This is a genomic window from Nocardia crassostreae (assembly GCF_001613405.1).
Lineage (GTDB): Bacteria > Actinomycetota > Actinomycetes > Mycobacteriales > Mycobacteriaceae > Nocardia > Nocardia crassostreae.
Genome location: NZ_BDCH01000019.1, coordinates 285,744 through 400,386 on the forward strand (window position 1 = coordinate 285,744; position 114,643 = coordinate 400,386).

Annotated in this window: 106 protein-coding genes, 10 tRNA genes, 4 pseudogenes and 1 riboswitch (2 of these 121 only partly in view); of the genes and pseudogenes, 62 read left to right on the forward strand and 58 right to left on the reverse strand. The window is 67.9% G+C overall.

Annotation, left to right across the window (positions count from 1 at the left end; genetic code table 11):
- A protein-coding gene (locus NC4_RS20220) for a hypothetical protein (protein WP_067540688.1) crosses the window boundary here: on the forward strand, positions 1-312 show its 3' portion. Its footprint begins 15 nt before the window's first position; 312 of the gene's 327 nt are visible here — the last part of the coding sequence; the start codon falls outside the window, past its left edge; it ends in the stop codon at positions 310-312.
- A gap of 47 nt (positions 313-359) precedes the next feature.
- Here the strand turns inward: NC4_RS20220 and NC4_RS20225 are convergent, their stop codons facing one another.
- The 7 genes from NC4_RS20225 to NC4_RS20250 all read right to left on the reverse strand — a co-directional run bounded on the left by NC4_RS20225 (position 360) and on the right by NC4_RS20250 (position 6,489).
- Positions 360-1,109, reverse strand: coding sequence for an SDR family NAD(P)-dependent oxidoreductase (locus NC4_RS20225; protein WP_067540691.1), 750 nt, complete (start codon positions 1,107-1,109; stop codon positions 360-362).
- Between the two features lie 134 nt (positions 1,110-1,243).
- Positions 1,244-1,786, reverse strand: coding sequence for a helix-turn-helix transcriptional regulator (locus NC4_RS41715; protein ID WP_218021240.1), 543 nt, complete (start codon positions 1,784-1,786; stop codon positions 1,244-1,246).
- Positions 1,677-3,959, reverse strand: a complete 2,283-nt coding sequence (locus NC4_RS20230; RefSeq protein ID WP_218021241.1) for an ATP-binding protein — start codon at positions 3,957-3,959, stop codon at positions 1,677-1,679. Before NC4_RS20230 ends, NC4_RS41715 begins: the two co-directional genes overlap by 110 nt.
- A 61-nt stretch (positions 3,960-4,020) precedes the next feature.
- On the reverse strand, positions 4,021-4,743 hold the full coding sequence (locus NC4_RS20235) for a DUF3592 domain-containing protein (protein ID WP_157554947.1): 723 nt from the start codon (positions 4,741-4,743) through the stop codon (positions 4,021-4,023).
- 212 nt (positions 4,744-4,955) lie between these two features.
- Positions 4,956-5,255, reverse strand: a complete 300-nt coding sequence (locus NC4_RS20240; protein WP_067540697.1) for a hypothetical protein — start codon at positions 5,253-5,255, stop codon at positions 4,956-4,958.
- Positions 5,256-5,386: 131 nt separating this feature from the next.
- Positions 5,387-5,917 (reverse strand): AAA family ATPase, encoded by a 531-nt coding sequence (locus NC4_RS20245; protein ID WP_067540700.1) that lies wholly within the window; start codon positions 5,915-5,917, stop codon positions 5,387-5,389.
- On the reverse strand, positions 5,917-6,489 hold the full coding sequence (locus NC4_RS20250; RefSeq protein WP_067540703.1) for an NUDIX domain-containing protein: 573 nt from the start codon (positions 6,487-6,489) through the stop codon (positions 5,917-5,919). Before NC4_RS20250 ends, NC4_RS20245 begins: the two co-directional genes overlap by 1 nt.
- Positions 6,490-6,711: 222 nt before the next feature.
- On the opposite strand from NC4_RS20250, the pseudogene NC4_RS42910 reads away from it, so the two are divergent.
- The 4 genes and pseudogenes from NC4_RS42910 to NC4_RS20270 form a co-directional block, all read left to right on the forward strand.
- A pseudogene (locus tag NC4_RS42910) lies at positions 6,712-7,992 on the forward strand (FAD-dependent oxidoreductase); the annotation flags it as partial.
- 58 nt (positions 7,993-8,050) lie between these two features.
- Entirely contained in the window at positions 8,051-9,589 is a 1,539-nt protein-coding gene (locus tag NC4_RS20260; protein ID WP_084529452.1) for a tryptophan halogenase family protein, read from the forward strand.
- Positions 9,590-9,599: 10 nt separating this feature from the next.
- The gene (locus tag NC4_RS20265; RefSeq protein ID WP_067540713.1) at positions 9,600-10,112 is read left to right on the forward strand and encodes a flavin reductase family protein; all 513 of its coding nucleotides are present in this window, start codon (positions 9,600-9,602) and stop codon (positions 10,110-10,112) included.
- Between the two features lie 342 nt (positions 10,113-10,454).
- Complete coding sequence (locus NC4_RS20270; RefSeq protein ID WP_067540716.1) at positions 10,455-13,274, forward strand: helix-turn-helix transcriptional regulator; 2,820 nt, start codon at positions 10,455-10,457, stop codon at positions 13,272-13,274.
- Here the strand turns inward: NC4_RS20270 and NC4_RS20275 are convergent.
- Positions 13,237-14,067 (reverse strand): alpha/beta hydrolase, encoded by an 831-nt coding sequence (locus NC4_RS20275; protein WP_218021242.1) that lies wholly within the window; start codon positions 14,065-14,067, stop codon positions 13,237-13,239. The genes NC4_RS20270 and NC4_RS20275 overlap by 38 nt on opposite strands.
- Positions 14,068-14,344: 277 nt before the next feature.
- On the opposite strand from NC4_RS20275, the gene NC4_RS20280 reads away from it, so the two are divergent.
- The 3 genes from NC4_RS20280 to NC4_RS20290 are packed head-to-tail and all read left to right on the forward strand — an operon-like array spanning position 14,345 to position 18,686.
- Positions 14,345-15,853 carry a flavin monoamine oxidase family protein gene (locus tag NC4_RS20280; protein WP_067540719.1) on the forward strand — a complete coding sequence of 503 codons (1,509 nt, stop codon included), beginning with the start codon at positions 14,345-14,347 and terminating at the stop codon, positions 15,851-15,853.
- Positions 15,850-17,475: an FAD-dependent monooxygenase gene (locus tag NC4_RS20285; protein ID WP_067540722.1), complete on the forward strand. Its 1,626-nt coding sequence runs from the start codon at positions 15,850-15,852 to the stop codon at positions 17,473-17,475. Before NC4_RS20280 ends, NC4_RS20285 begins: the two co-directional genes overlap by 4 nt.
- On the forward strand, positions 17,472-18,686 hold the full coding sequence (locus NC4_RS20290) for a cytochrome P450 (protein ID WP_084529454.1): 1,215 nt from the start codon (positions 17,472-17,474) through the stop codon (positions 18,684-18,686). Before NC4_RS20285 ends, NC4_RS20290 begins: the two co-directional genes overlap by 4 nt.
- Positions 18,687-18,698: 12 nt before the next feature.
- Here the strand turns inward: NC4_RS20290 and NC4_RS20295 are convergent, their stop codons facing one another.
- From NC4_RS20295 to NC4_RS20345, 11 genes are read right to left on the reverse strand one after another with little or no spacing between them, the layout of a single operon-like run.
- Entirely contained in the window at positions 18,699-19,643 is a 945-nt protein-coding gene (locus NC4_RS20295) for a 3-oxoacyl-ACP synthase III family protein (RefSeq protein WP_067540726.1), read from the reverse strand.
- Entirely contained in the window at positions 19,640-19,915 is a 276-nt protein-coding gene (locus tag NC4_RS20300; protein WP_067540729.1) for a lipoyl domain-containing protein, read from the reverse strand. Before NC4_RS20300 ends, NC4_RS20295 begins: the two co-directional genes overlap by 4 nt.
- Positions 19,912-20,889, reverse strand: a complete 978-nt coding sequence (locus NC4_RS20305; RefSeq protein WP_245721810.1) for an alpha-ketoacid dehydrogenase subunit beta — start codon at positions 20,887-20,889, stop codon at positions 19,912-19,914. Before NC4_RS20305 ends, NC4_RS20300 begins: the two co-directional genes overlap by 4 nt.
- Entirely contained in the window at positions 20,883-21,791 is a 909-nt protein-coding gene (locus NC4_RS20310; protein WP_218021243.1) for a thiamine pyrophosphate-dependent dehydrogenase E1 component subunit alpha, read from the reverse strand. Before NC4_RS20310 ends, NC4_RS20305 begins: the two co-directional genes overlap by 7 nt.
- Positions 21,788-22,615 carry a beta-ketoacyl synthase N-terminal-like domain-containing protein gene (locus NC4_RS20315; protein WP_067540732.1) on the reverse strand — a complete coding sequence of 276 codons (828 nt, stop codon included), beginning with the start codon at positions 22,613-22,615 and terminating at the stop codon, positions 21,788-21,790. The genes NC4_RS20310 and NC4_RS20315 overlap by 4 nt, the downstream gene beginning before the upstream one ends.
- Entirely contained in the window at positions 22,615-23,820 is a 1,206-nt protein-coding gene (locus NC4_RS20320) for a beta-ketoacyl-[acyl-carrier-protein] synthase family protein (protein ID WP_067540735.1), read from the reverse strand. Before NC4_RS20320 ends, NC4_RS20315 begins: the two co-directional genes overlap by 1 nt.
- On the reverse strand, positions 23,817-24,089 hold the full coding sequence (locus tag NC4_RS20325) for an acyl carrier protein (protein WP_067540738.1): 273 nt from the start codon (positions 24,087-24,089) through the stop codon (positions 23,817-23,819). Before NC4_RS20325 ends, NC4_RS20320 begins: the two co-directional genes overlap by 4 nt.
- Before the next feature lie 47 nt (positions 24,090-24,136).
- Positions 24,137-24,583 carry a 3-hydroxyacyl-ACP dehydratase FabZ family protein gene (locus tag NC4_RS20330; RefSeq protein WP_067540741.1) on the reverse strand — a complete coding sequence of 149 codons (447 nt, stop codon included), beginning with the start codon at positions 24,581-24,583 and terminating at the stop codon, positions 24,137-24,139.
- Complete coding sequence (locus NC4_RS20335) at positions 24,580-24,936, reverse strand: 3-hydroxyacyl-ACP dehydratase FabZ family protein (RefSeq protein ID WP_067540744.1); 357 nt, start codon at positions 24,934-24,936, stop codon at positions 24,580-24,582. Before NC4_RS20335 ends, NC4_RS20330 begins: the two co-directional genes overlap by 4 nt.
- Positions 24,933-25,670 carry a 3-oxoacyl-ACP reductase FabG gene (fabG, locus tag NC4_RS20340; RefSeq protein WP_067540747.1) on the reverse strand — a complete coding sequence of 246 codons (738 nt, stop codon included), beginning with the start codon at positions 25,668-25,670 and terminating at the stop codon, positions 24,933-24,935. Before fabG ends, NC4_RS20335 begins: the two co-directional genes overlap by 4 nt.
- Positions 25,667-27,310, reverse strand: a complete 1,644-nt coding sequence (locus NC4_RS20345) for an FAD-dependent monooxygenase (RefSeq protein WP_067540750.1) — start codon at positions 27,308-27,310, stop codon at positions 25,667-25,669. Before NC4_RS20345 ends, fabG begins: the two co-directional genes overlap by 4 nt.
- A 240-nt stretch (positions 27,311-27,550) precedes the next feature.
- On the opposite strand from NC4_RS20345, the gene NC4_RS20350 reads away from it, so the two are divergent.
- From NC4_RS20350 to NC4_RS20360, 3 genes are all read left to right on the forward strand, one after another.
- Complete coding sequence (locus tag NC4_RS20350; protein ID WP_169814839.1) at positions 27,551-28,264, forward strand: class I SAM-dependent methyltransferase; 714 nt, start codon at positions 27,551-27,553, stop codon at positions 28,262-28,264.
- A 31-nt stretch (positions 28,265-28,295) separates the two neighbouring features.
- On the forward strand, positions 28,296-31,547 hold the full coding sequence (locus tag NC4_RS20355; RefSeq protein WP_067540756.1) for a ferritin-like domain-containing protein: 3,252 nt from the start codon (positions 28,296-28,298) through the stop codon (positions 31,545-31,547).
- 69 nt (positions 31,548-31,616) lie between these two features.
- Positions 31,617-36,212 carry a non-ribosomal peptide synthetase gene (locus tag NC4_RS20360; protein ID WP_067540759.1) on the forward strand — a complete coding sequence of 1,532 codons (4,596 nt, stop codon included), beginning with the start codon at positions 31,617-31,619 and terminating at the stop codon, positions 36,210-36,212.
- 289 nt (positions 36,213-36,501) lie between these two features.
- Here NC4_RS20360 and NC4_RS20365 read toward each other — a convergent pair.
- Together NC4_RS20365 and NC4_RS20370 are read right to left on the reverse strand one after the other, a co-directional pair.
- A pseudogene (locus NC4_RS20365) lies at positions 36,502-36,945 on the reverse strand (TIGR03618 family F420-dependent PPOX class oxidoreductase).
- Between the two features lie 259 nt (positions 36,946-37,204).
- Positions 37,205-37,279 (reverse strand) — tRNA-Val (locus NC4_RS20370).
- Positions 37,280-37,671: 392 nt separating this feature from the next.
- On the opposite strand from NC4_RS20370, the gene NC4_RS20375 reads away from it, so the two are divergent.
- The 11 genes from NC4_RS20375 (at position 37,672) to NC4_RS20415 (ending at position 46,044) form a co-directional block, all read left to right on the forward strand.
- Positions 37,672-37,744 (forward strand) — tRNA-Gly (locus tag NC4_RS20375).
- 23 nt (positions 37,745-37,767) lie between these two features.
- Positions 37,768-37,838: transfer RNA gene (locus tag NC4_RS20380), tRNA-Cys, on the forward strand.
- 24 nt (positions 37,839-37,862) lie between these two features.
- Positions 37,863-37,937, forward strand: a tRNA-Val gene (locus NC4_RS20385).
- Between the two features lie 276 nt (positions 37,938-38,213).
- A complete protein-coding gene (locus NC4_RS20390; RefSeq protein WP_067540762.1) occupies positions 38,214-38,495 on the forward strand; it encodes a hypothetical protein in 282 nt (93 codons plus the stop codon).
- Positions 38,496-38,700: 205 nt separating this feature from the next.
- The gene (locus NC4_RS40360) at positions 38,701-39,357 is read left to right on the forward strand and encodes a hypothetical protein (protein WP_157554955.1); all 657 of its coding nucleotides are present in this window, start codon (positions 38,701-38,703) and stop codon (positions 39,355-39,357) included.
- A 216-nt stretch (positions 39,358-39,573) separates the two neighbouring features.
- Positions 39,574-40,410, forward strand: coding sequence for an alpha/beta fold hydrolase (locus tag NC4_RS20395; protein WP_067541053.1), 837 nt, complete (start codon positions 39,574-39,576; stop codon positions 40,408-40,410).
- A gap of 19 nt (positions 40,411-40,429) precedes the next feature.
- The gene (locus tag NC4_RS20400) at positions 40,430-41,263 is read left to right on the forward strand and encodes an alpha/beta hydrolase (protein ID WP_067540765.1); all 834 of its coding nucleotides are present in this window, start codon (positions 40,430-40,432) and stop codon (positions 41,261-41,263) included.
- A 52-nt stretch (positions 41,264-41,315) separates the two neighbouring features.
- On the forward strand, positions 41,316-42,116 hold the full coding sequence (locus NC4_RS20405; RefSeq protein ID WP_067540768.1) for an alpha/beta fold hydrolase: 801 nt from the start codon (positions 41,316-41,318) through the stop codon (positions 42,114-42,116).
- 104 nt (positions 42,117-42,220) lie between these two features.
- Positions 42,221-43,006 (forward strand): AraC-like ligand-binding domain-containing protein, encoded by a 786-nt coding sequence (locus tag NC4_RS20410; protein ID WP_084529462.1) that lies wholly within the window; start codon positions 42,221-42,223, stop codon positions 43,004-43,006.
- The gene (locus NC4_RS44745; protein WP_169814840.1) at positions 42,942-43,190 is read left to right on the forward strand and encodes a helix-turn-helix domain-containing protein; all 249 of its coding nucleotides are present in this window, start codon (positions 42,942-42,944) and stop codon (positions 43,188-43,190) included. The genes NC4_RS20410 and NC4_RS44745 overlap by 65 nt, the downstream gene beginning before the upstream one ends.
- Positions 43,191-43,308: 118 nt before the next feature.
- Positions 43,309-46,044, forward strand: coding sequence for a helix-turn-helix transcriptional regulator (locus NC4_RS20415; protein ID WP_067540770.1), 2,736 nt, complete (start codon positions 43,309-43,311; stop codon positions 46,042-46,044).
- Positions 46,045-46,143: 99 nt separating this feature from the next.
- Here NC4_RS20415 and NC4_RS20420 read toward each other — a convergent pair whose 3' ends face one another.
- From NC4_RS20420 to NC4_RS40365, 5 genes are all read right to left on the reverse strand, one after another.
- A complete protein-coding gene (locus NC4_RS20420; RefSeq protein WP_067540773.1) occupies positions 46,144-46,818 on the reverse strand; it encodes a hypothetical protein in 675 nt (224 codons plus the stop codon).
- A gap of 117 nt (positions 46,819-46,935) precedes the next feature.
- The gene (locus tag NC4_RS20425; protein WP_067540776.1) at positions 46,936-47,337 is read right to left on the reverse strand and encodes a hypothetical protein; all 402 of its coding nucleotides are present in this window, start codon (positions 47,335-47,337) and stop codon (positions 46,936-46,938) included.
- 63 nt (positions 47,338-47,400) lie between these two features.
- Positions 47,401-47,478, reverse strand: a tRNA-His gene (locus NC4_RS20430).
- A 2-nt stretch (positions 47,479-47,480) separates the two neighbouring features.
- Positions 47,481-47,553 (reverse strand) — tRNA-Ile (locus NC4_RS20435).
- A gap of 16 nt (positions 47,554-47,569) precedes the next feature.
- A tRNA-OTHER gene (locus tag NC4_RS40365) sits at positions 47,570-47,653 on the reverse strand.
- 135 nt (positions 47,654-47,788) lie between these two features.
- On the opposite strand from NC4_RS40365, the gene NC4_RS20440 reads away from it, so the two are divergent.
- Positions 47,789-48,481: a Rossmann-fold NAD(P)-binding domain-containing protein gene (locus tag NC4_RS20440; protein ID WP_218021244.1), complete on the forward strand. Its 693-nt coding sequence runs from the start codon at positions 47,789-47,791 to the stop codon at positions 48,479-48,481.
- On the opposite strand, the gene NC4_RS20445 is transcribed toward NC4_RS20440, so the two are convergent.
- Positions 48,478-49,599: a DUF7800 domain-containing protein gene (locus NC4_RS20445; protein WP_067540779.1), complete on the reverse strand. Its 1,122-nt coding sequence runs from the start codon at positions 49,597-49,599 to the stop codon at positions 48,478-48,480. The genes NC4_RS20440 and NC4_RS20445 overlap by 4 nt on opposite strands.
- A 36-nt stretch (positions 49,600-49,635) precedes the next feature.
- Positions 49,636-50,268: a TetR/AcrR family transcriptional regulator gene (locus NC4_RS20450; protein ID WP_067540782.1), complete on the reverse strand. Its 633-nt coding sequence runs from the start codon at positions 50,266-50,268 to the stop codon at positions 49,636-49,638.
- 155 nt (positions 50,269-50,423) lie between these two features.
- On the opposite strand from NC4_RS20450, the pseudogene NC4_RS20455 reads away from it, so the two are divergent.
- Positions 50,424-51,062: pseudogene (locus NC4_RS20455) on the forward strand (sigma-70 family RNA polymerase sigma factor); the annotation flags it as partial.
- A 79-nt stretch (positions 51,063-51,141) separates the two neighbouring features.
- On the opposite strand, the gene NC4_RS20460 reads toward NC4_RS20455, so the two are convergent.
- The 3 genes from NC4_RS20460 to NC4_RS20470 all read right to left on the reverse strand — a co-directional run bounded on the left by NC4_RS20460 (position 51,142) and on the right by NC4_RS20470 (position 52,399).
- Positions 51,142-51,366 carry a hypothetical protein gene (locus tag NC4_RS20460; RefSeq protein ID WP_067540787.1) on the reverse strand — a complete coding sequence of 75 codons (225 nt, stop codon included), beginning with the start codon at positions 51,364-51,366 and terminating at the stop codon, positions 51,142-51,144.
- Positions 51,367-51,461: 95 nt separating this feature from the next.
- Complete coding sequence (locus NC4_RS20465; protein WP_067540790.1) at positions 51,462-51,944, reverse strand: hypothetical protein; 483 nt, start codon at positions 51,942-51,944, stop codon at positions 51,462-51,464.
- A gap of 44 nt (positions 51,945-51,988) precedes the next feature.
- A complete protein-coding gene (locus NC4_RS20470) occupies positions 51,989-52,399 on the reverse strand; it encodes a hypothetical protein (RefSeq protein ID WP_157554957.1) in 411 nt (136 codons plus the stop codon).
- Between the two features lie 232 nt (positions 52,400-52,631).
- Here NC4_RS20470 and NC4_RS20475 point away from each other — a divergent pair, with 232 nt between their 5' ends.
- The 8 genes from NC4_RS20475 to NC4_RS20510 all read left to right on the forward strand — a co-directional run bounded on the left by NC4_RS20475 (position 52,632) and on the right by NC4_RS20510 (position 57,368).
- A complete protein-coding gene (locus tag NC4_RS20475) occupies positions 52,632-53,087 on the forward strand; it encodes a hypothetical protein (RefSeq protein ID WP_067540797.1) in 456 nt (151 codons plus the stop codon).
- The gene (locus NC4_RS20480) at positions 53,080-54,009 is read left to right on the forward strand and encodes a hypothetical protein (protein ID WP_067540800.1); all 930 of its coding nucleotides are present in this window, start codon (positions 53,080-53,082) and stop codon (positions 54,007-54,009) included. Before NC4_RS20475 ends, NC4_RS20480 begins: the two co-directional genes overlap by 8 nt.
- A 184-nt stretch (positions 54,010-54,193) precedes the next feature.
- On the forward strand, positions 54,194-55,384 hold the full coding sequence (locus NC4_RS20485) for an FAD-dependent oxidoreductase (protein ID WP_067540803.1): 1,191 nt from the start codon (positions 54,194-54,196) through the stop codon (positions 55,382-55,384).
- Between the two features lie 121 nt (positions 55,385-55,505).
- Positions 55,506-56,078, forward strand: a complete 573-nt coding sequence (locus tag NC4_RS20490) for a helix-turn-helix transcriptional regulator (protein WP_067540806.1) — start codon at positions 55,506-55,508, stop codon at positions 56,076-56,078.
- Positions 56,079-56,154: 76 nt separating this feature from the next.
- Positions 56,155-56,523, forward strand: a complete 369-nt coding sequence (locus tag NC4_RS20495) for a DUF3703 domain-containing protein (protein WP_067540809.1) — start codon at positions 56,155-56,157, stop codon at positions 56,521-56,523.
- 125 nt (positions 56,524-56,648) lie between these two features.
- On the forward strand, positions 56,649-57,140 hold the full coding sequence (locus tag NC4_RS20500) for a VanZ family protein (protein ID WP_157554959.1): 492 nt from the start codon (positions 56,649-56,651) through the stop codon (positions 57,138-57,140).
- Between the two features lie 65 nt (positions 57,141-57,205).
- Positions 57,206-57,278, forward strand: a tRNA-Gly gene (locus NC4_RS20505).
- A 15-nt stretch (positions 57,279-57,293) separates the two neighbouring features.
- Positions 57,294-57,368 (forward strand) — tRNA-Val (locus NC4_RS20510).
- Between the two features lie 51 nt (positions 57,369-57,419).
- Here NC4_RS20510 and NC4_RS40370 read toward each other — a convergent pair.
- The 3 genes from NC4_RS40370 to NC4_RS20520 all read right to left on the reverse strand — a co-directional run bounded on the left by NC4_RS40370 (position 57,420) and on the right by NC4_RS20520 (position 59,668).
- Positions 57,420-57,557 (reverse strand): hypothetical protein, encoded by a 138-nt coding sequence (locus tag NC4_RS40370; RefSeq protein ID WP_157554961.1) that lies wholly within the window; start codon positions 57,555-57,557, stop codon positions 57,420-57,422.
- 81 nt (positions 57,558-57,638) lie between these two features.
- Positions 57,639-58,595: a hypothetical protein gene (locus NC4_RS20515; RefSeq protein ID WP_067540815.1), complete on the reverse strand. Its 957-nt coding sequence runs from the start codon at positions 58,593-58,595 to the stop codon at positions 57,639-57,641.
- A gap of 59 nt (positions 58,596-58,654) precedes the next feature.
- Positions 58,655-59,668: a helix-turn-helix domain-containing protein gene (locus NC4_RS20520; protein WP_157554963.1), complete on the reverse strand. Its 1,014-nt coding sequence runs from the start codon at positions 59,666-59,668 to the stop codon at positions 58,655-58,657.
- Positions 59,669-59,887: 219 nt separating this feature from the next.
- Between NC4_RS20520 and NC4_RS20525 the strand changes: the two genes are divergently transcribed.
- Positions 59,888-60,238 (forward strand): hypothetical protein, encoded by a 351-nt coding sequence (locus NC4_RS20525; protein WP_067540821.1) that lies wholly within the window; start codon positions 59,888-59,890, stop codon positions 60,236-60,238.
- Here NC4_RS20525 and NC4_RS20530 read toward each other — a convergent pair.
- Positions 60,229-62,517 (reverse strand): ATP-binding protein, encoded by a 2,289-nt coding sequence (locus tag NC4_RS20530; protein ID WP_067540824.1) that lies wholly within the window; start codon positions 62,515-62,517, stop codon positions 60,229-60,231. The two genes, NC4_RS20525 and NC4_RS20530, sit on opposite strands and share 10 nt — an antisense overlap.
- A 109-nt stretch (positions 62,518-62,626) precedes the next feature.
- Here NC4_RS20530 and NC4_RS20535 point away from each other — a divergent pair, with 109 nt between their 5' ends.
- The gene (locus NC4_RS20535) at positions 62,627-63,217 is read left to right on the forward strand and encodes a hypothetical protein (RefSeq protein WP_067540827.1); all 591 of its coding nucleotides are present in this window, start codon (positions 62,627-62,629) and stop codon (positions 63,215-63,217) included.
- A gap of 20 nt (positions 63,218-63,237) precedes the next feature.
- Positions 63,238-63,303: riboswitch (guanidine-III (ykkC-III) riboswitch) on the forward strand.
- Between the two features lie 8 nt (positions 63,304-63,311).
- Positions 63,312-63,626, forward strand: coding sequence for a DMT family transporter (locus tag NC4_RS20540; RefSeq protein WP_067540830.1), 315 nt, complete (start codon positions 63,312-63,314; stop codon positions 63,624-63,626).
- Between the two features lie 25 nt (positions 63,627-63,651).
- On the opposite strand, the gene NC4_RS44025 is transcribed toward NC4_RS20540, so the two are convergent.
- The gene (locus tag NC4_RS44025; RefSeq protein ID WP_157554965.1) at positions 63,652-64,290 is read right to left on the reverse strand and encodes a DUF8175 domain-containg protein; all 639 of its coding nucleotides are present in this window, start codon (positions 64,288-64,290) and stop codon (positions 63,652-63,654) included.
- 328 nt (positions 64,291-64,618) lie between these two features.
- On the opposite strand from NC4_RS44025, the gene NC4_RS40375 reads away from it, so the two are divergent.
- The 12 genes from NC4_RS40375 to NC4_RS20610 all read left to right on the forward strand — a co-directional run bounded on the left by NC4_RS40375 (position 64,619) and on the right by NC4_RS20610 (position 75,904).
- Positions 64,619-65,806, forward strand: a complete 1,188-nt coding sequence (locus NC4_RS40375; RefSeq protein WP_157554967.1) for a hypothetical protein — start codon at positions 64,619-64,621, stop codon at positions 65,804-65,806.
- A gap of 22 nt (positions 65,807-65,828) precedes the next feature.
- The gene (locus tag NC4_RS20555) at positions 65,829-66,626 is read left to right on the forward strand and encodes a DUF8176 domain-containing protein (RefSeq protein WP_067540839.1); all 798 of its coding nucleotides are present in this window, start codon (positions 65,829-65,831) and stop codon (positions 66,624-66,626) included.
- 670 nt (positions 66,627-67,296) lie between these two features.
- Positions 67,297-68,169 carry a MinD/ParA family ATP-binding protein gene (locus NC4_RS20565; RefSeq protein WP_067540845.1) on the forward strand — a complete coding sequence of 291 codons (873 nt, stop codon included), beginning with the start codon at positions 67,297-67,299 and terminating at the stop codon, positions 68,167-68,169.
- A complete protein-coding gene (locus tag NC4_RS20570; RefSeq protein ID WP_067540848.1) occupies positions 68,166-68,795 on the forward strand; it encodes a hypothetical protein in 630 nt (209 codons plus the stop codon). Before NC4_RS20565 ends, NC4_RS20570 begins: the two co-directional genes overlap by 4 nt.
- 17 nt (positions 68,796-68,812) lie before the next feature.
- Positions 68,813-70,441 carry a cutinase family protein gene (locus tag NC4_RS20575; protein WP_245721811.1) on the forward strand — a complete coding sequence of 543 codons (1,629 nt, stop codon included), beginning with the start codon at positions 68,813-68,815 and terminating at the stop codon, positions 70,439-70,441.
- Positions 70,438-71,268 (forward strand): DUF8176 domain-containing protein, encoded by an 831-nt coding sequence (locus NC4_RS20580; protein WP_067540853.1) that lies wholly within the window; start codon positions 70,438-70,440, stop codon positions 71,266-71,268. Before NC4_RS20575 ends, NC4_RS20580 begins: the two co-directional genes overlap by 4 nt.
- A gap of 110 nt (positions 71,269-71,378) precedes the next feature.
- Positions 71,379-71,451: transfer RNA gene (locus tag NC4_RS20585), tRNA-Gly, on the forward strand.
- Between the two features lie 105 nt (positions 71,452-71,556).
- Positions 71,557-71,856 carry a hypothetical protein gene (locus NC4_RS20590; RefSeq protein WP_157554987.1) on the forward strand — a complete coding sequence of 100 codons (300 nt, stop codon included), beginning with the start codon at positions 71,557-71,559 and terminating at the stop codon, positions 71,854-71,856.
- A gap of 89 nt (positions 71,857-71,945) precedes the next feature.
- Positions 71,946-72,284, forward strand: a complete 339-nt coding sequence (locus tag NC4_RS20595; RefSeq protein ID WP_157554969.1) for a hypothetical protein — start codon at positions 71,946-71,948, stop codon at positions 72,282-72,284.
- Between the two features lie 263 nt (positions 72,285-72,547).
- Positions 72,548-73,567, forward strand: a complete 1,020-nt coding sequence (locus tag NC4_RS20600; RefSeq protein WP_157554971.1) for a tetratricopeptide repeat-containing protein — start codon at positions 72,548-72,550, stop codon at positions 73,565-73,567.
- Positions 73,564-74,658: a tetratricopeptide repeat protein gene (locus tag NC4_RS20605; protein ID WP_067540865.1), complete on the forward strand. Its 1,095-nt coding sequence runs from the start codon at positions 73,564-73,566 to the stop codon at positions 74,656-74,658. Before NC4_RS20600 ends, NC4_RS20605 begins: the two co-directional genes overlap by 4 nt.
- Complete coding sequence (locus tag NC4_RS20610; RefSeq protein ID WP_067540868.1) at positions 74,651-75,904, forward strand: tetratricopeptide repeat protein; 1,254 nt, start codon at positions 74,651-74,653, stop codon at positions 75,902-75,904. The genes NC4_RS20605 and NC4_RS20610 overlap by 8 nt, the downstream gene beginning before the upstream one ends.
- Here the strand turns inward: NC4_RS20610 and NC4_RS20615 are convergent.
- On the reverse strand, positions 75,901-76,284 hold the full coding sequence (locus tag NC4_RS20615) for a cyclophilin-like fold protein (RefSeq protein ID WP_067541057.1): 384 nt from the start codon (positions 76,282-76,284) through the stop codon (positions 75,901-75,903). The two genes, NC4_RS20610 and NC4_RS20615, sit on opposite strands and share 4 nt — an antisense overlap.
- Before the next feature lie 441 nt (positions 76,285-76,725).
- Here NC4_RS20615 and NC4_RS20620 point away from each other — a divergent pair, with 441 nt between their 5' ends.
- The gene (locus NC4_RS20620) at positions 76,726-77,913 is read left to right on the forward strand and encodes a hypothetical protein (protein WP_067540871.1); all 1,188 of its coding nucleotides are present in this window, start codon (positions 76,726-76,728) and stop codon (positions 77,911-77,913) included.
- A gap of 442 nt (positions 77,914-78,355) precedes the next feature.
- Here the strand turns inward: NC4_RS20620 and NC4_RS20625 are convergent, their stop codons facing one another.
- Positions 78,356-78,649: a hypothetical protein gene (locus NC4_RS20625; RefSeq protein WP_067540873.1), complete on the reverse strand. Its 294-nt coding sequence runs from the start codon at positions 78,647-78,649 to the stop codon at positions 78,356-78,358.
- A gap of 69 nt (positions 78,650-78,718) precedes the next feature.
- Complete coding sequence (locus NC4_RS20630; protein ID WP_067540876.1) at positions 78,719-80,677, reverse strand: WD40 repeat domain-containing serine/threonine protein kinase; 1,959 nt, start codon at positions 80,675-80,677, stop codon at positions 78,719-78,721.
- A 153-nt stretch (positions 80,678-80,830) separates the two neighbouring features.
- Between NC4_RS20630 and NC4_RS20635 the strand changes: the two genes are divergently transcribed.
- The gene (locus NC4_RS20635) at positions 80,831-81,322 is read left to right on the forward strand and encodes a GNAT family N-acetyltransferase (RefSeq protein WP_245721819.1); all 492 of its coding nucleotides are present in this window, start codon (positions 80,831-80,833) and stop codon (positions 81,320-81,322) included.
- 35 nt (positions 81,323-81,357) lie between these two features.
- Here the strand turns inward: NC4_RS20635 and NC4_RS20640 are convergent, their stop codons facing one another.
- The 4 genes from NC4_RS20640 to NC4_RS20655 all read right to left on the reverse strand — a co-directional run bounded on the left by NC4_RS20640 (position 81,358) and on the right by NC4_RS20655 (position 83,944).
- A complete protein-coding gene (locus NC4_RS20640) occupies positions 81,358-82,032 on the reverse strand; it encodes an HAD-IB family phosphatase (protein ID WP_067540880.1) in 675 nt (224 codons plus the stop codon).
- Positions 82,033-82,124: 92 nt separating this feature from the next.
- A complete protein-coding gene (locus NC4_RS20645; protein WP_067540882.1) occupies positions 82,125-82,583 on the reverse strand; it encodes a GNAT family N-acetyltransferase in 459 nt (152 codons plus the stop codon).
- A gap of 121 nt (positions 82,584-82,704) precedes the next feature.
- Complete coding sequence (locus tag NC4_RS20650) at positions 82,705-82,917, reverse strand: DUF397 domain-containing protein (RefSeq protein ID WP_439957541.1); 213 nt, start codon at positions 82,915-82,917, stop codon at positions 82,705-82,707.
- Positions 82,904-83,944 carry a helix-turn-helix domain-containing protein gene (locus tag NC4_RS20655; RefSeq protein ID WP_245721812.1) on the reverse strand — a complete coding sequence of 347 codons (1,041 nt, stop codon included), beginning with the start codon at positions 83,942-83,944 and terminating at the stop codon, positions 82,904-82,906. Before NC4_RS20655 ends, NC4_RS20650 begins: the two co-directional genes overlap by 14 nt.
- Positions 83,945-83,998: 54 nt before the next feature.
- Here NC4_RS20655 and NC4_RS20660 point away from each other — a divergent pair, with 54 nt between their 5' ends.
- Positions 83,999-84,301: a hypothetical protein gene (locus NC4_RS20660; RefSeq protein WP_067540886.1), complete on the forward strand. Its 303-nt coding sequence runs from the start codon at positions 83,999-84,001 to the stop codon at positions 84,299-84,301.
- Between the two features lie 8 nt (positions 84,302-84,309).
- On the opposite strand, the gene NC4_RS20665 is transcribed toward NC4_RS20660, so the two are convergent.
- The 3 genes from NC4_RS20665 to NC4_RS20680 all read right to left on the reverse strand — a co-directional run bounded on the left by NC4_RS20665 (position 84,310) and on the right by NC4_RS20680 (position 88,559).
- A complete protein-coding gene (locus NC4_RS20665; protein ID WP_245721813.1) occupies positions 84,310-85,434 on the reverse strand; it encodes an ABC transporter ATP-binding protein in 1,125 nt (374 codons plus the stop codon).
- Between the two features lie 373 nt (positions 85,435-85,807).
- Positions 85,808-87,463 (reverse strand): ABC transporter permease, encoded by a 1,656-nt coding sequence (locus NC4_RS20675; RefSeq protein WP_067540890.1) that lies wholly within the window; start codon positions 87,461-87,463, stop codon positions 85,808-85,810.
- A gap of 40 nt (positions 87,464-87,503) precedes the next feature.
- On the reverse strand, positions 87,504-88,559 hold the full coding sequence (locus tag NC4_RS20680) for an extracellular solute-binding protein (RefSeq protein ID WP_067541064.1): 1,056 nt from the start codon (positions 88,557-88,559) through the stop codon (positions 87,504-87,506).
- 191 nt (positions 88,560-88,750) lie between these two features.
- Between NC4_RS20680 and NC4_RS20685 the strand changes: the two genes are divergently transcribed.
- Entirely contained in the window at positions 88,751-89,626 is an 876-nt protein-coding gene (locus NC4_RS20685; RefSeq protein ID WP_067540892.1) for a CE1 family esterase, read from the forward strand.
- 18 nt (positions 89,627-89,644) lie between these two features.
- Here the strand turns inward: NC4_RS20685 and xdhC are convergent, their stop codons facing one another.
- The 3 genes and pseudogenes from xdhC to NC4_RS20700 all read right to left on the reverse strand — a co-directional run bounded on the left by xdhC (position 89,645) and on the right by NC4_RS20700 (position 94,447).
- Positions 89,645-90,460 carry a xanthine dehydrogenase accessory protein XdhC gene (xdhC, locus tag NC4_RS20690; protein WP_157554989.1) on the reverse strand — a complete coding sequence of 272 codons (816 nt, stop codon included), beginning with the start codon at positions 90,458-90,460 and terminating at the stop codon, positions 89,645-89,647.
- Position 90,461: 1 nt separating this feature from the next.
- Positions 90,462-92,843: pseudogene (gene xdhB, locus NC4_RS20695) on the reverse strand (xanthine dehydrogenase molybdopterin binding subunit).
- The gene (locus NC4_RS20700) at positions 92,840-94,447 is read right to left on the reverse strand and encodes a xanthine dehydrogenase small subunit (RefSeq protein ID WP_067540895.1); all 1,608 of its coding nucleotides are present in this window, start codon (positions 94,445-94,447) and stop codon (positions 92,840-92,842) included. The pseudogene xdhB and the gene NC4_RS20700 overlap by 4 nt, the downstream one beginning before the upstream one ends.
- Positions 94,448-94,932: 485 nt before the next feature.
- Here NC4_RS20700 and NC4_RS20705 point away from each other — a divergent pair, with 485 nt between their 5' ends.
- Genes NC4_RS20705 through NC4_RS20715 form a run of 3 tightly spaced genes read left to right on the forward strand, consistent with a single transcriptional unit; the run spans position 94,933 to position 99,153 of the window.
- Entirely contained in the window at positions 94,933-96,423 is a 1,491-nt protein-coding gene (locus NC4_RS20705; RefSeq protein ID WP_245721814.1) for a serine/threonine-protein kinase, read from the forward strand.
- 22 nt (positions 96,424-96,445) lie between these two features.
- The gene (locus tag NC4_RS20710) at positions 96,446-97,690 is read left to right on the forward strand and encodes a DUF7373 family lipoprotein (protein WP_067540896.1); all 1,245 of its coding nucleotides are present in this window, start codon (positions 96,446-96,448) and stop codon (positions 97,688-97,690) included.
- Between the two features lie 14 nt (positions 97,691-97,704).
- Positions 97,705-99,153, forward strand: coding sequence for a serine/threonine-protein kinase (locus tag NC4_RS20715; protein WP_281186340.1), 1,449 nt, complete (start codon positions 97,705-97,707; stop codon positions 99,151-99,153).
- A 10-nt stretch (positions 99,154-99,163) separates the two neighbouring features.
- On the opposite strand, the gene NC4_RS20720 is transcribed toward NC4_RS20715, so the two are convergent.
- Entirely contained in the window at positions 99,164-100,114 is a 951-nt protein-coding gene (locus tag NC4_RS20720) for a hypothetical protein (RefSeq protein ID WP_245721815.1), read from the reverse strand.
- 624 nt (positions 100,115-100,738) lie between these two features.
- Between NC4_RS20720 and NC4_RS40380 the strand changes: the two genes are divergently transcribed.
- Positions 100,739-101,953: an MFS transporter gene (locus tag NC4_RS40380; RefSeq protein WP_067540900.1), complete on the forward strand. Its 1,215-nt coding sequence runs from the start codon at positions 100,739-100,741 to the stop codon at positions 101,951-101,953.
- Positions 101,950-102,501: a GNAT family N-acetyltransferase gene (locus NC4_RS40385; protein WP_067540902.1), complete on the forward strand. Its 552-nt coding sequence runs from the start codon at positions 101,950-101,952 to the stop codon at positions 102,499-102,501. Before NC4_RS40380 ends, NC4_RS40385 begins: the two co-directional genes overlap by 4 nt.
- Positions 102,502-102,520: 19 nt before the next feature.
- Here the strand turns inward: NC4_RS40385 and NC4_RS39205 are convergent, their stop codons facing one another.
- Positions 102,521-103,417, reverse strand: a complete 897-nt coding sequence (locus NC4_RS39205) for a pentapeptide repeat-containing protein (RefSeq protein ID WP_169814841.1) — start codon at positions 103,415-103,417, stop codon at positions 102,521-102,523.
- Between the two features lie 338 nt (positions 103,418-103,755).
- Complete coding sequence (locus tag NC4_RS20735; RefSeq protein ID WP_067540904.1) at positions 103,756-105,477, reverse strand: ABC-F family ATP-binding cassette domain-containing protein; 1,722 nt, start codon at positions 105,475-105,477, stop codon at positions 103,756-103,758.
- Between the two features lie 294 nt (positions 105,478-105,771).
- On the opposite strand from NC4_RS20735, the gene NC4_RS20740 reads away from it, so the two are divergent.
- From NC4_RS20740 to NC4_RS20755, 4 genes are all read left to right on the forward strand, one after another.
- Positions 105,772-106,236 carry an ankyrin repeat domain-containing protein gene (locus NC4_RS20740; RefSeq protein WP_084529483.1) on the forward strand — a complete coding sequence of 155 codons (465 nt, stop codon included), beginning with the start codon at positions 105,772-105,774 and terminating at the stop codon, positions 106,234-106,236.
- A gap of 126 nt (positions 106,237-106,362) precedes the next feature.
- The gene (locus NC4_RS20745; RefSeq protein WP_067540908.1) at positions 106,363-107,253 is read left to right on the forward strand and encodes an ABC transporter ATP-binding protein; all 891 of its coding nucleotides are present in this window, start codon (positions 106,363-106,365) and stop codon (positions 107,251-107,253) included.
- A 49-nt stretch (positions 107,254-107,302) separates the two neighbouring features.
- Positions 107,303-108,082, forward strand: a complete 780-nt coding sequence (locus NC4_RS20750; RefSeq protein WP_067540910.1) for a DUF2705 family protein — start codon at positions 107,303-107,305, stop codon at positions 108,080-108,082.
- Between the two features lie 69 nt (positions 108,083-108,151).
- The gene (locus NC4_RS20755) at positions 108,152-108,658 is read left to right on the forward strand and encodes a GbsR/MarR family transcriptional regulator (RefSeq protein ID WP_067540912.1); all 507 of its coding nucleotides are present in this window, start codon (positions 108,152-108,154) and stop codon (positions 108,656-108,658) included.
- A 65-nt stretch (positions 108,659-108,723) separates the two neighbouring features.
- On the opposite strand, the gene NC4_RS20760 is transcribed toward NC4_RS20755, so the two are convergent.
- Positions 108,724-109,008 carry a hypothetical protein gene (locus tag NC4_RS20760; protein WP_067540914.1) on the reverse strand — a complete coding sequence of 95 codons (285 nt, stop codon included), beginning with the start codon at positions 109,006-109,008 and terminating at the stop codon, positions 108,724-108,726.
- A 349-nt stretch (positions 109,009-109,357) separates the two neighbouring features.
- The gene (locus NC4_RS20765; RefSeq protein ID WP_067540916.1) at positions 109,358-110,026 is read right to left on the reverse strand and encodes a TetR/AcrR family transcriptional regulator; all 669 of its coding nucleotides are present in this window, start codon (positions 110,024-110,026) and stop codon (positions 109,358-109,360) included.
- Between the two features lie 153 nt (positions 110,027-110,179).
- Here NC4_RS20765 and NC4_RS20770 point away from each other — a divergent pair, with 153 nt between their 5' ends.
- Both NC4_RS20770 and NC4_RS20775 read left to right on the forward strand, forming a co-directional pair.
- Positions 110,180-111,157: an oxygenase MpaB family protein gene (locus NC4_RS20770; RefSeq protein WP_067540919.1), complete on the forward strand. Its 978-nt coding sequence runs from the start codon at positions 110,180-110,182 to the stop codon at positions 111,155-111,157.
- Positions 111,158-111,318: 161 nt separating this feature from the next.
- The gene (locus tag NC4_RS20775; RefSeq protein ID WP_169814842.1) at positions 111,319-111,891 is read left to right on the forward strand and encodes an ADP-ribosyltransferase; all 573 of its coding nucleotides are present in this window, start codon (positions 111,319-111,321) and stop codon (positions 111,889-111,891) included.
- 148 nt (positions 111,892-112,039) lie between these two features.
- On the opposite strand, the gene NC4_RS20780 is transcribed toward NC4_RS20775, so the two are convergent.
- The 4 genes from NC4_RS20780 to zapE form a co-directional block, all read right to left on the reverse strand.
- Entirely contained in the window at positions 112,040-112,237 is a 198-nt protein-coding gene (locus tag NC4_RS20780) for a hypothetical protein (protein ID WP_157554973.1), read from the reverse strand.
- A 77-nt stretch (positions 112,238-112,314) separates the two neighbouring features.
- A complete protein-coding gene (locus NC4_RS20785; protein WP_067540925.1) occupies positions 112,315-112,788 on the reverse strand; it encodes a flavodoxin family protein in 474 nt (157 codons plus the stop codon).
- 23 nt (positions 112,789-112,811) lie between these two features.
- Positions 112,812-113,639, reverse strand: coding sequence for a tyrosine-protein phosphatase (locus NC4_RS20790; RefSeq protein WP_067540927.1), 828 nt, complete (start codon positions 113,637-113,639; stop codon positions 112,812-112,814).
- A 44-nt stretch (positions 113,640-113,683) separates the two neighbouring features.
- Positions 113,684-114,643 carry the 3' portion of a cell division protein ZapE gene (gene zapE / locus NC4_RS20795; RefSeq protein WP_084529487.1) on the reverse strand. It continues 66 nt past the right edge of the window, so 960 of the gene's 1,026 nt are visible here — the last part of the coding sequence; the start codon falls outside the window, past its right edge — the gene reads right to left on this strand; its stop codon occupies positions 113,684-113,686.

Sequence of the window (114,643 nt, forward strand, 5' to 3'; positions counted from 1 at the left end):
ACCTGGAAACTCTCCATCGACTCGCGCATCGCCCGCCAGATCGCGATCATCGAATTCACCACGGCCGCTGACGGTTCGGTCAGCGGCCATGCCCGGCATCCGATATCCGGTGAGCTGGCGCCGCTCGCGAAGGTGGAGGTCTGCGGGAATTCGCTGGTGTGGCATCAGGCGATCCGCAGCCCCATGCGGCTCAACCTGGTGTTCACCACGACGGTCGAGGGCGACGAGCTGTCCGGGACCGTGAAAGCGCGATCCGTCCCCGGCAGCGCCCTCGTCATCGGGCGCCGCGAACCCGCTGCGGTGCGGCCGTAGTCGTGACGAGCGCCGCCGCGACGCGCGCCCGCCGCGGCATCGGCGGGTCAGTTGGCGTATGCGCCGCAGGAGATATCGATCTGGGTGTCGGTGATCGAGCGGGCGCGATCGGAGGCGGCGAAGGCGGCCACGGCGCCGACATCGGCGAAGGTGGCGGTGCGCGCGAGGAGGGTGGCATCGACCATGCTCTGCTTGGCGGCCTCGGTCTGCGGGATATCGGGCAGGGATTCGGGGATGCCGCCGGTGCGGAGGGTGAGCACGCGGATATTGTGCGGGCCGAGTTCGCACGCCCACTGGCGGCGCAGCGCTTCGACGGTGTCGCTGCCGATCTGGACGGTGCCCAGGCCGGGCATCTTGCTGGCGTAGTCGGAGCCGCCGAAGAAGAGGATGACGCCGGATTCCTGGGCGGTCATATGCTTGGCGGCGGCCTGGGTGGTGATCAGCTGGGATGTCACGAGCCGGTTCATGGAATTCGCGAAAGTGGAGACGGGGATATCTGCCAGGGGGCCGAAAATCGACTCCTGGGAAATGACATTCACCGAAATGTCCAGGCTGCCGGTCTTTTCGACAATGGCGGCGGCGTGATCGTGGACGGCCGCGGCATCCAGGACGTCGACCACGGCGGTTTCGACGCGGCCGCCCTCGGCGCGGATCTTGCCCGCGACGGTGTCCAGGGTGGCGGCGGTGCGGCCGACCAGGAAGCAGTTCGCGCCTTCGGCCGCGAAGCCCGCGGCAATGACGGAGCCGATGGAACCGGCGCCGCCGTAGATGACGGCGGTTTTGTTGTCGAGGAGCATGAGCGTCTCTTTCGTGCGCTGGAGGGAATTCCGGACACGAAGAACGGTATTTTCCGGGCACTTTCCGCCGCATCGGTCGACTTACCGGCGTCCGGGCGCGATGACCGGGGTCGGATCGGTCATTCGTGGTGAGCTCAGAGCCGGAACCGGGCGAGTTCGGCGCGCCGGGTGACGCCCAGCTTGGGGTAGGCGTTGTACAGGTGGTGGCCGACGGTGCGGGGGCTGAGGAAGAGCCGGGCGCCGATCTCCTTATTGCTGTAGCCACCGGCGGCCAGGCGGACCACCTGGATTTCCTGCGGTGTCAGCTGCGCGAGCGGATCGGTGCGGCGGGGCGTGGCCGCCTGATCGCCGAGCGCGGCGAGTTCGGCGTGCACCCGGTCCACCCAGGCCCGTGCGCCGAGCCGGTCGAAGGTGTCCAGGGCCGCGACCAGCTGAATGCGGGCATCGGAACGTCTGCGGCGGCGGCGCAACCACTCGCCGTAGACCAGCTGGGTGCGGGCGAGATCGTAAGGGCCACCGTGTTTCTCGTGCTGCGCGAGCGCGGCGGAGTAGTGATCCTCGGCCTCCTCACCGTCCGCCAGCAGGGCCAGGCAGCGCCGCCGCCGCGGGGTTCGCGACGCTCTCGGCCCACCGCTCGAAGGCGGCGAGATGATCCCGCGCCCGCGTGCGGCTGCCACCGCGCACAGCCGCCTCGACGTGATCGGGCACGGCGCGGATCAGGAAGTCGTGCGCGGCGGGACCGGTGCAGACGCGGTCGAGCCGGTCGAGTGCGGCATCGAAATCGCCCGCGGCCGAGTCCGCGATCGCGACTCCCCAGTCCGCGAGGGCGACGTGCGTCCGGTGGGTCCCGGACAAGCGCGGGAGGATCTCCGCGGCCAGCGCCCGGCATCCCGCCTCGTCGCCGGTGACCGCGCCCAGCCACACGTCGATGGCCCGCAAGGCAATGGCCTCTATCGGCATACCGAGTTCCTCGCTGAGCGAGATACCCTCGGCCGTATCGGTTCTCGCTTCGTCGAGGTTCCCGGTGAACATGTGCGCGATGGCGGCCGGTTCCAGCCCGTACGGAATCCATTGCAGCTCAACGATGGTGCGCGCCCGGGTGGTCATCTCGTCCATGATCGCGATGGTGGCCGCGTCGTCGGCCAGCATCAACCCGCTGAACGCCGCGATCACCTTGTGTAGGTCGTCCACCGAATTCTCTTGTGCCGCACGAACTTGCGCCGCCATGGTCGCGACCGCCGGGTCGGGCCGACCACCGAGGAAGTCGGCCCAGGCGATCTGCGCCGCCGCGTGTGCGCGCAGGGGCGAATCCGGCGGTAGCCGAAGGGAGTTCAACAGCTCGGTGCCGCGCGCCAGCAGCGCGCGGTCTGCCGCGTCCCGCGCGCAGCACAGCGCCTCGGCCAGAATGAACACCGCGCGTTCGGGTTCACCGTCCGCGATCAACGCCGCCGCTTGCAGGCTGAGTTCGGCATCGGCGGCCGGTGAGGTCCGTTCGTATTCCACCTGCGCTCTGATATGCGTTGCGTCGGCCAGGATTCCGAGGTCCTCGGTGAGCGCCGCCGCCTCGGCGGCCAGGCGGGTCGCGCGATCGGGTTTACCCGCGTCGTAGGCGGCCCGCGCAGCCAGCAGAATGCGGTGCGCCTTGCGCGCCGGGTCCACGCTCAGCCGTCCGGCGCGATCGTAGGCCGCCGATACGGCCATGGCCCCGCCGCGGCGCTGCTGGCGCTGCGCGGTCTGTTCCAGCGCGGCGGCCACACTCTCATCGGGTTCGGTGGTGGCCGCCGCGAGATGCCAGGCCCGGCGGTCGGCGTCCGCGGGCGCAGTCAACGCCCGGGCGAAGCTCTCGTGCACGGCGATTCGCTGATGGTGCGGCGCGTTCCGGTAGACGGCCGCACGAATCAGCGGATGCCGGAACACCAGCCGATCGGTATCCGCGGTGACCAGCCCCGCCCGCTCCGCGGGTTCCAGATCCGCGTCCGACAACCCGTGCCCCGCCGCGACCCCGAGCACGGTGCCGATATCGGCGCCACTGTCGGCCGCCGCAATGAGCAACAGAGTCCTTGTGCTCGAAGGCAGTTCGGCGATCTGTGCCCGAAAGCTCTCCTGTACCCGGGAGGTCACGGCCAGCGGCCCGACCTCGTGCCCCGGATCGACCCGCCCGCTGGTCTCCGCGGTCCGCCGCGCACCACCCAATTCCAGCAGCGCCAGCGGATTCCCACCCGATTCCGCCAGCACCCGCTCGCGCCCCGGAACGGTGAGCCCCGGCGTCCGCCGGTCGAGCAGATCAGCCGCGGCCGCCCGCGACAATCCGGACAGACGCATGCTCGCAATCCCCGCCGTCGGAAACGGCACCGCGGTCTCCCGTACCCCCAGCATCATCGCCATGGCGTCCTCCCCGAACCGCCGCGCGGCGAACAACAGTGCGTCCGTGGAACTTCGATCGATCCACTGCGCGTCGTCGATGAGCAGCAATGTCGGCTTCTCGGCGGCCAACTCCGCCAGCAGCGTCAAGGTCGCGGCCCCCACCAGAAACCGGTTGACCTCCCCCGCCTCCGCCTGCCCGAAGGCCGCCCGCAAGGCCGCCGCCTGCGGCCCCGGCAGTCCGCCGATCCGCTCCGAAAACGGATGCAACAACATGTGCAGCACCCCGAACCCCAATTCGGCCTCGGATTCGATCCCGACACCGCGCAATACCCGCATCCCCCCGGCAGCCGCACCCGCATACTCCAGCAGCGCCGACTTCCCGATCCCCGCTTCCCCCCGAATGGCCAGCACCCGACCGTGCCCGGCCGCCGCGTCGGCCAGCAGCCCATCGATCTCGGCCAGCTCGGCGTCCCGTCCCACCAGCATGATCGCCAGCGTAACCAGCCCGCCTGCTTTCCGCTTCGCACCCTTCGGGTGACCACGGCACTCAAACCAGCAGATTGCGCTTCGGGTCGGCGGGGTCGTAGAGCACGCGCACATGCTCGCGGGCGGCCAAGTACCGGCCTGGATGCTGTTCGAACGGTTCACTGGTCGCCGTGAAAGTCTGCCCGCTGACCGGATCGGTCCAGCTCACCTCGAGCGAGTAGCTGAGCGGCGTATCCGACCTGCTCCCCCGCGCCCCCTCCCTCACCCGCACAGCCCGCACGGGTACATACATTTCACGGCCATTGTCGGCGAGCCAGGCCGTCAGCCCGCGCCGCCGACGCGCCTGGACGAGCGAGAACGCCTCGGCGAGAATGATCAAGAAGCCGAAGCCTCCGATGAACATGGTCCCGCTGTAGGTTTCGTGGAAATCCGCCACCCGCGCATCATGGGGATCCTCCGGATCGTATGCGACGGCAACGGTATCGCCCTGCCAGTATTGGTGCAGGACACTCCAGGTGGTGATCCTGGCCAGATACTCCCGCCCGTCCGCAGCGGTGAACCGCACCACCCCGGATTCACCGTCGTGGTCCGGCGTCGCCACCACGACCCCGTCGGTGCGCGTCTTACCCGTCACCTGCGAGTTGTTCCACACCCCCAACCCGACGCCGAGCAACACGATCACCAGCCCCACCCCGAGCGCGAACAGTGAATTACGTATCGCCGGGAGCGCCTTGGGAGCCGAACTGTCGCCGCCCCCGATTCCCCCCGACCCAGCTTGTGTCATCTCCACACCCGGTTATCGCACGAACCGCCCCGAACGCAGCACCTCCGCGGCCTCCAGCCCGCCAGGGCACCCGACATAGCAATCATGCCCTCGGCACCGATTGCGATTCCTCTCGAACTCGCTTATGTGCCTTATGATTTCACGGTTCAAGATGGCGGCGGCGCCGTCTCGCCACGACGAGGTGCTGCACCGGTTCGGTGACCCCGACTTGGCTAGATGTCGAACAGCGATGTGGGTTCGGCGTCGTGACGATGCCGACGACGAGCGGGCCGGGTGAGGGTGAGCTCAACGGGTGAGAACGACAGTATGTCGGTCGATCCGGTGGGTCTGACCCGCACGTAGTCCGGATCGCTGGGATCAGCGAGCGCAATGACCTTGCCCGATCGCCCCTCGGCGATGCCGACCGCGTCGGCGGTGAACCAGACGAGCGGCGAACGGCCTGCGGCGATCTCGCTCGCGAGTCGCTGGATCTCGTTGTCGGACAGCGAGTTCGCTGTTCGATTAGAGGACATGGTGCGGCTCCGGTCGGGTGAATCGGTATCGGGTCGGTTGGTGCGAGCATGCCTGAGGTACTCGCATCGTGCATCTCGTTTGCTGGCGGCCCTGTGGGCGCAGCAGTTGACCGGAGACAGGATCGCCCGCGTCAGGACGTAATCACCGGCGGGTCCGGTGTTATCGACACGACGCGTATGTCTCGGCAGATGCGATCGACGATCACGTCGAGCGCCCAGTCGGCATCGATCCGGACTTCATCGGCGAAGGGCAGCGGCTGCCACCCGTGATACCACTGCGCCATCTGCTCGGACGAGAATTCCCGAGCTTGTGGTCGGTTGGCATGCCGCACGAGCGTCTGCTCGAAGGAGAGGTCGAAGCTGAAGAACAGCGCGTGCGCTGCCGACCTGGTGAGCCGCTCGAGCATTCCGCCGTACCGATCGGCGTCGAGGATTCCTTCCACGATCACAACCAGGCCGCGCGCCAAACCGTAGGAAGCGATGTGTTCGATGAGCTCGATATTCACCGCGCCGGGTGTGTCGAGTTCGCGCAACATGATCCGCCGGACGGTGTCTTGCTGCACCACTAGACATTTCGCACGCGGGAACCGTTGTTGCACGGCACGGGCAACAGTCGACTTGCCCGAGCCGGAATTACCGCGAATCACGACCAGCACGCTCATCAGCGGGCCAGCGGTGGCAGCACGCCGTCGAGCTTGCGGACGAAGCGGGACAGGTGCGGATCGGTCGCCGGGAACCCGTACGGATCGAGATCCCACCATTGCCCACTCTCGAATTCGACAGGATCGAGGGGATATTCGCGTGAACGTTCGCCCCTGACCACATACCACAGCGAGACGTCGATGTGGCCCGCAGTGGCACCGACCGTGGTTGTCCAACTGAGGAACAGCGGATGGTCTGCGACCACATCGAAGACGGGCTCGATCCCCAGTTCTTCGGCGGCCTCGCGATGCGCGGTGGTCAGCGGGTGTTCGCCGGGTTCGACGTGCCCTCCCATCGGCAGATGCAGTCCGGCAATCCGGTGCTGCCCCAGGTAAATCCCGCGCGCGTCGGGGTCGACCAACACCACATAGGACACCAGGTGCGGTGAGGGAGTGGCGGGCTTCGCCCGGCGGAAGATGTCGTCGGTGGATTCGAGCCACGCTCGGGTTTGCTCGAGGTGGTGTCGTTCGAGGTCGTCGCATGGGGAGATGGCGGCGACAATGTCGGCGACGACAGCGGTGGCAGGCTGCATAGCGGCGCTAGCGTACCGGCTCGGTCCGACAAGTGTTCCACACCCCAAACCCAGCGCCGAGCAGCACGATCACCAGCCCCACCCTGAACGCAGTGCCCCCGTAACCCGCGTCATCGCGTGAAGTGGTGGGCCGGGGCGGGCGGTACCACGCGGAGCAGGCTCAGGAAACTGCGTGTTTGCTCGTGGCGGTTGGTGATGTGTGTGCGGGTGAGCGTGCACAGGATGGTCGTATTAGACCGACATCCCGGCGACGAGGGAAGGCATCGTGGTACGGAATCATTTGCGCGTCAGTACGAATCGCTGGTTCGGCGCGGGGGCGTGGGGGTGAACGAGTTGGGGACTACGGTGTGCGTTGCTGGGGGTGGGCCCACCGGGATGATGTTGGGGCTGTTGCTGGCTCGCGCCGGTATCGAGGTTGTCGTGCTGGAAAAGCATGCCGACTTTCTGCGCGACTTCCGGGGGGACACCGTGCACCCGGCCACCCTCGATATTCTGGACGATCTCGGGCTCATCGAGGATTTCCACGCGCTGCCGCACCAGCGGGTCTCCACCATCGGCGTGATCCAAGGCGGGCGACGGGTCGACATCGCGGATTTCCGGATGTTGAAGCTGCGCTATCCGTATATGGCGTTCGTGCCGCAGTGGGACTTCCTCACGCTGCTGGCTCGAGCGGCGCAACGCTATCCGACCTTCCGGCTCATCATGAATGCCGAAGTGGTCGATGTGCTCCGCGCGGGCGAACGCGTCGCCGGTGTGCGCGTGCGCGGACCCGGTGGCGAATTCCTGGTGCGGTCCACTCTCACCGTGGGCGCCGACGGCCGCCACTCGGCGCTGCGCCGCGCAATGGGTATGGCCCCCAAGGACTTCGCGAGCGCCCTGGATGTGATCTTCTTCCGGATCTCGCGTCGCGACAGCGATCCGGACGAGGGCATCTGCGTGCGGATCGGGAATGGCAAGGTCTTCGGCGCCACCGACCGCGGCACGTACTGGCAGCTGTCCTACGAGACCACTCGCGGCACGTACGACCGATTACGCGGCACCGATCTGGCGCAATTCCGCGCGGATCTGGCGCAACTGGTGCCGTTCCTGGCCGACCGGGTCGGCGAGATCGGCGGCATCGACGATCTGAACCCGCTCGAATGCCGGATCGACCGGCTCCCGTCCTGGCACCGCCCGGGCATCCTGTTCCTCGGCGATGCCGCGCACGCCATGTCCCCGGTCGCCGGATTCGGCGTCAATCTCGCCGTTCAGGACGCCGTCGCGGCGGCCAACGCACTCTGGCGGCCGCTGCGCGACACCCAGGAATCAGGCGTGGCCTTCGATCACGCGATCCTGGCCGCGGTGCGCCGCCGACGTCTCGCCGCCACGGCGATGTCCCAGGGCCTGCAACGGCTGGTGCAGCGCTTCGGCATCGACAGCGCCCTGCGCGACGGCGGAAAGCCGAGAGCCCCGGTGATTTTCGAGCGGGCACCAATTCTGCGGAAGGCGATGAGCCGGATCATCGGCACCGGATTCCGGCCCGAGCACGTCCACACACCGCATATCGGAAAGGAACAAACAGGTGTTGGAGAAAGTAGTGATCGTCGGCGGCGGGACGTCGGGATGGATGACGGCGTCGTACCTCTGCGCCGCCTTCGGCGACCGGATCTCGGTGACCTTGGTCGAATCCGAACAGGTCGGCCGGATCGGCGTCGGTGAAGCCACATTCAGCACCGTCCGGCACTTCTTCGAGTACCTCGGCCTGGCCGAATCGGATTGGATGCCCGCCTGCAACGCCACCTACAAACTGGGCATCCGATTCGAGAACTGGCGCGAGCCGGGCCATCACTTCTACCACCCGTTCGAACGGCAGCGCGTGGTCGACGGCTTCAGCCTGACCGAGTGGTGGCTGCACGACCCCACAACCACCCGGTTCGACAGCGACTGCTTCCTCGTCGGAACCCTGTGCGACAACCAGAAATCCCCGCGCTACCTCAACGGTGCGCTGTTCCAGGAGGCCATCGCCGAGGAGGGCCTGCGGCGCACCACGCTCACCGAGCAGCGCACCCAGTTCCCCTACGCCTACCATTTCGACGCCGGTCTGCTGGCGGACTTCCTGCGCGACTACGCCGTGCGCCGCGGCGTCCGGCACGTGGTCGACGATGTGGTCCACGTCGATCAGGACGAGCGCGGCTGGATCGGCTCCGTGCGCACCCGCGGCCACGGTGAGCTGACCGGTGATCTGTTCATCGACTGCACCGGATTCCGCAGCCTGCTCATGCAGGGCACGCTCGGCGAACCGTTCGAGTCCTATCAGGACAGCCTGCCCAACGACCGCGCGGTCGCACTGCGCGTGCCGGTCGATATGGAGCAAGCCGGACTGCGGCCCTACACCACCGCGACCGCGCAGGACGCGGGCTGGATCTGGACCATTCCGCTGTTCGGCCGCATCGGAACCGGTTACGTCTACTCGGGCGACTACTGCGACGCCGACACGGCCGAGCGCACACTGCGCGCCTTCGTCGGCCCGGCCGCGGATGACCTGGAGGCCAATCACATTCGCATGCGCATCGGCCGCAGCCGCCGGTCCTGGGTCGGCAATTGCGTGGCGGTGGGCCTGTCCAGCGGTTTCGTCGAACCGCTGGAATCGACGGGCATCTTCTTCATCCAGCACGCGATCGAACAACTGGTGAAACACTTTCCGGACCGGAGCTGGGACGAGAACCTGCGCGACTCCTACAACGGGCTGGTCGCCCGATGCATGGACGGCGTCCGCGAATTCCTGGTGCTGCACTACTACGGCGCGGCGCGCGCCGACAACCACTACTGGCGCGACACCAAGCGGCGCGAGATCCCGGACGAACTCGCCGAGCGGATCGAGCGCTGGCGCACCAGACTGCCCGATGCCGAATCGGTGTACCCGCACTACCACGGCTTCGAGCCGTACTCCTACGTGTGCATGCTGCTCGGCCTCGGCGGCATCCGATTGCAGGCCTCACCGGCCCTGCGCCTGCTCGACGACCGGCCCGCCCGGCGCGAATTCGCCCGGGTGGCCGCGCAGGCGCACAGCCTCCGGGAGTCGCTGCCCACCCAGCACGAGTATTTCGCGCAGTTCCACTGAGGGAGCGACCATGACCGAACTGCTGCGCGATATCGTCACCCCGGCGAATTTCCGAGATGCGATGTCCCGCTTCCCCACCGGCGTCACAGTGCTGACCAGCCGGGCCGCGGACGGCACGCCGCGCGGCCTGACGTGTTCCTCGCTGTGCAGCGTCGCGCTGCATCCGCCGACGCTGCTGGTGTGTGTGCGCCGCGACAGCTCCGCCCTGCCCGCCATGCTGGAACGGGGCGCCTTCGCCGTGAACCTGCTGCACCGCGGCGCGCACCGGACGGCGGAGCTGTTCGCCTCCGGTGCGCCGGATCGTTTCGACCGGGTGGCCTGGCGCTGCGAGCCCGGGCACGGCGGTCCGCACCTGGTCGAGGCCGCGCACACCGTCGCCGACTGCCGCATCGCAGCGCGGCGCGAGGTCGGCGACCACACGGTGATCTTCGGCGAGGTCATCGCCACGACCCGGCTCTGCGACCGCGATCCCCTGCTCTACGGCTTACGGCGCTACGCGGAATGGCCTTCGGAGAATATCTGAAGATCGCCAAGGCAACCTTCAGCAATCTCTCAGCGTCGGCTGTTTGAATCGACAACGACGGCCACCCGATCAACCGGCCGCACCGTTTCGAGAGAGAGAGCCGACAATGCACCAGGGCCATGAATTCCTAGACTAAGGTTGACGTTTCGAACCGAGTGCCGCCCCCGGTCAGCCGTCGAGAACCTTTCCTTTCCGAGACTCGTGAATGTCACGGCGTAAAACGTAATCACGGCCGCTGGCAAACGCCCGCGCGCACTCCACCGCGAATTTCCGAGCGACATTTCGTGAAATTTCGCACCCTGTAATTACGTTTCTCGTGACAATGATCGAGGGATCAATCCCATGACGAATACCAGGCCGGGATCGAACCGGCCGCTGCCGCTGCGTGGGCGCGCCGCCCAGGTGGAACGCATCACCGGCGCCCTGAACACCGCGGCGGGCACCCGCCGCAGCCGCGTCATCCTGCTGGAATCGCCTGCGGGCAGCGGAAAGACGCGCCTGCTGCGGGAGGCCATCACCCTGGCGGAACAGCGCGGCTTCACCGTGGTGGAGGGCTGGCAGGGCCGGCCGCAACACGGCTCGTCCGTGGAATCGCGACCGCCGAACGCCTGTAAACCGAACGCCTGCAAGCCGATCGCGCGCGGCCCGCGCCCGGCGGCCCCGGACCGCGACGGCCGGGGCCGACCCGCCGGGCCGTGGGAGTATCGGCTCACCGCCCTGCTCGATCAGGGGCCCGTGCTGATCACCGTCGACGACCTGCACTGGCTGGACGCGCCCGCACTGACCGAGCTCGCCGGGCTCGCGAGCCGGTTCGACGAGTACCCGCTGGTGTGGTTCGGCACGATTCGCTCCGGGAACCCGCGCCGCGCCGCGGCCGCACTGCTGGACACCCTGTCCCGGCAGGAACGCACCGAATGGCTGGAACCCCTCGGCGCCCTGCCCGCGGCGGCCGTCGCCGAGATCACCGGTGATCTGCTCGACGCCGTCCCGCATCCGGACCTCCTGGCCCTGGCCGAGTGCCTGGACACCGATGCCCGGGCGCTGGTCGACCTGTGCCTCGGCCTGCGCCAGGACAAGGCCATCGAGATCGAAGCCGGTATCGCCCGGCTCGCCGACGGCAGGCATGCGCCCGCGGCCGCCGCGCCCGCCGAACCCGCGCCCATCCCGCCGCGCTTCCTGGCATTGATGGATCAGCGCCTCGGCGCCCTGTCCGAGCCGACCCGCCGCATGATGCGGGTGGCCGCCGTACTCGGCAGCTGCTTCACGCCCCGGGATCTGTCGGACATGCTCGCGGAACCGCCCGCGGCGCTGCTCCAGCCACTGGCCGAGGCGCTCGCCGCGGGCATGCTGGTCAGCCGGTCGGAGGATTTCACCTTCCGCCGCGATCCCATCTGGCGCGCGGTCCTGGCGGGCGTCCCGCCGCCGATGCTGTCGCTGCTGCACCGTCAGGCCGCGACCATTCTGCTCGCCCGGGAGGGCGCGAGCACCGAGGAGGCCGCCGCCCATCTCGTGCACTGCGCCCAGCCCGATGACGCCGAGGCCATCGAAACCATCACGCGCACAGCGCATCAACTGCTCGAGGTGGCCCCCGACGAGGCGGCCACGCTGGCGGTGCGCGGGATGGAGATCGCCGAGCGCGGCGGGCCCGACCACCTCGCCATGGCCTCCACGGCCATAACCGCGCTGGTGCGCTGCGGGAGCCTGGATCGCGCCGCCGAGATCGCCGGGCAGATCGTGTGGCAGACGCCCAATGGCACCGGTATCAGCGGTCAGACCGCCCAGGCCGGACTGGCCACCATCAATCTGCTGCGCGGCGAACTGCAGGAGGCGCTGGAGCTGACCTCCCGGGTGTGCTCGTGCGGCGATCTGGTGTGCAGCGGGGTCTGCATTCAGCTGGTCCGGCTCAGCGCCGCGCTGTTCACCGGTGACGAGGCCACCGAGCAAGCGGCCGAGGACATGCTGGCCGCCCCCGAGAGCCAGTGTCCGGACGTCCTCGCCGCGGCATTCGTGGTCCGCGCGGTGTCACTGTGGGACCGCGGCCGTATCGACGCGGCCTTCGCGGCCGTCGAGCAGGCGGCCGAACAGTCCGACGAAGTGGTGCGGGCGTATCCGCTGTGGCAGCAGGCGTGGATGCTCATGCGGCTGCACCGATTCGACGAGGCCGATACGGCGATCACGGCCTTGGCCGCCCTCGTCGAGGCGAGCCGGACCGAGGTGCTGGCCGCCATTCCGCCCACCCTGCGGGCGTGGGTGCGGCTCGGCCGGGGTGATCTGGCCGGAGCCGAAGCCGATGCGACCGATGCGCTGGATCGCTGCCATGAGACGCGCATGGCGCTGCCCTTGCCCGCGCTGCACGCGGTCCTCGCGCTGACGGCGCTGCGCCGCGGTGATCTGGGCACGGCGCAGGAACGGGTCCGGGCGCTGGAGCAGACCGTGCCCCGCAATGACCGCCATCCGCTGTGGATCATGCGCTGCCGGGTCGCGGCGCTGGTGGCCGCGGCCAGCAGCGACAGTGCCGCCGCGCTGCCGATCCTGTTGGAAGTTGGCGATATTCGCACGCTCGTGCGGTCCGATCCGGTGGGCGCGCCACTGCCGGTGCGGCTCGCGATCGCCGCCGGTCGCGACGATATCGCGCGCGCGGTGGTGCGGAAGACCGAATCGATCGGCGCGGCCAATCCCGGGCATTCCGTCCTAGCCAGAGCGGCGAATCATGCACGGGCCCTACTGGACCGGGACGCGGCCGCCATCGCCGCCATCGCCGAGGACTACGCCGATCCCTGGGTCCGGGCGGCCGCCCTGGAGGATTGCGGCGTGCTGTACTGCGATACCGACCGGGAATCCGCTGTCGCCCAACTGATTCGGGCCTCGACCGCCTACCAGGAACTCGACGCGGACCGGGACACCGCCCGGGTGCGGCGGCGGCTGCGGCGGCTCGGAGTCCGGCGCAGGCACTGGAATCACACGCCGCGCCCGGAATCGGGGTGGGCGAGTCTGACCGCCACCGAGGAGAAGGTGGCGCGATTGGTGGCGCGGGGCCTGACCAACCGCCTGGTGGCGCGGGAGTTGTTCATATCGCCGCATACCGTGGGATTCCACCTCCGTCAGATCTATCGCAAGCTGGACGTCAAATCGCGGGTGGATCTGGCGCGGCTGGCGCCGTGAGGATCCACTCGATGGTTTCGCGGATGACGGGTGCGCGCCATTCCCGACGCTGTGTGTCGCCGATCTCGACCAGTCGGTGCGCACAGCGCAGGGCCGCCGCGGCGCGGCGCGACGAGCGCACGGGGACCGGTGTCGGGCCCGCGCCGTGCACGATGAGAACCGGGGCGGCGATCGCGTCGAGCACACCGCGCGGTTGCAGCCAGAACACCTCGTTGAGCATGGCGCGCCCGAGCGCGAAAGACGGTGTGTAGTCGAGTCGGCCGGTATCGCGCAGCGTGCGACTCGCCTCCGGATCGAGGCGGCCGTCCGCGAACATCGGGGCCTCGTCGACGAATTGCCGCTGGTAGTCGATGAGCGGGTTGATCAGAATCAGCCGGTCGATCTCGGATCCGCGCCGAGCCGCATAGCCCGCCGCGACTCCCCCGGTGAGCCCGGAGGCGAACAGCGTGAGCCGCGCGTCCGGCAGCAGGGCGCGCAGCTCGTGCAGTCCGGCGCCGATCACATTGAGCAGCCCGGACAGGGTGAGTTCCTCCTGCCTGCCCTCGCTCTCGCCGTGGCCGGGCAGGTCCAAGCGCAGACTGCCGATACCCGCCGCCGCGAGTTCGCTCGCGAGTCTGGTGAAGAAGCCGCCGTGTTCCCGGTCGACGCCTTCGCTGTGCAGTAGCAGAACCGCGTGCCACGGTGCGACGGCGGGAACGACCGCCGTGCCCGCGAGGCGTAGTCCGTCGTAAGTGGCGATGCTCCTTGCCATTTCGCCGGGAGCGGCGCGGTCGATGGTCACATTCTCGGTCAAATCCGTTCTCCTTCCCGATGCGGTGCCCAGTATCACCGCGAATCGGCCACGCCGGACCGGTCGTGCGGTGATCCCGCCGACTCGCGCGGGGTGCGTGCGAAAGCGGCTCGGGGATACCGGCGGTCGCGCCGACCCACCCCGTGGACAGGGTGCACGCGGCGCCGTCCCGGCCACCGAAACCCACCTGCCGGTTCCCCTCTCGCGGGATGTGCGGAGTGTTTGCCCGAACCGAGCATGGAACCGAGCCGTCACCCGAGGCGAGGAGGAGCGAACGCAGATGGACCTGCTACCGGAGGAATGCCGAACCATGGCCAGAGCCGTGCGGCCCAAACAAGTCACCGTGATCGGGGCCGGGATCGCCGGTTTGACCGCGGCGCACGAACTGGAGCGGCTGGGGCATCGGGTCCAGGTGCTGGAGGCGCGCCTGACGCTGGGCGGGCGACTGCGCACCCATGCCTTCACCCCGCACGGCAGCGGGCCGATCGCGGAGTTGGGGGCGATGCGCATTCCGGCGGCGCACCACCGGACCATGCGGATGATCGATCAGCTCGGCCTGGCCGATCGGGTGCGGCAGTTCCGGACCTTGTTCTCCGACAATTCCGCGTATGTGGAGACCCCGGCCGGTCATGTCCGAGTGCTGGCCGCCTCGCCGATCCTGGTGGAGGAGTTCCGCAAAGCCGTTGCGCCGGAACGCGATTACCGCGAGGAGACGCTGCTGTGCGCCGCATGGCTGGCGGCCAGCGTGAACGCCATCGCCCCCGCGAAGTTCCGGCGCACCCTGCAGGCCGATCTCAATGTCGAGCTGCTGGATCTGCTGGAGCGAATCGACGTGCGGCCGTTCATCGTCCGGCACGGCGGCGGTGAGCGCATCGACCTGAACCGGTTCTTCGCCAATCACCGGGATTTCGCCGCGACCAGCCGGTTGCAGCATTTCTTCGACGACATCATTACCGAGACCTCCTCGGCGCTGTTCCGACTGGAGGGCGGGATCGACCAGCTCGCGCTGCGGCTGGCCGAGCGGCTGCGCGGGCCGGTGCATCGCGGCCGCCGGGTGGAGGGCCTGCACGTCACGCCGGACGGCGTGCTGGTGCAGCAGCGACACGGACTGACCACCATGACCGGGCACTGCGATTATGTGCTGTGCACGGCGCCGTTCTCGGTGATCCGGGGCATGGAGCTGTCCGGGTTGGCCGCCGACAAGACCGCGGTGATCCACGATATGCAGTACTGGCCCGCGACCAAGATCGCCGTGCACTGCCGGGAGGCGTTCTGGGAGCAGGACGGGATCACCGGCGGCGGCTCGTTCACCGGCGGCCTGGTGCGCCAGACCTACTACCCGCCGGTGGAGAACGATCCGCGGCTCGGTGCGGCGCTGCTGGCCAGCTACACCATCGGGCCGGATGCCGAACTGCTGGAACGGATTCCGGCGCAGCAGCGGGTCGCGACGGTGCTGGCGGAATTGGGCGCGGTGCATCCGGAGCTGGCCCGGCCGGGCATGGTGCTCGACACCGTGGTGCAGGCCTGGGGCGAGGATCCGCTGAGCATGGGCGCGGCCTCGGTGCGCTGGAGCAAGGATGTGGACACCGCCGAGGCCGAGCGCGCGCTCGCCGCCGCACCGCAGGGCAGGCTGTTCTTCGCCGGGGAGCACTGTTCCACGGCTCCGGCGTGGATCGAGGGCGCCATCGAATCGGGCCAGGCCGCCGCGGCCGATATCCATGCGGCCGCGCCACCGGCGATCACGGTGTCGGCCAATGGATTCCAGCGGGCCTCCGGCGGTGCCGCATGAGGGCGCGACGGGTCGAGAGCACCGATGTCCTCATTGTCGGCGGCGGCCCCACCGGTTTGGCCATGGCGCTCGAACTCCGTTCGCGGGGTGTCGAGTTCGTGCTGTTGGAGGCCGGTGACGGCGCACTGTCGCATCCGCGGGTGAGCGGGATCGGGCCGCGTTCGATGGAGTACTTCCGGCGCTGGGGCGTCGCGGACCGGATTCGGCACGCGGGCTGGCCGGGTGATCATCCGCTGGACTGCGTGTGGGTGACCCGGATCGGCGGGCACGAGCTGTTCCGTATTCCCCGGTTCACCATGGACACGCGCCCGGAGTTCCGGCACACGCCGGAACCGGCTGCCGTCTGCCCGCAGCATTGGCTCGCGCCGCTGCTGCGCGAGGAGCTCGGTGTGGCCCCGGACGGCCCGGTGCGCATGCGTACCCGGCTCGATGGATTCGAGCAGGACGAGGACGGCATCCACGCGCACACGACCGATCTGGCCTCCGGGACGGAGACGACGGTGCACGCCAGCTATCTGATCGCCTGCGACGGCACCTCATCGGCAATCCGGCACGACTGCGGGATTGCCGCACCCGCGCTGCACGAGACACAGATCTTCCGCAATATCCTGTTCCGCGCCCCGCGGCTGCGCGCCGAACTGGGCGAGAATGCCGCCGGTTTCTACTATTTGATGATCTCCGCCGCGCTGCGGTTCCCGGTGCGGGCGCTGGATGGCCGCGAACTCTATCGCCTGACCGTCGGGCTGCACGGCGATCCGGAGTCCACGGCCGACGCCGAGACCCTGGTGCGCCGGGCCCTCGCCTTCGACACTCCGGTGGAGGTGCTCTCCGACAACGAATGGCATCTGGTGCATCGCGTGGCCGCGGACTTCCGCAGCGATCGGGTCTTCCTGGTCGGTGACGCGGCGCATTCGCTCTCGCCGTCGGGCGGGTTCGGTATGAACATCGGCATCTGCGGCGCCGCAAATCTGGGGTGGAAGCTGGCCGCCGCGCTGGACGGCTGGGCGGGTCCGGAGTTGCTGGACAGCTATACGACCGAGCGGCGGCCGATCGCCCTGGAGGGCATCGAGGAGGCGAACCGCAATCTGGTGCGCGCCATGAAACGCTCGGTGCCCGCGGCCCTCGACGAGGATTCCGAGGCGGGGGCCCAAGCCCGGCGGAGAGTTCGGGAGCAGCTCGGAAAGTCCGGGGTGGAACGGGAATTCGATGCCCCGGAGATCCATCTCGGGTTCGCTTATGAGGATTCGCCGCTGGTGCTGCCCGATCCCGACGTGCGCGGCACCGATGTCACCGACCGGCGGCCCAATACGCGTCCGGGCTCGCGCGCACCGCATGCCTGGATCGCACCGGGGGTCTCCACCCTCGATCTGTTCGGCGCGGGCTTCGTACTGCTCTGCTTCGCCGCCTCCGATCGGATTCTCTTGCTGGAGCATGCGTTCGGTGTGCGCGAAGTGCCGCTGCACGTGGTGCCGTGCACCGTGCCCGGGGTCGCGGCCGCCTACGAGCGGCTGTTCGTCCTGGTCCGGCCGGACGGTCACGTGGCCTGGCGCGGTGACGAATTGCCCACGGACCCGGGGGAACTCGCGGACCGGGTGCGCGGTGCGGTGCGGGTGGCGAGGTGACCGTACGGAACGAGACCACGCTCCCGCCCTTCGGGCTGACCGGCTGGGCCGCGGCGGATATCGCCGATCCCTATCCGGTCTACCGGCGTTACCGGGAGGCCGCCCCGATGCACCGCGCACCGGACGGCACGCATTACGTCTTCGGCTACGACGCGGTGACCGCCGTGCTGGCGAGCCGGGACTTCGGCCGTCGCGCGCACCCGGCCGAGGGCGAACCGCGCCCGCTGGTGCCCAATCGGTTCGCCGCGCTGCGGACCATGGTCGAGAACTGGCTCGTGTTCATGGATCCGCCCCGGCACATCGCACTGCGTTCGGTGCTGGGCCGGGAGTTCTCACCGAGCGTGGTGTCGGATCTGCGCGGCCGGATCACCGAGATCGGCGCGGCGCTGCTGGCCGATATCCCCGATGCCACCGAATTCGATTTCGTGCGCGCCTTCGCCGCGCCGCTGCCCATCCTGGTCATCGGCGAACTGCTGGGCGTGCCCGCCGAGCGCTGGGACTGGTTGCGCGAGCGGGCGGTTGCCATTCAGGGGGCCAGTAGCAGCCGGGTCGGCGGCCGGGCGGACACCCTGGTGGCCGCGGACGCGGCGGCGCACGACCTGCGCGACTATTTCCTGTCCGTGGCGGCGCAGCGCCGCACCGCGCCGCGCGCGGATCTCATCTCGCTGCTGCTGCGTTGCGAGGGCCTGACCGATGACGAATTCGCCGCGACCTGTGTGCATTTGATGACGGCGGGGCACGAGACCACCACGAACGCGCTCGGGAAGGCGGTGCTCACCCTGGCCGCGCGACCGGAGGCCGCGGCCCGGCTGCGCGCCATGCCGCGCCTGCACGCCAGCGCCGTCGACGAGTTGATTCGATTCGACGGGCCCGTCCAGGCCGTGACCCGCTGGGCGCAGCACGATCTGCTGCTGGCGGAAGAGCGAATTCCCCAGGGCGCCAAGCTCATCGCCATGCTCGGCGCCGCCAATCGGGATCCGGCCCGCTTCCCCGATCCGGACGCCTTCCTGCTGTCCCGGCCGACCGCCGGTCACGTCGGATTCGGTCGCGGCATTCACTACTGCCTGGGCGCGACGCTGGCGCGGACCGAGCTCGAGATCGGCCTCGGCCTGCTGCTGCCGATCCTGGACCGGTTCACGGTGGCGGCCGTGGAATACCCGCACGATATGGTTTTCCACGGCCCCGAGCTGCTCAGGCTCCGCCGCGCCTGACCCGTCGCGGATTCACCCGGCGCGCGACTCGGTCGCGCGCCGCAGGTCGTAGTCCACGGAGACGCCGCCCCAGGATTCACCGGCCCCGTAGGCGACCGCCCCCAGACGCCCACGCGGGGGCAGCGCCCCGGCCTGGAACTCGTCGGCGAGAGCCAGGGAAATGCTGGCCGAGGAGGTGTTGGCGGAGTGCTCGATGCGGTTGACGAAGGGCACGCCCAGATCGGCGGTGTGCAGCCGGATCTGCTCGAGAATGCGCCCATTGGCCTGATGTCCCACCAGCACAGAGGGTTTCGGATCGAAGTCGAACAGGCGCCGCGCGGACTCGCTCATCTTCTGGACGGCGCGGTGGAAAACGCCGATCCCGTCGAGCTGAATGCCGCCCGCCGGATCCTCCCGCAGCAGGTCCGCGCCCGTGCCGTCGCCGCCCGCCACACAATGGAAGGGCCGGAAGTCGGCGCGGGCCTCGACCAGCATGGCGGCCGCACCGTCGCCGAACAGGCAGGCGGTCTTGCGATCGGTCCGGTCCACCACCGTGGACATGGCCTCGGCGGTGCACACCAGCACCGATCCGACCCGGCCGGAATCGCACAGCGACAGCGCGTTCACCAGACCGAAGACGAATCCGCAGCAGGCCGCGTTCAGATCGAGTGCCATGACCGATCCGGTCAGCCCGGCGCGCTGGGCGACATCCTGCGCCATGGCCGGAATGCGCTGCCGCGCCGAGGTACTGATCACCAGGAGCGCCCCGATCGCGGTGGCGTCGGCGGCACGTTCGATGACGGGTGCGCAGGCCGCGGCGGCGAGCTCGGCCAGTGAGCCGTCCGCCAGCCAGTGCCTTGCGGTAATGCCGGTGCGACGGCGGATCCACTCGTCGGTCAACCCGATCGCTTCGAAGCGGTCGTTGCCGATAGGCTCGCCGGGCCGTACCTCAGCGATATCCGCGATGCCGGAATTCATTGCGCCCCCGACTCTTCCGTACTGCTGTCGGCGGCCAAGCGGTACAGCGGCTGACCGGGCCGGACGATGGAGCGCGCGGCCGCGCAATGGGCGGCAATCGATCCGGACCGTTCCGCGACGATATCGACGGCCGCCTTGTCGGTTTCGAGCACCGCCACCAGATCGCCGCGCCGCACGCGCGCGCCGACTGCGGCCCGCCATTCGATCAGCAGGGCTTCGTCCAGGCCGTGGCCGAGCGCCGGGACCGGTACGACCGCTGGGTGGGTATTCATCCGACCGCCTTCCGCATTTCCTCGATGATTCGTTCGACCCCGGGTACGTGGTCGTTCTCGAAATCGGCGGGCGGATAGCCGCCGCCGGGCGCGGCCACCCGTCGGATGGGGGCGCGCAGGTGGTGAAATCCGTTCTCGGACACCTCCGCCGCGATCTCCGCGCCGATACCCGCGAATCCGGCCGCCTCGTGCACGATCAGCAGGCGACCGGTCCGGGCGACCGAGCCCAGAACGGCGTCGAAGTCGATGGGCGACACCCAGCGCAAATCGATGACCTCGGCATCCACCTCGGCCACCGCCGCGGCCGTCAGCACATCATGGGTAATGGCCCCGAAGGTCACGACGGTGAGATCGGTACCGGCGTGGGCGATGCGCGCCCCCGTCGCGGACTCCGCGCCGATGTCCGGGCGTTCGGGCAGTTCCCGACGCCAGTACAGCCGTATCGGCTCATAGATCATGACCGGCCTGCCGAGCCCGGCGGCGTGCCGCAGAATGCGCGCCGCGTCCCCGGGCGTGGACGGGCAGGCCACCGCGATCCCCGGCGCGTGCGCGAAGAACGCCTCGTTGGAATCGCTGTGGTGTTCGACGCCCCGGAACCCGCCGCCGGTGGGCACGCGCACCACGAGATTGAGCGCCAGTTCGCCATTCCACCGGTCGACCATGCGGCCCGCCTGGGTGACAAGCTGATTCGCCGCCGGGAAGACGAACCCGTCGAACTGGATCTCGCAGATGGGCACCAGCCCGGCCAGCGACATCCCGATGGCGCTGCCGACAATGCTGGACTCGGCCAGCAGCGCATCCCGCACGCGATCGGGCCCGAACCGCTGCCGCAGATCGCGCGTGACCCGGAAGACGCCGCCCAGGCGACCGATATCCTCGCCCAGCAGGACGGTGCGCGGATCGTCGGTCAGCAGTTCGGCGAGGGTGTTGTTGATCGCCTCGGCCAGACATGGCGGCCGTTGCCCGTTCAGCACTGATATCTCCCCGCCAACTCGTGCCGGGCGTGCGCGACCTCGGCCGCGACCGCGTCCAGCCATTCCCGGTCCACGACACGCTCGTCCATCAGCCGCGCGGTGTACGCGGTGACCGGATCGGCGGCCTCGGCTCGCTCGATATCGACCGCATCGCGATACAGCCGCTGCGAGTCCGCAGTCGAATGCCCCTGTACGCGATCGACTTTCATCTCCAGGAGATACGGTTGCCCGGTGCGACGGACCATATCGGCGGCGCGCGCGGTGGCGCGGTGCACGACCTCCGGATCGCCGCCGTCGACGCGCGCGGACCGAATGCCGAAACCACCGGCGCGTTCGGCCAACGTGGTGGCCATCTGCTCGGCGGCGGGTTTGGATATCGCCCAGCCGTTGTTCTGGCACAGAAACAGCACGGGCGCGGATTCGACGGCGGCGAGGTTCAATGCCTCGGACATATCACCCTCACTGGTCGCACCATCCCCGACATAGACCAGCACCAACTCCGCACACCCGCGCAACCGCCGCCCCAGCGCATACCCCACCGCGTGCAGCGTCTGCGCCGCGAGCACCAGCGTGTAGGGAAAGAACCGCAGTTCACGCGGCCGCCAGCCACACAGCGTCCGCCCCGCCCACTGCGCGATCAATTCCTCCGGCCGGACCCCGCGCACCAGCGCCACCGCGTGCTCGCGATAGCTCGGAAATACGACCGGATCGCTCCCGGCCGCGAAGGCGGACCCAACCTGCGCGGCCTCCTGCCCTCGGCATGACAGCCACAGATCCACCGCCCCCTGTTTCTGGAGCAGCGTGGCCTCCTCATCGATACCGCGCGCCTCGAGCATGGCGCGCAGCATGGATCGCTTTGTCTCCGTATCGAGTTCGGCATGCGCCACCGCTTCGCCGGTCACCACGCGACCTCGCAACCGGGCGTCGCGACCGGGGACGCCGGGGCGATCGCCACGGTGGGCGTCGCGTCCGCGCGCAGCATGGACCGGGCCATGAGCAGCTGACAGCCGAATACGGCCGCGCCGGTATTGCCGAAAGTCTTTCGGCACGAATCGATATCGATGTGGGAGCCGGGGTGGGGTAGCGGGTCCGGTGGTGTCACGCGCATGCGGAACAGGCGGTCGTCGACGCTGCCGGGCACGAGCAGGAAGGCCGTGGCGGCTTCGGCGCAGGCCGGGCGGGCGGCGGGGGCGCAGGCGGCGAGGCGGTGTGGCGACAGCTCTTCGGCGACCACCAGGAGGGACGAGTCGACCATGCCCGCGGCGAACAGGGTGGTCAGGTAGGACAGGGCGGTGAGCCCGGCAGCCTCACCGCCCGCGATGGTGGTGTTGGCGCCGCGCAGGCGGTGCCGGATGGCGATCTGCCCGGCGGTGAAGTTCATGACAGCGGTCGGGAATCGCAGGGGCGGAATGTCGTACGGTTTGGCTTCGCGCAACGGGCGGCTCGCGAAGTCGGCGGTGGCTTCGAATCCGCCGAGGGTCGTACCCACCGTCACCCCGGTGCCGTCCGGGTCGGTCGCGCGACCGGTCAGACAGTCACGGGCGGCGAGCAAGCCCAGCACGGCGGAGCGATCCAGCATGCCGAATCCCTTGCGCCCCAGTTCTTCCCTGGCATCGAAGGGGGGCAGGGCGAGGTCGCCGCGCGGGGGTTCGGTGTAGTCCGCGCCGGGATCGTAGCCGAGGCCGAAGCGGGTGACCGCGCCGATGCTCTGACAGGAGATCCACATCAGGCCGCTCCGAGGACGACGATGGCATTATTGCCGCCGAAGGCGAATCCGTGGTTCTGAACCACGCGCAGCGGCGCGGGCTGCGCGGTGCCCGCGACCACGTTCGGCAAGCCGATGGCGGGATCGAGGCGGCGCAGGTTCGCGGTCGGCGGGCACTGGCCGCGCAGCAGGGCCAGGACACAGGCCACGGCGCCGAATCCGGCGGCCGCGCCCATGGTGTGGCCGAGCATGGATTTGATCGAACTGACCGGCGGCGGTTGCGAACCGAAGACGTCGAGGATGGCCGCGGCCTCGGTCGCGTCATTGGCTTGGGTGCCGGTGCCGTGCGCGCAGACATAGTCGATATCGCGGGGAGTGACCCCGGCGCGCCGGTGCGCCATCCGGATGCAGCGGGCAATGGAATCGCGATCGGGCGCGGAGACGTGCTCGGCATCGCAGTTCAGGCCCGCACCCAGCACGTACCCGAGGATCTCGGCGCCACGCGCGCGGGCGTGCGGTTCGGATTCCAGCACCAGCGCCACGCCGCCCTCGGCGGTGAGGATGCCCTGCCGGTCGGCGTCGAAGGGACGGCACACATCCGGGGCGAGCGCGCCGACCCGGAAGAACGCGGCGTGCGCCCAGCGCACCACCGAGTCCGCGCCGCCCGCCACCACAATGTCGGCCGCCCCCGATTCGATCAGCAACGCGCCGAAGGCGATGGCATAGTTGCTCGCCGCGCAGGCGGTCGCGAACAGGTAGTCCGGGCCGGTGAAACCGCTGATCTCCGCGCGCACCGCGCGGGTGATGGCGGCGGGAGCCAACCGGCCGGTGACCTCGGGGCTCATGCGGCCCGGCGTGGAGAGGTAGAACTGCTCGGCCGCCCGCTCCAGTTCCCGCGATTCCCCTTTGGTCGTGCCCATGCAGACGGTCGTGCGCGCGGCGGCCAGCTCCGCGGCGGACAGTCCGGCATCGCGGACCGCCAGCCGCGCGGCGCTCGCGGCGAACAGGGCGGTTCTGCCGAAGTCCCGCTCCCCCACGCGTTCACAGATCTCGCCGGGCGCGAACCTCTTGACCTCCCCGGCCCGATGGGTCCGGAACCCGGACGAGTCGAAGGATTCGATCTCGCTGGTGCCGACGACACCGGCGAACAGGTTTCGCTCGAAGTCCGCCCGCCCGATGCCGATGCTCGATACGGGGCCGAGGCCGGTCACGGCGACGCGAGTCACCGTGCGTCCCAGTGTGCGTACTCGGCGACGATGTCGTAGACGTGGACCAGGTTGTCCATGCGCTCGACTTCCGCTGTCGGGATCTCCACGCCGAATTCCTTGTCGATGCGGGACAGGATCTCGATGGCGCTGAGGGAATCGGCGTCGTATTCCTCCCCGAACTGTCCCTCGTCGGTCAGTTCCTCCGGTTCGATCTCGAGGACCGCGGCGATCATGCCGCGCAGGGTCTCGAGGCGGTCGGTGCGGCGCTCGATGGTATTGCCGTCCATGATTTCTCCTTTGTCGATACGAGTCGTGGGGGCCGTCGGGGGCGCGGCTAGCCGGGCGCGCCGAGGAGCGACTCGGCGACGACGATCGGTTCGCCGTCACACGTGGTGCGGCCGGTCATGAAGGCGACTCCGCCGATCTGTTTCTCGATGGCGATGCGGTGGCACAGGACCTGTCCCGGGTGCGCGGCGCCGAGAAACCGCACCCGCTCGGCCTTCCCGAACAAGAAGGTGGCGTCGGCGGCTTCGGCCACATCGATCCGGCGCAGCGAAACCCACAGCGCCGCGCAGGTTTGCAGCATGGATTCCAGGATCAGGCCGGGCGGGTAGGCGGTGCCGCCGGTCGATTCGCAGCGGCCGTACCAGGGTTCGGCCGTCATGATGGTCTTGCGCCCCGTCGCCGTTCGCTCGGCGAGGTCCACGTCGACCTGGTCGACCAGCAGTATGGGCGGCCGGTGCGGCAGGACGCACTGTAAAGCCTTACCGGACAGGATCATGCCGGATCACCCGACAGGTGCAGCGTGAATGCCTTGGTCCCGTCGTGCTTGCGCCCCAGGAACCGGGTGTCGGCGCCGGACGACGTGCCCCGAACAGTGATTTCGTCCCCGGGCCGAACCGGGGCGAAGAAGCGCACCGAGTGCAGGGTGAAGCGGTCGGCCGCGACGCCGCACAAGACAGGAATCATCTTGAGGCACAAGTCGATCAGGAAAACACCCGGATACACCGGATCGCCGGGAAAGTGGCCGGACAGATACGGTTCGTCGGCAGCGATGCGTTTCACCAGCACCGCCTCATCGCCCTCGCGGCGCAGCGAGTCCGGGGCGCTGGTGCACGAGGCGTAGGTGTTCACAGCTGGGTACCACCGTCCACGACGATGGTCTGCCCGGTGATGTACCCGGCCCCCGCGGAATGCAGGAAGGCGACGACGCTGGCGACATCGCCGGGAACGCCCAACCGGCGCAATGAGATCGACGAGGCCAAGCGCTTGCGCTGGGTTTCGCCGAGTCCGGCGGTCATATCGGTGTCGATGAAGCCCGGCGCGACCGAATTGACCCGCACCCCCGATCGGCCCACCTCCTTGGCCAGGGACCGGGTGAACCCGTCCAGACCGGCCTTGGTGGCGGCGTAGTTGACCTGCCCCGGATTCCCGTGCAGGCCGGAGATGCTGGAGATGTTGGTGACGACGCCGAATCCGTTCCGCATGGCCGGATACACGAATTGTTTTGTCACGTTGTATGTTCCGGTCAGATTTGTGTCCACGACGTCGTCCCATTTCTCGTCGGTCATGAGAGCGAGCGGTCCGTCCCGTGTCACGCCCGCGCAGTTGACGAGATCGGTGACCACGCCCGCCGTCCGGGCAATGCGCGCGAATGTCTCGGCGACCTGCGCCCGATCGGTCGTATCGCACACCACGAGGGAATTACCCGGATCGGCGGCGCGCAGGCGGTCCTCGACGGCCATCGACGAATCCGAGTGCCGGGCATGCAGTCCCACCGTCAGATAACCGGCCTGGGCCAGCTCGCAGATGATCGCCGCGCCGATTCCCCGGGAGGCGCCGGAGACGACCGCGACCCGCCGGGTCATGCCGCCGCCACGGGAACCAGCACCCAGTCGAGATGCCGTAGCACGGAATCGATCTCACCGGCGTCGGCGGGATTCGCCACGGCCGCGATATGACCGTCCGGGCGCACCAGCACCAGCTTCGGGCCGTTGACGCGATACGCCGCATAGGCTGCGGTCTCCCACCGCGGCAGCACATGGGAGGTGACCGCGGACGCGTACCGGGTGGCGAGCAGATCGGCCAGTTCCCCGGCCCGTGCGCAGTCGTCCACATCGAAAAACAGTGCGTGGTAGCCGGTTCCGTGCGTCAGGTCGAGCACGCTGCGCGCGCGGTCCGGATTGTCGGCCAGCGGCGCGTAGGGTGCGCGATCACCCGGCTGCGGGCCCCGCCCGCCCGCGGTCGCAATGGCGGGACTGTCCCGGTAGGAGATCCACAATTGGGAGAACAGCTGGAAGAACAGTCGCCGCACCGGCGCGAGCCGACTCACGATGCCGAGGAGCCTCGTGGCGACATGGGCGCGCATCCACACGGCCACGGGATCGGTGGCGGTCTCGAGTTTGAACCCGATATCGGTGCGCGCGAGCACGGTCGCCGCGATCGGGCGGCGTTCGGCCTCATAGGTATCCAGCAGCCACGACGGCGCCTGCCCGGCGGCCACCTGCGCCAGCTTCCACGCCAGGTTGATGGCGTCGCCGACACCGAGATTGAGTCCCTGTCCGCCCGCCGGATTGTGAATGTGCGCGGCATCGCCGATGAGAAAGACATTCCCGGCGCGGAAGCGCTCCGCGATCCGGCTGTGGAAGCGGAACATGGAGGCCCACACGATCTCTCGCAGCCGCGCGTCCACCCGGAAGTACTCGTCGAACCAGCGCTGCAGATCCGCGTGATCGAGCGCCGCGTACGCCTCGTGGGTCGGCCCGTCGCCGGTGTCCGGGGCCCGGTGCAGATTCGGCGGCACCACGCCGAACAGGCGGCAGCGGCCGCTGGCCAGCGGGAGCAGCCCGACGAATCCACCGGGCGTGAGATTGAGCCGCATCCCCTCGATACCGAGGTCGACATCGAGGGTGACATCGGCGAGCATGCCGCTCTGCGTGTAGGTTTCGCCGTCGAAGTCCAAGCCGAGCAGCCGCCGCACGGTGCTGCTCGCGCCGTCCGCGCCGACGACCCAGCGCGCGGTCACCTCCGTGGTGACTTCGCCGCGCCGCGCGAGCACCCGCATACCGTCGCCGGTCTCCATGAGATCCTCGACGGCACAACCCCATTCGACGTCGACCTGATGCGCGGCGAGCGCGGCCACCAGCAGTCGTTCGGTCTCGGACTGCTCCAGCGCCAGCGCGTAGGGGAAACGCGTCCGATCGGCGGCGCCCGCGCCCGCAAGTGGCATCTCCCCCACGTGGCGGCCCGTTTCGTGCAGCGCCACATGGGTGATGGGCAATCCCCGCTCGACGGCCTGCTCCGCGACGCCGAGCCGATCGAGCAGTTCCAAGGTCCGCGCGTGCACGATGGCGGCGCGCGCCTGCTCTACCGGCCCGTCCTTCGGATCCAGGACGCGCACTCGAACCCCGTACTGCGCCAGTGACAATGCGACGCACAGGCCGCTCGGGCCCGCTCCGGCGACGAGCACATCGCAATCGTGATCGGCGTGCATGGCTTCCCCGTTCATTCGGTGAACCGCGTGAATTCGGTGCTCATGCGGCGAGTATTCCGAAGGGGCCGGGCGCACCACATCATGTGTTCGAGGGCTCGGACACCACGTCGGTGCGTAGTTTCGAATTCCGGTCGGCGCCCGCCGCGGGGCCGCATCCCGCATTCTTCGTCGGTCACCCCGCGTGAGTGCGCGGTTTCGCGCTCCGGGCAGCTCCGGGCCCTGACGGCGCCGCGACGACGGACGTACGTTCGCGATATGACCACTCGAGCCGGTACGTCAGTGCCAGAATCCGAACCCTATTTCGACGACCTCGCCGAACTCTACGAGCGATTCACCCAGGTTCGCGATGCGGTCACCAGCCCGATTCGGCAATGGCTCGTCGAGCACTTGCCACCGGGCAGCCGGGCGCTGGACGCGGGCTGCGGCAGCGGCAACAACTGTGTGCTGCTGACCGAACGCTACGACGAGGTCGTCGGCGTGGACATCGCCCAGCGCATGCTCGATCTCGCGGCGGCCAAACCCAGCCGGGTTCCGGTACGCTACGACTGCCGCAGCGCCCTCACGCTCGACCCGGCCGAGGACGGCGACTTCGACCTGGTCATGTCGGTGAACGCGGTATTCCACATGGGCCCCGCCGAGACGGTGCTGACGCGGCTGCGCGATCTGGTCGCGCCCGGGGGACGGCTGATCGTCGTCGACGTCACACGCCCGGACGGCGCTCCGGCGAGACTGCCGAGCTCGTACGCGTTCGATACCGCCCGCATCATCTACGAGGCCACCGGCGATATCGAGGCCGCCGCCGACTCCATGCGCATGATGCTGCATCCGCGCTGGCGGGAAATGAGCTCGAAATGCCTGCCGCTCACCGATTCCGAATTCGCCCGCGAATACGCGGCGGCCTTGCCGGGCGTGCGTATCACTCCGAATCTGATTCCGACCATGAGCGGCGCGGTATGGGACGCGCCGTGAGCCGTCGAATTCCGGCGCGAAAGGAGGGCGCATGAGCGTCCTCGAGACACCGCGGGTGCATTTCTCCGGCGTCGCGGTGACACGGCTGCCGACCGGGCCGCGCTCGGGATTGCTGGATCTGGCCACCAATCGCGCGCTGACCGATGACGGACCCTTTCCCTTGGATCGGCCGAGCGGTGAATACGCCGAATTCCTGCGGCGGCGGGGCGAACGCTTCGATCCGTCCGGTGAGATCTCCCCGGACGGCATGTTCGGGACCACCACGGGCTGGAACTTCGGCGGCAACGGTCACTTCTGGATCGACGCGTCGGTGACCGGCTGCGAACGGGCGGCGGGGCTGGTGGACACCTCGGACGCGCTGGTGGGGCGGCAGATCGACTTCTGGGGGCACTACTGCGAGTACACCGCGGGCACGGCCAATCGGTCCCGGGTCTTCGATGTGGATCCGGCCTCGAATTGGACCACCACGGTCATGGTCGGCCAGCTGGCGCTCGGTCGGCACGGGCGCTCGCACGAGGTCGGCTATCTGGTGACGGGCGATGTGGAGGGCTGCTGCCCGCCGCGCTGGCAGGATTTCGCCCATATTCGCGATGTCGGCGATCATCCTCTCGCACACTGGTTCCGGCGTTCGGTGGTGTATCAGTTCACGGTGCGCGGGGACGAGGACCTGCACTGGCTGGCGGGCGCGGGCGAGTCCCCGACCCTGGCCGCGCTGCGGGGGCTGGTGGACTCGGGCGGGGCCGACGGGCTGGTGGTGCAGTTCGCGCTCACCAATATGGCCACGCCGACCGCCAATGACGAGCCCGACCGCTGGGATGTGCGCGGCACGGTCGGGCCGTGGCGGGCACACGAATTGCGGACCTATCCCGCGGGCCGGTTGCTTACCGCGCCGCAGGGGCGTACCGGCGGCGCGGCGAACCCGTTGCACACCCTGAGCGTGCGGGTCGGCGATACCGAGGTGACGGCGAACCTCATTACCGCAGTGCGCGCCGAACATCGTGCCGCACAACGCGGTCCCGGTCCCACCCATCGACTCGACCCGGCCGCCGATCTCGGTGATCTCGAATTGCGCACGGCGAACGGCACACTCGTCGCCGTCATACCCGGCAGCGCCTATGAGGGGTGTGCGCTGGACCAGACCTCCGGCATCGTCACCGTGCCCCGCCTGGACGACGGACGCGGGAATCCCGGTGCCGCGCTGCACATCAGCGCCGGAGGGCGGGTGCTGCTGGAGGAGATCGAGACGGTCGTGCAGTCCGACGAGGCGTGTCTGTTCCTGGAACATCCCAACAGCCGCACCGGAGAGGACTTCGCGGCCGAGATTCCCGTGCGCTGCTATGTGCGCGGCGAACCCGCACGCGTCCGCGAGATTCGCGTCCGGCAGTTCTTCAACCCGCGCGCCCTGCCGCTCGATCCGGCCGCGCAGAATCCGGCCGCCCGGCCGGAAGACATTGCCGTGCTGGCATTCCGGGGTTCCGGGGATGCCGAGTACGCTGCCGAGTGCACCGTCGGCACGGATGAGCGGGGGCGGGGCGTGGTCGCGGTGAAAGGCCTGCGCGGCGGGGCCGCCCGCGTGCTGTTGCAACCCGGCGGCGCGCCGCCCCCGCACGCCTCCACGGCCGCCGCGGCGTACGACAATGACGATGAACTCGGATACTGGTCCGCCGCAGGCGGTCTCGCCGTGCGGGTGCTGCCGGACTGCTGGCGTCTCGACGAGCTGGCCGACGACGAGGTCACCTTCGATGTGCTCTACCGCGAGGTGTTCGCCTATTACGAACTCCTGTACTCGTTCATGCGCGCGGAGGTCTTCAGCCTCGCCGACGAGTTCAAGGTGCAGCCCTACGCCCGGCTGATCTGGCATGTCAGCGACGCCCGCCATCGTGACCGCACCTTCTACATGCCGTCGACACGCGACCTCGCCGCACCCCAGATCCGTTTGCTGCTGCGGTATCTCGAGTCCGATGAGGCGAAGCGGCAGACGCCGCCCGCGCTCACCGCGCGCCGCCGCGAGGCCGGGGTCATCACCACGCGGGAGGAGTTGCTGCGGGCGCTGTATCAGGCCCTGACCGTCGAACTGGCCGTCATGATCCAGTACCTGTACGCCGCGTATTCCCTACCGACCCAGGGCGCTGCCAAACAGTATGTGGCACAGGGTGAGTGGAATGCCGGGCAGCTGAATCTCGCGTGCGGTTCGGGCGCCGCGACGCTGACGAACGGCTGGCGCGGCGCGCTGCTCAACGTGGCCAGGGAGGAGATGATGCACTTCCTGGCGATCAACAACATCCTGATGGCCATGGGCAGGCCCTTCCATGTGCCGCGGCTCGATTTCGGCGCGCTCAACGGTCAGGTGTGCGTACCGCTCGAATTCTCCCTGGAGCCTTTCGGTCTCGCGGCCGTGCAGCGGTTCGCGGCGCTGGAACAACCGCACGATCTGCTGCCCGACCTCGCCGATGATCCCGGGGTGCCCGACGCTGCGCACGCGTACGGCTCGCTCAGTGAGCTCTACGCCGCCATTCGCGCGGGCATTCAGCGCGTGCCGGGAGCTCTGGTCGCCCGTAAGGGCCGCAGCGGCGGAACACATCACCTGTTCATGCGCGAATCGGTCAATGCCGTGCATCCGGACTATCAGCTGGCGGTCGACGATGTCGAGAGCGCGGTATTCGCCATCGATTTCGTCACCGAGCACGGGGAGGGCGGGAAGATCGCGTCGGTGCTGCCCGCGGAGGAGTCGCACTTCGACACCTTCCTGCGCATCTCCGACGCGCTGATCACCGAGCGTACGAAAGATCCTGCGGGGCGGCGTATCCCGTGGAATCCCGCCTACCCGGTGCTGCGCAATCCGACGCTGCGCGCCGGTGACGCGGCCAAGGATCTCGTCACGCACCCGCCCGCGCGGCTGGCCATGACCGTGTTCAACCGCTCCTATCAGCTGGCGATGCAGCTCATGGTGCAGCATTTCGGCTACTGCCCGGACAGCAATCTCCGGCGCTCACGGCTGATGAACTGGGCCCTGGATCTCATGGTCGCGGTGCTGCGTCCGGTGGGCGAACTCATCGTGACCCTGCCCTCGGGGCGACCCGGCCGCACGGCGGGGCCGTCGTTCGAGCTGGAGGGCGAACTGCTCTACATTCCGCGGCCCGACGTCGCCATGGAGTGCCTGGCGCGCGATGCCGAGCAGATCGCGGGCCTGGCCCGGCAGTGCACCGGGCTGACGCCCGCGGTGGCGGACCTGCTGGCATTTCTGGCCGGGCAGTTCCGGGCCGTGGGCACCGATATTTCCTGATCGGCGCGGCTATGTCCCGACCGGCGCGTCGGCGCTGTCGTTCCGGCGATACTTCGAGGAGTTCTCACAGTGGAAACTGTCTGTACCACACTGGATCTCACCCGCGCCCAGCTGGGCCAGTGGCTGGCGGTGCCGCCCGCCGACGGGTCGGCGGGCACCGTCGCGCTCTGTGTCGAGATCAAGGGCCTGGTCTACGCCCGGCTGCTGGAGCGCGCCTGCACGGACGAGTTCACGGCGGCCGGAACCGGTTTGATCCGATTCGGGGAGCGGGACGGCATCCCCTTCCAATGGCTGGCCGACACCATCGGATCACCGCTGCGTTCGGTGGATCTGACCGCCGATCCGGATCCCGTCGATGCCGCGCACCGCTGGATGCGCCGTGACCACACCGCGCCGCTGGCCATGATCGACAATCCGCTGACCTCGTTAGCGCTGCTGAAAGTCGGTGCCGAGCACTACTTCTGGTACATGCGCTCCCATCACGCGGTGCTCGACGGCGTCGGCGGGCTCGGTCTCGCGACACGGATCGCCGAACGCTATTCGGCGCTGGTCGCCGGTCGTGAGCCCGCGCCCTATCGCGGGCTGTCGGTCGGCGATCTGCTGGAGCTGGAGAACCGATATCGCGCCTCGGACCGCTTCCGCTCCGACCGCGACTACTGGTCCGGGCGCCTGGGCGAACTGCGGCGGCCGAGCAGCGCCGCCGCCGCGGAGTCCGGGCGGCCGGAGCTCCGCGCGCACGGGGCCCTGCCCGCCGAGCTGTGCACCCGCTTGGAAACCCTTGCCGCCGAAGCCCGCACGAGTATCGCCCGGCTGCTGGTGGCGGCGCTGTGCGCATTCGAGGCGGCCATGACGGGCGAGCGCGCGGGCGTCTTCTCCCTGGCCACCGCGCGGCGAACCACCGCGGCCCTGCGGTCCTCGGGAGGTATGCTCGCCAATCTCGTGCCCATCGGACTGGACTGCGGATTCCCACTGACCCGTGACGAGCTGATCCGTTCCGCCACCGCAGAAGTGACGACGGCGCTGCGGCACTCGCGCTACCGCTACGAGGACATTCGCCGCGATGCCGGTGCGGCACAGGGCGATCGGGATATCTTCGGTCCGACTGTCGATCTGATGTTTTTCGACACCACCCTCCGATTCGGCGAAACCCAAGGGACGGTGGAGATTCTCACCGCGGGACGCACCGAGGGCCTGCACATCGACATCTACCGCACCGGCCCGGACGCGCCGATCGCGGTGAATCTCATCGGAAATGCCGATCTCTACACCGAATCCGATATCCGGCGGCGACTGGATCGGCTCCTGCACTTCCTGACCGAATTCCTGACCCTGCCCGGCGGCACGCCACTCGGTCGTATCAACCTGCTCGGACCCGACGAACGCCGCCAGGTGCTGCGCCTGGGCACAGGCGACGCGCTCACCGACAGGAGACGGCCGAATGCTTGCACCGAAACCGATCCCGGCGCTGTCTCGGCGGCGACGCTGGCGGCCATGTTCACGGCGCGCACGGCGGCCTGCCCGGACGCCGTGGCGCTGCGCTACGCGGGGGAATCGCTCAGCTACGGGGAGTTCGCGCGCGAAGTGCATCGGCTCGCGCGATATCTGATCGCGCACGGGGTGGGGCCCGGGACCGTGGTCGGTGTCGCCATGACCCGCTCGATGGATCTGCTGACGGGCATGTACGCGGTCCTGATGGCCGGTGGCGCGTACCTTCCCGTGGACCCCGCTCTCCCGGCGGAGCGCATCGCGTACATGACCGAGACCGCGCGACCCGGGTGCGTCCTGACCACTGCCCGGGACCGCGTGCGCACCGAACTGCCCGCGGCGCTGCGCACGGTGGAGATCGATCGGCTCGCGCTGCGCGACTTCGCGGACTCCCCGATCGACGACACCGAGCGGATCGCGCCGCTACGCCCGGACGACCTCGCCTACGTCATCTTCACCTCGGGTTCGACCGGCAGGCCCAAGGGCGTCATGGTGACCCATGCGTCGATCACCGCCCAGCTGGGCTGGTTCCAGACCGAATATCCGGTCGAGCCCGCCGATGTCATGCTCCACAAGACCCCGATCACCTTCGACGTCTCGATCTGGGAACTGTTGTGGCCCATACTGTCCGGGGCCCGGCTGGTCATCGCGGAGCCGGACGGGCATGCCGATCCACTCTACCTGGCCGCGCTCATCGCCAGCGAGCGGGTGACCCTCGCGCACTTCGTCCCCGCGGTGCTGGGCGCCTTCCTGGCCGAAACCGATCCCGCGTCGTATCCGACTCTGCGCCAAGTGTTCTGCTCCGGCGAAGCACTGCCCCCGGACCTGGCGGCCCGCCTGCGCGACCGCGATATCGCCGTGCACAACCTGTACGGCCCCACCGAGGCGACGATCCACGTCACCTTCCATCCCGTCGGCGACGCCGATACCGAACTCGTGCCGATCGGTGCGCCGGTGGCGGACACCCGGGCCTTCGTACTGGACGCGTGGTTGCGGCCGGTGCCATCACGGGTCCCCGGCGAGCTGTACCTGTCCGGCATCCAGCTGGCCCGCGGCTACGCGGAACGGCCGGGGCTGACCGCGGATCGCTTCGTGGCCAACCCCTTCGACCACGATCAACGCATGTACCGGACCGGTGACCTGGTCCGCTGGGGAGCATCGGGAGCACTGGAATACCTGGGGCGCACGGATTTCCAGGTGAAGATCCACGGCGTGCGCATCGAACCCGGCGAGATCGAGGCGGTGCTGTCGGCGCACGCCGCGGTGGACCGGGCCGTGGTCATCGCGCACCGACCGGATCGAGATCGCGACGCCCAGCTGATCGGCTACGTGCTGCCCGGCGCGCGCGGCCTCGGCGGCGCACCGCTGCCGGACGCGCTGCGCGAGTACGCGGCGGATCGCCTGCCGCCGTATATGGTTCCGGCGCACATCGTGGAGCTGGACGAATGGCCCGTGACAGCGAACGGGAAACTGAATCGGGCGGCCCTCCCGGCCCCGGCGGCCGAACGCGTCGCCTATCGGACCCCGTCCGGTCCCGTGGAGGAGGCGCTGTGCGCGGTGTTCGCCGATGTGCTGGGGATCGATCGGGTCGGCGCGGACGACGATTTCTTCGCCCTGGGCGGCGACAGCATTCTGTCCACCCGGGTGGTGGCGCGAGCGCGCGCCCGCGGACTGGCTTTCACCCCGCGTGATGTGCTCGAGCAGCGGACGGCGGCGGCCCTGGCTCTGGTGACGTCCGAAGGCGGTGGCGCCGCGACCCTGCCGGAGATCACCGGCGGCGGTGTCGGCGAGATGGCGCTGGGACCGGTGGCGCGGTGGCTGATGGATCTGGGCGGGAGCATCGACCGCTTTCACCTCTCCGTGCTGGTGCGCCTGCCGCGCGGCATCGACCGCGCGGGCCTGACGGCGACCCTGCAAGCGGTGCTGGACCGGCACGACATGCTGCGAGCCCGCCTGTGCCGCAACGGAACCGAGGCGCGCCCGGACTGGCGGCTCATTGCCGCCCCGACCGGATCGGTGGCCGCGGACTCGCTGCTGCGCCGGGTACCGGTGGACGACGACGCGACGCCGCTCGGCGAGGTGTGGGAATCGGCTGTGGCCGAACTGAATCCGCATACGGGCGCGGTGCTGCGGGCGGTCTGGCTCGACGGCGGACCCGACCGGCCCGGCCGCTTGCTGCTTGTGGCGCACCACCTGGTGCTGGATGGGGTGTCGTCACGGATCGTCATCGAGGAACTGGCCTCGGCCTGGTCGCAGGTCGCGGCCGGAACCGCACCCACCCTGGACCCCGGGGGCACCTCCATGCGCACCTGGACGCACACCCTCGAAACCGAGGCGCGCTCCCCCGCCCGCATCGCCGAACTGCCCATGTGGCAATCCATGCTCGACGGCCCCGACCCCCTGCCCGGCCTGCGCCCCCTGGACCCCGCCGTCGATGTCACCTCCCGATCCTGCCGCGTCCACGCGGGCGTCGACCCCCAGGTGACGGCCGCCATCCTCGGCGAGGTCCCCGCCGCCCTGAACACCGAAATCGGCGAGGTACTCATGGCCACCCTGGGAGTGGCTGTCGCACAATGGCATCGCCGCCACAACCGGGAAATCCCGTCGGTCCTCCTGCGCCTCGTCGGCCACGGCCGCGAGGAACAGATCGCCGGAGCCGACCTGTCCCGCACGGTGGGCTGGTTCAACTCGATGTTCCCGATCCGCGTCGACCTGTCCGGCATCGACCTCACCGCCGCCGCCGCAGGAGGCCCGGAGCTGGCGACGGTCGTCGCCTCCGTCCGCCACCTCTTGCACGCGATCCCCGACAAAGGTCTCGGCTACGCCCTGCTCCGCTACCTGAACCCCGACACCGCCGCCCACCTACCCGCCGACATGCCCGGCCAGATCTGCTTCAACTACCTGGGCCAAATCCGCACCGGCACCGACACCTCCGCCCCCTGGACCCAAATCACCGATTCCTTCTACGAATCCATGCCCGACCCCGCCCTCACCGTAGCCGCCCCCCTGGACATCACCGCCATAGTCCTCGACGGCCACCTCGTCACCGAACTCCGCTTCCCCGACACCCTCCTGAACCCCACCGATATCCAAGACCTGGCCAATACCTGGACAACAGTCCTCTCAGCCACGGCCCGATCCCTCACCGCCACCGCCATGGAGGTTCCTCGGGCCGGGTAATGGCCGGTCGGTCGGAAGGAGTCACCAGCGTCCACCGGAGCGGCCGGGGAAGAATGCCGTTCCGGACGCGGGAACGCCTGCTCCCACAGTGGCGAGATTCCGTGGGTGAATGCCCACGACGAGGGAAGCCATGACCGACACCGCCGCGGCTGCCGCCCTGGAATGCGTCCAGGGCAATCTGCACAATGGCCGGTACCCCATGCTCGTCGAACGCGCCGCCCACCGGCCAGTCTCCGTCGACACCGTCCGGGACCGGCAGTCGACCCCGACGCCAAGGAGCGCTTGTGGATCAGGAGTTGCCGTACACGCGGTCCGGGACAACGAGTACGACGGTGCGGCGCTCGGCAGCCATGACCCTGTCCTACTCGTCCCAGTCCTCATGGGTGCCGCCAGCCGCGGTGAACACCTCGCGCAACAGGAGCCGCAGCCGTTCGGCGTCGATGCCGGGGGCCGGGTCGTCCGGCCCGGCGATCCACACCGAGCCCTCGACCGCAGCCCACTGCCAGCCGACCCGAGCGACAACGGTCATGCGGGGCCGGGCGCGCAAGTTCCTCAACTTGCGCGTACCGCCGACGAGCACAATCCCCACCACCTGCTCGCCCGTGTCCGGATGCTTCAGCACTCCGGCATTGACGAGAGACGACTGAATCGTGCCGTCCGCCCGCAGTGTCGAGACGACACAGAGTCCATGATCGCCCAGGATCAACCCGGCGAAGTCCGCAAGATCGGTCACATCCGGAGTCTACGCATCCAGGAACGCGCAAGGGGCGCAAGAGAACATCCGCCGGGCCCTCTTAACCTGTTGCGCGAAATCGCATACTGCGGAGCTACTTTCGACCACCCCATACGAGGGCCATCATGACGGTCGCCCTGAATCCGGGCTCTGCGACTGATCAATCCGACCAATCAAACTATGGAAAGAGCTGCTCACAGAAAGCGGAAAGGGGCTTACTCCGACCAGCGACCGAACGCTGATCGGAGTAAGCCCCTCATGGTGGTTCTAGCTGGGTTCGAACCAGCGACCCCTCGCGTGTGAGGCGAGTGCTCTCCCGCTGAGCTATAGAACCAGGCAGTTCGCCACCGAAGCGGCTGCTCTTCGCGGCGTTTTCCGCCGCTCCGAACGAGAAAGAACACTAACACACACCCCCAGCATCCCACCAAATCGCGTGCACAACGCCGCAAAACCAGCCCCCCACCAGCCCGTCCCCCACGACACGCCAAACGGTTCACACCCCTTCCCCTCGATCCACACCCCTTCCCCGCGACGCCAGCGGGTGTGAACCAACACGAGAGGGTGTGAACCGGCCGGCGAATCACCGGTTGTTCGGGGAGGCGTTGCGAACTACATGCTTGTAGTTCACTTTCACCCCCATCTACCAGGCGATTTGTTGTCTGTGCAGATAGTCGGCTAATGTTCTCTCTCGTCAGCGGGACAGCCGAAAGGCCCCCGGGACGAAATGCGGATGTAGCGCAGCTGGTAGCGCATCACCTTGCCAAGGTTAGGGTCGCGGGTTCGAATCCCGTCATCCGCTCGAGAGGCCAACACGGCCTGCTTGGCGGTGTGGCCGAGTGGTGAGGCAACGGCCTGCAAAGCCGTGCACACGGGTTCGATTCCCGTCGCCGCCTCTTCTTCACTGAAGAGACAAACCCGCGCGATTAGCTCAGCGGGAGAGCGCTTCCCTGACACGGAAGAGGTCACTGGTTCAATCCCAGTATCGCGCACCAGAGTTCGACCAGATCAGGCCCGGTTTCCACCGGGCCTTTCTACTGTCATGAACTCAACGTGAACTGACCGGTGTGAACTCAATCTGGACTGAGCCGCCGCTCACAGGTTCGCCCTTGGCACTCAGCACAGTCCACGCCTCACGCCGTGATCGCAGCTCGATTGCGGGTGACGGAAGTTTCAGCATCATTGCGATCCGCGGATATACATCCATTGCCCGATCGCTGCCGTCGTACAGTCCAGATGGACACACGATCGCAGTTGGGGATCGAGGTGCGATGATCGAACCGTCGGACGAGGCTCACGCCAAGGCGCACATCGCTGCGGCCAAGGAGCTGATTCTCGCCCTGCCGGACGGCAAAGAGTTCATCAATGCCGAAATCGAGAAGCTGATGAGCGACAACGCGTGGGCCGAGCTATCCGAGAAACGGCACATGGGAGGGGTCTACGGCGGGCTGCACCGCCGAGGAGACCTGCAAAAGGTAGACACTCAAGCGACTCCTGCACGATCGCACGGTGGGTTGACAACAGTGTGGCGACGCACCTGCCAGGGACCATAGATCGACCGAACGACATCACCCATTCTGGATTTGCCGGTTGTTGGACCAGAGCGAGCCCCCGATCTGAGTTTGTTGAACAAACTCAACAGTGGTTCTTCGATCCTCGTAGTTCAAGCCGGAAGATCTTCGATCCGATTGATCCACTGTCTTTGGGCGCCCAGGATTCGTGCCAGGCTGAACTAGCAAAGTCTCGAACGGATTTCAGATGAGCGAAGCATCTGACCCGAGCGCCTTCTTGATTGCGGAATTCAATGTCCTGCATGGTCGAATAGCGCTGCTAGAGACGGCTCGCCGACATCAAATCAGCGTATACATGGCGGCGGTGGGCGCAGTCACAGCACTGGTCGGCGGCACGTATGCTCGAGCGAGTGCCGACTGGCAGCACCTTGGCTCGGTGGCTGGAGCTGTGCTCACGCTCGCTGGACTGATACTCATACGACAGCATCTGGTTGTTGCAGTCCAGATCGTAGTGCTCTATCGGCGCGCCGGACGGATCCGATGTTGGTTCGACGACAACCACAAAGGGCTTCGGCGCTACTTGCCGTGGATCCCGGGGGACGATACCCCGCCGTTTCGAGACTCCGCGACGTATTCGACCTTTGCACCGAAGGATCCGATCATGACCTTCGGCACGGCAGTGTCGGCAGGTCTCTTCGCGTTCTCGCTATCCGACACACTGCGTGCGCCGCTCACATTGGCAGTCGCAGTATCCGCGGCGGTCCTCGCACTCACCTACCTCGCACTTGCTCTGGCGGCACGCAGGTGGACCGAGTCTCTAGAAGCCGTAACCAAGGAGCCTTACAACATCCACTTTCCATATAGCACTCGAATCGAGTTCCCCGACCACCGAGGACATCGGTGAGGACGAATGGAATCTGCCGCCGCGCTGGTTCAATCCCAGTATCGCGCACCAGAAATACCAGATCAGGCCCGGCTTATGCCGGGCCTATCTGCTGTCTTGGGCTCGATCGAGTTCAGTATCGTCCGGGACCGCGGGGGGCGAGGACTACGAGGATCACGTGGTTCGCGGGGGGCTTCGGTGCGGGATCTTCGAGATACCCCATTGGAGGAGGTATCGATGAATTACGTGGTTACCGAGGACGGGACTCGGATTTGGTACAAGGATTGGGGGCCTGCGGCGGGGGTGCCGGTGGTGCCGGTGGTGCTCAGTCATGGGTGGCCGTTGAATTCTGATGCTTGGGAGAGTCAGGCGCTTTATTTGGCTGAGCATGGGTGTCGGGTTGTTGCGCATGATCGGCGGGGGCATGGGAGGTCGAGTCAGAGCTGGGACGGGAACGAGATGGATACGTATGCGGATGATCTCGCCGTTGTGGTGGAAGCCCTCGATCTGACCGGGGTGACGCTGGTCGGGCATTCGACCGGGGGTGGGGAGGTTACCCGGTATATCGCTCGGCACGGTGCGGCGCGGGTGGCGAAGCTGGTGCTCGTTTCGGCGGTGCCGCCGTTCATGCTGCGGACCGAGGACAATCCGGAGGGGCTGCCGGTGGCGGTGTTCGATGCCATTCGGGCGGGTGAGCGGGCGTCGCGGTCGCAGTTGTATCGGGATCTGGCCGATGGGCCGTTCTTCGGGCACAACCGGCGCGGTGATGTTCCGCAGGGTATGCGGGATGCGTTCTGGTTGCAGGGGTTGGCGTCGGGGCATCGGAATGCTTATGAGTGCATTGCGGCGTTCTCGGCCACGGACTTCCGGGCGGATCTGGCCGCGATCACCGTTCCCACCTTGGTCATTCACGGGGACGACGATCAGATCGTGCCGTTCGAGGTGGGGGGTCAGCGTTCGGCCAAGCTCGTGGCGGGGGCCGAGTTGAAGGTTTATGCGGGGGCGGGTCATGCGCTGCCCGATACCGAGAAGCAGCGGCTGTCCGAGGACCTGCTCACTTTCATTCGCTCGTGATCGCAAGGGAGACATCGCAATGAACCCCTCCACTCGCAAACCGCCCATCGTGCTCGTGCACGGGCTGTGGATGACACCGTCGAGCTGGGACACCTGGGCGGGACGCTTCCGCGACCTCGGCCACGAGGTCATCGCCCCGGGCTGGCCGGGCATCGCCGGACGCACCCCCGCCGAGGTGCGACAGGATTCGAATGCCTTGGCGGGCATAGGAATCAAACAGATCGTCGATTCCTACGACGCCGTGATCCGCGCCTTGCCCGAGCAGCCCGTCATCATGGGTCACTCGTTCGGCGGCATCTTCATCCAGATGCTCCTCGACCGCGGGCTGGGCATCGCCGGGGTGGGAGTCGCCCCGGGCCAACCGGCGGGGGTGCTCGCCCTGCCGTTCTCGACGCTGCGCACCGGACTGCCGGTGCTGGCCAACCCATTCCGCAAGAACAAGGCGAATCAGTTGTCCAAGCGCCATTTCCACTACACCTTCGGCAATGATCTGTCCCGCGCCGACTCCGATCGGGAATGGGAGGCCAGCGCCATACCGTCCTACAACCGGGTCTTCTTCGAGGGCGTCCTGTCACTGCCGAGGCCGAAAACCGGTGTCACGCGCGTCGACTTCACCAAACCCGATCGCGCACCGCTGCTGCTGATCTCCGCCACCCGCGACCATGTCGCACCGCCCGCCATCCAGAAGGCCGCCTTGCGCAAGTACTCCCGGGGACCGGCGCTGGTCGAACGGGTCGAGTTCGCGGGCCGCACCTACCGCCTGGTCAGCCAGGACGGCTGGGAGGAGATCGCGGACTACGCGCTCGACTGGGCGCTACGTCATGTCGCGACCCGATTCCCGCAGACCCGGTAGCTGTTTCGCGCGCCACCACCACTCCCCTGATTCGACGAAAGAGTGACCACACATGTCCTCATCGCTTCTCCCGCGCCGCCTGCCGACCGTGCTGGCGGCCGCGTTCATCGCCGCGGCCCCGCTGGTCCCGGCCACCGCGACCGCCGCCCCGGCAGGTCCCACCATCGTGCTGGTGCACGGCGCGTTCGCCGACGCCACCAGCTGGGACGGCGTCGCCGCCGAACTGCGTGCGCGCGGCTATCACGTTGTCACCGTGGACAATCCGCTACGCGGACCGAGCAATGACGCACAGGCCGTGCAACGCGCGCTCGACGCCGTCGACGGCCCGGTGGTGCTCGTCGGCCACTCCTACGGCGGCGCGGTCATCACCAATACCCACGATTCGAAGGTGCGGGCCAATGTGTACATCGCCGCCTTCGCGCCCGCCCAGGGCGAATTCGTGCAGGGCCTGCTGAGTCCGATCCAGTTTCCGGGCAGCCGGATCCTGCCTCCCGCACTGCAATTGACGCCCGTCGGCGGCGGCCTCGACGGCTATATCGCCGAACCCTACTTCCACGAGATCTTCGCCCAGGATGTGAGCGCGGAGACCGCCGCCACCATGTTCGACCATCAGCGCTCGGCCTCCCTGGTGGCCAATCTCGAACCCAGTGGCGCGCCGTCCTGGGCCACCACTCCCAGCTGGTATCTGGTTTCCCGGGAGGACAATGTGATTCCCGCCGCGTCACAGCGCTTCATGGCCTCGCGGGCCGCTCCCGCCACCACGACCGAGATATCCGCCTCGCACGCCTCGCTGGTCTCCCAGCCGGTGCTCGTGGCCGACACCATCCAGACGGCCGTGACCGCGACCCGCTAGCACGTTCATTCGAACACATCTGGTGCGCCCTCGGCCCGATCCGGCGTCGGACTGTCAGAATTTTCTGACCATGTTCGAATCACACGCCGAGGGTCGGGGCCATCGTGACAATCGTCTTCGACACACGCGCACTGCCCGCCGCCGAGCGCGCGGACGCCATCTGCGATGCCATGCAAACCGCCTCGGTGCCATCGCATGTCGTGCACGAGGATCCCACCGGACCGGTGCACGGCGTCTTCGAGATGTGGGAGTTCGGCGCGGCCAGCATATTCCGCGCCGAGATGTCGGGAATCCTGTTGCGGCGCACACCCCGTCAGGTGCGCGCGTTCGAGGCTCCGATGCTCGCCGTCGCCGTCCAGCAGACCGGCGTCAGCCACTACACCCAGCTCGACGACCGGCGCACGGTACCGGTGGGCGAGCTGCACGTCATGGATCTGAACTCCCCCTACGACTTCCGCTGGCGCGGCATCGGCGCATCCACCTGCCTGTATGTGCCCTTGGATCGGCTGGATCTGCCGGGGCAGCTCATTCGCGATGCGGAGGTGACGGTCCGGGACAGCCCGCTCTATCGGCTCGTCGCCGAGCACATTGTCGCGATGACACAGGCCGCACCGGCGCTGAGCACCGGTCCCGCTGCCGCGCACACCGGCGCCGCGAGTGTGGAGCTGGTACGCGGACTGCTGCTTTCGGCAGGTCGTGACGATGCCGACGCCACCCTGCTGCCCGATGAGGTGCTGCTGTCGCAGGGTGCGCGCCCATGTGCGCCGCAATCTCGGCGATCCGGATCTCGATGCCGCAAGTATCGCTCGGGCACACGGTGTTTCGGTGCGCTACCTGTACAAGGTCTGCGCCGCCGCCGAGTACGGCCTTGCACAGTGGATCATCGGTGAACGGCTGGAACAGATCCGCGCGGAGTTGGCGCGCCCGGATGCCCGGCACCGGTCGATCGCCGCGATCGCGCTCCGGTGGAGATTCCGCAACCAATCGCACTTCACCCGCCGGTTCCGGCTGGCCTACGGCATCACACCGCGCGAGTGGCGTCGCATTGCGGCCGAGGACACTCCCGGACCATGACGGATCGACGATACCCGTGCACGCTCGGCGAAAACCCCGTGCACGCTCGGCACAGTAGCGACCTCGGCGCGGCGCTAGGCTCCACCCTCCGGGCTTGCGTGCGGGGAGGGAGTACACGGTGACCAGCGAAAACCCGCTCGTCGGCCGCAGTGCCGAACTGGAGGAGCTCGCCGCGCTGCTCGCGGCCGCCCGCAATGGACGCGGCGGGGCGCTGCGGCTGACGGGCGATCCCGGAATCGGCAAGACCACCCTCATCGATTCCGCGATGGCCCGCGCCACCGGCTTCCGGATCGTGCGCGTGGAGGGCTATCAGGTGGAGCGCGACCTGCCCTACGCCGGAGTGCAGCGTCTGCTCCTGCACATCGACACCGCCCTGCCGGAATTGCCCGAACGCGAACGCGCGGCCCTGCTGGTCGCCGCGGGCCACCGATCCGGTCTCGCTCCCGATCGCTTCCTGGTGGGCCGGGCGCTGCTGGGTCTGCTCGCCCTGACCGCCCGGGCCGCGCCGGTGCTGTGCGCGATCGACGATGCGCAGTGGATGGACCGGGAATCGCTGGACGCCTTGGGCTTCACGGCCCGCAGACTGCACGCCGACGCGGTGGTCATGATGTTCGCGGCGCGCGCCGACGCCGATGTGGATGTGCATCTCGGCGGCATCGCGGTCCGCGAGATTCCGGAGTTGGAGCGCGCGGCCGCCATCGAATTGCTCACCGCGCGACTGGGTGTCGCCTTCGATCCGCGCATTGCGGCGGGGATCGTGGACGCGGTCGGCGGAAATCCGCTGGCGCTGACCGATCTCGCCCACGACCGCGGGGCCAGGCGGCTGTCGGATTCGTCGTTCGCGCCGTCCCCGGTCGGCGCGGGTCGCCGACTGGAGGAGCTGTATCAGCGGCAAATGCGGGCATTGCCGGAGCCGACGCGGGAATGGCTCTTGGTGGCCGCCGCCGAATCCACCGGCGAACTGCGCCTCGTCGATGCCGCCGCCGCGGACCTGGAGATCCCCGAAAGCGCCGGGGAGGCAGCGGATTCGGCCGGGTTGGTGATCATCGACGGCGCGGTGCGATTCCGGCATCCGCTGGTGCGAGCCGCCGTGTACGGCGCCGCGCCCGCGGCCCGGCGGCGCCGGGTGCACGCGGCGCTGGCGCGGGCCGCCGCCGCCCGGGAACTCCATGATCTCGAAGCCTGGCATGCCGCCGAGGCCGCCGCCCGTCCCGACGATCGAGTCGCGGCGCGGCTCGCGGAGGCCGCCACCCGGGCGGGGCTGCGCGGCGGCTTGATCTCGCGGGCACGCCTGCTGAGCAAGGCGGCCGATCTCACCGTCGACCCGGCGGTCCGGCACGAACGGCTGCTCGCCGCAGCCGAATCCGCGGCCGAGGCGGGTGCGGGACATTTCGCCATGGATCTGCTCGACCGCATCGGCGACACGGCGGGCGCGCATCCGGTCCTCGCGGGGCGGCGGCTGCTGGTGCGGGCGTTGCTGGCGGCGTTCCTGCTCGATCCGGCGGTGGTCGACGCGCCCGCGCAGCTGGCGGCCGCCGCCGACCTGTTCCGCCGGTTCGACCCGCACCGGGAACAACTCGCGCTGCTGCGGGCCTTCGTGGCGGCGCTTCCGGCCGAAAGGCTCATGCGCGGAACGACACTCACCGAACTCGGTGAGCGCATGCGCGCCGCCGCCACCCACGGCGGGGTTTTCGGCACGGTCCTCGCGGGTCTGGCGGCCCTCGTTCTCGACCCGTACGCGGAGGCGATCGCGCCCATGCGGGCCGCTGTCGACGCCATAGCCGAGCTCGACGATCCCGCCCTGCTGCTGTTCGGCTCCGCCGGTATCGCGCTGACCACCGCATTGTGGGACGAGCGGGCCCGCGATCGGCACCTCGATCGGAGTGAGCGCATCGCGGTGGCCAGCGGCGCCCTGCGGGCGGTCGACCAGTATCTCTGGATCCGGTCGCTGACCGACCTCGATCGCGGCGATGTGGTGGCGGCGGGACGGGCCGTCGAGCGGCTGCGGGAAACCCGCCGGGCCATAGGCTATCCGGCCGAGCACGTCATCAACAGCTCCTACCTGGCGTGGACGGGAGAGCCGTACGCGCTGGTCGAGCAGATCGCCGGGGCGGCTCTCGCGATCGGATTCGCCGGGGTGCACACCGCCGCCCTGCACGCGCTCGCCGTGCGGGATCTGGCCGCGGGCCGGTACGACGCGGCCTACGGCATGCTGATCGAGGCGCACGAGTTCGCCATCCTCCAGGTGCGGCCGCGGTATCTGCCGGAGTTGGTGGAGGCCGCCGTGCGCAGCGGGCAGCGAGCCGAGGCCGAGCGCGCCGCCGCCGAGTTGGCCGGGATCGCCGCCGCCAATCAGGCGCCCTGGGCGCGCGGGATCAGTGCACGCTGTCTGGCGCTGATCGACGAGACCGCCGCCGCCGAAACCCATTTCCGCGCGGCGCTCGACCTGCTCGCGACCACGGATACGCCCGGCGACCTCGACCGCACCCACCTGCTCTACGGCGAATGGCTGCGCCGCCGACGCCGCCGCAACGACGCCGGAATCCATTTGCGCCGTGCCCGTGACGGATTCGTGCGCGCGGGCGTGAGCGCCTTCGCGGAACGCGCACAGCGGGAACTCGCCGCCCTCGGCGAGCAACCGGACGCCCCGGACATCCCGGCCGTCCACGCCCACCTGACCGTGCAGGAATCCCAGGTCGCGGGACTGGCCGCGGCGGGCGAGACCAATGCCGAAATCGCCGCCACCTTGTTCATCAGCCCCAATACCGTCGACTATCACCTGCGCAAGGTGTTCCGGAAGCTGGGCATCTCGTCACGCCGCCAACTGCGCGAGCATCTGCCATCTCGTGGCTGACCTCCGCGGTGCCGATCACGCGCCATCACCGCGAACAGCGCCGACCGCACCGCGGCCACACTGTCCAGCGCGGGCGCGCCGGGCCTCGCGTGGGCGGCTCTAGCGTAGAGCTGTCAGCGATCTCGGCGCGGCGGTGGAGGTGTCGTCGCGCTGGGTCGAGTGCAGGGTCATGGCCTGGGGCAGGACGCAGTGGCCCGGGTCGTCGGTCAGGCGCACCAAGGGGGGCGGAGCGGTGGGGAGCGTTAGGTGGGATTGGTTGGGGTCTCGGGGACTGGGTGGGCGGAGGCGGGCGGTGCGGCCGCTGGGTTCGGGGGGTGGGTCGGGGCGGTCGGCGGGGAATCGCATGGCCGCCGTGCGGCGGAGGGGCGCGCCGACGCGCATGACCGTTTGGCGTTCGGCGCGGAAGAGGAGGCCGCCATTGCCCCATTCGAAGGCGAGAATCGCACCGGTGAGGGCGACTTCCAGGGGTTGGAAGGTGCCGCCTATGGGATAGCCGAGGGGGTCGGAGACGGCGTGGAAGCCGCAGGTGCAGTTGGGGTCGGGCGGTTTGTGGGCGAAGCGGAGCAGACATTGGGCCACGGCGTCGGCGGGGTAGGGGTCGCCGCCGGTGACAGGGCGGAAGAGGTCGCCGACCGGTCGGGCGACCTTGTAGGCCCAGATCAGCCAGGCGCCGTCGTCGGTCCGGGTCAGCGATGGTTCGACGACCTCGGGTACCGCCGGGCGTTCGGTCGTCCCGGTGGTGAAAGACGCTATAAGTCTTCCGCCTTCACACATGGTGCATTCCCCCGCTCCTTGGTGGCCTCTCCGAGCGTACGCCCGTGTGCGAGACTCGCCGAGCGCTCGACAAGCCCTCTGAACACATTCGGCGGGTGCGGCGGTGGGTGTGAAAACTCAGTTCGCGGAGGCTGTTTCGTGCACCGAGCGCCAGCGCAGGCCGTTGCGGTCCTGCGGGTCGGCCAGCAACAGCGCGGTTGTGAGGCGGCTGCGGGCGCCGCCGCGGTGCCGATGCACCTCCTCGAATCGCACGACGACCGCGTCGGCGGAGCGGTGCAGGATCTCGATCTCCCGAATATCGATGCCCAGACCCGGGCTGGTATTGCCCGCGCCGCGCAACCCGTCGGTGAGGGCCACGCGCGCCACAACCGATCCGGTTTGGGTAACCATGGAGAACTCCGGATGCTGCTGGCCCAGAAACCGTTCGAGCGCCTCGGCGGCATCGGGCGTGCCGAGCCAGAGAGCCAGGTCGTCGTGCAGTGCATGGACCTCGGCGACAACGTCGCTATCGATGCTCATACGCGAAACCTTATGTGCTCGCCTGTGCGCCCCGCGTCGTCATGAGAACTCGATCGAGCGTTTTGGGGCGATCGGCGGGACTCGAACCCAGCTTTCTCCGGGATCACAACCCGGTGCCTCGACCACTTCGGCCTCGACCGCCGTGCCCTCAGGAAGAATCGAACTTCCGGCCCCCGACTTATCAGGTCGGTGCTCTAACCACTGAGCTACGAAGGCGTGCCCCCGGTGGGGGCGGAAGGTGGAGGAGTCGAACCCCAACGCCGAAACGTCCCTCCGGTTTTCAAGACCGGCTGGCCTCCTCAGGCCGGAACCTTCCATTTCCGCTGGTCCAGGGGACCGGCGTAGGACAACAGTCGCAGGCGGGGTGGGGCGGGGGCAACCGATTTAATTCGGGTGGGTACAGCGTGTCCGGCGGTGTGCGGGCGCGGCGGCCGGATAATCGGGGCGGTCGGTGACGGTGAGCGGGATGGAGGCGGGTATGGGCGGGCTGCGGATCGTGATCTTCGGGGCGACCGGGATGATCGGGCAGGGCGCGTTGCGGGAGTGCGTGCGGGATTCGGGGGTCGATTCGGTGCTGGCGGTGGTGCGGACGCCGCTGCCGGACGGCATGCCGAAGCTCACCCAGGTCGAGCATCGGGATTTCACTGATTTCTCTTCTGTGACAAACGAATTCGCCGATTCCGATGGGTGTTTCTACTGCTTGGGAGTGTCGTCGGTCGGGATGTCGGAGGCCGATTACACGCGGGTCACCTACGACTACGGCACGGCCGCGAACGCCGCCTTTCAACAGGCATCCCCGAACGGGCGGTTCCTGTTCGTCTCCGGCGTCGGCTCCGATGCCGACAGTTCCACCATGTGGCGAAAGGTGAAGGGCCGCAGTGAGAATGCGATCCTGGAGGCGAATCCGAATGGCTTCGTGTTCCGCCCCGGCGCGGTCATGCCGCGCGATGGCATCCGCTCCCGCACCGGGTGGGTCAACGGTTTCTACACCGTGACCGCGCCACTGCGCCCCCTGCTGCTGCGGGCGCTTCCGGGGCAGGTCAACCACACTCGGCGCATCGGTCGCGCCATGCTGGCGGTGACGCGCGACGGCTATTCGCAGCGGATTCTCTCGGCGCGCGATATCAATATCGTCGCGAGCTAATCGGTCAGCGGCAGTTCGGCGACGGTTTCCAAACCGGTTCCCGGGCGGGCGGTCTCGAGGATGAAGCGGGCGGATCGGTCCGCGAAACGGAGGGTCGCGATGGAGTTCCCGAAGTGCGGTCCGCTCACTTTGCGCCAGCGCACCGGATCCGGCGGGATTCCGCGATGATTCGCCAGCCGCCGCAGCACCCAGACGAGCGGCCGAGCCCAGGACAGCACGAACAGCACACGAAACCGCTTCGGCGGATCATTGTGCACCGGCGAGCAGACCAGTTGCAGCACTTCGGATTTCGTAGACACAGGAAAGTCGGCTGCGACGGCGTAGCTGTGGTGCACATCCCCGGACAGCACGCATATCGTGGCCGGGGCGTCCGGTGCGGCGCCGAGCCGGTGAACAAGTGCGGCCAGCCGTTGGAACGAGCCCCGGAAGGCGGGCCAGTGCTCCAGATCAGCGGCCTGCCTGACCTTCTCACCGAGCCGCCCCCGCCATCCGGGCAGCTCGGCGGCCCGCTCGTTGAGCGATTGGATATGACTCACCACCGGCGGCATGAGCCACGGCAGCGATGACCCGATGAGCAGATGGTCGAAATCGCCCGCGGCATTGCGCTCGATCCAGCCGAACTCCTCCTCGCCCCCGCGCCGCCGCGCCAGCCACTCTTGCAGTGCCGGGGTGTGCTGGTCGGCGTACACCTGATCGCCGAGCAACAGGAGCGCACCGGGCCATTCGCGCTCCGGCAACCGGCTCATACGAACGGCATAGGCGTCCAACGCATCCGGGCCGACCTTGTCCGCCTCCAGCGCACCCGGATTCGCTTTCGCGGCACGGCACGAGCCGAACAGAATACTGTCGACGGGCAGCGTGCGAATACGACTCGCCGGGAACGCTGATCCTGGTTCCGGCCAGGCGATTTCGCCATCCAAGCGCACCTCGTAGGGTATCGACGCGCCCGCCTCCAGGCCGTCGACCACGACCAGCGCGAAGTGCAACTCCCCCACCTGAAAGGTGCGCGCCCGGCGGCCAAGCACATCCACCTCGCACGCCGCATCGGTTTCCACCCAGACGGTCGCCGAGGTCGCATCGACATGCCGCAACACCGGACCGAGAACCAGTTCCGTCATACAGACCGACGGTACTTCGCCGAACCCCCGCGCGAATCAGTATCGTCCGGCGCTCTCCTTCACGGCCGCCTCCACCAGCGCCCGCGCGGCCCAGCGGACAACCTCCTGCTCGGCGTCGGCGTCGAGGCCGCGCACATCACGCAGGGCGATCTGCGCCTCCCATCCGACGACAATGGTCAGCGCGGAGATCAGGCGGTGGAACTCCTGCTCGCTCAGGCTGGTTCGCAGCGGGCGGCAGGCCTCCTCGAGCCATTCCAGGCGGCGATGCCCGCGCCGGGGAGTGCCCGGCGAATCCTTGCCGGGCTGCTCAACCGTCAAGCGAATCATTCTGCGGCCCAGTGGAAGTGACTGCGGGGAGTATTCCAGCAGAGTGCGGATCAGGGCATCGACGCGGCCTGCGGCGTCGCCTTCGAGGGCCGGGTCGGCCAGCGCCTGTTCGACCGGCGGCTCGTTGAGCGCGCCCGCGGTGGCGTCGATCAGCAGCTGATCCAGGGTCGGGAAGTAGGTGTAGACCGTGCGGCGGGAAACGTCGGCGGCGGCGGCGATTTCGTCGATGGACGGGGTCACGCCGCCCGCGCTCAGCCGGACCGCGGCCTCGACGATCGCTTTGCGTGTGCGGCGGCGTTGCGCTTCGCGCCCGCTCGGGCGGATCGGGTCTGCGGTGGTCATCGTGGCTGCGGCTCCTCCGGTTGATGGTCGGGGGCGTCTCGTCTTGACGCCGTCCCCGCCCGGTGAGTATACATTCATGCAGTAACTGCACAGCTGTGCAATAACTGCATAGCCGACCGGGCATTCCGGTCGGCCGCGAAGGAGAAGGCCCGACAATGCGCGACCACGCCACCGCCCCGGCCACCGAGGCGTTCCTCGACCACCGCAACCTGCTGTTCACCGTCGCCTACGACGTGCTCGGGTCGGCGGCCGACGCCGAGGACGTCGTGCAGGAGACCTGGCTGCGATGGGCCGAGGTCGATCACGGGCGGGTGCTGAATCAGCGCGCGTACCTGGCGCGCACGGCAACCCGCCTGTCGCTGAACAAATTGCGCGGCGCGCGGCAGCGCAAGGAGGATTGGGTCGGATCCCAGCTCCCCGAACCACTGCTCACCGCACCGGATGTGGCCGAGGATGTGGAGCGCGCCGATACCGTGTCGGCGGCGCTGCTGCTCGTCCTCGGGACGCTGTCGCCGACCGAGCGCGCCGTCTTCGTCCTGCGCGAGGTCTTCGATGTCGGCTACGACGAGATCGCCGCAGCGGTCGGCAAGACCGTCGATACCGTCCGCCAGATCGCGCACCGCGCCCGCGGACGCGTCCGCTCCCGCCGCCCGCACACCGCGATCTCCCCGGCACAGAGCCGCGCCATGCTCGAATCATTCAGGCGCGCACTGGAAACCGGCGATCCGCAGTGCTTGCTGGACGCCCTCGCCCCGCAGATCGTCGTGGCTCCCGGCGGCGGCAGCGTCAACCGGCTGCACTGCACCGCGTCCTCGGGCCACTCGCAGCCGCGGCGCACCAGGCCCTACCGAACCTGCGCCCACCGCTGAGCCGTCAGAGTCGCTTGATCCGGACGCCCAGATCGTCGGCCTTGGCGCGCAGGACGCCGACCACCACATGCTTACTTTCGGCCAGTAGGTCCTGCACTTCGGCAGCCGTCTGATAGGCGGCATCACTGCCGACGCGGGAGAGCCGACGACCGCTACGCCTACCGACGCGGGACAACTCCTGAGCGAGTTCGCAGATGAACGACCGTTCACTCGAATATTGCGACTTCATGCCTGAGCGCCCCTCGTACCGGTTACAGCTGCCGATGTGATCAACAACTAGTGAGAGTACGCTTGTTCACTGATGTGCGCCAGCGGCCTTCCTGGTCAGCGCGGTCGGCGGAACCACAGTCCTGAGTCGCGCTGTGACAGCAGCACGATGATGGCGATCCCGGCCAGTATGGAGAGCACTCCGCCCGACCCGCCGTTCGCGGCGCCGAGCAGATTGAAGAAGATCATCAGCGCGGCGAGCACAATGGCTGTCACCTTGGCCCTGCTGCCCGCCCGGCCGAAGAACAGGGTCGTCGTGGCCAGGCACAGCGCCGGGAACATGGCGAACAGGAACATCCCGGCGAAATAGGTGTCGCCGCTGGCGATATAGAAGACCTCGAGGCACAGCGCGAGGGCCACCAGGGCGAGGGCGATCGACCGGGCGGCCCGGACGGGCTTGGGCATCTCGGTCGGATAGGCGATCGGCTGCGGATACGGCCGGTAGCCGGGATGCTGTGGATACGGCGGAAACTGCTGCGGTGGACTGTAATTCGGTTGATCGGACGGACCGCCCCCCGGCGGCATCATCAGGTTCGTCATGCGCCGACCATAGGATCGGGTCGGCGCGGCGGCGGATGATTCGCTCAGGTCCGAATCGACGGTTCGGTCAGGGTGTGGGTGTAGATCGAGCAGGCGAGGCGGGCGCCCAGGGAGCCGATCCGGACCAGGGTGGCGGGCCGTAACAGGGCCTGGCCGGACTCGCGGCCCGATTCCGCTTCGTAGCCGATATCGAAGATCCGGTCGGCGGCGGTGTTCCACAATTCGCGGCCGGACGCCGACAATCGCTCGACGACGGTGCACAAACCCTGTTCGATCGCATCCGGGTCGGCCTCGTCGCCGCCGGGCGCGTTCCATTCGAAGGACAATCGGAAGCTGCCCGGCTCGGGCTCACCGCAGTACAGGATGGCGATGTCGTCCCCGAATTCGTCGCGCAGCGCCGACAGGTCGGAGGTCGCGTGGATGTCGACATCGATGTTGAGGAATCGTCCGCTCACCGGCTCCACGATGCCACAGGTCGGCGTCTGTCGAAATCGCGTGCAAATAGCGGGCTGATCAGGAACAATGATCTATTACCTCTAGGGTCGGGGAGACCTCGTATGAGGAGCTCGTATGTGGAGAATGACACGAGTCCTCGTCGCTGTCGCGGCGCTGATGATTCTCGGGGGTTGCGAGAAAACGGGAAATCCAGCGGAGAACTCTTCGGGTGATTCCGGTCGGGGAATTCCCGTGACGGAGAATGGCGGCGGCCAGCAGGGCGGCGCCAAAGGTATACCGATCGATCTCGGCGAGACGCTGTTCGATACGGGCGATCGCGTCGAATTCGTGGTGCAGATCGTCAGCGGCAATATCGCCAAGGGATGCCGGGCCGCGGGCCTCGCCGACAACTGCGTGCGGATCGAGACCCAGACCTTGGCCAGTGCGCCGACACCGACCTGCAAGCCGTCTCCGGATGAACCGAATCCCGATCCCTATACGGCCTATGTGGGCATGAGCAAGCAATTGCCGTCGACGAGTGAAGGAGAGCGGGCCGTCCTCAATTCCGGTGAGACGCTGTACATCTACACCAAGACCTGCGCTCCGGAAGAAGTCGAGACCACGGATCCGGAAACCTCGACGACCACACCGCCGTCTACGACGACCACAACCCCGCCGGTCACGACCACCACGGGTTCCGGTGGCTGACAACGAGCCCGCGGAGCAGCCGCCGGGCAGGCGGTCCTCGTTCACCGATCTGTCGCAGGTGGTGCAGCTGGTCGCGCAATTCGTCGCGCCCGCGACGCTATTGGCGGGATTGCTCTATTACTGGGGCTATTTCCACGCCCGCGGGTTCTGCGCCCATCTCGGCGTCGATTCGGCGACGCTCGGGCTGACCACCACCGACTATGTCATGCGCAGTGCGGACGGATTGTTCATTCCGGTGGCGGTATTCGCGACCATCGCGCTGGGCCTGGCCTGGGTCCGGGTGGCGCTGCCGCGCCGGTACCGGGACGGCTACCGCCCCAAATGGCTGCTGATCGGCACCGCCGCGGTGGGCGGTCTGCTGCTGCTCAACGGGTTGTCGCAATTGCAGTTCGATACGCCATTGAACCGCGGTCTCGGTGTCGCACCGGCCTGTGTGATCGCCGGATTGCTGCTGTTGTGGGCCGCGGTGCGGGCGCGCCGCCGCGAGCTCGCGGCCGGATCCGCGACGCCGGTGCGGACCACGAATCCGCTCGAATGGACGCTGGTCGTGCTGCTCGTCGCGGGCAGTTTCTTCTGGGGTGCGACCGCGTATTCCATGGCCGTGGGCAAGGGCCGTGCGATCAGGTTCGAACAGTCGATCGCCGCCGCCGCGCGGTTGACGGTCTACTCGGAGAAGGCGCTCGAATTCAATGCGCCGGGAGTGACCGGCACGGCGTGCACCGATCCGGGTTCGGCCTACCGGTACCGCTACGACGGGCTGGTCCTGGCCATGACCACCGGCCACGCCTATGTCATCGTGCCGCGCCTGTGGACCTATCGGCAGGGCACCGCGATTGTCCTGCCGCGCACCGGAACCGGTGCGGTGCGGCTCGAATACACCCGATTCGATCCGAAGACTCCGCCGCCGTCACCGTGGTGCTGACCGGAAGCCGGTGCGGCGCAGGCTGATATGCTGGGCGGGTCTTCTCACCGGAGGGCCCTCGGGCTTTCTCGGGCTTCGGCCTCACTGATCGGTTTCCAGGTGCCCGATGGCATCGGGAAGGTGGGAGTCTTTCACGACTCCAGTGAGGTGTGTCTTGATCGATTCACAATTGTCGCGTCCGCACGTGATCGTTATCGGTGCGGGGCTCGGCGGGCTCTGCCTGGCGCAGGGTTTGCGGCGGGCCGGGATCAGCGTCGCCGTCTACGAGCGCGACGGTTCCGCGGACCTGCGCGCGCAGGGGCATCGGCTGCACATCGATGGGCTTGGGCGCCAAGCATTGTCGGCTGCGCTGCCGCCGCATCTGTTCGAGCTCCTCGCGGCCGTGTCCGGGCGACCGGCGGCCCGGGTGAGCGGGTTCGACCATCGGATGCGCCCGAACGGGGTGTTCCTCCTCGACGATGCGGACAGCACGACCGAGCAGATGCCCGCGCACACCGTCATCGATCGGGAGGTATTGCGGCGGGTGCTGCTCACCGGGCTCGAGGATGTCGTGCATTTCGGGCGGCGGTGCGTCGGATACGAGAGCGAAACGGCCTCCGCCACAGCACGGTTCGCCGATGGCAGTAACGCGCGGGGCTCGGTTCTGGTTGCCGCCGACGGGGTGGGTTCGGTGATTCGCAACCAGCGCCTGCCGCACGCGCGGGTCGTGGACTCCCGGGTGCGGTTGATCTACGGGCGGGTTCCGCTGACGCCCCATCTGCGGAGCGCGCTGCCGCCTGAACTGATCAGTGTCTTCAATTCGATTGTGGGACCGGATAATCGGTTCGTGGGCATTGCGCCGGTGGAGTACCGGCAAGCACCGATGGCGGCCGCCTCGCGTTTTGCGCCCGAGGTGGTTTTCGAACCCGTCGCCGACACGCTCGCCGTGATGTTCGGACGCCGAGCGGATCGACTCGGGCTCTCCGATTCGGAATTGCGCACAGCGTCCGGCGAGAGATTGCGCGAGCTGGTACTCGAACAGCTCTCCGGTTGGCATCCGCTGGTGACCGGGATCGTCGAGTCCTGGACGCCCGCCACGGTTTTCCCGATCACCGTGCGCTCCAGCCTGCCCGTCCCGCCCTGGCCGACCTCGAATGTGACGTTGCTCGGCGACGCCATCCACGCCATGAGCCCGGCCGCGGGCGCGGGCGCGAATGTGGCCCTCCGCGACGCCGCCGCCCTCACCGCGGCCCTGACCGAGGTGACCGGCGGCCGTCCGCTCCGGGACGCGCTGTGCGACTACGAGCGGGCAATGCTCGACGAGGGCTTCCGCATGGTGCGCCGGTCGGCGGCCAATGGCGCACGCACCATGGGAGCCAACCCGCTGCCGAGCTGACCCGGCCGAACCCGGCAGACTGGAGGGGTGGATGGTGCGGGCTGGGTCGGGCAGGCGTGGTTGCGGCCCGGATTGATGGTGGTCGACGGGGAGATCGGCACCGCGGGCGGGTGCGCGAGCGGTGTGCCCGGCGGCGGTGATTCCGGCCGACACCGTGCACGAAGTGGTCCGCGGGGCGCGGGTGGGCCGCCTCGTGCACGTCGCCCCCGAGTCCGCGCCCGGCGCCCGGCTGACGGCCTCGGTCCGGGCACACACGGTGCAGGAGTGGGCGCGCGCGGGCGCCGAATTATTCTCGGACCCGGACTGGTTCGAGGAGATCCACCGATCGGTCACCGTGGCCGCGACCTCCGACCGCCACCCCGCCGTCTCCCACGTCCTGGCCCTGCTCCCCCACCGTCTCGAATCCGGCCCGGTCCGCCTGGCCGACCTCGCCCGCGAGGCCCGGCTCTCGGAAAGCCTTCTGGCCCATGTCTTCTCGGCCGACGTCGGCCTCCCCCTGCGCCCCTACATCCGCTGGCTGCGCATGCAACGCGCCATCCGCTTCATTGCCGACGGCCACAATTTCACCACCGCCGCCCACGGCGCGGGCTTCGCCGACAGCGCCCACCTGACCCGCTTCTGCCGCAGCATGTTCGGCGCCCCGCCCTCGGATTTCACCCGAGTCCGCTGGACCATCGCCCCCGAAGTCTCGTAGCAGGTTCGTTCAAGCCGCACCCCACCCCCGCGAACAAGGCTGAACGGGTACCCATCCCTCGACCGAAGGACCCGCCATGGCCCCCATGCCCCCACCCGTCCGCACCGCCTTCGAAGCCGAACTGGACCGCGCCCGCACCGCCCCCGAACTCGAAACCAGCTGGCGCGCCCTGGAACGCGCCCACATCCTCTCCCAGCCCTGGCCGTGGCCCCACACCCGCGCCCACTGGCTCATGCTCCGCCTGGCCCTGCGCACCCACGACCGCCCCGAAGCCCTCGGCCAGCTCATCCGCCTCCTCGTCGCGGGCCCCGGCAGCATGGTCGGCCGCGCCCCCGTGGGCAATACCGGCCGCACCTCGGTCGGCCTCATGACCACCATGCCCATCCCCGCCGACCTCGCCGCCATCCTGGCCACCGACGCACGGGAATCCGCCCAAAGATCCTGAACCGGCCCGACCCTGAGATTGACGGCGGCTGGCGGGTAGCGGGCGCGGTTACCGTGGGTGCATGCGACAGGTGTGGGAAGCGTGGGGGGGACGTGCTCGTCGTGTGGGCGATCGCGGTTCCGATCGTGACAGTGGGCGCGGCGGCATTGGTGCGGATTCGGGTGCGGCGCGGGCGGAGGCGGGGGGAGGCGCTGCGGTGGACCGTCACCGAGGCGGGGATTCTGGCGAGAACGCTGCCGTGGGTGTGGATGATTCTCACTCCGGCGCATGGTGAGCGAAAAGTGATTCTCATCCCTTTCCGGGATTTCCTGGCGACCTTGATGGAGGCGTCCACCAACACGGTGGTGCAGATCGGGGCGAATCTGATTCTGTTTGTTCCGCTGGGTTTCTTTCTCCCGCTGCGGTTTCCGCGTTTCGCGGGGGTCGCGCGCATGTTCGCCGTGGGCTTCGCGCTGTCGGCCGCGCTGGAGATCGCGCAATACGCACTCGATCTCGGCCGCTACTCCTCCATCGACGACGTCCTGATGAACGCCACCGGCGCCGCCCTCGGCGCGTACCTCTGCGCCCGTTCCCTCCCATACCTCGCGAAACCCCCACTGACATGGCGATTTGCATAATCCACCCGGTTGTACGCTAAAGTTCTGTCCCGCAAGCCGATCGGCCGAAAAGCCCCGGCGAGCAAGCGGATGTAGCGCAGCTGGTAGCGCATCACCTTGCCAAGGTGAGGGTCGCGAGTTCGAATCTCGTCATCCGCTCAAAGGGGGATTTCCGCGCGATTAGCTCAGCGGGAGAGCGCTTCCCTGACACGGAAGAGGTCACTGGTTCAATCCCAGTATCGCGCACCAGAAATAGTGGAAAGGCCCGGTTATCGCCGGGCCTTTCCACTATTCGATTGCCTACGCGGGCGGCCGGTGGAAACCGGGGGATGCGACGGACAGGCGCAAGGTGTCGTCGCGGTAGGTCAGGGTGAGTTCGTACCAGTCTGGGGTGCGGGCGTGGGCGCGGAGGCCGGTCGGGTCGGTGGAGAGGGTCACTGTCCAGTGGTGCTGTTGCCAGATCTGGACGATGACAGGCGGGTAGATGTGGGGGCGGTCGGGGGGCGGAGGGTCGAGGGTCTAGAGGATCTCCAGCCGGTCGACGTCGTGGATGTTTCCGGCGTCGTCGTCGAATGGCAGGATTGTTTCGCCGTTGAGGCCGTCTTGTGGGTGGGCGCGCACTTGACCGCCGAGGGCGTCGAGCAGGTCGGCGACGAGGCCGCGGATGTGCTCGCGGGCCAGGTCTTCGGTGAGTTCGGTATTTACGACGACGGCTCGTGCGGCCCTCGCGGTGATGGGGGCGAACCGATCCCCTTTCGAGGCGGGCGGGGGTGCGAGTTCCCGCTGGAGTTGGAAGCCGTAGCTCATGAGGTCGTCGAAGGTCTGTGCGAAGTCGAGCGGTCGGTCCAGGTTGCCGCCCGCCTCCCAGCCGATGGTGCCGCCGGGCAGGTCCGGCGAGACGAAATAGTGGGCGTCGCCGAGACCTTTGGCGATGGGCAGGGCCCGGTATCCCGGAATGTCCTGCGCTGCTTCCCAATTGCGCACGGGGTGGTACAGGTTCAGGGCGTCGTAGGTTCGCATGTGCCGGGGGCGGGTGGGGCCGTAGGAGATCCCGTCGAGGTCGGTGAAACCGGCGTGCACGGTGCTGAGGAACACCCGCAGTGGCTCGGGCAGCACATCCCAATGCGGCGGCCGGTCGGCGCCGAAGGTCGCCGGATCCCATCCGATACGGAACTCCAACGGCTGGAACGGCTTCCGCAAGGCATACAGCAGCACCCAGTCGCCGTGCAGCAGGCAGATCCGCACATCGGCGAGACATTCCCCCAGCACTGCCCCGAATCGCGGCGTCAGCTTGAACAGCATGTCCATATTCCACAGCGCCACGACGGCGGAGCACCGGGCCTGGGAATCGGCGGCGGCGGCGATCTCGGCCCACCGCGCCGGAACATGGGCCGCGGCCGCCGACCCCGGTTCCACCAGTAGCGCTGCGCCGGGCCCGAATTCCGCGACCACACGCGCGAAGTCGACACTATCCACGACACGTATCTAATCGCATCCGGGCCATGGCCCGCCGACCGAATCCGCCGCGGCGGCGGTCACGGCAGGCGTTTCCAGGCGGCTTCGAGGGCGGCGCGGAATTCGGCGCGGCAGTCGCCGTCGTCGAGGTCCGCGTAGCGGGCCAGGGGCGGGGCGGCGGCCAGGGTGTTGACGACGGAGGCGAGGCGGGTTCGTTTCAGGCGGTAGAGCTTTTCGAAGCGGCGTTCGGCGAAGACCACATCGTGTTTGAGGCCGGAGATGCGGCTGGCCACGCGCGCCTCGCGAGTGTGGTCGTATTCGCCGACGACGACGAAGCGGTCGTCGACCAGGAGCAGGCCGGAGGCATTGCTGGCGTGCTCGCGTTTGACGACGACATTCTCGACTCCGGCGCGCAGTAGCCGCCAGAGTTTGTCCTCGTAGGGCCAGACGTCGGAGATGTCGTCGACGACGTACATGCGCCGGATGTCGACGCGGGACGCGCCGGTGCGACCCGCCAGGCGGAGCAGCACGTCGTGGTAGTCCTCGCCGACCTCGCCGCCAATGGAACCGAGTGTGGCGGAATGGATTACACGCACCGACCGGATGGCCTTCTCGACGATCGGGCACCAGTCGCTCACGGTGTTCCACTCCCACACCGTGGCGCTCTGCGACGGCACCTGGGCCAGGACGTCCTCCGCGCGCTCGAGCTGTCGTTCGGCGATCTGCCGCAGCGGCTGGGCGTCGGGTCCGGCCCGGGTGGCGGCAATGAGACTGCGCACCAGGCGCAGGCCGCGTTCGACGGCGGCGGCGTCCTCGCCGAGCAGGACATTGAACTGCATGCGCAGATCGTCGTGGCGATTGTCCACCGCCCGGATCGCGGTGGCATGCCCGGTCGCCGGAAGCGCTTCGCCCAGTGCGAGACTGAGGCGTTCGCGCAGGGAGAGCTGCGGTATGCGGGTGCCGTTCTCGATCTGCTGGATGAGGCTGCGGGAGCATCCGGCCTTGGCCGCCAGGGCGGCCTGGGTGAGACCGCGTTCCTTGCGCAGGCGGCGCACCCGGTCGCCGATCGGTTCGTCATAGGAATTCGATCGCACGGCGCCACCCCTCCCCCCAGCTGCCCTACGCCCAGGGTGTGGCAATCAAGCCTAGGGCGTATCACGAAATGCCACCAGACGTACCATGATTCATCCCGGTCGGATATCCGCGATCCAATAGCCGCGGCAAATAGCAAGACACCGTATGCAATTCGATTGAGGGTGTCACGCGCCACTCGTAACGTCGGTGCCGCCCACCTGCACGGAAGGCGAAAAGCGATGGCACTCCGCATTACCGACCGGCTGATAACCAGCGACATCACCCCCGATACAGCGCAGGAAATCGCCGACGGGCATTGGTTTCTGAGTTGGCTGCCCGATCACTCGCTCACGCGGGAACAGGCCGTCAGCGGAATGGTCCTCGACGAGATTCTCAGCGATCCCGAGCCCGACGAACCCCGATTCGCCATGGAGTTGGCCGTGATGCGCGCGGAAATGCTCGGACTCGATTTGCGTGACGTCATAGTCCGCTTGTCGATTCGAGTAGTGCAGCGCGACCTCGCCCGCTCCGGGCCGCAGCCGAATGCGACGCCCTGCCTGGAGATCGCTTCGTGCTCGCCTCAGGCGTAATCCCAGCAGCGGGTGTAGAGGCGGGGTATCCGGAACAGCGATCTGGTGCCCGCCTCGGTCTGCTGCACCACGCGCTCGAGGAAGCCGAGGCGCTCGAGCAGGCGGACCTGTTCGCTGATCCTGCCCTCGGTCTCGTCGAAGAGGTCGGCCACCTCGTGGAGCGCGAACTCCACGAGTTTCCCTGCGCGGCAGTTCAATACGAAGGAGGTCCCGACCTTGAAGTCGTTGACGACCTCGGAGAAGCTCAGGTCGGACACCTTGGTCATGGCGGGCGTCACCGCGTCCTCGGGGAACAGCGGCAGGTCGGTGACGATCTCCTCGGATTTCGTGGACATTTCACGGGTGAGGTGCAGGAGCAGTACGGCCGAGCGCGGCGTGATATCCCCGTTTCCATTGCGCAGTGAGTCGATCAGCCAGCGGTCGATCGGCTGGCCCTCGATCTCGGGCGGGAATATCATCTCCAGCGCGCCGCGGATCTCGAGGGAGCCGTCCGCATTCCGGGCTCGGGTGGTCAGTTTCTCGAGTTCCCGGTTCGCCAGCACCCGGCGGATGAGGACTTGCAGCCATTGATCCTCGGACCATTCGAGCGGGAGGGTTCGCGACACCACCTTGTTCTTCTCTTGGATGTCGTAGAGCTCGAACAGGTCGGTCCGGAGAAAGATGGTGACGCCGATGGCGTCGAACTGGGATACGCGCCCCTCGGCCTGGAGCAGCGACTGGACGACGGCCTCTTGTTTCTTCCTGTCGTATTTGAAGGTTTCGTCGATGCGGTCGAACAGCGCCAGCACCCGCCGCCCCATGTGGGACAGCGTCCGATCCGCCTCGCGCAGGAATGATTCGACATCCACCGCGGCTCTGCGCGATCCGGTTTCGGCGCCGGAGGGGAGCTGGGTCTCCAGGCTCACCGGTCCCACCGCGAACTTCACGCTGGTACCGCGCAGCGGGCGCAGAATCGCGCGCAGCATGCGCCGCCCCCGGCCCATCGGCGCGGCCATGCCGACCGCGGCGCGCAGATCGGCGGCGTCGCGCCGCAGATGCCGGGGTGCGGTGGCGGGCAGCGCCGACGCCACCACCGAGGCGACCACGATCAGCCAGACCGCCCGGAGCCCGTCCGCATCGGGCCAGGACGCGCCATCGACAATGCGGTGCAACAGCTCACCGGTATTCGCGACCGGGCAGACCTCGAGCCGAGCGCGATCGACGGCCGCATCCGTCGACAGCTTCCGGAAGATCGCGCTCTTACCGGAGCCGCGGTCGCCGATCACGAGGGAACGACGCTGGTCGACTATCGCCTTCAGATTTCCGCTGTGCACGAAACTGCGGTCCAGGAATTCGTCCCGCTCGGCTTCCTCCGATCCGAAGGCCAAGTCCGCCAATCGGAATGGCGGAGCCAGAATGCGGCTGGAGATGATCGCCCACTTGGGCAGCTCGCCCATTGTCACGGCGGGATCGTCGGAATCCTCGATCTCGAGCGCGGTGGGCCCGATCCGGATCGCGGTGAGCAGGCTGCGGACCTCGGCTTCCGGAATGGAGGTCTTGGCGGCCAGCGCGATGATTTTCTCCGAGCCCCCGGCCAGCGCGATCTCCTCGAGCAGCTGGGCGGCCCGCGCGGGGTCGGGCGAGGTCTCGATCGCCAGCTCCACGCTCTCCGCCAGCGACCGTACAGGGGTGAGAACCGGTGTGCGCGCCCCGGGTTCGAGTGGCGGTGCCGCGGTGGGCGCGGTTCCCACGGCGGCCTCCTCCGGTTCGTCCGGGACGAATCCCTGGACCTGTATCACCGGGAGGAAGCCGAAGCGCCGGAAATCCCGGAAATCCTCCTCGCGGGCCGCCAGCACGAGTTTCCAATCCTCGAGCAGCGAACTGAGCTCTTCGACCGCGGCCGAGACCCGTGACGGATAGGCCGTTTCGTCGAGGGCGTCGAGCAGCAATACCGGCTGCGGAACCCGGCGGCTGAAATCCATCAGCGCCGAAACGGTCTCGCGGATGGGTAGCGCACCGGCCGAGGAACGCACATAGGGCGCGGTCTCGACCAAATCCGCATAGGGCGACGACTCGATCGCCTCCAGTACGCGTTCGCCGATCAGGTCCGGGTGCCGTAATCCGGTGAGGGATATCCGGAAGACGGCCCGGCCGCGGCGCGTCAGTTCGTTCTCCAGCGCGTGCAGCAAGGTCGACTTACCGGAGCCCGCCGGGCCGAGCAGGAGCGCGCCCCTCGAACTCGGCTCGGTGACGCTGCGCAGCAGCCGGTCGAATTCGCGCGGGCGTTCGTTCGGGTCCATATCCCCCTCCGGTGATTCTCGCCCTGTGGCTGCTCATCGCCGTGACCACCGGGCCCGTTATCCCGGAAAGCAGACCCTACCCGGAACCTCGTGGACTTACACTGCGGCCGTGCGGATTTGGGCGAAATTGGTGATTCTCGCCGTGTGGTTGCCCATTGCGATCGCCGCTGGGCCGATCATCAGCGCTCGCGAGAGCGATCTCGGCAATATCGTCGGCGGGGCGGTGTGGTTGTCGCCTGTGTTCCTGACGATCTGGGTCTGGTCCGGTGCGTCCGGATTGCGTAATGGGAAGGCGCTGCTGGCGGGCGGGCTTATTTCCCTTCTGCTGATCATTACCGTTTCCGGCCACGTCGAGGCCGCCTATCGGGAGATCTTCACCGAGCCGCGCGAGGTGAAGGTCGTGGAAACGGTCTGCCACAAGGTCAAGGGCGTGTGCACGGATCGGACCGCCTTGTCAACCCTCGCGGGTGAGCGGCTGCCGCACATGTTGGACCGTGGCGGGTTCGAACCGGGCGAGATCATTGTCGTGCGGTGGGATCGCACCGGGTGGGCGACGCCGACCCTCGCCGCCGAGCCCGATCCGCCGACGGGACCGGTGTGGCTGGCGGCCCTTGCCGTGCTGGCGTACGCGGCGTGCACCGTCTACTTCGTGCGGACGGCCCGGCGACCAAAGTCACCAGACCCGGACTTGCGCGGGTAGCGAGTTATTTGCCATGGTGGAGGTGGTTCCGCTCTGGAACCCCGGACGAGGGAGCCGTACCCGGCGCGCGACAAGACGGCCTCGGAGGTCTGTCATGTCTTGGGTGATTCTTGTGATGTCCGGCGTGCTGGAAGCCGTGTGGGCGACCGCACTGGGCAAATCCGAAGGGTTCACGCGACTCGGTCCGACGGCCGTGTTCGGTCTGGCGCTGGTGGCGAGCATGGCCGGGCTGGCCTGGGCCATGCGCGATCTGCCGGTGGGCACCGCGTATGCCGTGTGGGTGGGGATCGGCGCGGTTCTGACCGTGGTCTATTCGATGGCGACCGGCGGCGAGGCCGTCGGCGGGCTGAAGGTGCTGCTGCTCGGCGGGATCGTGGCCTGCGTGGTCGGGTTGAAACTGGTCTCCTAGCTCGCCAGAACCGCTGGCGTCCCGGTCAATTGGGTGACGCCAGCGGGATCGCGTCGAACGGGATGAAGTCGATGGCCTGGATGGTGGGCTCCTGGGAATCAGGGTCCGGGAGTTGCAGGCGCCAGTCATTGGACGCCCAGACGACGGATCGGGTGGTGGAGGCGATGCTGGCGTCCGGATAGGTGGTGAAGATGGTCACGTCGCTGCGGTCGGGGGTGTAGGCGGCGATCTTGTAGGCGGAGATGCGGGGCGCGGTGGCCGGGTCGGCGGGGGCGGTGATGGAGATCTGGGCGCGGGCCAGGACCCAGGAGTCCTTGGCCGGGCCGGTGATCAAGGTGAGGTTGGCGATTTGGGGCCAGCTGCCGTCCGGAGCCAGGGAAAGGCGAATCGTGTGGTTGATCGCCGCGAGGGCCGCGCCCTGGGGAGAGTGGGAGTAGCCGATGGCGACCGGGGTGGGTTTCGCCGGGCCGTCCTGTGCGCCGATGGGTAGCTGGATGCCTTGGTAGGGCTCCCAGCGGATTTCGGCGGGTGGCCGGGTGGGGTCGGGAGGCGGCGTGGTCGTGGTGGGTGTGACGGTGGGGGCGGGGCTGCCGCAGGCGGAGATCACGGTGGCGAAGACCAAGGTCATCATTATTTGCGTGAAGTGTGCTGCCTTGGCACGCATGGGAATTCCTTCCGGGAACCGGCGGGCGGGCGAGAGGGATTGCGGCGCACGGCTCTTGCGTGGGTGGGAGCGATATTACGACGCGGGAACCCGTTACTTAAATTGTTCGTTCCGACTGCTCCGTATCCCCTTGTGAGGGGCGCGGATACGGGTAATATCGACCCGGCAACATGATCATCGCACGGTGGTGGGGTTTCGTCATGGGTCGTCACGAACCAGTTCGAATGAGCCATCAGCGATGTCGCGGGTCAGGGGCGCGGAAGGCGCTACTGGCAGGGGGTTTCGAGCGGGAGGGCCCGCAGGATCTTCGGGGAATTGGGGAATGGGAATGACTTCGAAACGTACCTCCTTCGCATTATCTGTACTGCCGATCATGCTGATCGCGGGACAGGGGGTGGCGGGCGCGGAGCCCGGGCAACCCGGCTTGGCGGTGCCCGGGGAAGGGCAGCCGGGGCTGAGTACTACGCCGGAGCCGCCGGTGGTCGCGCCCGCGCCTAGTCCGGCGGATTACATTCCGGATCCGCCGGTCGCGCCGCCGAACCGTCCTCGGCCGCAGCAGCAGACGCAGCCGAATATCGACACGCTCGTTACGCCGCAGACGCCGGATTCCGATGAGCCGGAAGCCGTTGAACCGCAGGTCCCCGAGCCGAATGCCCCAGCGGTGATGCCTGCTGACCCCCACCAGCTCCGAGTAGGCACGAGCACCGTGCAACTGCCCGACTTCATCGACGTGCGAACGCGCAACAAGGCGCAGGCGTATCTCGACATGGCCGAGTGGCAGATCGCCGCAATGTACGACGGGATGGGTTTCCCGCGAGAGCAATCCGACCGAATGGCCGCAGGCAGTGTGGCGGGCAGCGCGGTCGGCGCGGGGGTCGGCATGGTCAGCACGGGGTTGTTCGTGGTTGGAGGTTGCGGTGTTGGTGGTGTGATCGGCGGCCTCGCCGGAGCCGCGATCGGCGGTATTCCCACCGGCGGAGTCGGTGCTCCCATTGGCGCCGGTATCGGTGCATCGGTCGGATGTCTGACAGGCGCGATGGTCGGCGGTTTCCCAGGAATGTTCATCGGCGGAGCGCTGGGCGCGCTGGCCGGTGGTGTGCTTGGTGGTCTCTCCGGCGGCACTCCTCAGGTCGCCCCGCCCGATCCGGCAACGGTCAACGCGGCTGCCCCCATCGGCGGACAGCCTGCGGTAGCGCCGGTTTCAAGTGTTGCGGCGCAGGAAGTCGCCGCGCCGATCATCAATGCGGTAGCCCCGGTTGCTCAGGCCATCGCCCCCGGCGTCGATGTGGCCGCCCCGATCGCGCAGGCCGTCGAACCCGTCGCCGCGCAGATCGCCCCTGTGGTCGAACAGGTTTCCACCGCCGTGGATCAGTTCTCCCAGAATGTCGAACAGGCCGTGCACGATGCCACCCAGCAGGTGAATTCGCTCGGCGCCGCGCTCGCGCAGATGCCCGCGATGCCCGCGCTCACCCCCGAGGACTTCCTCGCCGCGGTGCAGCCCGCCCCGCCCGCTTGAGAGAAACGAAACAGGTGACGCCGTGACCGAACAGGACGACACCACGGCGGCGCGCCCTCCGATGCCCGCACTGCCGCCGGTGATCTTGGTGAAGGATGATCCCGCCCCGGCCCCGAAACCGACTGCCGCCTGGGCGGAATGGCTGGACAGCGATCGGCCGCCGGTGCGCGGCTCGGACGGCTCGTTCCGCAAGGCCGGGCCGAAACCGGTGGACCTGCTCGCCGAGGATCCGATGGCCCCGCTGGTGCTGGAGGCCCGGCGGCGCGCGGCCATCGAACGCCGCCGCCACCAACTGCGGCAGCGCATCATGGTGGCCGCGGCGGCAGTGGGTGTGATCGCCCTGGTCATTGCCGGTGTACTGCTGACCGTCACCCCCGAGGAAACGCAAACCCCGCAAGCCGCGGGCCCCACCTCGGAGGCCGTCACCCCGGTCGCCGAACAGCCCGCACCCGGCTGGTGCCCCGAAGCCAACAACGGCGACCTCGTAAGCGGTTCCGGCGCGGGCGATCTCACCACCGGCCCCGGCGTCATCCTGCGCCTCGAATACTCCTGGTACGTCCTCCGCGACGCCAAAGCCGTGCGCAGCCTGCTCACCCCCGACGCCCTAGCCGCCCCCGAACAGGCCACCCGCGACGCGATCTCCGCCATCCCGATGGGCACCCAACACTGCGTCACCGTCTCCAAGGTCGCCACCGACCGCTGGAACGTCCGCGTCGACGAGCGCCGCCAGGACGGCTCCCACTCGGCCTGGCAACAAACCATGACCACCATCGCCCGCGACGGCCAGGTCCGAATCAGCTCCATCCTCGCCGGAGGCTGATCGCCGATGACCATCCTCTCCCCCACCCCGGATCACCACCCGCCGCCCACCAACTCGCCACCAAACGCCACGCCACACCGCACCGATTGCGTCCGAACCGATTGCGTCCGATCGGCGCGCGGTCAGCGATGACGCCCAGGCGCGTGGCGGCATCCCGGACGCCCGCAAACCCTCCGCCGAGTCACCCGGATTACGCGTCGACTCCCATCGCCCTGGATGCCGAACGCCGAAGGCCGACGTCCAGGACCTCATCCGCCCCGCAAACAGGCCGGACACAACTGAACTCGCCATCGGCGAGCCGATCCGGCACGCGCCTGCCTCCGAAACCGCCGGGCTGCCCGGTGCGCGCGGCGGCACACCGCACACCGGTGGCCGAGCTCCCGTGGCGAGCGATTCCGAGGACACCGAACTCGCGACCACCGCGCGCCACACCACCCGGTTGGCGGCCGACCGGCACGGGATCGGCGAGAACGTCCGGGCGCGTGGCGGCTTCCCTCGCACGAAAGGTCGAGCGTCGAACACTGACGTCCACGACCTCATTCGCCCCGCAGGCGAGTCGGACACAGCCGTGCTCGCGGCCATCGGGCGGATCCGGCACGCGCCTGCCTCCGAAACTGCCGGGCTATCCGGTGCGCGCGGCGGCATACCGCATGCGGGAGGTGGATGAGCGATGGTTGACGTGCAGGACCTCATTCGGCGGGCGAGCGAGGCGGAGAGCGGTGAGCGGGCAAGCGAACTCGGGCAGCCTGCGCCTGCGGGGAAGCCCACTGATCCCGTTCCGCTGCGGGGTGGGCGGGGGCGGCTGGTGCGGGCGGCGCTGCCTCTGGTGCTGGTGCTGGGTGGGTCCGGGTCGTCGGGGGCTTCGACGACGACGCTCGGGCTGGCCGCGGCGGCGGCCGTGGACAGTGAGGGTGAGGTGTGGCCGGTGGCCGTCGACGCCACGCTCGGGGGTGGGGATATCGCGTTGCGGGGGTGCGATATCGCGCAGCCGGTCAGTACCGTGCAGGACTGGCTGAACACACCGCATCCGGAGTTGCCGTCCAGCGTGGGTTCGTGCGCGGGACAGACCTCCACGGGTGTGCGGGTGCTGGGCCGCAGTCCGGATCCGCTGCCGCGCAAGGAATCGCTGCTGTCGGTGCAGCGGCATCTCGAAACCGGTGGGCTGCTGGCCGTTTTCGATGCGGGCGCGCCGGTGACCAGCCGGTTGGCCGCGCCCCTGCTGGCCGATCCGCGGGTGGGTTTGGTGATCACGGTGGCCGCGCGGCCGGACGCCATCAACCGGCTGCAGCCCGCGCTGCAATGGCTGGACGAGCAGTTCGGCGAATTCGTGGTCGGCGACGCGGTCATCGTGCTGACTGAACAGGTGCCGGGGGCCGGGAAATCCGTGGTCGGGCATGTGCGCACGCATCTGGGGTCGTGGGTGCGCGAGGTGATCGAGGTGCCCTTCGATGTGCATCTCGCGGGCGGCGGCGTCATCTCCTGGCATCGGCTGGCCGCCGAGACCCGCGACGCCTATCTCGCCCTGCTGGGGGCGCTGCGATGACCGCGCTCACGCTGCCGCCCGTGCCCATGTGGCATCGCGCCGTGCCCAATCGGCCGCCCCGACCGCCGCTGCTGTGGCTGGTCGGCGTGCACGGCGGCGCGGGCGTGAGCAGTCTGGCCGCCAGCCTGAGCTGGGCCGGGGATGCCGGGCAGCGCTGGCCCGCGCGCATCGGGCTCGGCGCGGACATGGATTCGCCGCTGGTCGTGCTCGTCGCCCGCACCCATATGCGCGGGCTCAACACAGTGCAGCGCGCCCTGCTCTCGCACCGGCACAATGCCACTCCCGCCGGGAGCCATATCGTCGGCATCATCACCGTCGCCGATTCCGCCCGCCCGCTGCCCGCACCGGCCGAGCAGCGCCGCGGCGAGGTCGAGGCGCTGGCCAAAACCCTCGGCGCGCAATCCTGGCGACTCGGCTGGCTGGAACCCTGGCGCGCCCTCGAACCGCACGAACTCGCGGAATGGAATCCCGACGCCGACCTCACCCCGGTCGACGACGGCGATCCCACCCGCACCCCGCCGCAACCGGTTCGGCTCCTCGCCGAGCAGATCCTCGCCGCCGCCCGCTCGGCCGGGGCACGGATCACCGCCCGCGCACAATCCGGCGCGGACACCCCGACTTCTTGACCCGAACGAGGTGCCACGTGGCTCGACAACGGCTGCCCATGGCGGCGATCCGCAATGCGACGCTCATCGCGACCAGCGTGTGCGTCTTCACCAGTGTCGGCATCGGCGGCGCGGGCGGCAGTCCGCCCGAGACCGAACTGCCCATCGAACAGTGTCCGGCGCTGTACGCGTTGGGGATTCAAGGCACCGGCGAATCCTCGCCGGATGCCGAGATCACCACCGATACCGGCATGCTGTCGATGGTGTTCCGGCCCATGATGGCCGGGGCGGGCGAGGAAGGCATGGTCGACCGCGCCTACGTGCCCTACGAGGCGTCGTTCGGCGGTGCGGTGTCCAATGACAAGACGCCGTACTCGCAGTCGATCGCCAACGGCCTGGATCGGTTGAAGTCCATGGCCAAGCAGGCCATCGAACGCTGCGACGGGACGCGGATCGCGGTCACCGGGTATTCGCAAGGGGCGCATGTGGCCTCGCTGTTCGCGCAGGAGGTCGGGGCGGGCAATGGCGCCATCCCGGCCGACAAGGTCGCGGCGGTGGCGCTGTTCGGCGATCCGACGCGCAATGCCAATGCCCCGCTGTTCCCCGGATCGCCGGGCAAGACCGCGCCCGATCCCGCGCCGGGCACCGGGGGCGAGGCGGTGGCGGCGCTGCCCGCTCCCCCGCAGCCGACGACCCCCGCCAGCGGCAAGGGCATCGGGCCGGAAAGCGATACGGCCGCCAACTTCGGCAGTCTCAGCGGACGGGTCGCGAGTTTCTGCACCACCGGCGATCTCGCCTGTGACGCGCCCACCGGAGCGCCGCTGGTCACGGCCGTGGCCAATATCGCCGGGCAGGTGGAGCTTTCCGGCGGCGATCCCATCGCCTCGCTGCGGTCGATCGTGGACGCGCTGGCCTCCACCTCCATCAAGACGCTCACCGATGTGGTGAACAAGGACATCTCCGGCACCTCGATCACCAATCTGTCCATCTCACCGCAGAAGTCGCTGTCCCATCGCGTGGCCGAGGCGTCCGATCCGCGGACCACGGTCGATCTGGGCGGGGCCCTGCAGGCGGTCGTGAAGGTCGGCTCGATCGTGCTCAACTCGATCGTGGCCGTGGCGAAGAGCATTCTCACCCCGGCCAATATCGCCGAGATCGCCACCGCCGGACTGGCCAATCCCCTTGCCGGGCTGGCGGTGCTGGGGACCAAGCTGCTCAGCGCCGTCACCGAACTGGTGCCGCCCGCGACCATCAGCCGCCTGGTCAGTCAGGCGTTCACGGCGGTGGTGACCAATGTGACCGACAACAAGGATCTGCTCGACATCACCACCTGGGTGAAGTACTGGAACACCGCGCAGAAGCACGATTACGCCAACCCGCAGGGCGCCGGATTCGGGGAGAGCGCGGCGGAATTCGTGGGCAAGTGGTTCGCGGCCGTCGCCAATGATCTGGCGAGCGTCGTGAAATCGGGCGGGGAGCCGCTCGGCGGCAGCGACAAGCCCGGCACCGGGCTGGATTTCAAGGCCACCACCGCGCCGAGCACCATTCCGCCCAGCGGGTCGCTGCCGTTCGACTTCGGGGCCGCCACCGCGCCGTCCACCTCGGGCGCGCCGACCAGCGGATATCAGATCATCATCCCGAGTGGACAACCACAGGGGGCGAAATGAGCGGGGCGTCGCGCAGCGACTCGATGGGGGGTGGTGGTCGGGCGACGGGTGGGCGCACCACCGAATCGGATCCGCAGCTACCGCGCGAGGAGGCGGATTACACCGGCTCCTGGTCGGATTGGATTCCCGAGCCCAAACCGGAACCGGTCGACGACTACGACGACTTCGACGATTACGACGAGGACGACTACTACGAGGAGCCCGCGCCGCGGCGGCGGGCGGCGGCGCACCGGCGGATCGGGCATCGGCGCGTGGACGAGGGCTCACGGCAGCAGTGGGCGGTGCCGCTGCTCGGTTTGCTGGCGGTTTTCGCGATCGTCGCGGCCGTGGCGGTGCAGATCGCCAAGATGAGTCCGGACACCGAGCCGCGGCCCATCTCCACCCTGGCCGCGCCCGCCTCCACGACCTCGGCGGTGGCCGCCGCCGAACCGTCGGCGGAATGCCCGAACGAGGTCAATGGGGCGCATGTGCGGGGCAACGGTCCCGGCGGGACCGGATCCGGACCGGATGTCATCCTCGCACTTCAGAGCCGGTATTACGGGGATCGATCCGGGGAGGCGGTGCGGGAGATGTACGCGCCCGACGCCAATGCGCCTGCCGTGGCCACCATTCAGGCCGGGATCGACTCCATTCCGGTGGGCACCACCTACTGCGTGCAGATTCTGCCCGGACCGTTCGACGGGAAGCACGTGATGATCGTCAGCGAGACCCATCCCGACAAGACCAAGCGCACCTGGCCCGCCCAGCTGGTCATCACCACGGTGGTCGGTGACCGCACGCTCATCGCGTCCATCGTGCCGCTCAAAGAGGAGTCGACGCCACGGTAGAACCGCAGGTGGACGCGCTGAACCAGGGCCGTTTTGGTACTTGGGCGAGTCATCGGCTAAGGTTCCCTCTCGCAAGCCGGACGGGGTTTCACCCCCGAAAACGTGAGCATGCGGATGTAGCGCAGCTGGTAGCGCATCACCTTGCCAAGGTGAGGGTCGCGAGTTCGAATCTCGTCATCCGCTCAACGAATTCCTTCAAGATCGCGAATCTCATTACCGCGCAATAGATCTCACCCACATCCCGGGCATGTTGCCCGCTCGTCGCGGTAATCTTCTGTAGTGATCACCATGCTCAGCGCCTTCCACGACACTGTGCTCCCGCTCCACGACACCGTGTTCGCGCAGATCGGCAACCCCACCCCCGAAACCCCGCCCGCGGCGGACAAACTCATGCGCCTGGTCCGCTACTTCACCTGGTTCGTCCTGCTCGGCGGCGTCCTCGCGATCACCTACGCCGGTGGCCGCTTCGCTTGGGAAAAATGGTCCGGCGGCGGCCTCGCCTCCCCGAAGATGGTGGCCGGAGCCATGATCGGCGGCATCATCGCCACCAGCGCGGGCACGATCATGAACGCGGCCATCGGCCAATAGCTCGGCCTCGAACGGCACCGGGGCTTGAATCGTCAAGCCCCCCTTTCACAAACGTGTGCTGGGTGCTCGTGGGAAGTAGATTGTCGCCCATGACCAGCCGAATCCTGGTGTGGGGTGGCTTTGCTCTCGCGTCGGTATCCGCTGTCGCGCTAGCCGTTTACATGGTTGTGGTGGGGCTCGACAAGGCGGCGAAGACCGCCACGGTGATCGGCGTGTTCCTCACCTTCCTCGGGCTCGTTATCGCGGTGACGGCCTTGCTGCTCAGTGTGCGAAAGCCACTGGATCTCGGATCCGGGGTGCGCATGTCGGCGAACAAAGCCACCGTCGAGGGACGGCTCGGGCAGGTGGCGCGCGGCAGTAGGGGCGGCGTGGACGTATCGGCGAACGAGTCCAAGGCCGGTTCCATCGACCAACGTGTCGAGCGGTGAGACGGGACAAGACCCCGCGCGACGGCGATCGGCCGTCCGACGGTTCACCGATATCGCTGACGGCCTCGGGCAACTCCGTCAGTGGCAACCTCGAGCAGACGGTCAAGTTCGAGATCGTGGTGCCGCCGCCTCCACCCTCGAAGCAGATCGTGTTCGGCAAAGTTCCGGGTATACCTCCGGCGTACATACGGCGAGCGCTGTCGAACCAGTTGACAACCGTGCTGGAGCAGGATCAGGTAGCCGTGGTATGCACGCTCACCGGTATGCGCGGCGCCGGAAAGTCGCAGCTCGCTGCCTCCTACGCGCGAGCGAAGATCAACGCTGGTTGCGGTGTGGTCGGCTGGATCAATGCGGAGACCTACGGCAGCCTGACCACTGACCTGGCCGCGTTCGCAGACGATCTGAACGTGGCGGACCCCGGCGGCGACATGATGACGTCCATCGGGAATCTGACCAGACACCTCGCGACGTTGCGAGGTGACGCGCTGCTGGTGTTCGACAATGCGGTCGACCCGGTTGTGCTGCGCCGGTTTCTCCCCGCCACGGGTACCCAAGTCATCATCACCAGCACCGAGCGTTCGTTCACCGAACTGGCCGAGCCGATCGCCGTCGATCGATACATCAGACCGGAGTCCACGACGTACCTGCGCAAGCGAACGAATTTGGACGACGTGCGGGGCGCCGAGGCCGTCGCCGAGGAACTCGGCGATCTGCCTCTGGCATTGGCGTCTGCCGCGGCAATGATCGATTCGCGCGGACTCCGATACGACGAATACCGGGAACTGTTGCGCGACAGCGCCGTCGCCGACTTCATGCCGCTCCGGGACGCCCAGGAGTATCCGCACTCCACGGCGGCGGCACTGGTGCTCGACCTCCGAACTGTCGTGGGCGATGAGCCGACAACCCTCCGCGGTCGCTTGCTCGGAGCGATTTCGCTGCTGTCCGCCGAAGGCGTGAACCGCAAGTATCTCCATGGGCTGGCCACCCCCGATACCGGCGTCGATGCCATCGAGCAGGCACTGCGAGAATGCGTTGCGGGCTCGATCCTCACTTGGTCGCACAACCGCGATGCGGTGATCATGCACCGATTGATGGCGCGGGTGGTGAAGGAGCAGGCGCGGTGCGACGCGTACTTTCAGAGCCTCGCCGTCGCCACTGTGAACTTGATTCGGTCGCAGCAGTTCGATCGCGCCGACGGGTGGTGTCGCCGCCACGAAGGTATCGAGCAGGCAAACCACGGTGAGACCATCTGGCAGGCAATGCGCGAGTTCGGGATGGTATGACCGAGCCGACGATCACCGAACAGGCACTGACGATGCGGATGCAGCACATCCGTCAGCTGCTCTATGCCAAAAATCACTCCCTCGCTATCGATCTGGGTACACGGGTAGTCACGGACGCCGAGGCGCTGCTGGGCCTCGATCACCCGGGCACACAGTTCGCCCGCAATCAACTGGCGACCGCTTATCGTTCGGCGGGCAAGCTGGAAGCAGCGATCGCGCTGCTGGAAGCTGTTGTGGCGAGCCGGATCTCGACGCTCGGCGCGGTTCACCACGAAACTCTCATCTCTCGCTACGAACTGGCGTACGCCTACCGCCGCGCGGGTCGCCTGGCACCGGCAATCCAGCAACGCGAGCAGTTGGTCGCGGATCATCTCGACGTTTACGGCGCCGAGCATCACCACACATTGGCGCAGCAGCACGACCTCGCGGGCACCTATCGCGAGGCAGGAAGATTCGACGAGGCGATCGCCCTGTTCGAGTCCGTCTGCGCCGCCAAAGGCCGAATCATCGGACCCACCGATCCATCCACCATGACGTCCCGAGGCAACCTCGGTCACGCCTATCTGGCAGCAGGGCGGCACGCGGAGGCCATAGCGACGTTCGAGTCCGTCTGCGTCGACCGCGCCGAGCACCCCGACCTGGATGACGATCACCCCGAAACATTGAGTGCCCGAAACAATCTGGCCGTCGCTTACTACGCGGCGAACCGGCTCGACGAGGCGATCCCGCTGCTCGAACGCGTGTGTGCCGACCTCACCGAGCACCTCGGAGCGGATCACCCGAACACTCTCAGCTCCCGCGACAACCTCGCGGCCGCCTACGGCTCGGCCGGACGGGTGGACGAGTCGGTGGCCCTGCACGAAGAGATCCTGGCTGCGTTTCTCCGAGTGCTCGGCGAGGATCACCCGGACACGCTGATGGCACGCAACAATTTCGCGGGCGCGTGCGAGAAAGCCGGGCGACTCGATATGGCGGCCGCATTGCACACCATTAATCTGGCCCAACGGGTTCGGGTACTCGGAGACGACCACCCCGAGACCGCCACAACCCGTGCCAGCCTTGCGAGAGTCGAGGAGGCCGGTCGTGACTGATCCGAACATTGTCGAGCAGGCATTGGCCGTGCGGCTGGATTCCGTTGTTCAGTTGATCGAGGGCAGGCAGACCGACCGTGCCATCGAGCTGGGCGAGCGGATCGTCGCCGACGCCGATGAGGCGCTGGGAGCGGATCATCCCGTATCATTGAGCGCGCGCAACCATCTCGTCGGGGCGTATGCCATGGCGGGCAGGCTCGACGAGGCGGTGCGGCTGTGCGAGGACTCGCTGGCGCGCCATTCCCGCGTGCTCGGCGCGGATCACGCCGATACCCTGACGACGCGATTCAATCTTGCTGCGCTCTATCGTGATTCGGGACGGTTGGAGCGGGCTATCACCGAGTTCGAGCTCGCGCTCGAACAGCATGTCCGAGTTTTCGGCGCGGATCACCCCGATACCCTCAGCACCCGCCGCGAGCAGGCGGTCACCGATCGTTTCGCGGGACGGTTCGGCGAGGCGATTCAGCGCAGTGCGGAGCTTCTCGCCGATGTCGAGCGGCTGCTCGGCCCCAATTCCCCACTCGCACTGGTGATCCGGGGCGACCACGCGGGCGCCATGCTGGATGCGGGACGAATCGAGGAAGCGATTCCGCTGCTCGAACTTGCTGTCGCCGAACATATCCGCGTGCACGGCGCCGATCATCCAGAAACGCTCATCGCCCGGAACAATCTGGCCGGAGCCCACCACGAGGCCGGGCAACGGCAGCTGGAACTCGCGATGGAGCTGTTCGAAACCAATCTCGCCGAGCACGTTCGGCTGCTTCCCGCCGGGCATCCCGGAACGCTCAATGCCCGGCACAATTTCGCGCGAGCCTGCAAGTCGGCGGGGCGGCTCGATATCGCCATCCCTCGATACGAGGCCCTGCTCACGGATCGCGCACGGCTGCTGGGTATGGATCATCCGGAAACCCTGCGCACCCGGGACAACCTTGCCGGGGCGTACGCCTCGGCAGGGCGGGCAGCCGAGGCCATCGCACAGTACGAGGCCGTCCTCGAAGACCGGCTGCGGGTGCTCGGAGCGGACCACCCGGGCACACTGACCACCCGCAGCAACCTCGGCCGGGCCTACTACGCGGCCGAGCGATTCGACGAGGCCGCGACCCTGCTCCAGGCCTTGCTCACCGATGCCGAACGGGTGCTCGACACCGGTCATCCCTTGCTCGAGACCATTCAGCACAACCTGGACCGCACCCGCGCCGAGCTCGCCGAGCCGGAAAGCCGAGGGCGAATGCCGGACCGGATCTAGTTCACGAGTTCCACGCGGATCAGGTCGCCGCCGCGGACGGTCGCCAGGGTGCGGGGGTTGCCGTCGATGCGGCCGAGGATAGTGCAGGGGCTGGCGAGGCGGCATTCGGCGCCGCGGGAAATCGGGGTTGGACCGTAGGGGAGGGCCAGGGAGTCGCCGTCGGTCCAGAAGGCTACGGTGCCCGGGGGTACTACCTGTTGGGCATTCGGCTCGCGGGGGATGCGGATGCCGGTGTCGAAGTAGACCTCCTCGCCCCAGGTGCTCGCCGTCGCGGAAATGGGGAGGGCGGCGCGGAGGGCGGTGGTCGTCGGGCCGTCTTCGAGGGTGGCGGTGAGGTGGCCTGCGGGCCAGAGGATGCGGATGCGGGTTTGGTTCGGCATGGGCGCATTCAACAAGAGGCGGGGGCGCGGTTGAAGGGCCGTAACATCCGAAAGGGCGGGCTCACTGCCGTATTCGTGCTGTCGGTTCATCCGATTCGGCATGGTCGGGCGGGGGTGGGCGATACGTTCGACTTCGGTCGACCGGCGCTGTGGATATCGGAGTCCTGGTGTGCGATGTGCTCTGCCTGTCGCGCGGGTCCGTGAACCGGGCACCAATCCCCTTGCCGCCCAGGAACGCCGAGGGGCCGATCCTCGCGTGGGGGGGGGGGCGGCGTCGCCTATTTGACCGTCGTGTTGCTCGGCGGCTTCGTGTTCGCCCTCCTCTTCGCCGAAGTTCGACCGGGACCGTGCGGCGTTGGTTGGCGACAGGTGTCGGTCGGGGCGGTTAGGGTTGTCGAACAGACTGGCGAAGAGGTAGGGGCCGCCTTGACGAGGAGTGAGATGGGGTCGGTGCGGGGTGAGTTGCGGCCCGGGCTGCGGGACGACTTGCGGGAGCGGGTGTCGTTCGGGCTCGAGGACGTCAATGAGGTGCTGGCCGGGATGGTGGGCGAGCGGGCCGTGGATTGGCCTCGGGAGGCCGAACTCATGACCTGCCGGTTGGGGTTGGATGGGGAGCCGCCGGAGACGTTGACGCTCTTGGGGTTGCGGTTCGGGGTGTCGCGGGATCGGGCGCGGCAGTTGTATACGCGGGCCGTCGGGAATCTGGTGCGGCAGGCGCAGGCCACCGGGGAGCCGGATCTGGGGGTTTTCGCCGAGCGGTATCCGGCGGGGTGGGGGTACGAGCGGCTGGTGCGAACGCTGCTGGGGGAAACCTATGCGACCGACACCGATATCGCGGCGCAGGACTGGGCGTATCTGAAGCTGCGGCTGGCGGGGCACGACCTGCAGGACTCCAAGCGCATGGCCGGATTCGTGTACCAGCGCATCGCGGGCTGGCAGCAGAAGGGGCGGTGGCATCTGCTGCCGCCGCAGCAACCCGAGGAGGTGCCCGCGGGCATCTGGAATCCGTGGCTGCGGCGGGTCGAATGGGCCGACGGGTCGCCCGACGAGATTCCCGACGCCCCGGCGCGGACCGCCGACTTCGGCGACGACGGGCGCGGCACGATGTTCGCCGAAAAGCTCGGCCGCGAAACGACATTCGACACCGGACTGCAAGCCCAGCTGTTCCGCCTCCTGGACGGCAGCGACCGCGTCGATCACTTCCAGGAATTCCCCGTCGAAATCGTCTACGAGATCGACGGCGACGAACGCCCGCACTACCCCACCGCCGTCGCCCAATTCACCGACGGGCGCATCGTCCTCCTGGACGTGATCCCCCTCGGCCACGTCGCCTTCCACGTGAACCGGGCGAAGGCCGCCGCCGCCCGCGCCTACGCCCACGCGCACGGCTGGGGCTGGCTCGTCTGGACCGGCAGCAGCTCCGGCGTCGCCGACCTCATGCGCCGCGATGTCGACTCCCGCCCGGAGAACATCCTCCGCAACCGCCTCGCCTCCGGCCCGCTCACCTGGCCGGACCTCCAGAAGTACCGCACCGAAACCGGCCTCGAACTCCTGGATCTCGCCGCCCTGACACTCCGCCACGGCTGGCGCTGGGACCGCGGCCCCTTCCGCCTGACCCGCGGCCTCTGACCAGGCGGCGCGCGTTTGCCGTAAAGGCTCGAAGAGCACCGCGAACAGCGCCATATTCGGCGTATCCACTCGACTGAACACCAATGACGTTCCGGGGCCTTCGATCTCGATCAGTTCATGCGGCAGATCCGCCATCGGCCCCACCTGCGCCCAGGCGAAGGACCGCCTCCCATCACCGGTCCCCGCTTCGGATCGCGACCATGGCCCACTGCGCCTCCGTCGCCCAAGATCGATGTCGTCTCATAACGCGCCACTCGCAAGTCCCCCCGCCGGACCCGAATCAAGCCGCCTTCGTACAGATCGAGCCGCCCGCCGAATCAGCCCGCGATCACCACCGAATAAGTGCCCGCCTGGACAGATGATCACCGGGAACTGGTGGCGGCGTTTCGCGAGAAGCCACCGCCACCCGTTCCCGGTCGATGTCGTTTCAGATTGCGTTCCCTCAACCCGGCGGCATCTCACCTCGGAGCAGCACCATAAGGCCGATGACCATGAGCACACCGATCACCGCACTGATCGCCAGACCGGCGAGGGCCAGCCGACTCGCCGGGACACCGGCGCGCCTGGATTCAACGATCGACCACGTGCAACCGCCCAGCCCTGCGACCCAGCAAAGCACCAGCCCGACTCCCCCGCTGACCGCACCGGCCGGAATCGCTCCGACTGCGGCGACGAAACCCCAGAGCGCTTCGCGCTTACCCGGCTGGGTGGTCAGCGGCTGCATGGATTCGGTCATCACGCCTCCATCCCGAGAGCTCGGACAGCCATAGGGCCAACCGTACTCGGGGCTAAGGCCGTGAATGGACTATCCCTCGATACGGCTGGGCAGGTGCCAGAACCGGATCGTTGTGTCCTGGTGGCTGGATGCCAGGTAGCTGCCATCGGGGCTGAAGGTGACCGCGCGGGCGGAGTTGTCCGCCGTCTTGATGGTTGTGACGACTTGCTGGGTTCGCAGATCCCATACCCGCACCCGATCGGTTCCGGTGGCCGCGAGCAGGCTGCCGTCGCGGCTGGTCGCAATCGATCGGTAGAAGAAATCGCTGTCCGGCAGCTTCGAGCCGACCGTCCTGGACGGCATGCCGCACAGCCAAATTCCGGATTCGGAGGGCGAAGGCTTACCCTCGGCGCCGTACGCGAGAACCGTGCCGTCGGGTGTGAAGGCAACCGACCACACGACGGGAAGATGGAATGGCAGGTCGGTCGGCTGCCGCTCTCGCATGTCCCATACCGAGACAGCTTCTCCGAAGCTCGCGACACCGACGAGGAGCGAGCCGTCGGGGCTGAATATCACTGTCCTCGCCGTCATGGTCGCCAAGGGGTCACCAATGGGCTCCCTCGTTCGCGCATCCCAGATCCGAATCCGATTGTGATAGGTGTCGCAGTAAGCGAAAAGACTCCCGTCGGGGCTGAATGCCACCGAATCCGGTTTGACGATCTCGAGGTAGGTGGGATCGTCCAGCGAGAACTCCCCCGAGGTCAGCGTATCCTTCGCCCGCCGCCTGGCTGACGTATCCCAGAATGCGATGGTCTGCTCGTAGCCATAGGCCAGGACAGCACCGTCCGGACTGAAGGCCGCCGCCTTGTCGAATTGGAGGATTGATTCGCGGGCCGGAAGATCCCAGAGCTGCCCGGTACTCGTACCGGAGGAGCTGGCGGCGGCGGCGAGGAGGTCTCCTGCGGGATTGAATGCCAATGACTCCGCCACGAATCGACCGGTCAGCACACTGTCTCGGGTGTCGCCGCCGCTCCGGAAATACATCCAGGCTCCGGCCACCACAGCAACGGATCCACCCGCCGCCAGCAATTTTCGCCGCGAAATACCCACTGGCTCCGTGGTTTTCGTCTCAATGGGTGCTGCCGTCGATGCGGGCGGCGCACTCGGGCCGGTCGTCCGTGCGGCGCGGGGGCGGACAACGGTTGTACGGCTGGCGATCTCGAGGATCCGTGCCGCGTCCACGGCCAGACCGACGCAATCGGAGTACCGGTTTCTCGGCTGCTTGCTCATCGCGGTGGCGATGACGCCGTCGAGCCCCTTCGGCAGGTCGGGTCTCAGGTCGGTAGGCCGGGGCGGCGGAGCCTCGAGATGCGCCAGAATGACCGCCGCCTCCTCGGAACGCGGAAAAGGTCTTCGGCCCGTCAGTAATTCGTAGAGGGTGCAACCCAGCGAGTACACGTCCGCGCGGTGGTCGACGGGTTCGCCGCGAAAACGTTCCGGCGCGGTGTAGGCGAGGCTGGCGAGCAGCCCCGACCGGGTGAGGGTGGCGTCGAAGGTGCGCGCGATGCCGAAATCCGCGACCAGCGCCCGTTCACCGCCCACGTCGTCGACTTCGATGAGCAGGTTCGCCGGTTTGACGTCGCGGTGCAGCACCGCGAGGCGATGCGCGTGATCGAGGCCGCGGGCGGCATCGGTGATCAGCCGGACGGCGCGCGTGGCGGTCAATCCGCCGCCCGCCGCAGAGATCAGATGCGCCGCATCTCCGCCGGAGACGTACTTCATCGCGATCCAGAGGGTGTCGTCGCCGGGCGCGCAGCGGTCGTAGACCGGCACGATATTCGGGTGATCGAACCGCGCGACCAAGGCTGCTTCCCGCTCGAAGTCTTTCCGCAGCTTCGCATCACCGCCGATATGGTCGTTGATCACCTTCAAAGCGACATGACGGCCGAGCCGCGGGTGGCGGGCCAGGTACACCACTGCCATCCCCCCTGATCCGAGCCGCTTCTCGATCGTGTATCCGGCGAACACGGATCCCTCGTCCAACCGCATCCCCGACAACCTCCACCGAACCGACGACCGCTGTCCTCCCACAGCGTGAGCCACACCCTACGGGTTCTCGCGGGTAGCGCCATCCGGAGATCCGCCGGGCGATATTCGGTTGTGGGCGTGGCGGGAGTGGGCCAGCCTCGTGGGGTGATCGAGATGCGGATACTGAGCGACGACGACTGGAAGCTGTGGCGGAGGTTGCGGTTGGAGGCGTTGGCGGAGGCACCGTATGCGTTCGGGTCTCGGCTCGAGGACTGGCAGGGCGAGGGGGATCGGGAGGAGCGATGGCGAGATCGGTTGAGCATTCCCGGGTCTCGGAATCTGATCGCGATGCTGGATCAGGAGCCCGTCGGCATGGCGAGTGGAGTGCCAGGGTCCGAAGCCGGTGTCGCCGAACTCATCTCGATGTGGGTTGCACCGATCGGGCGCGGGCTCGGGGTCGGAGATCGACTGATCCGAACGGTCGAGGAGTGGGCGGCCGAAACCGGGACTCGAACGCTGTGCCTGGCGGTCGTGCCAGACAACGCGCCCGCTCTAGCCCTCTATCGACGCAACGGCTTCGAAGTAACAGGCGAGCTCATCGACGACATCGAGGACGGCCGCCTCGAGCTCGTCATGACCAAATCGGTTGACCCAGCGAGCAGGTAATGGTGTAGGGGTGTTCTCGACGTTTGCCTGCACCATTACCTGCTGGGGGTTGGGGTTAGGGGTTTTTCGAGGACGGGGCAGTCGCCGAGGGTGGCGTGGATGCGGCGGCGGTGCCAAGGGGGTGGTTCTACGAGGACGCGGGCTGTGGCGGCGGTGAGGAGGGGGAGGTCGGCGGAGCTGTCGGTGTAGACGTAGGCGATCGGGCCGGTGTAGCCGGAGGCGCGGAGGCGGGCGAGTTTGGCGGGGCCGTAGCAGTGGGCGCTGAGGGTGAGGGCGCCGCGGTGGCGGATGAGGGTGGTGCCGACCACGTCGATGTCGGGGAAGTCGAGGCGGTGGCAGATCTGCTGGGCCAGGCGTTGTTCGCTGCCGGTCACGATGACGACGGTGTGACCGGCGCGGCGGTGCTCGCGCAGGCGTTGGAGGGCCGACTCGATGGGGCGGCCCGAATGCGGGTGGTAGTGGCGGTCGACGTAGGACTCGACGAGTTGCTGGTAGCGGGCGTCGGATATGCCCGCGGTCGCGGCCCAGAGCCAGAGGTTCGCGGCGCGCCTACGGCGGCGCGGGCTGACCAGCAGGGGCACGGCCAGCAGGGAGGAGAGGACGCCGCGTAGCGGGCGCTGGGCCAGGAGTTCGGTCAGGAAACGGGAGAAGCTGTCGCCACGCACGAGGGTGCCGTCCAGATCGAAGATGACCACTGCGCGCTCATCCATCAACCAATAATGATCGAATCGGCGGCGCGCCACGCGGCGAACAGGCCGCGGCCCGGGAGAGATTCGCTCCCGGGCCGCGGATCGATCACTCGTTATTCCTCGCGGTACAGCGACAGGCACAGCATGTCCGGCTCGAAACCGAGGCCCTGCCAGAAGCGATAGTCGTCGCGGGCATCGGCGCAGGACAGGTAGCGGATCGTGGCCGCGCCCCGCGCACGCAGGTGGGCGATGGCGGCCTCGGCCAGCCCGCGGCTCACCCCGCTCCCCCGCTCCTCGGGCACGACATACAGCGAATAGATCTCCCCGCCGATCCCGGGCAGCAGCCCGTCCTCGATGCCGGTGCGGCCGTTCACGAATCCGATGATCCGCGCACCGTCCACCGCCACCAGGCAGAACGCATCCCGATGCCAGGCCGACATCGCCAGCATGCGCGACAGGTTCACCCGCCCCTGCTCACTGAGCGGTCCGCCGTCGACGATCTCCCGGCACATCCGATCCCACAGCGCGCCGACCGTATCACCTTCACTGTCGTGAATCCGTCTGATCTCCATGGTCTTCCTTCCGTTTCAGCTGATGAATGCGTGAAAACGGAAGACGGGCGGAGCTCGCGCCCATAGAGCGAATCTGAGTCTCTAGCGTCAACCTGGCATGTGGACCACGCTAGTCCGATCTCTATTCAGGGCAACCGAATTTCCCGTCGGCGGCGGCAGTGGTGAACGAGGCCCACTCGGATGCGCCGAAGGCCAGCGCGGGGCCGGTGGGGTTCTTCGAATCCCGCACGCCGACGACACCTTGCGACAGCCATGCGATTTCGACGCAGTCACCCTGGCTACCGCTGTAGCTGCTCTTGAACCACTCGGCTCCGGATAGGTCAATCTTGTTCACGCTCATACTCCTTCGTTACCCGGCGAATCAGCTCTCGAGTCGGTGAATCTTCCAGCGAGGAGGTTCGGATGGCCGACGCGAGCTCGCTGTAGAGCTTCACTTCGTCCGATTTTTCCAGGTACACATCCTGAGTGGGGCCGCCTTCCATGTACACGATCGGGGGTTCGACCTGCTCGTCTCTGACATTGGTGCCGAACTCGAGGACGGTGAACGATCCGCGCGGCATGCCCCATGTGATCCCCGCCGAGTAGGGGTGCAGCCGCACCGTGACGTTGGGCAACTTGGAAACCTCCGCCAGGTGGCGTAATTGGGCTGCCATGATCTTCGGGCCGCCGATCATCCGGTGGAGTGCGGACTCGTGCAGCAGCACCTCCAGGATCACCGGACGGGTTTTGCGGGTGACGATCGTTTGCCGCTTCAGCCGATACTCGACTCGGCGATCGACGTCCTCGTTCCTGCTGAATCCGGGGTACGCGCCGATAATGGCGCGGGCGTACTCAGCGGTTTGCAGCAGCCCAGGGATGTGCTCGTGGTAGGTGATCAGCCGCCGCGCGGCAGCTTCGAGTCCGACGTACATATTGAACGCGTCCGAGTACAGTCCACCGTAGGCGTGATACCAGCTCTGCCGCTTGGCCAGGGCCGCCAAGTCGAGAACCGCTCGGAGGTCCTCGGTTTCGACGCCGTACATCTCACACAGGGCTTGGACATACGGCTTCCGGATCTTCTGGGTCTGCCCCGCCTCGATCCGCTGCAATGAAGAAGCCGACATATCGACCAGCTTCGCCGCCTCGGCGATGGTGAACCCGTTCGCCTCTCGCCACTCCCGCAGGAACCGGCCCAGCTGCCGTCGCGGCAGCGTCGAACTGGGGCCTGCGTCACCGTCCTCGGTGCCGTTCATGGCCTTCCCCTCATCGTGAAATCGGTTCGGATCGATCGATGAATCGGGTTGGTTGTGCCGCATTATCGGGTTGCTTTGTGGCGCTTTAGATGTCTTGGTCGTGGATACCCGATTCAGCTGAAAGTTCATGGTAGCTGGTGGTGTTCTGGTACGACCAGGAATCGACGACCGAAGGCTTCGGCTATGGACACCGACGAGCGCGACCAGATCGAAATCCGTGTCATCGAGGATGTGCTGGACATTGTCGAGGCGCGTCTGCACGAACGTGAGCGGCGCGGCTGGCGGCTGACTTCGCCACGCTCGCGGGTCTATGCCACGGTGCTTCATGCCGTGATCGTCAGTGCCCGTGCGGCGCACCGGTTTCCCGCTACCCTCGATGCCGCCGACATTCTCGATTCGATCCTCGACGGTGCGGAGCCCGCCGATTCCTTTGCCGGGCAACCGGTCGAGGACATCATCAGGGATCACATCGCGCACATGAACTGACCTGTGGTTCACAGGTGCGGTGAATTGCCCTCTCCCGCAGGGGCGATGGCTCCGTCCGAGTCGGGGGCAAGGTCGGGATAGAACACGGCGCTGCCCGCGATCTCGACGAGCACCTCGTCACCGAGCCGGACCGGCAACGGTGACGGCACCCTGGCCAGCAGCTCGGCCCCGGTGGCGGCGCGCAGCAGCACGACGGCATCGTGCCCATGGAAGCTGACCCGCCGCACGACGGCCGTGGCATGACCGTTCGGGTCGGCCGGGACCGGGCTCAACCGCAGCTGCTCGGGACGCACCAGCAGCGACCCGTCCCCCCGTGCGGGAGCGGTGAGCGGCACCGCACCGAGCGCGGTGCGCGCGACCGCCCCTTGGGCTGTGGCAGCCAACAGCACTGCCTCCCCGAGGAATCGGGCCAGCGCGACATCCACCGGATTGCGGTAGATCTCTTCGGGCGGCCCCGCCTGCGCCACCCGCCCCTCCCGCAGCACCGCCACCTGATCGGCCATGGACAACGCCTCGTCCTGATCATGAGTCACCAGCACCGCCGTGGCCCCCAACTCGGCGAGAATCTCCCGCACCTGATTCCGCACCTGCCCCCGCAACCCGGCATCCAACGCCGAGAACGGCTCATCCAACAGCACCGCCTCCGGCCCCGGCGCGAGCGCCCGCGCCAACGCCACCCTCTGCTGCTGCCCACCCGACAGTTCATGCGGCCGCCGCTCCGCATACCCCGCCAGCCCCACAACCTCCAGCAACTCGTCCACCCGCCGCCTCCTCCCCCGCCGAGCCGCGACATTCCACCCCCGCAACCCGTACCCGATATTCGCCGCCACCGACAAATGCGGAAACAACGCCGCCTCCTGCGGCACGATCGTCACCTTCCGCCGCTCCGGCGGCAATACCGAATCAGCCGTAGCCACCACCCGCCCACCCACCCGAATCTCCCCCGCCACAGGCCGCAAAAACCCGGCCACCACCCGCAACAACGTCGTCTTCCCACACCCCGAAGCCCCCAACACAGCAGTCAAACTCCCCGCCCCAATATCCAAATCCACCCCCCGCAACACATCAACACCCCCATACCCAGCCCGCAACCCCCGAATCCGCAACTCACTCACCGCAATCCCCCCATCCACGCCCCCACTCGCTCCGCCGTCCGCAACAGAGTGGTCACCCCACCCCCGGACCGGCCGAGCACCACGGCGGAACTCCCCCCACCCATGCGCAGACCCACACCCCGCAACCCGGCCACATCCGAGCACCCTGCGTTCAACACACGAATCCCCAACTCGCTCACCGGGATACCTCCCCGTCCGACAGCCCACGCTCGCTCACCCGGATCTCCCCCGCCATGGGATGCGAGTCCCCCTCCACAGTCCACAACAGGGCGATCCTCCTGCGTCCGGAGCGGCCGAACACCACGGTCGGGCTTCCCCCGGCGATGCGCCAGGCCCCGCCGCACAGCGACACCCCGCTGTCCGGCATTGCCTCCGCGAATCCGCAACTCGCTCACCGGGATACCTCCGCTGTCGCCGTGGTGCTTCCGCTCGGCGCCAGGCTCGGCTGCGGTGAGCCGGGGTGTGCGGGCCGGAGCGGCTCGGGAGGTCTTCCCCGTGCAGGGCGGGTGATCGCGGACCGGGCATTGCTGCGGCCGTCGGCCACCAGTTGGAGGACGATCGTCGGGAGTACGGACACCACGACCAGGGCCAGCGCGTACCAGGCGGCTTGGGTGTAATTGATTACCTCGGCGTGCTTCCACAGTTCCAGGGCGAGGGTGTTGCGGCCCGGGGGTTGCAGGATGAGGGTGGCGGGGAGTTCCTTGGCGGAGCTGACGAAGACCAGGGCGGCACCGGCCAGGATGCCGGGGGCGGCCAGGGGGATGGTTACGCGAGCCAGTGCGCCGAAACCGTTGTCGCCCAGGGAGCGGGCCGCCTCTTCGAATTGGCGGGGTGAGGAGGCTACCGAGGCTCGGACCGCGCCAATGGCGATCGGGAGGAACAGGGCTGTGTAGGCGAGGACGATCATGTGCCAGCGGCCGTACCAGGCTGTCGCCGTGTTGATTCCGAAGTACACCAGTGCCAGGCCGACGGAGATGGCGGGTAGCGCGTATCCGGCGTAGGCGGCCAGTTCCACGGTGCGGGCGAAGGGGCTGCGGGAGCGGGCGGCCAGGATGCCCACCGGGAGCGCCAGCAGGACGGTCAGGACCGCGCCCCAACCGGCGAAGGACAAGGTGTTGCCCAGGGCCGCAAGGAGTTCGGTGACATCCAAGCGGCCTGTGGTGCGCCCGGCCAGCCAGGGCAGCAGGCCGCCCAGTGGCATCACCACCGAGACCGCCACCAGGGACGCGCATGCCAGCAATGCCACGGGGCGCGCCGGGCCCAGTCGCAGCGGTACGGCGGGGCGGGGGCTCCCACCGCCACGGTGTGTGACGCGGCCGCGTGCCATGGATTCGGCGTGGGCGAACAGGAGCGCCAGTATGACCAGCACCAGGCTGATGACGCTCGCGGAGGTGCGGTCGAAACCGGCGTTGTACGCGTAATGGATTCCCTTGGTGAAGGTTTCGTAGCGCATCATGGCGACCGCGCCGTAATCGTGCAGCACGTACAGCGCCACCAGCAGGCCGCCCGCCAGCAGCGGCAAGCGGATCTGGGGCAAGGTGACCGAGCAGAATGCGTGCAGCGGGCCCGCGCCGAGGGAGCGGGCCACCTCCTCGGGGGCGGCGTCGGCTCCGCGCAGCGCGGCGTACACCGGGAGGAGAACCAGCGGGGTGTTGCTGGTCGCCAGGACCAGCCAGGATCCGCTGAATCCGGCCAGACCGGGGAAGTGCGTGAGCCAGGAGAACGCGGCGACGTAGGACGGAATGGCCAGCGGCATGACCAAGAGCGGCAACAGGATTCGCCGTAGCGGGAGGTCGGTGCGGGCCAGCAGGTAGGCGGCGGCGGTGCCCAGCAGCATGGCGGTCGCCGTCACCACGACCAGCAGCACGAGCGTGTTCTGGGCCAGCTCCGCGGTGCGCGCCGACCAGGCGTAGCGCCATACCGGAGTCCAGCCCCGGTCGGTGGCCCACAGCACCGTGTACACCAGCGGCAGCAGGGCGATACCGGCGGCCGGAAGCGCGGCGAGCGGGAGTACCGCTCGTCGCGCCGCGGCCCGGGACGGTTTCACCGGCCCGCGCGGATCACACGACCCACGGCCCGAGGGGAATTCACTTCAGCAGACCCGCCTCCCGCAACAGCGCCTCGGTCTGCGGCAGCGACTGGAGCTGATTGAGATCGATGGCGGGCGGGCTCAGCTCGGTCAGTGTGGGCAGATCGTGTTTGGAGGTCACGCCCGCGATCACCGGGTATTCGCCGGTCTCGTCGGCGAAATACTGCTGCGCCCGCGCGGCGAGCAGGAATTCGATCACCTTGGCGGCGGACTCCTTGCTGTTGGAGCAGGTGAGCACCCCGGCCGCGGCAATATTGACCAGCGCGCCCGGTTCCGACGCGCCCTTGAAGTAGTGAATCTTCGCGTTCACCGTGTCCGCGCCCTGCGCCGCCACTTTCATGAACCAGTAGTAATGGTTGATCAGCGCGAAGGTCACCTGCCCTTGGTCGACGGCATCCAGCGCGGCCCCGTTGCGGTCGAATTCCACGGGCGCGAGGGCCTTGAACTTCTGCAGCCAGTCCCGCGCCCCGTCCTCGCCGCGGAGCAGGCGCATGGCGGTGACGAAGCTCTTCCACGAGGCGTTGGTCGGCGCGTATCCGATCCTGCCCCGCCACTTCTCGTCGAACAGCGCGTCGATTCCGGCGGGCAGCTCCGCCTCGGGAACCTGCCGGGGATCGTAGGCCAGCACCCGGGATCGCAGCGTAATGCCGACCCATCGGTTCTGCGGATCCACGTACTGACCGGGCACGGCCGCCAGCACCTGCGACGGCAGCGCGCCCAGATACCCCTCCGCGGCCAGCGCGCCCAATTCGCCCGCGTCCTGCCCGAACCAGACATCCGCGGGACTATTCCCGCCCTCCTCGAGGACCTTCACCGGCTTCTGGTCGTAGAGCGCCTCGATGCGCACCCCACTGCCCAGAACATCCTCGCCGATCGAATTCAGCAGCGGGGCAACGAGTTTCTCCGTCCGGCCGGAATAGACGGTGACGGTATTCGGATCTCCCGAATTATCGCAGTTCGGGCCCGCACCGGCATTGTCGTCCCCGGCGCAGGCGCTCAGCGCGAAGACCGCGGCAGCGGACAGTGCGGCCGTCCGCAGGGTGAGGTGTTTCATGAGCACTCCCACGGCGTAAAAGGAAGCTAGGCTAGCCTATCTTAGCCTCGGCTAATTAATTAACGGCTGTAATTGCCCGAGCTGATACAAGCGACTCGTTTGCGCCACCCCGGAAAATGACCAAGATCTACCCGCCGCCTGTCGCATTTGGCTACTGTCACCGCGAAAGTTGCTGATAGACAGGTTCATTCATGAAATTCGCAATCAAATGGCCAGCGGTGGCGGCGGCTGGGGCATTATTGGCCGCCTCGTTCCTGGCGGCGGGTACACCGGCGGCGGCGCAGCCGTCGACGACCTGCTCGACCACACCCACCGGCGGGACGATCGAGAAGACGATCGACGGACGCCCGTATCGGCTGTTCGTGCCGCCGGGGCTGTCGGGCCCCGCGCCGCTGATCGTGGCCTTGCACGGCGGGCAGAACAATCCGGCGAACTTCGAGACACAGAGCGGCTGGACCGGATTCTCCAGCGCCAACAAGGTCATCGTGGCCTACCCGCGCGGGAGCAAGAACGAGGGCACCGACAAGTGGGCGTGGGAGTTCGCGCGCAATGTCGGCCCCGATGTACCGTTCCTGCGCGATGTGGTCGGGGATGTCGCCGGCGCGTACTGCGTCGCCCCCGAACGCATCCATTTCGCAGGCCATTCCAACGGCGGGCAGATGACCTCGCGAATGGCTTGTGACGCATCGGATCTGATCGCCTCGGCGGCCGCGTGGGCGGGCGCGAAGGGCGCCTGGGACACCAGCGCCGACGAATGCCCCACCGATCGGCCGATCGCCTTCGGCGTCATGCTCAACGACAACGATCCCGTCATCTGGCAGTGGGTCGCCGAACAGCATCGCGACCACTGGCGGGAGATGAACGACTGCGGGACCGAGCACAGCGAATCGGGGCCGGGCGTGCTGCGCGGGCAGCGATTCGACTGCGCGGCGGGCACCCAGGTCGTCTACCGGCTCTACGACGGGCCCGACGACGTGACGAAATCGCACGACTGGCCCGCGGGTGACCGCGGCGCGGATGTGCGGAATCGGATGTGGGCGCTGTTCAACAGCAACCCACTTCCGTAATGCGGTGGCCCGATGAACTCAGTGGTTGGCGCGCTGCTTCTCGAAGGCGAGCAGCAGATCGGCGGCCACGCTCACGGCAATGACGGCCGGTTCCTTGCCCGCGATATCGGGCAGCCCGATCGGGGTCTTGATGCGGGTCAGCGCCTGCTCCGAGTGACCGCCCTCGGTGGTCAGGCGCTTCCGGAACCGCGCCCATTTGGCGGAGGAGCCGATCAGGCCGATGGTGGCGAGATGATCGCTGCGCAGGGCGCCATCGCAGAGCGCGGCGTCCTCGGCGTGATCATGGGTCATGATCAGGACGTGCGTGCCCCGCGGCAGGGTTTCGATCACTTCCTCCGGCAGCAGCGGGGTGTGGTGCACGTGCACCTGCGCCACCGCATCCGACAGCGCCGCCATGCGATCCGGATCGACCATCTCCGCCCGCGAATCGATCACGTGCAGATCGAGATCGTGGCGGGCCAGAATGCGGGCCAATTCCATTCCGACATGGCCCATTCCGAAAATGGCGACCGCGGGCACCACCGGCAGCGGCTCCAGCAGCACGGTCACCTCACCGCCACAGCACTGCACGCCGTGGCGGTTGGTGACCTTGTCGTTCAACGCGAACTCCATGAGCTCGGGTTCGGCGTGGGCGCTCTGCAAGAGCTCCCGCGCCCGATCGATCGCGACGGCCTCGACATTGCCGCCGCCGATCGATCCCCACGACTCCGTCCGGCCGACAACGAGTTTCGCCCCGGCCGGGCGAGGTGCGTGACCGCGTACGGTCGCCACGGTGACGAGCACGCCGGTCTCCCGGCGGGCTCGCAACCGGGCGACCGCGGCCACCCACGTCATGTCAGACACCGACTCGACCTGTCTGCGTAGCGGTTTCGGCCGCGGCCAGACCGCGCACCGATTCGATCGCCCAGAAGACCGCCTCCGGCGTGGCGGGCGCGCCCAACTCGACGCTGGCGCCCTCCGGGCCGAAGGCCCCGGCCGCCTGGCGCAGCGCCTCACGGACCGAGAAGGCCAGCATGAGCGGCGGTTCGCCGACCGCCTTCGAACCGAAGACCGCGCCTTCCTCGGTGGCGTTCTCCAGCAGCGTCACATTGAACTCCGCGGGCATCTCCGAGAAGCTGGGCAGCTTGTAGGTGCTGGCCGCCTGGGTCAGCAGCCGACCGCGGCCCGGGCCGTCGCTGACGTCCCAGCGCATGTCCTCCAGGGTCATCCAGCCCGCGCCCTGCACGAAACCGCCCTCGACCTAGCCGATATCAATGAGCGGGGACAGGCTGTCGCCCACATCGTGCACGATGTCGACGCGGCGGATGCGGTACGCGCCGGTGAAACCGTCCACCTCCACCTCGGTGGCGGCGGTGCCGTAGGCGAAGTACTTGAACGGCGAACCGTGCATGGTCTTCGCATCCCAGTGCAGGCCCTCGGTGCGGTAGAAACCGCTGGCCGACAACTGAACTCGCTGCATGTACGCGGTGCGGCAGAGGTCGTCCCACTCGAGCTGCTTCTCACCCGGGCCGAGCGGGCGCGCGATGCCGTCCACAATGCGCACATCCGGCGGGTTCACGCCGAACTGCGAGGCCGCCACCTGCAACAGGCGTTCACGCAGCTGCTCACAGGCGTTCTTCACCGCCGCGCCATTGAGATCCGCGCCGGAGCTGGCCGCGGTCGCGGACGTGTTGGGCACCTTGTCGGTTCGCGTCGGCGCGAGTCGCACCTTGTGCAGCGGGATACCCAGGGTGGTCGCGGCCACCTGGAGCATCTTGGTGTGCAGGCCCTGGCCCATCTCGGTGCCACCGTGGTTGATGAGCACCGAGCCGTCCTTGTAGATGAGGACGAGCGCACCGGCCTGGTTGAAGGCCGTCAGGTTGAACGAGATGCCGAACTTGATGCCGGTGATGGCCAGCCCGCGCTTGGTGTGCTCGTGCGCGGCATTGAAGGCGGCGATCTCGCGCTTGCGGGCCTCGATATTGCCGTTCTCGATCACCTGCTGCCAGGTGGTCTCGATCCGCTCGGGGTGGCGGACCGGCTGGCCGTACGGCGTGGACTGCCCCTGGCCGGGCTGGTAGAAGTTGCGGCGGCGCAGCTCCATCGGATCCAGGCCGAGCAGCGGGGCGCAGCGGCCGAGGATGTCCTCCATGACGAGCATGCCCTGCGGGCCGCCGAAGCCGCGGAAGGCGGTGTTCGACGTCTTGTTCGTCTTGGCGATGCGGCCCTGGAACTTGGCATTGGGCACCCAGTAGGTGTTGTCCAGATGGCACAGCGCGCGGGCCAGCACCGGCTCCGACAGATCCAGGCTCCAGCCGCCGTCGGCGGTCAGCGTGGTGTCGAGGGCGATGAGATGGCCGTCGGCGTCGAAGCCGACCTTCCAGGTGGCGTAGAAGCCGTGCCGCTTACCCGACATGGTCAGGTCCTGAGTGCGGTTGAGCCGCAAGCGAACCGGACGACCGGTGAGCTTCGCGCCGAGCGCGGCGATGGCCGCGAACCCGTGCGGCTGCATCTCCTTGCCGCCGAAGCCGCCGCCCATGCGCAGGCACTGCACGGTGACCTCGGAGTTGGTCAGACCCATGACGTGGGCGACGATCTCCTGCGTCTCCGACGGATGCTGGGTGCTGGACTGGATGAAGATCTGCCCGTTCTCGTCCACCAGGGCGAGCGCGGCATGGGTCTCGAGGTAGAAGTGCTCCTGATCGGAGAACTGGAACTCACCGGTGAAGATGTGCTCCGCCTCGGCGAAACCGGTCTCGACGTCGCCGCGCTGCACCAGCGGCTGCGCGCCCTGGTAGGCCCCCGCCTCGATCGCTTCCTTGATGGTGATGAGCGAGGGCAGCGGTTCGGTGTCGACTTCCACCGCCGCCGCGCCAAGGCGCGCCGCTTCGAGGGTCTCGCCGAGCACCCAGCACACGGCATGACCGTGGAAGCAGACCTCCTCGGTCGGGAACAGCGGCTCGTCGTGCTTCACACCGGCGTCGTTGACGCCCGGCACATCCGCGGCCGTGAGCACGCGGACCACACCGGGCACCGCCAGCGCGGGCTCGGTGCGAATCTCCTTGATGCGGGCGTGGGTCTCGAAGGCCTGCACCGGGTAGGCGTGCAGGATGTCCTTGGTGCGGTACACCAGGTCATCGGTGTAGAGGGCCGTGCCGGTGACATGCAGCGAGGCGGCCTCGTGCGGCATGGACACGCCCACCACGGGGCTCTCCGGTCGCTGTGACAGGTGGCTCATGACAGCACCTTCCCGGCGGTGGTATCCGCATACAGTTTCAGCAGGCTCTGGCCGAGCATCGCGGTGCGATACCGGGCGCTGGCGCGGTGATCGTTCATCGGGGTGCCCGCCTCGCGCAGGATGGCCGCGGCCGCCGCGACGGTGTCCTCCGACCACGGCTGGCCGACCAGCGCGGCCTCGGCCTCGAGAGCGCGAATCGGGGTGGCGGCCACACCGCCCAGGCCGATGCGCGCCGAGCGCACCACGCCGTCCTCGATATCGAGCGCGAAAGCGACAGCGACACTGGAGATATCGTCGAAACGACGCTTGGCGATCTTGTGGAAGGCGGTGACCGGGGCCAGCGGGGTGGGAATGCGCACGGCCTTGATCAGCTCGTCCGGGCGGCGCACCGACTGGCGGTAGCCGGTGAAGTAATCCGCAAGGGGCACTTCGCGTTCACCGTCGGCGTCGGCCAGTACGACCGACGCGCCCAGGGCCAGCAGGACCGGCGGGCTGCCACCGATCGGGGAGCCGGTACCCAGGTTGCCGCCCAGGGTCGCGCTATTGCGGATCAGGCGGGAAGCGAACTGCGGGAACAGCTGCGCGAGCAACGGGACGCTGCCGTCGAGGCGGCGTTCGATCTCGGCGAGGGTGAGCGCGGCGCCGATCTCGATGTGATCGGATTCCACACGCAGACCGCGCATTTCGGCGAGCCGGTCGACGGCGATGACGTAATCCGCACGGCGGGAACGGATATTCACCTCGACGCCCCAGTCGGTGCTGCCCGCGACGACGACCGCCTCCGGGTGCTCGCGGCGCAGGCGCAGGGCCTCGGCCAGGGTGGCGGGGCGCACGAAGGTGCGGCCGTCCTGGGTCAGCTCGGTGGGCACCGGCTCGGCCGGGGCCTGGGCGCGGCGCTGGGCCAGCGGATCGTCGGCCTCCGGTGCGCCGACCGCGTAGGCGGCGTCGCGAATCGGTCGGTAGCCGGTGCAGCGGCAGAGGTTGCCGCTCAGCGCGTGCAGGTCGAAACCATTGGGGCCGTGCTCGTGATCGTCGCCCTCGTGGGCGGCCTGGGCGGCGTGGCCGCCGCAGGGCTTGGCGTGGCCGTTGGCGCCATTGGCGGCGTGGCCATTGGCGGCGCTGCCATTACCGTTCACGGAGCCATTCACAGAGCCGTTGGCAGTCCCGTTGACGCTGCCGTTCGCCGCGCCGTTCGCGCTGCCGCAGACGGATGCGCCAGGCACGCGATCGGGGCGGTAGTACTCGGCGGCCATGCTGCAAATGAATCCGGGGGTGCAGTAACCGCACTGCGATCCACCGCGCACCGCCATTTCACGCTGCACCGGATGCATCTCGGCGGGCGTGCCCAGACCCTCGGAGGTGATGATTTCCTGGCCGTCGAGCGAGGCCGCGGGAATCAGGCACGCATTGACCGCCACCCATTCGGTGGGCTCCACGACACCGGGCCGCGCCACCAGAATCGAACAGGCGCCACATTCGCCCTCGGCGCAGCCTTCCTTGGCTCCGGTCAGACCGCGATCACGCAGGAAGTCCAGGATCGACGTGTGCGGGGCGGCCGAAATCGGCGTCACCGTGCCGTTGATTTTGATCTGTGGCGTAGTCACGACACGCCCCCATTTCCGAATCCGGGCATGTTTATATCTCGAATTTTCATTCTAGGCCGCTTTCTACTTCGAGCACGCAAACCCACAGGCCGGGGAAGCGAATCAGGACATCGAGAAAACGGATGTCAGAAGCCGTGGGCGACGCGACCCGGAACCCACACCGTGCGGTGCGCGAGGCGACGGAGATCGGAGCGAGTGAACATCCGCGGTCGCCTCCTTCCAGGTCCTATGCGCCGGGTGTGCTGCCGAAAGTACGCCAGTCGCCGCTGGTGGGCCAAATCACATCGGGGCCTTCCGAAGGGATTCGTAGGTTCCTACGAAAACCCGTGTTCAGCCCATAGATTCGGCTGGATTAACGTCTACCGCGGCAATGCCGTCGAATTGATTCGGAAATACGAAAACCCGCCACTCGCCAATGCCGCGCGCCCGGCCCCGAAGTGCGGTATGAATGACCTGCTGTCGGCGGGTTCCGGGGAGGATCGGTAGTGCTACGGGTGGGCGAGGTCTTCGCAGGCTACCGCGTGATCCGCAAACTCGGCTCCGGCGGCATGGGCTCGGTCTACCTGGTCAAACACCCCCGCCTACCCCGCTACGACGCACTGAAGGTCCTGAACCAGGGCCCCAGTGCCGACCGCGAGTTCCGGGCCCGGTTTCTCCGCGAGGCCGAATTGGCCGGGCGATTGAGCCATCCCAATGTGGTGGCCACCCACGACCGCGGCGTCTTCGAAGGCGCGCTGTGGATAGCCATGCAGTACGTGGAGGGCTGCGACGCCGCCGACCTGGCGGCCTCGGGCCCCAGCGCCCTCCCGCCCGAACGAGCCCTGCACATCATCACCGAGGCCGCCCGCGGCCTGGACACCGCCCACGGTGCGGGCCTGCTGCACCGCGACGTCAAACCCGCCAATATCCTGGTCTCCCCGAAATCCGGTGCGGCCGACCGGGTCCTGGTCACGGACTTCGGAATCGCCCGGGCCACAGCCGAATCGACGGCGCTCACGGCCGACGGCGAGGTGCTGGCCACCGTCGCCTATGCCGCACCGGAGCAGATCAGCGGCGAGCCACTCGATCACCGCGCGGACGTGTACGCCCTCGGCGGCACCCTGTACCACCTGCTCACCGGATCCAAACCGTTCCCGCGGCCCACCCCGGCCGCCATTATGTTCGCGCATCTAACCGATCCGCCGCCGCGGCCGTCGCTGCTCGTCCCGGGATTGCCCGCGCAGCTGGACGGCGTCATCGCGCGAGCCATGGCCAAGAATCCGGGCGAACGCTATCCCACCTGCGGCGCGCTCGCCGCGGCCGCCGCTGCGGCGCTGCGCGGCCAGGACCAACCCGCCGAACCGATCCCGCCCGCCCGGCGACGACTCAGAATCATCATGGCCGCAGCCGTTCTCGTGCTCGCCGTGGCCGTGGCCGTCGGGCTCGGAATCCGGTCCACCGGATCACCCGACGACTCTCCGGTAGCAGCGACCGGCACCAGCACGACCTCGGCCCCCACCACGACCATGGACTTTTCGGCCCAGTGGGGCCCGGTCGGCTATATCGTCTCCGCCTTCCCCGATCTGTTGCCGCATACGGCACTCGGCACCGGATATCGCGGATTGCGCTGCCTGCGCAGCCAAGTCAACGCGACCGTGATGCCGTCGTCGGTCGCCCCCGACTTCGATGCGATGAGCTGCACCGGCGACGGCAATCCGCTGTCCAGCCTCACACTGGCCTGCAACTCCTCGAACCTGCCGTTTCCCGCGCAAGCGCTGCCCAATATTACGAAAGCCGGTGAGCAGCAATGGACTCGGAATTCCGGAAGCGGCCGGGCGTTCTGGGGCGACGGGCCGGACGCCGACGGCCGCACCACCGGCGTGCTCCAGATCAGCTTCGACAATCCGGCCCAATCATTCTGCCTGCTCACGGCATACAGCCGTAACGGGTCGGGGCAGACGCTCTACGAAAGGTGGTGGCCGGGTGCGCCGGTCTGACCGAAAAGCATGCGCGACAGCGATGGTGGCCATCGCGCTCGCGGCCGTCCCGCTGACGGGCTGTACCGGGGAGTCGGGATCGACCGGCAACCCGGTACCGGGTACGCCCGCGACATCGACCACGCCCGCACCGGATCTGAGTCACCTGGATGTCGGCGCGTTCGGCGGCGACCCGCTGAGCGAGCCCGCGAACAGTGACGAGTCCTACGGCCGGATCATCGAGGCGGCGCGGCTGGGCGAGGCCGTCGTCAATCCGTACGACATCGGCAAGCCCTACGCCTTCGGCCATCCGTCGCTGCTGCCGACACCGCAGGACACGACCGGAATTCTGGCCGACGCCATCAGCCCGGTGCTGACGAACCGCGGCATGATCACCGGATACACCGTCGGCGGCGCGGATACCGTGGATCCGAGCAACTTCCGGCCGATCATCGGGAAATCGAAGTCGCTGCGGATCACGGTACTGCGGCTGCCCGACGAGGCCGCGGCCCGCGCCGCCGCCCAGGAGATCGATACGGCCGATGCCGCCGTGAGCGCCGACAATGTCACCGTTCCGCTGGCCGGTCATGCCGACGCCCGCGCGCATTGGCGGCCGCAGGTGCCGACCCTCGCGGCCACCGTCGCGCGCGGGTCCTATGTCGTGACGCTCTTCATCACCGATGCGACCACCGATCTGGCCGCGATGACCGCCGTCGCCACGGCCACCTTCGACGCCCAGTTGCCGCGGCTGGGCACGTTCAGCGCCACGCCCGCGGACAAACTGGCGACGCTGGCCTTCGATACCGACGGGATGCTGCGGCGGATGGTGCCCGCGCAGGCCGGGAAGTGGCCGTATCCGGCCATCACCAATCTCGATCGGGGCACGACCGCCGGATACGGCGGGGTGCACGCCGCCACCGGCGTGGTCTACGGGCCCGGCGGGGCCGACCAGTGGACGCGGGACATCAACAACACCGCGGCCGATCGACCTGTCGTCGACCGCATGGGTGTGGTCGACGATCGGTGGCTGTTGCGCTTGCAGGATCCGGCGCGGGCGCGGCAGTACTTCGATGCGCGCGGAGCGGAATTCGCGACCACCGATGAGAAGATCGCCGGTCCGGCCGGGGTCGACGACGCGGCCTTCTTCCGCAGCCGTGACCCTCGGTTCGAGTTCTATTACTGCCAGGTCATGGACGGCAGATATGTCGCCAATGTCAATGCGACCGACCAGAAGTCGGTGCTGCAGACGGCGGCGGCGCAGTACGCGCTGCTGGTCAAGGCCCGCTAATCGGGAATGCGGACATTAGGGCCCGGGTCGGTCGTCGCCGGGTATCGAATCGAGCGGCTGCTCGGGAGCGGCGGCGCGGGAGCGGCGGCGCGGGAGCGGTTTACCTGGCGCGGCATCCGCGGCTGCCGCGCCAGGTCGCGCTGAAGGTGCTGTTCGCCGGCCATAGCGCCGATGACGGACCCGGATTCCATCGCGAGGCGCAGATCGCCGCGCGGCTCGACCATCCGAATATCGTCGCCATCCACGACCGCGGGGTCGACGACGACATGTGGTGGATCGCCATGCAATTCGTCGCCGGATACAACGTGGCGGAACTGATAGGCGGCGACGGGCCGGTGCCGCCCGCGCGGGCGGTCGACATCATTACCGGCGCGACGGCCGGATTGGACGATGCGCATCGCGCCGGACTGCTGCACCGGGATGTGAAACCGGCCAATATTCTCCTCGAACCGGCCGCCGACGGCGCGGATCGGGTGCTGGTCACGGACTTCGGAATCGCCGGTGCGGCAGACGATTCGACGAGCGCGCGGCGAGCGCCGTTCTCGCTGGCCTATGCCGCGCCCGAGCAGATACGCGGGGATGCGCTCGATCACCGCGCCGACGTGTACGCGCTGGGCTGCACCCTATACCACATGCTCACGGGCACAGTGCCATTCCCGCGCGACTCGACCGTGGCCGTCATGCACGCGCATATGACCGTGCCGCCGCCCCGGCCCAGCGCCGTCCGGCGCGCGCTACCGGCGGCCCTGGACGCGGTGGTCGCGCGGGCCATGGCCAAGGATCCGGCGGCTCGCTACGACGGTTGCGATGAGCTGGCGGAGGCTGCCCGGGCCGCGCTGCACGCGCCACCGGTCGACCGGCGGCATCGGGTCACCGTCGCCGTGGCGGGCGGAGCGACGGTCGCGACGATCGCGGTGGTGCTCGCGGTGACCCTGCGGGATTCGGGGCAGAGCGCCGCGCCGGGCACTGGCCCGTCCGCTCCGCTACCGGCCTCCGCTGCCGCCACCACCTCGGCGACCGCATCCGGTTGGGGCCGGTTCGGTTTCATTGTCGACACCTTCCCCGACCTGCTTCCGGCCACGCCCGCGACGAGCGGGTTCGGCAGCCTGCGGTGCAGTCCCACCGATAGCGGCGGGCGCGTCGTCTCCACCGATTCCGTTCTCGCCGAGGCCGTCTTGCAATGCTCGGGGGACAGCAACCCGGTCACCGCGCTACGCGTGACGTGCAAGGCCGACCGTTCCGCCTATCCTGCCCTCGAACCCGGCTCCGGAGACGAAGGACAGGAGACATGGGTCCGTGCCTCCGGCTCCGGCCGCTCGGTGTGGGGACCCACATCCACCGGGCGCGCGGGCCAGATGACGATCGGCTTCGATGCGCCCAGAAGCCACTGCCGCGTGCAGTTGCTCGGCGGATCGTCCGGGCAGGACCTGCGCGACCGGTGGTGGCCCACCGCGCCCCTGTAGCGGTAGTCGGTCAGACCACCACCAATCCGGCCACGATGAAGGTGACGATTATCAGCAGGGCGAACCAAGTGATGAGTTGCCAGTTCCGGACCGCCGCGCGCTGGCCCGCGACGGTGAGGCGGAGGGTGGCGTCCACGCGGTCGTGGTCGGCCAAGCGGCGGCGGACCTGGGCGAGGTCGTCGGCCTGATCCTGGGCGGCCTGTTCGGCACGTTCCAGGCGATGGGTCATGCGGAGCAACTGCTTGGACTTGTCGCGAGTGATCTTGCGGGCCAGGGCGAGTGCCGTGCGCTGATTCATCAGCTCCTGTCGTTGCCGTGCGATAACGGCCGCCTGTGTGCGGGTGTGCCGCTCCCAGTCGGTCACCTTGGCCCAACCTCCCGTGTGCTCGTCGCGGAAGCCGTACGCGAACTCTTCCGCCACCCAACCCGAAATGAAATCGCGCAAGTCGCACGCGGCGTGGCTGGGGGTGACCACACCGCCCGGTCCGGTGGTCAGCAGCCCACCGACAGCCCGGTATTCGCAGCCCTCGGCCGCGAAATCATCGATACACAGCGCGGGCAGTTGCGCCGTCCAGAAACCGGGCGGGCAAATCCATAGCACCTCGCTACAACCGCTGGTCCGCAGCACATTGGTGAGGGCGCGGGCGCGCGTCAACTCCGGTGGCGCGCTGGACACCTGAATGACGACCAGTCGATCGCCCTTGCGCCACAGGACATCCGGAACATGAGCGCCCAGGGACACATCGACCTGGGCCTCCTCGGCCCCGGCCGCGAGCAGCCTGCCCCGTAGCCAGTACTTCAGCCGTTGAGCATCCCAGCGGCAATCGACACAGCCGGGTTCGATGCAATGCTCCCCCGGCGCATGGCCGCGCGAATCCGCAACAGCCGTTTTCCGATTCGGTCGCGGATCGGCGAGCGCCACCGGCCGCCGCTGCGGAACTTCCACTCGCCTCGTGCTCACACGATCACATCCCCAGCCACTTCCACCACATGGACCGCCCCCGCTGTTCCGGGAACCACCAGCCCACGCCGTACTTCCAGAGTGCCCGAGCCAACAGTGCCCTTCACAGCAAAGCGGCCAGATTCGTTATCCGATCGCGAGCGGTACGTAATGAACGGCGACGCCGATCGTGACAAGACCATGAGGTTGAATCCGTTCACCCGCTTGATGGTTCGGTCGAAGGAGCGGGTACATCATGGGCAAGGAGTCGTGATCCCGGGGATGGATCTGCCGTAATCGGCGACGATAAGGGGCAAAGTCCAGGCGCCAGCGGCGTGTTGCGCTCGGCCGTTTCGCAGCGGGTGGCCGGTCCTCGCATCCGGGCCGAGGACCGTCGGACTGGGCGGGCAATGCGAGACGGCCGGGACGCGACGGAGCGGTCGGGACGGGAGCGGCTAGGACGGGGCGGTCGGGACGGAGCGGTCGGGACGGGGTGGCTGGGACGAGGATTCAGATGAGCGGCCGCGTAGGCGCGTCCGGAGCCGCCGCGTCGGAGACGAGTTCCGCGTAATTCATCCTCGCGAACCATTACCTTCCACCCTCATTGCGGATGCCGGACGGGGCTGCCGCCGCTACTCTTTCGAAATGTTCGACACGCAAGCCCCGAATGCTCTGCTCAGACGGGCGCGCGTCGCGAACTCGGTGGCATTCGCCCTGCAAGGATTCTTTCTCGCCGTCGTCCTCACCGAACTACCGCAGCAGCGGGACAAATTCGGGCTGACCGACACCCTCATCGTCGTCTCCATCGCCATGATTTCGCTGCTCGCGGGCGGCGGCAGCCTGCTCGCGGAACGAATGGCGCTGCGCTGGTCCAGCCGGGCGGCGCTGCGCATCGGCTTGGGTCTCATTGCCGTCACCGGAACCGCGGTGGCGCTGTCACCGAATATCGTCGTGGTATTCGTGACGCTCGGCTGTTACGGCGTGGCCGTGGGCATCGTGGACGCGGGCACGAATATGCAGGCGGTGTTCATCCAGCACGGCTACGGGCGATTCGTGCTGTCCTCGTTCTACGCGGCATGGAGCGCCGGAGCCATTACCGGAGCGCTGTTCGTCTCGATATTCGAGGCCGCCGACGTCTCGCTCGAACTCTCCCTCCTGACCGCCGCCGCCATCGTGCTGGCCGCGGGACTCGCCGCCGGGCCCCGGCTGCTCGGCACCCAGCAGGCCGAATCCGGCCCCGCCGAACCCGAACCCGCCGAATCGGTCCCGGCCCGGCTCTTCCTCGCCTTCGGCGCGGTCGTCGCCCTGGCCTTCGCCATCGACTTCGCGGTCGGCAACTGGTCCACGCTGTATCTCACCGACATCCTCCGCGCCACCTCGTCGACGGCGGCCCTCGCCTTGGCGGCGTACCAAGGCGCGTCCCTGCTGGGCCGCCTCACCGGCGATCTCTGGGTGCGCCGCTTCGGCCCGCGCGCCGTCGTGCGCGCCGCGGCACTCGTCGGAACCCTCGGCCTCGCCATAGTCGTGGCCGCCCCCGGACCGGAAATCGCCATCCTCGGATTCCTGGTAGCCGGTCTCGGCCTGCCGATGATCGTGCCGCTGTGCTTCAGCGAAGCAGGCCAACTCACCAGCGGCCGCGCCCTCGACTCGCTCATCGCCCGCCTGAATCTGTTCAACTACGCCGGAACACTGGTCGGGGGCGTATTCGTCGGCGGCATAGCGGCGGCCCTCACCCTGCGCGCCGGATTCGTGATCCCCCTGCTCTTCGCGATCATCCTCATCGCCTTCGCCCGCACCTTCCACCCCCTGACCTCGCCCGCCGTCGAGCCCGCCCCGGGCCGTGCTTCACTGGACAAGTGAGCAGCGCAGTGATCATCGAACAAGCCCAGTCCACCGACGCCGAACCCCTGAGCGAAGTCGCCGCCATCACTTTCCCACTGGCCTGCCCACCCGAAACCACCCCCGAAGACGCCGCCGAATTCATCGCCAACGTCCTCTCCCCCCGGCATTTCACCGAATACCTCGCCGACCCGAATCGCATCGTCCTCAAGGCGGTAGCCGAAGACAAGATCATCGGCTACGCCCTCCTCAACGCCTTCGCCCCCGCCGACCCGGACGTGGTCGCGACCCTCACCCCCGCCACGGAAACCGAGTTCCCCAACCTGATCGAAGTGTCCAAGGTCTACGTCCTCCCCGAACACCACGGCGGCGTCTCCGCCCACCTGATGACCGCCGCCCTCGACGCGGCCCGCGCCGCAGGCAGCATCGGCGTCTGGCTGGGCGTGAACCAGAAAAACGTTCGCGCCCAACGCTTCTACACCAAACAGGGCTTCACCGTGGCTAGCACCAAGACCTTCATGGTCGGCGCCCAGCGCCACGACGACTACATCATGCTGCTGGAGTTCTGATCGAAAGGCGCTGTGGCAGTCACGGATCCTGACGGCTCGGCGGTGGCGTGAACCCGGCAGGCCAGACAGTCGAACTGTCGTAGTAGATGTTCGTGAGGTCAGCGCCCGTGAGGTCAGCGCCCGTGAGGTCAGCGCCAGTAAGATTCGCGCCAGCAAGATTTGCGCCCGTGAGGTTCACGCAACGTTCTTGACCGGGGAGCTGAAAGCAATCAAGGCTCGCTCCAGTGAGATTGGCACGCTCTAGATCGGCAGAGGCGAGATTCGCTCCAGTCAGCCTCGCATCTATGAGACTCGCGCACCTCCGCCAGCCGTCGCCACCAGTTACGCAATCTAGCTCTACACCTGTCAGATTCGCGCATGTAGGCGGGGCATCCAGAGAAACGAGCCCACAGCCGAGGTTCGCGTCGGCGAGATTCGCACCGGCCAGCACAGCATAGGTGAGATCCGCCCCTACGAAGGAGGCGCTTGGCAGGTTCGCCAGCGTAGCTGTAGCGCCCGACAGGTTCGCTTCAAAAAAGATTGCGCGGGACAGGTCGGTCTCGAGAAAAGACACATCGACAAGATTCGCCCTGTAAAAACTCGCGTCGACCAAGCTCGCGTTGGAGAGCCAACCGGACGTCAAACATGTATATCCCAAGTTCAGTGGGTCACTATCACGACTGTTATCCCGACGCACGATCGCGGTCAGCACCGCTCGAATATCGGGTGGTGCTGGTTTGGTTGAACTCCGTTCCGCCTGCTCGCACCCCGTCTTGGCTGCGCTCGTCCGCAAGAACTCGGTGAGCACGGTGAAGATCACCGGATGATCAGCGGGAGAATCTCTCGCGAGTCGTTCGAACAGATATATGCCTGCTACGCGCGCATCGATGTTGTCCGAACCGAGTAGTTCAGCAGCCTTCTGAAAACGGTCTGTCACCCCTGCTTCCAATGTGGCTCGCAAAGACTGACCAGTGAACCAAAGGGCGCCAACCGCAGCCAGAGTCGTGACTACCGCGGTAAGACTCGTCCATCCCTGCCAGATGGCGAACCGATGGATGACATCGCGGATGCGTCGCCACGGTGACCGCGGCGGCAGATCCTGTAATGGAGGTGTGGGCGGGCGCAGTGAACGCGCCCGCCCAGCCACATGTCGTCGTCGTACCGGTGTAGGCCCGCCCCCCACGACAGCTCCCCTCTCACGAAAATCCCTGCGAGCGTAGAGCGTAACGCGCCGTGCGGGGCGTGGCATTGATCACGAGCGCCGAATCCGACGGGTCATGCGGCCGCGCGGTCGGCGCGGACGCCCGCGCGCAACTCCAAACGGCGGCCGGTGAACTGGGCTCGCATGCGGCGGTCGTGGGTTACCAGGACCACTGCGCCAGGATATCCGGCCAGCGCTTGTTCGAGGTCTTCCACCAAGCCTGGGGAGAGGTGGTTGGTGGGTTCGTCGAGGAGGAGTAGGTCGGCCGGATCGGTTACCAGGCCGGCCAGTTCGATGCGACGGCGTTGGCCGTAGGAGAGTTCGCCGATGCGCAGGGTCAGCTCAGCCGGGCGGAACAGGCCCAGGCTGAGCAGTTGGTCGGCGTACTCGTCGGGGTAGCCGACGCGGCCGGAGCCGAAGGCTTGCAGGACAGTGAGATTCAGTTGCCAGGGCGATTCTTCCTGTCGTAGGTGGCCTACGCGGCCGTGGATTGTCACCGCGCCCGTGTCCGGGGTGATCTTTCCGGCGAGCAAGCGGAGCAGCGTGGTTTTGCCTGCGCCGTTGGGGCCGGTCACCAGCAGGCGGTCGGAGGCGCCTAGGCGCAAACCGTCGAGTTGGAGGCGATCGTTCACCACGACACCGGTCAGCTCCACCACCGGCTGCGAGCCGCCCGAAGTCGACTGTGCCGCCAACGGATCCGATGGGTGGACACCGTCGACCTGCCCGACCGCAACAGCTGCCAAGGTGGCGCTGTCAGGTTTCGCGGCCAGTTCCGCTGTGAAGCGCAGCTGGTCCGGGGGTGGGGCGATCGGGTTGTCGGTGAGGCGGTCGACGCGTTCCTTGGCTTGGCGGATGCGGGACATGGCGCCGTGGGCTCGGCCTCGGGCGCGAAATGCGCCGAAGCCGAAGCCCGCTTTGGGGAGGTTTCGCGGAATCGCGTCGAGGCGCACCACATTCGAGGCGGCCAAGCGCTGGCTGCGGGCTAGTTCGGCGCGCCACTCATCGTGTTCCAGTTGCTGTCGGCGGCGTTCGGCGGCTTTGTCCGTGAGGTAACCCTCGTAGCCGTTGCCGTAGCGGGTGATTCGGCCCGCTTCGACCTCCAGGATCGTGGAGGTGATGCGTTCCAGGAAGACTCGGTCGTGGGTTACCGCCACCACGGTCCCCCGGTGGGATCGCAGGTGCTGTTCGAGCCATTCCACGGCACTGTCGTCCAGGTCATTGGTGGGCTCGTCGAGCAGCAGCAGCTCCGGGGCGGCGGCAAGGGTGGCCGCGAGGGCCAGGCGGCTGCGTTCACCACCGGACAGGGCGCCCAGCGGGCGGGTTCGGTCCAGGTCCGGCAGGCCGAGACCGTGCAGGGCGGTGTCCACGCGCTGATCGGCGAGGTAGCCGCCGCGCGCCTCGAATCGGGCCGCCAGCTCGGCGTACGCGTCGAGACGGTCCCCGAGCGGGCCGGGATCGGCGAGGCCCTGTTCGGCCGCGCGCATCCGGGCTTCCAGGTCCCGGATATCGGCCAGGGCGACGTCGATCGCCGCGGCGACGGTGGCCGTCGGGGGCAGGTCCAGGGTTTGGGCGAGGTAGCCCATACCGCCGGGCGACTGCACGGTGAGCTCACCGTTGTCGGGCAGCTCACGGCCCGAAATCAGCCGCAGCAGAGTGGATTTGCCGGAGCCGTTGTCGCTGACGATGCCGACCTTCTCACCCGGGCGGATGGACAGGCCGACGGTATCGAGAATGACGCGGTCGTCGTAGCGCTTGGTGACGTCGGAGAGGGTGAGTTGGGCACTAGCGGTAAGCAAGGTGGTCTCCTGTTCTCGGCATGAGCCGGATCGCTGGGGAACCCACACGCGGACATGCCGGAGCCCGGAACGGGCAGGCATGCAAAGAGGTACGCCGACAAGCGAATACGTGTGGGTGGATCTCGCGGCGGAGCGAAGCTCAACGCGGCGAGGCGATTACAGGAAGAAAATCAAGGTTCCCATGAGGGTTCCGAAGATATCCATAGCTTCGCGACCGCGTCAAGGGGGAAACTGATTCCAGTTACTGTCCGGGGGAACCATGCGTAGAACGGTGATCGCGCGCCCGCGGACGGCATCACCCCGCTGCACATCGCGGTCTCCGCGGGCGCCGAGCGGGTCGTCTGCCAGCTCGTCGCGGCGGGAGCGGACCTGGGCGGGCGCACCGCCTCGGGCAAGACACCGTTGTTCGTCGCGCTGTTCGAGGCGCGGGGCGGGGTCGCGCGGCTGCTGCTCGCGGCCGGAGCGGATCCCGCGGAATCCGATGGCGACGGCACCCTGATGCATACGGCGGTGATCCGCGGGCGCGCCGATGCGGTCCTCATGCTGGTAGGTGCGGACCCGAACGCTCGCACTGCGAACGGCGACTTGCCGCTGCATATCGCGGTGCGGAACAACCAGATTGCCGTAGCGCGGGTGCTGCTCGCGGGCGGCGCCGACGTCAATGCCGGAAATGCCGACGGCGAGACCGCATTGACGCTCGCGGCGCGCGGCAGGCGCGGCCGCATGGCCATGACGCTGATCGAGGCCGGGGCGCGCTGAGTCGCGCGATCCAGATCACAGCTCGACTCCTCGGTGCCACGCATTGACAGGTTCTAGATGTCCAGTGCAGACTGAACACATCGCACATGCAGAACTGAGTGCGAGACCGCTTCTAAGGAGTACGAGATGACCGCCCCCGCTGTTCGCGTCGCAGGTCTGAGCAAGCATTACGGCAAGAATGTCGCGCTGACGGACCTGAACCTGGAGGTCGCGCAGGGTGAGGTGTTCGGGTTCCTGGGACCCAATGGGGCCGGGAAGTCCACCACGATTCGCATCCTGCTCGATCTGATCCGGCCCACCTCGGGACACGTCGAGGTGTTCGGCGTCGATCCCCAGGCGGGTGGTCCGGAGCTGCGCAAGCGCATCGGGTACCTGCCGGGCGAGCTGACGCTGGAAGGCCGGAATACCGCCAAGGAGCTGCTGAATTACTTTGCGGGGCAACGCGGGACCGTGGCCGCGGGGCGGATCGACGAGCTGGCGCAGCTGCTGGATCTGGATCTGTCCAAGAAGGTCGGGTCGATGAGCAAGGGCAACAAGCAGAAGGTCGGGATCGTGGCGGCGTTCATGCACTCGCCCGATCTGCTCATTCTCGACGAGCCGACTTCCGGGCTGGATCCGCTACTGCAGCAACGGTTCCTGGGGCTGGTGGAAGAGGCCAAGGCCAACGGGCAGACGGTGTTCATGTCCTCGCACATCCTCACCGAGGTGCAGCAGACCGCGGATCGCGCCGTCATCATGCGCGCCGGACGGCTGCTGGGCACCGAGAATGTCGAGGATCTGCGCCGCCGGGCGCCGCGCACGGTGGAAATCGTGTTCGGCGAGAACGTCTTCGCCGACGACTTCGGCAACCTGCCGGGCGTGCGCGATCTCGTCATCGAGGGAAACACCCTGCGCTGCACCACCGAAGGCGAGGTCGACGCGCTGTTCAAGACCTCGGCCAAGTACCCGCTCGTCAGCGTGCTGTCCACCGAGCCCAATCTCGAAGAGCTGTTCTTCGACCTCTACGAGCGCCGCTGACGCGCCCCTCTCCCGAACCACCGAATACCTTCTCGCACAGAGGAAACCAATGACCACCTCGGTTTTCACCCGCACCCTCAAAGAACAGCGGCGCGCCCTCATCGGCTGGTCGATCGGCTTCGCCATCGTCCCCATGATGTATCTGCCAAGCTTCCAGTCCCTGAAAGACCAAGGCTCGCTGAACATCAAGCAGAACGACATGTACACCGCCATGGGCCTGAACGATTTCGGCACCGCCGCCGGATATCTGCACTCCACCATATTCGCGCTGATCGGCATGCTGCTCATACTCATCTTCGCGATCACCATGGGCGCTCGCACCGCCTCCCAGGAGGACAGCGGCGTCCTGGATCTGCTGCTGGCGCAACCGGTCGGCCGTACCTCGTTCCTGGTGCAGCGGTTCGCGGCGCTAGCCGTGCAGATCGGCATCGTCACCACAGTGCTCGGGCTCAGCGTGATCGCCGGAACCAATGCCGGGAAGATGGACATCCCGACAGGCAATATCCTCGCCGCCGCGCTCGGCCTCGGCCTGCTGGCGCTCGCCGTCGGCGCGCTGACCCAGGCGGTCGGCACGATCACCGGCCACCGCGCCCAACCCCTCGGCCTGACCGCCCTGCTGGTGGTCGGCGGTTACCTCGCCAACAGCCTCGGCGGGATCATCGACGGGGCGAGCTGGCTGCAGAAGGTGTCCCCGTTCCACTACGGAGTCGGCGGCGCACCGGTCATCTCGGGCTTCGACGCCGGGAACATGGCGGTGCTCGCCGCCCTGATCGCCGTCGCAATCGGCCTCGGGCTCACCGTCTTCGACCGCCGCGATCTCGCGGTGTAGCAGTCCCCGCGGGGTGGGTCATCGGACCCACCCCGTTTCGCCGTTCCACCTGGAAGGAATACTCGAGTCATGACCAGCGCAACCCCGGAACCCAGCAGCGCAGCCGAGTCCACCGCCCCCACCGAGGCCCAACTGGCATTCGTGGAGGATTTCGCGCTCGTCCTCGAACGCATGGGACTGGTCCGGATGGTCGGCCGCACCGTCGGCTGGCTGCTGGTCAGCAATCCGCCGCAGCAGACCTTCAATCAGATCGCCGAGGCGCTGCAGGCGTCCAAGGGCTCGATCTCCAGCTCCCTCAAGACCCTGACCACCATGCGCTGGGTCGAGAAGACCACCAAGCCCGGTGACCGCCGCGACTACTACACGGTCCGTCCCGGCATCCTGCCCGAACTCAGCCGCCAGCAGAGCGGTATGTACGACAACCTCACCGAGACGACCTCTCGCGGGCTGGCGCTCTTCGACGATCCGAACGGGCCGGACGCCGCCCGCGTGCGCGATATGCACGACTTTTTCGTATGGATGGGCAAGGAATTCCCCGCGCTGCTCGACCGCTGGGATGCCGAGCGCGGCAAGTGATCGAGCCCCGATCATGAGGAGCCGGACCCGATACGGGCCCGGCTCCCGATGATGTCGGCGTCGGTTCAGCCCAGCGTGAAGGTCGCCGTGCCGCTGATCTGATCCTCCAACTCGCGCTGGGTGCCGTCGTCGTACTGGGTGACGATCCGGGCCTCCACCCGGCCCGCGCCCGGCGCGGTGCCGAAACCGGTGATCACATTGTCCGGCGTGTGCTCGAGCACGCCGCTCATATTGACCCGGTGCGACTGCCCGTCGCTGTACCCGGAATCCAGATTGCGCCACACCACCGCGATGCGGTACGCACTGCAGAACTCACCGTCCTGGGTGATCCGGATCCGGACACCGAACACGCCGGATTGCGGCTGGGGTACGACGGTGGCATTGATGATCGCGGCGCAACTGGGTCCGGGAATACGGCTGACGGTCGTGGAGAAAATGGTGGCCTGATAAACTGGGGAGCGCGGCAGCAGGGCCGGTGGATCCGACCAGACCGGCCGTGACCGCAGCGGCGGCGAACCCGGCGCGCAGCAGAACCGAGGACTTGCGGGCGGGGCTGTATGTCGTACTCATGACCCTTGTGTCGGAGCATATGCGGAGGCCGTTAGCTGTAGTAATGGACCCTAGTTTTGGGGGCGCGCCACCGTGTAACAAACGAGATTCTCAGCGCCACAACGGTTCCCGGCATCATCTCAGCCGGGTTCACGGTCCGGGCGGACCGCTCAAGAGATGGACTATCGAGCGCACGAAATCCTCGAGGCGCTCGCGCGGATAGCCGTCCGGGTCGCTGACGGCCAGTGTGCCGAGCATCTCGGTAATGGTGAGCAGCGAGTTGGTGAGCAAGCCGGAATCGATTGCCGCCCAGCGCGGATCGAGCGCGGCGCCCATGCGGATGAGCGCCTCGGCCTGATCGAAGACGCCGGTGCGCGAACTGCGCAGGGCCGCACGGTATTCCTCGGGGGCAGTGCCCGGACTGGCCAGGATCAAGCGCCAGCGCGTCGGATTCTCCAGCACCACACCGACGAACGCGGCCACCGTCTTCGAGGCCACCACCACCGGATCCGCGCCGAGCACATCCGTCGGCAGGGTGTCGGCCACCTGCTCGAGGCCGCGCTCCATCTCGCGTTCGAGCAGCGCTTCCACCAGTTCCGCACGGGTCTTGAACACGGTGTACAGCACCGGTTTTCCCACACCCGCCGCCTTGGCGACCGCTTCCATGCTGAGCTCGTGCAACTCCGCGCGCCCCAGGACCTCGAAGGCCGCGTCGAGCAGCTGGGCTCGGCGCTCTTCCGGGGGCAGTCGCGGCGCATAGCGACGCCTGGGACGGTCGGCCGCCGCGCGTGATGTCGTCACTTCCCGTTCCGCCTCCATCGGTCCACCCGGTCAGCCTGCTGGACCGGACCCGCTCCGACAAAATCCTACGCGACCGTTGTATTCACTCGCCGCAATTGCTACGGTTGCGTTGTATTCGCCGCCGGGAGATGCAGCGCACCCGCTGGGCGGCCGACGCACAAGGGAGTGACGATGGGGTTCGATCCGACCACGCTTCGACGCGACGACTACGGGTTCTTTGGCCCGGGTTCGATGAGCTGGAAGATCTGGACCGCGCCCACCGCGGTCATCGGATTCCAGCGTGCGGTGGTGCTCGAGCATTTCGACCCGTTCCTCACCGCCGCCGTCGCCGACGCGCGCGGCATCTACACCAACCCGCGCAGCCGCCTCGACAACACCTTCGCCTACTTCCTCATTGCCGCCATCGGCGACGGGCGCACCGCCACCCAGGCCGCCGAGCACCTCATGCAGGTGCACGCGCCCATGACCGGCATCGAGCCCATCAGCGGCAAGCGCTACGCCGCCAACAGCCCCGAAACGCAGCTGTGGATCCACATCACCGGCTGGCATTCGGTCATGAAGGCCTACGAGGTCTTCGGCCCCGGCCCGCTCACTCCCGAGGAGGACGCCCAGTTCTGGGCGGAGTGCGCCGTCGCCGCCGAACTGCAAACCTGCAAGCCCGAAGACGTCCCCCGCTCCCGCGCCGAGGTCCGCGAATACTTCGCCCGCGTCCGCCCGCGCCTGTGCAACTCCGAAGCCGCCGACGAGGGCATGCGCCACCTCCTGCGCACCTCCCCCGGCAATGGCGCGGGCACCTCCTACGCCCTCGGCAGCCGCATCCTTTCACTGGCCTCCTCGGCCATCACGCCCCGCTGGATGCGCCAACTCGGGCCCTACTACAACACCCCCGCTCTCCTGGATCTCGCCATCAAGATCCCGGCACGAATCATCGTGTGGCTCTTCACCTTGTTCACCTCGTTCGGCCTCCGCAAGGCCGCCCCGTTCATCGCCCCGATGGCAGGCCAGATCCTCACGCAGCACTTGAAGGCCGAACCGCCTGCCAAGCTCGAGACGATCACCCCGGCCCGCGCCCGCGAGTTGTACAGCCTACGTGGCGCTACCGTGCACGCGGCTGTTGAACAGGTTCCGGCACAAGCGCACTCCGCCTAGCCATAAAGTCGAAAAGCCCGGTCCCGGGGAGTTGGGACCGGGCTTTCTCCATGGGCGGGTCAGATGCCAAGGAGGCTCGCCGCCGGTGCAGACAGACGTGGATTCGGACACAGAGACCGAAGTGCCAATCGGCGCGAGTGGAGATGCGAAACAATCCGCGTGTGGCGGATGCGAATGATGATGTTTTCGCGAAGACCCAGCTGGGTGAGGTTGCTCTCGCCGGTCAGGACCTCACCCTTCTCACCCCGGAGGAGAGCGGAGCGATCCGCGCTTACGCCCTGAACATCTTTCAGCTGATCAACGACGCGTTGTGGGGGCATGCCCCGATGACACCCGTTCTGGAGCGTCACATCGGCCTCATCCGGTCCGGTCTCTCGAAGTATCCGCTACCAGAACCTGTGCGCGTCACCCGAGAATCCGAGGCCACGCTGTACGGCATCGTCGATGACGATTCGGCGTATGCACTGGTCGAGGAGGAATTCACCCATGAAGGGTTCATGTCGACGTGCGGTCTGGCATACCCGCCGCGCTCGATGCGCCACCACAACCCGGTGATACTGGATCTGATCGTGCCCGCAGGCACTCCAGCCCTGCGCCTGGGTGAGCTCGCCACCGTCAGAGCCGAGCGAGAGGTGCTGCTCATCGACGCGCGCAGCTACTACATCGTTGGTGTTGATTGGGATACGGCGCGTAATATTTGGCGCATTCAGGGATTCGTGACGGGAGGCGTGTAATGGGTGCGTTGACGCAGGAAACAATGCGCGCAACCCGTGTGCGGCTGACACCCGAGCAACGGGAGGCACGTCGGCGCGAAGCCGAGAAACTGGGTATCAAGATCCGCCGCCGCACCACCGCCACGACTGACAAGGGCGACAAGCAGCCTCACTCGACTGACTCGTAACCGCCAGCCACCCGAGCACAAGATCCTCCCGGATCCAGGGACCAGCCGGTGCCCGGATCGGCCACCTTGCGACCGATCACATAGCGCCCGTCCGCGCGTTTGAGAGCCGTCAGCTGCTCGCAGATGCGGTGCACGGTGGATAACGCGCCCGCGACCACCCCGTCCGAACGCCTGGTCACGGAATGCCTCCCCATGAAGGTCATTCCGTGCGAGCGGGACGTGCGGTTCATTCATGCCGGACATCCGGCCGGATCGGTCAGATATTGCCGCTCAGCCGAACTCGCAACGCTTCGGCGAAGGCGCGGGCCTCCGCCAGGTCGTCGGCATTGGGGCGGTTCTTGTTGATGCCGCCGACCAAGCGCAGGGGGAGCCAGGTGTCGAAGGCGCGGCAGGAGAAGCCGCCGATGACCTCGAAGCCCTTCTGCTCGAGGGTGTTCGCCATCGAGTGCATGTAGGGGCGCAGGCGTGGTTCGGGGAATCCGCTGGTGCAGAAGACGAATGCCTCCTGCCGTTGGGAGGCGGGGAGTTTGCGGATGAACTGGCGCAGCCGCGGGTGGAAGTTCATATTGAAGATCCCGGACCCGAATCCCACCATGTCGTAGGCGGGCAGCTCGGCAGGATCGAGCTGCCCAGGATCGACGATGCGGGCCTCGAGGACCTCGCCGATCACCTCCGCGACCCGCTGGGTGTTGCCGTGGGATACGGAGGTGCACACGATCAGAGCTGTCATGACAATTCCTTCGGCAGCTCGTGTCAGGAGAGCAGTTTCGCCTTCAGTGCGGTGATGTCCGCATCGGTTAGTTTCAGGCCGTCGCGGACGTAGTCGTCGAAGCTGCCGTAGGACTGATTCGCCTGGTCGAAGGCCGAGTTGAGGGCTGCGGCGGTGACGCCGTTGAGCATGTCGCCGTCTTTGGCATTGCGGTAGTAGTTCGACAGCAGGTAGTCGTAGGTGACCGTGTCGCGGTCCACGCCGAGGATGGTGAGCAGGACGGCGTTGGTCCAGCCGGTGCGGTCCTTGCCCGCCGTGCAGTGGAACAGCACCGCGCCGGGGTTGTGGGCGATATCGCGGAGCACGTTCGCGAACGCCTCGTTCGCGCCGGGGGCGGTGATGAAGGCGCGGTACAGGTCGGTGCCCGCGGCCAGGGTCGACGCCATGACCTGCGGCGTGGCCTGGCCGATCACATCGTCGTGGAACTCGGTCGCGCCCGCCGGGACCTTGTCGACGCCAATGAGCTGCTGCTCGTAGCCGGTCCGCAGATCGTGGACGGACTTCACGTCATCGGCGGTCAGAGTCGACAGATCCGAGTCGGTGGCCTTGCTCAGTTCGCCGGTGCGGTACACCAGGCCGGTGCGGACGGTGCGGCCGTCGGTCGTGCGGTAGCCGCCCGCGTCGCGGGCGTTCACCACGCCCTGCAGGTTCAGCGAGCGGGCATCGGTGGTCAGCAGGACATTGCCGGTCGGCGCGGGCGGGGCCACGATCGCGGCCGGGGGCGTATCGGCGAATGCGACGGCCGGAGCCGCGCCGAAGGACAGCGCGGCGGCCAGCACCAGGGTCGTGCCGAGCATGCGGGGTCGGATCATGCGTAACTCCTTCGTAGAATGCCCGGCTCGTGACCGGGCATGTCTCAGGACGCGGTGGCCGGAGCCTCGAACCGCGACAGGGCGAGCAGACGCGAGATGGCGCGCAGGTACTTCTTGCGGTAGCCGCCGTCCAGCATTTCCTGGGTGAAGATCTGGTCCAGCTTGGCCCCGGACACGGTGACGGGGGTGCCCGCGTCGTAGAGCCGGTCGGCCAGGACCACGATGCGCAGCGCCACCGCCTGATCGGTCACCGGATGCACGCCGGAGATGAACACCGCCGACACATCCTGGATGAGCGCGTTGTAGCGGGACGGATGCAGGGTGCTCAGATGCTTGGTCAGCTCGTCGAAATCGTCGAGCGTGGAACCCGGTGTGGCAGAGGCGCGCTCGGCCAGCAGCTCGGGGGCGGTGGGCTCCGGAGCGGGCGGCAGATCGCGATGGCGGTAGTCGGGGCCGTCCACGCGGATCGGCTCGAACAGCGAGCCCAGCTTCTTGATCTCGCGCAGGAAGTCCTGGGCGGCGAACCGGCCCTCACCCAGCTGACCGGGCAGCGTGTTGGAAGTGGCGACCACGGACACGCCGCGCGCGGTCAGCTCCGAGAGCAGCCGCGACACCAGCATGGTGTCGCCCGGATCGTCGAGCTCGAACTCGTCGATGCACAGCACGCTGTTGCCCGACAGTCGCTCGACGGCGTTGTTGAAGCCCAGCGCGCCAACCAGATTGGTCAGCTCGCCGAAGGTGCCGAAGGTCTTGGGCTCGGGCACGCTGTGGAAGATCGAGGCCAGCAGGTGGGTCTTGCCCACGCCGAACCCGCCGTCCAGGTACAGGCCGATACCGGTGACCTGCTTCTTCTTCCCGAACAGGGATTTCTTCGAGGCGGCCTTGTGCAGCTTGGTGACCTGGTCCGCGAAACCCGCCGCCTTCCGGACCGCGGCGGCCTGCGACGGCTCCTGGGGATCCGGGATGTACGAAGCGAAGCTCACCTCGTCGAAGGTGGGCGGGGG

Excerpts from the sequence above, each read along its gene's own strand:
- NC4_RS20325 (WP_067540738.1), bottom strand. The coding sequence starts at position 24,089 with ATGGACGGCAATACCATCGAGCGCCGCACCGACCGCCTCGAGACCCTG.
- NC4_RS20770 (WP_067540919.1), top strand. The coding sequence starts at position 110,180 with ATGGGGTTCGATCCGACCACGCTTCGACGCGACGACTACGGGTTCTTT.
- NC4_RS20530 (WP_067540824.1), bottom strand. The coding sequence starts at position 62,517 with ATGGACCCGAACGAACGCCCGCGCGAATTCGACCGGCTGCTGCGCAGC.
- NC4_RS20285 (WP_067540722.1), top strand. The coding sequence starts at position 15,850 with ATGAGGGCGCGACGGGTCGAGAGCACCGATGTCCTCATTGTCGGCGGC.
- NC4_RS44025 (WP_157554965.1), bottom strand. The coding sequence starts at position 64,290 with ATGCGTGCCAAGGCAGCACACTTCACGCAAATAATGATGACCTTGGTC.
- xdhC (WP_157554989.1), bottom strand. The coding sequence starts at position 90,460 with ATGACGTGGGTGGCCGCGGTCGCCCGGTTGCGAGCCCGCCGGGAGACC.
- NC4_RS20655 (WP_245721812.1), bottom strand. The coding sequence starts at position 83,944 with ATGAACTTTCAGCTGAATCGGGTATCCACGACCAAGACATCTAAAGCG.
- NC4_RS20390 (WP_067540762.1), top strand. The coding sequence starts at position 38,214 with ATGATCGAACCGTCGGACGAGGCTCACGCCAAGGCGCACATCGCTGCG.
- NC4_RS20525 (WP_067540821.1), top strand. The coding sequence starts at position 59,888 with ATGGCACTCCGCATTACCGACCGGCTGATAACCAGCGACATCACCCCC.
- NC4_RS20605 (WP_067540865.1), top strand. The coding sequence starts at position 73,564 with ATGACCGAGCCGACGATCACCGAACAGGCACTGACGATGCGGATGCAG.
- NC4_RS20420 (WP_067540773.1), bottom strand. The coding sequence starts at position 46,818 with ATGTGTGAAGGCGGAAGACTTATAGCGTCTTTCACCACCGGGACGACC.
- NC4_RS40375 (WP_157554967.1), top strand. The coding sequence starts at position 64,619 with ATGACTTCGAAACGTACCTCCTTCGCATTATCTGTACTGCCGATCATG.
- NC4_RS20345 (WP_067540750.1), bottom strand. The coding sequence starts at position 27,310 with ATGAACGGGGAAGCCATGCACGCCGATCACGATTGCGATGTGCTCGTC.
- NC4_RS20400 (WP_067540765.1), top strand. The coding sequence starts at position 40,430 with ATGAACCCCTCCACTCGCAAACCGCCCATCGTGCTCGTGCACGGGCTG.
- NC4_RS20630 (WP_067540876.1), bottom strand. The coding sequence starts at position 80,677 with ATGCGGTTGGACGAGGGATCCGTGTTCGCCGGATACACGATCGAGAAG.
- NC4_RS20570 (WP_067540848.1), top strand. The coding sequence starts at position 68,166 with ATGACCGCGCTCACGCTGCCGCCCGTGCCCATGTGGCATCGCGCCGTG.
- NC4_RS20315 (WP_067540732.1), bottom strand. The coding sequence starts at position 22,615 with ATGTGGATCTCCTGTCAGAGCATCGGCGCGGTCACCCGCTTCGGCCTC.
- NC4_RS20250 (WP_067540703.1), bottom strand. The coding sequence starts at position 6,489 with ATGCAGCCTGCCACCGCTGTCGTCGCCGACATTGTCGCCGCCATCTCC.
- NC4_RS40380 (WP_067540900.1), top strand. The coding sequence starts at position 100,739 with ATGTTCGACACGCAAGCCCCGAATGCTCTGCTCAGACGGGCGCGCGTC.
- NC4_RS20245 (WP_067540700.1), bottom strand. The coding sequence starts at position 5,917 with ATGAGCGTGCTGGTCGTGATTCGCGGTAATTCCGGCTCGGGCAAGTCG.
- NC4_RS20240 (WP_067540697.1), bottom strand. The coding sequence starts at position 5,255 with ATGTCCTCTAATCGAACAGCGAACTCGCTGTCCGACAACGAGATCCAG.
- NC4_RS20355 (WP_067540756.1), top strand. The coding sequence starts at position 28,296 with ATGAGCGTCCTCGAGACACCGCGGGTGCATTTCTCCGGCGTCGCGGTG.
- NC4_RS20790 (WP_067540927.1), bottom strand. The coding sequence starts at position 113,639 with ATGATCCGACCCCGCATGCTCGGCACGACCCTGGTGCTGGCCGCCGCG.
- NC4_RS20755 (WP_067540912.1), top strand. The coding sequence starts at position 108,152 with ATGACCAGCGCAACCCCGGAACCCAGCAGCGCAGCCGAGTCCACCGCC.
- NC4_RS20540 (WP_067540830.1), top strand. The coding sequence starts at position 63,312 with ATGTCTTGGGTGATTCTTGTGATGTCCGGCGTGCTGGAAGCCGTGTGG.
- NC4_RS20350 (WP_169814839.1), top strand. The coding sequence starts at position 27,551 with ATGACCACTCGAGCCGGTACGTCAGTGCCAGAATCCGAACCCTATTTC.
- NC4_RS20620 (WP_067540871.1), top strand. The coding sequence starts at position 76,726 with ATGGGGTCGGTGCGGGGTGAGTTGCGGCCCGGGCTGCGGGACGACTTG.
- NC4_RS20235 (WP_157554947.1), bottom strand. The coding sequence starts at position 4,743 with ATGACACAAGCTGGGTCGGGGGGAATCGGGGGCGGCGACAGTTCGGCT.
- NC4_RS20465 (WP_067540790.1), bottom strand. The coding sequence starts at position 51,944 with ATGACGAACCTGATGATGCCGCCGGGGGGCGGTCCGTCCGATCAACCG.
- NC4_RS20450 (WP_067540782.1), bottom strand. The coding sequence starts at position 50,268 with ATGACCACCGCAGACCCGATCCGCCCGAGCGGGCGCGAAGCGCAACGC.
- NC4_RS20460 (WP_067540787.1), bottom strand. The coding sequence starts at position 51,366 with ATGAAGTCGCAATATTCGAGTGAACGGTCGTTCATCTGCGAACTCGCT.
- NC4_RS20565 (WP_067540845.1), top strand. The coding sequence starts at position 67,297 with ATGGTTGACGTGCAGGACCTCATTCGGCGGGCGAGCGAGGCGGAGAGC.
- NC4_RS20660 (WP_067540886.1), top strand. The coding sequence starts at position 83,999 with ATGGACACCGACGAGCGCGACCAGATCGAAATCCGTGTCATCGAGGAT.
- NC4_RS20765 (WP_067540916.1), bottom strand. The coding sequence starts at position 110,026 with ATGGAGGCGGAACGGGAAGTGACGACATCACGCGCGGCGGCCGACCGT.
- NC4_RS20750 (WP_067540910.1), top strand. The coding sequence starts at position 107,303 with ATGACCACCTCGGTTTTCACCCGCACCCTCAAAGAACAGCGGCGCGCC.
- NC4_RS20595 (WP_157554969.1), top strand. The coding sequence starts at position 71,946 with ATGACCAGCCGAATCCTGGTGTGGGGTGGCTTTGCTCTCGCGTCGGTA.
- NC4_RS20280 (WP_067540719.1), top strand. The coding sequence starts at position 14,345 with ATGGACCTGCTACCGGAGGAATGCCGAACCATGGCCAGAGCCGTGCGG.
- NC4_RS20710 (WP_067540896.1), top strand. The coding sequence starts at position 96,446 with ATGGTGGCCATCGCGCTCGCGGCCGTCCCGCTGACGGGCTGTACCGGG.
- NC4_RS20230 (WP_218021241.1), bottom strand. The coding sequence starts at position 3,959 with ATGCTGGTGGGACGGGACGCCGAGCTGGCCGAGATCGATGGGCTGCTG.
- NC4_RS20395 (WP_067541053.1), top strand. The coding sequence starts at position 39,574 with ATGAATTACGTGGTTACCGAGGACGGGACTCGGATTTGGTACAAGGAT.
- NC4_RS20785 (WP_067540925.1), bottom strand. The coding sequence starts at position 112,788 with ATGACAGCTCTGATCGTGTGCACCTCCGTATCCCACGGCAACACCCAG.
- NC4_RS20225 (WP_067540691.1), bottom strand. The coding sequence starts at position 1,109 with ATGCTCCTCGACAACAAAACCGCCGTCATCTACGGCGGCGCCGGTTCC.
- NC4_RS20425 (WP_067540776.1), bottom strand. The coding sequence starts at position 47,337 with ATGAGCATCGATAGCGACGTTGTCGCCGAGGTCCATGCACTGCACGAC.
- NC4_RS20495 (WP_067540809.1), top strand. The coding sequence starts at position 56,155 with ATGGCCCCCATGCCCCCACCCGTCCGCACCGCCTTCGAAGCCGAACTG.
- NC4_RS20615 (WP_067541057.1), bottom strand. The coding sequence starts at position 76,284 with ATGCCGAACCAAACCCGCATCCGCATCCTCTGGCCCGCAGGCCACCTC.
- NC4_RS20635 (WP_245721819.1), top strand. The coding sequence starts at position 80,831 with ATGCGGATACTGAGCGACGACGACTGGAAGCTGTGGCGGAGGTTGCGG.
- NC4_RS20445 (WP_067540779.1), bottom strand. The coding sequence starts at position 49,599 with ATGACGGAACTGGTTCTCGGTCCGGTGTTGCGGCATGTCGATGCGACC.
- NC4_RS20640 (WP_067540880.1), bottom strand. The coding sequence starts at position 82,032 with ATGGATGAGCGCGCAGTGGTCATCTTCGATCTGGACGGCACCCTCGTG.
- NC4_RS20295 (WP_067540726.1), bottom strand. The coding sequence starts at position 19,643 with ATGAATTCCGGCATCGCGGATATCGCTGAGGTACGGCCCGGCGAGCCT.
- NC4_RS20300 (WP_067540729.1), bottom strand. The coding sequence starts at position 19,915 with ATGAATACCCACCCAGCGGTCGTACCGGTCCCGGCGCTCGGCCACGGC.
- NC4_RS20685 (WP_067540892.1), top strand. The coding sequence starts at position 88,751 with ATGAAATTCGCAATCAAATGGCCAGCGGTGGCGGCGGCTGGGGCATTA.
- NC4_RS20580 (WP_067540853.1), top strand. The coding sequence starts at position 70,438 with ATGAGCGGGGCGTCGCGCAGCGACTCGATGGGGGGTGGTGGTCGGGCG.
- NC4_RS20625 (WP_067540873.1), bottom strand. The coding sequence starts at position 78,649 with ATGACCGAATCCATGCAGCCGCTGACCACCCAGCCGGGTAAGCGCGAA.
- NC4_RS20590 (WP_157554987.1), top strand. The coding sequence starts at position 71,557 with ATGCTCAGCGCCTTCCACGACACTGTGCTCCCGCTCCACGACACCGTG.
- NC4_RS20330 (WP_067540741.1), bottom strand. The coding sequence starts at position 24,583 with ATGATCCTGTCCGGTAAGGCTTTACAGTGCGTCCTGCCGCACCGGCCG.
- NC4_RS20265 (WP_067540713.1), top strand. The coding sequence starts at position 9,600 with ATGACCGAACTGCTGCGCGATATCGTCACCCCGGCGAATTTCCGAGAT.
- NC4_RS20405 (WP_067540768.1), top strand. The coding sequence starts at position 41,316 with ATGTCCTCATCGCTTCTCCCGCGCCGCCTGCCGACCGTGCTGGCGGCC.
- NC4_RS20600 (WP_157554971.1), top strand. The coding sequence starts at position 72,548 with ATGCGCGGCGCCGGAAAGTCGCAGCTCGCTGCCTCCTACGCGCGAGCG.
- NC4_RS20270 (WP_067540716.1), top strand. The coding sequence starts at position 10,455 with ATGACGAATACCAGGCCGGGATCGAACCGGCCGCTGCCGCTGCGTGGG.
- NC4_RS40360 (WP_157554955.1), top strand. The coding sequence starts at position 38,701 with ATGAGCGAAGCATCTGACCCGAGCGCCTTCTTGATTGCGGAATTCAAT.
- NC4_RS20645 (WP_067540882.1), bottom strand. The coding sequence starts at position 82,583 with ATGGAGATCAGACGGATTCACGACAGTGAAGGTGATACGGTCGGCGCG.
- fabG (WP_067540747.1), bottom strand. The coding sequence starts at position 25,670 with ATGACCCGGCGGGTCGCGGTCGTCTCCGGCGCCTCCCGGGGAATCGGC.
- NC4_RS20745 (WP_067540908.1), top strand. The coding sequence starts at position 106,363 with ATGACCGCCCCCGCTGTTCGCGTCGCAGGTCTGAGCAAGCATTACGGC.
- NC4_RS20680 (WP_067541064.1), bottom strand. The coding sequence starts at position 88,559 with ATGAAACACCTCACCCTGCGGACGGCCGCACTGTCCGCTGCCGCGGTC.